Below are 115343 nucleotides of genomic sequence, written 5' to 3'. Positions count from 1 at the left end.
CGCCAAAAACGCCTCCGGTAATTCGGGAAATTGTTCTTTAGGTACTTTTATGGCAATATTTTCAATGGAAAGCATGTCCAGGGAATCTGTAATTGCAAAAACGCTTGGGTAATTCGGATGAGAGAGGAAGAGGTCTTCAAATGCCGGTTTCTCATTTGAAAATCGGTTTATATCTAAATATTTTTTGACTAAATGTATCATTGCCTTTTCTTTTTCAGTTAAAGGGAAACGTGGGTGTCCCGTAAAAATGTTTTGGCAAATATGTAGCTTTTTTTTTATTAAAGGACCATGGCGTTTTAACTATTTATAAATTATAGTGTATACAATTTATAAATTATACATTCTTTTTACACCCATTAAATTATTGATTTTTAAAATATTACATCTTTTTAATTGCTTTCTTTTCTCTCTAAAACAAAAACACGGAAAACGGATAGGTAATAATGATAGATTTGCATTGTTAAACTATAAAATAATAAAGCAGAATGAAAAGAAAACAAGTAAGCTTTGACGATTTCAAAAGAAATCAACTGACAACAGAAGGGCAAAAATCAATCAAAGGCGGCCTTCCTCCTAATGGATTACCACCGGAATTTGAAGATGAAGAAGAAACCGAGCCTCAATGGGGCGGGCCAATCGTGCTGGCCAATACAGGAGGCATAAGGGGCAGTGACAGTACTAGCTCAGGAATAAAGGTAATAATCCCTTAAGAATTGTTTTCTACTTTTTTGATAAACTGAACCGGAGTCACTCCGGTTCTTTTGCTAAAAGTCTTGGTGAAGGAAACCGCATTTTTGTAGCCTACGCTTTCCGCCATAGCCTGGGTTGAATATTTCCTGAAAGTAGGATTGGAAATGATCTCATTGATTACATAATTGATTTTCAGTTCATTTACATACTCGCTGAACGTTTTCCCAAACCTTTTATTGACCACATACGAAAGATAAGTCGTATTGGTCTTGATCCTTTTGGCCACTGCCTGTTGCGTAAAATCAGGATTGAGGTATTGGAATTTCTTTTCCAGGTTGAGGAGTTTTTTTACTATTTCATTCTCCTTTTCCTCATCGATACTCAACACATTCGGCTTGCCTTCCGGGGAAACCTTTGGCAAAAACAATTCTTCAGCCGGTTTTTCCTTGTTTTCCAGGTTCGCTTTGTGTTCGGCAATTAAAGTGTTTATCCTTTCTTCAACTTTTTTCCTTCTTTTTACATTTCGGAACAACACCAAAACCAGGACAACAAACAAGGCTGCTGCTATAAAAACCCCTGCTTTCCTTAGCAATACAGCCGTTTGGTTCTTTTCCCTGATACTGATTATTTCCTTACGGAGCTTGCCTGTACCAATCAGGTAATTGACTTCCTGTGATTCCTTATTGAATTTAGACTCGTTTTTCTCGAAAGCATCCAGGTAAACCTGCGAATGGTAATACGCTTTTTCCGCGTTTTTAAAATGGTCGTAAATTTTTGCCTGGTAATAATGCGAGTCGTCTATAAATCCTGATTCATCGGTTTTGGTCAGGTCATAGATGGAATCTACTTTTTGAAAGCAAATTAATGCGTCATCGTATTTTTTCGTATAGAAATACAAGCGCCCTAAATTGAAATTTACACTATAATACCTTGATTTATAAGCATTTTCTTTGGCCAACAACAATAAATCATAATATATTTTCTCTGCTTTGGCATATTCCTTCTTTTCATAATAAACATTCCCCAAATTGGACTGCGCCGTTAATTTCCTGTCGTCGAAGCCTTTGGAATATACAATCGTTTTTTTGTAAAAATAGGCCGCCGAATCCAGAAAACGCTTGTTATTGCTGTCTTTGTAATAATAACGCTCGTAAAAATTCCCCAGGTTGCCGTAGATGTTGCCCTTGTCGCGCACCAATTGTTCGTCGGTATAGAGGTATTTGATCCTGTCAATTACTTTTTCAGCTTCTTTTGTGGCCGCTATGGCTGATTTAAAATTCCCTACTTCCCCATTGATCTGGGCTATATTGTACATAAATTTTACAACCTGCATCTGGTCATTGATGCTTTCCGAAAGCCTTTTTCCTTTCTGGTACTGTAAAAGCGCCTGGCTGTACTCCGATTTTTTCCAGGCAATCAACCCGCCGATATTCAATAAAAAAGCATGCAGTTTTGTTTTTTCCCCGGAAGCCGGGACTTTCTCCAGATAATAAAACGCTTTTGCATACGCCTGCCTTGAATCTCGTCCTTTTGCCTTGAGCTGGAACAAATAGGCCTTGCATCCCAGCGCAAAAGTCTTCTGCAATGGGATCTCCGATTTTTCTATTTTTGACGCATAAATAAAAGCGCTATCAATATTGGATCCTATAAGGGATTTCACTTTTTCCTGCAGTACCAGGTATTCTGGATTGGATAGATTGCTTTTTTGAGGAAAAGCACAAACGCAAAGCAAGGAAAGAAAGCAGCAAAGAAGGAATTTCATGGGTAGGTATCGTAAAATTGCACCAAAAGTAACTTATTAAGATGTAATAATCAAAGCCATTCCCGGCGTCCGCTTTTATCTTCCCGGTCTTTAGTTACAACAAAAAAGCAGGAAAAATTATATCCTGCCTGCTTTTTCGTCATTTACTATTGAAACTGCCTGCTATTAATACGGTGGCGGAACGATTGTTCTGCAGAAATACGCTTTGCAGATTCCGTTAGAATAGGTGAACCCTTTTCCTCCTAAATTTTCCTGGCAATTTTCCAGGCTAGTGCCTGGCCATGTTTCGTAATGACAGCCTGCCGGAATCCCTCCGTTAATGGCTTTTTGCTCTTTTGTAGACAATGCCTGAGCTCCAGGTAAGGTCAAAATGTTTTTTAACATGATTAAAAGTTTTAAAATTTGGAACTATCCCAATCATTTTAAGACACTTGGGACTTATGTCTTTTATCTTCAACCTATTTTGGTTTTATTTTTTTGATAAGAAATTACTGTAAAAATATTTTTTAATTGCGTAACTACAAAATGCAAAACGTTAAATTTTACTGAAATTTCTTACGTTATTGCAAATCGAAGGCTTTCAATTTGTCCTGATTTAATTGGGGAAAGATTAATTATGTAAGATTATAACAATACATCATTGATTTGTTACATTTCTTTATGTAAATTTGCTGCGATTTAAAAAACTATACATAATGAGACCAGACTTATTTCAAGCTCCTGATTATTACTTATTAGACGATTTATTGTCTGACGAACATAAATTAGTGCGCGACTCGGCACGTGCCTGGGTTAAACGCGAAGTATCCCCGATCATCGAAGAATATGCACAAAAAGCGGAATTTCCGAAGCAACTTGTAAAAGGGTTGGCGGAAATTGGCGGTTTTGGGCCTTACATACCAGAAGAATATGGCGGTGCCGGCCTGGATCAGATATCCTACGGGTTGATCATGCAGGAAATCGAGCGTGGTGATTCTGGAGTGCGTTCTACTTCATCGGTACAATCCTCATTAGTGATGTATCCGATCTGGAAATACGGGAACGAGGAACAAAGAATGAAATATTTGCCAAAACTGGCTACCGGGGAATTCATCGGTTGTTTCGGATTGACAGAACCGGACCATGGTTCTAATCCGGGTGGCATGGTGACCAACTTTAAAGACATGGGCGACCATTATTTATTGAACGGTGCCAAAATGTGGATTTCCAATGCACCTTTTGCAGATATCGCAGTGGTATGGGCAAAAGATGAAACAGGAAGAATCCACGGTTTGATCGTAGAAAGAGGAATGGAAGGATTTACAACTCCTGAAACACATAACAAATGGTCATTGAGGGCTTCTGCAACTGGAGAATTGATTTTTGACAATGTAAAAGTTCCAAAGGAAAACCTATTGCCAAACAAATCCGGATTGGGCGCACCGCTGGGCTGCCTTGATTCGGCACGTTACGGGATTGCATGGGGCGCGATTGGAGCTGCAATGGACTGTTATGATACGGCATTGCGCTATTCTAAAGAGCGTATCCAGTTTGACAAACCTATTGGCGGTACGCAATTACAGCAAAAGAAATTGGCTGAAATGATCACTGAAATTACAAAAGCACAATTGTTGACCTGGAGATTGGGTGTATTGAGAAATGAAGGAAGAGCTACTTCCGCTCAAATTTCAATGGCCAAAAGAAATAATGTGAACATGGCAGTGGAAATTGCCCGTGAAGCACGCCAAATGCTGGGCGGAATGGGTATTACCGGAGAATATTCAATCATGCGCCACATGATGAACTTGGAATCTGTAATTACCTATGAAGGAACGCATGATATCCATTTACTTATAACAGGTATGGATGTTACCGGAATTTCGGCATTCAAATAATAAATCAGGATTTTAATTTAGTTATTAAATTCAACCTTAAAAGCTTCCCGGAAACAGGAGGCTTTTTTTGTTTTGATCCTTTCTGTGCAAACAATACACAAGGCTATGCAAACACTACACAAGCCTATGCAAACGATACACATGGCTATGCAAACGGTACACAAGGCTGTGCAAACACTACACATGGCTATGCAAACACTACACAAGCCTGTGCAAACGATACACATGGCTGTGCAAACGGTACACAAGGCTGTGCAAACGGCCATAAAACCGTAAATTATACGTTTTGCCAATCATGCCATTGATAAATTCGATGTTAAAAAGCTTCCCCATAAAGAGAAGCTTTTCTATTTTTGTGTAAATTATCTCACTATGACGGTACAACATATCAATGAGAATATCCGGGCTCAAAAGGATATCTTACTCCATCACCCTCTATACCAGCACATTCAGAATATAAACGATTTGCATCGTTTTCTGGAAACCCATGTGTTTGCGGTTTGGGATTTCATGTCCTTACTGAAAGCCTTACAGCAGAAACTGACGTGTACCACTACACCCTGGTTTGCCACAAGCAACCCCGAAATGCGGTACCTGATCAACGAAATCGTACTGGCGGAAGAAACGGATCTTGCCATAGACGGAAGAAGGCAGAGCCATTTTGAGATGTACCTCGAAGCGATGCAGGCCTGTGGTGCGGATACCTCAGCCATTGACGCTTTTTTAGAAGATGTTATGGTTACGAAGAACATTTTCATTTCTATAAAAACAAGCCGGCTACACCCTGATGTAAAAGCTTTTTTGGATTTTACCTTCCGTGTAATAGAAGAAGGCAAACCGCATAAGATTGCAGCCGCGTTTACTTTTGGCAGGGAAGATTTGATCCCGGTTATGTTTACCGAAATCCTTAAGAATTTCAAAGCCAATTTCCCTCAAACCGATTTGTCAAAACTGCTGTATTATTTTGAGAGGCATATTGAGCTTGATGCCGATGAGCACGGCCCGATGGCGATGCAGATGATTACGGAACTTTGTGGTGAAAACCCTCAGAAATGGAAGGAAGCCGAAGAAGTTTCGGTAGCGGCACTGGAAAAAAGGATTGGCCTCTGGAATGCCATCGAAGAGCACATACACGAACAGCATTTAGTAGTATAACAGACGCCCCTGGATTTAGGGGCGTTTTTATTTGGATTTCCATATAAAACCATCTAAAATATAATGTGTGAATTGCGGAACCGTCAGCAAAGGGACCAGTAGGAACTGCCAATTTGAAAAATGCAGGTTGTGAAGTGAAAACTGCTCATTCCAGACCAGGACTTCCCAGAGGTATTCTTCGGAGAAAGCGATCAGCAATAAAACAGCGACATACAAAAAGAGCCCTTTGCTGTTTTTAAAAAAATGCAACACGCCTAATTCCTGACGGTCTTTCTTGTCTATCTCTTTTAGATAAACCAGTGCCATGTACGGAATGCCATGGGAGACAACATTGAGCAGGGTGAAAATAAAATCATCGTTAAAATAAACAATCCCGAAATACCAGGAAAGCGCTGTGCCTGTTATAATAGCATTTTTGGGGATATTAAAATATTTTTCACGAAAGGCCTTATACAACGTCCTTACGACATAAAATCCTATAATCAAGAAATACAGCAGGCCGGATATCTTGAGAAGCAACGGGCTCTGCAAATGGAAGAATTCATTTTCGACAAACCAATTGAATTTTCTTGGCGAAGACAAAAACCAATACAGCATAGGGTAACCGGTTGCCGTATAGATAATGAGATTGTCTATAAAAACCCCGGCTTTTGTTTTTGCTTCCAACCTGGAATACAGCCGCATAAACCCATACTGCTGCCTGATAAAATGAAATACCGCCACATACGCCAGGACCGACCAAAAAACCGCACTCCCGAAAGCAAAAAGAAGCATTCCGGCTCCAAAACAAAAAGCAGGCAGGATCAGCAGCAGCCTTTTGTTTTTTTTGAATTCGGCAGATACGAAATACGTTTTGAACAAAGTTGCATACACATGGGCAACGTCTATAAAAACGATGAGGAAAAGCCAGGTATAAAAGGGAAAATGCTCCTCAATGGTTTGAATGGATCCTTGGAACATGAAAATAACAGCCAGTACAAAAAATGACGGCGCCAGGATGAAAATACTATCCGTTTTGGGTTTATGTATCCAAGGCTGGTCCATCGAGTATCTGGTTTACAACATTAATCCCCTGGTGAAAAGCTTCTTCAAAAACAGAAATCCCGGACAAATCCGAATGGGCAAAGAAAATCGTATTGCCAATAGGCTGGGCGGCTTTCTTTTTGGCTTCTCCAAATATAAATCCCGGCACGGCACTAATCATTCCGTGCCCTAACAGATGAATGTCCATTTGCTCAGTGATGGTTTCTATATCCGGATGGGCTGTTTTTAAATCTTCGAAAACCAATTGTTTCCAATACTCTTCTTTGCGGCTATAGAAATCCCTTCTTGTTTTGCGCAAATCCGCAGACGGGAAACAGCGGTAATAGGTAATCACTTTCTTTTCCTGCACTTGCTTTACAGATTGGTGCTGGTCATAAATGTAACCCAATCCTGCAGAACCATGGATCACATTGTCCCAGCACAGCGGAAAACTGGAATTGTCAGACAAGCCAGGAACTGTTAATGTAGCCAAAAGCCATGGCGCATACTGAAATTCTTTAGTGAATGTTTTCCTGTTTCCGATCACATATTGATTCACGAACTGAGGCGTAGCCATGATTAATGTATCGGCGGTAATCTCAACGGAATCTTTATGCACGGCATCAAAAGCCTTGACAATGGCTGTGCCGTCCTGTATTTTCACTTCATAAACCAAATGGTTGGTAAGGGTTTTGCCTTTTGTATATTTTTTTAAATGCGATGCCAAACGCGCATTTCCTTCAGGCCAGGTAAGTACATTGTCCTTTTTATCCGGTGCTGCATCCTGTTTCCTGGCACAGAAATAATACATCCCGGCCCAGGCCGAAACATATTCGATCCCCAACCCGAAATCGTCCCTGCAGCAATAATCTATATATTCGAAAAGAGGCTGAGAACTGAAATCCTTGCCCTGTAGCCATTTTTTCATGGTTATAAGATCTAAATCCCTTGTTTTTCCATCTGAAGAAGAACGTGATAACGGAATATCAAACAAAAACTTACCATCTTCTCCCTTTGCCCGCCTGAAAACATCCATTTCAGAAAAAAAACGTTCAAACTGAAGGTCATCGTTTGTTGTATTCCCTGTTTTCGGAACCAATCCTTCCTGCCAATTGTTCTTATAAAACAACCGTTCTTCCGGCGCGAAGGTGAGCTGTAATTCATCAAAAACCGGAAAACCATTGGCATCATATCCTAAAATTATGGCCTCTTCTTTTAGAAACTGCAACAATTCCTTGTCCTGGAAATTAGGCAACGGCAGATAATGAGCTCCCAAAGGAAACTTAGAATATTGGTTTTCCCCGTTGGAAGAATTCCCGCCCAGATGGCCTTCCATTTCTATCATTAAAAAATCGGTTTTGCCTTTTTTAACCAATTGCCTCGCAGCGCTCAAACCGGAGATCCCGCCGCCGACAATAAGGTACGGGATATGGATTTTGCGGGTCGGTTTTGGAAAATCCCCTATACGCAATTTATGCCCCAAAATATGATTGGTCCCGGACAACCGAATGAGTAGCGTGGCAATCTTATCGGTACAAAACTGCAAAAAAGGGACCATGAGCAAGGCAGCCCCGATTCCTTTTACGAAATTCCGCCTGGAATACTTATAATTTACCCCATTCTTCATCGAAATAACGTACTAAGATTTGATTGTCCAGCCTATTGATTTCAACTTCTTTTGAAACCATGTCTTTGGAAAAATAATTGAATTTGTCAAACTGGTAATTGTAAAACCTCAATCCGTTAACCTGTCTTTTTACCTGATTGAAACCAGTGCCAAAACCATTCATGGCAATAGTAAATCCCCATTCCCCGAAGGAAGGAACATAGGCATGGTAGGCATCGACCTGTGGAAAAACCTCCATCATGGTCTTGTTGATACACCAAAACGATTTTGGCGCGAAATACGGTGATGTCGTCTGGACGACGATTGTGGCATCGGGAGAAAGGATCTGTTTTACCGTACTATAGAAATTAAGGGAATACAATTTCCCTAAACTATAATTGGATGGATCCGGAAAATCAATGATCACCACGTCAAATTTGCTTTTGCAGTTTTTTGCCCAGATATAAGCATCCTGGTTCAGGACGGTCACTTTGGGATTGTTGAGGGAATTTTGGTTGAAACCTGTCAGGACTTCATTGGTTTTGAAGAGTTTGGTCATGCCTTCGTCCAGGTCAACCAGTGTGATTTTTTCCACCTCTTTGTATTTCAGGATCTCACGGACGGCAAGGCCATCGCCACCACCCAGGACCAGTACATTTTTCACTTTTTTTGCCATGGACATTACAGGATGCACCAAGGCTTCATGGTAACGGTATTCGTCTGCCGAACTGAACTGCAGGTTGTTATTGAGGTACAGGCGGTAATCGCTTTTATTATGCGTTAAGACGATACGCTGATAAGGTGTGGAATGGGAATAAATGATATTTTCCCCATACAGCCTTCCTTCGGAATAGGACAGTATGTTTTTTGAAAAAATAAAAACAATCAATAACAGAAGAAAGGAAAGAAGCGCTTTTGCCTTTAGCATATTTTGCTTTTTCAATTCTGATTTCAAAACAAAACACAGCACAATGGCAATACTCACGTTAATCATCCCGAAGAATAACGAAGTCCCCATGATCCCTAATTTCGGAACCAATACCAAAGGGAATAATATGGAGGCCAGCAGTGCCCCGATATAATCGAAAGTAAAAACATTGGAAACCAAATCCCTGAATTCTACCCGGTCCTTAAGAATATTCATCAGCAGCGGGATTTCAAGGCCAACTAGGCAACCGGTCACGAAAACCAAAAAATACAAAATGAATTGAAAGGACTGAACGCTCTCAAACAATAAAAAAAGCAGTACGGAACTCAATCCTCCGATTAACCCGACCAAAATTTCGATCTCCACAAAAGTGTTGAGCATATTTTTAGTCAGGAATTTCGAAAAATACGAACCTACTCCCATCGAAAACAGGTACACTCCGATGATGAAAGAAAATTGTTTTACAGAATCTCCTAATAAATAACTGGCCAGTGTCCCGGCGACCAATTCGTAAACCAGCCCGCAGGTTGCAATGGTAAAAACCGCAAAAAGAAGCAGGAATTCAAACTTCAGGAATTTTTTACCCATGTATCGCTGCGCTGATGATCATCGACATTCCAATGATAAGTGCCCCTAAAACAATAGCAACAGCAGTATTGTTTTTCTGCACAAGCTCTTTCCAGGTGTTTTCAGGGGTCAGTTTTTCGATTATGAAATACGAAACCAGCAGGATTATGATTCCCAGAAGTGAGAAAATAAGGGAATTTACGATGGGCTTTAATGATACTATATCCATAATAGTTTAATTTGGTTATTTATGATAAAAATGATTGATTGAACCTCTTCTTCCGGTTTGGGACGAATTGTATTTTTCTGTTTTTTCACAATCGCAGATCCTGTTTCCCGAAAAGGTAAAATACAGGTATACGGAATAGAAAAACAATCCGATGACAATGGCCCAAACGTTGCTTTTTATAAATTTAAATATATTTTCCATTTATTCTTCTTCATCAAAAGGTGAATAATCGCTTTCTGCCCATCGGGTACGTTCGAAATTTACGTTGAGATAATACACTCCGATCATCGCAAGTCCCATCAGGACAATAGGAATCCAGGCATTCCAGGTAGAAGGCTGGCTCCAGACCACATCTACCTTCATACTAAGATTTCCCTGATCTTCGGTTGCTTTTTGTGGTGTTATCGTAAGATGGTATTTCCCGGCGTTGACACCGCAGAGATAAAATTTCTCATTATTATCTCCTTCCGTCCAATTTTCCCCATCGGTATAGCCGTGGTAATATTCGACATCCTTATTGGCATACACTTCTTCGTTCGTGGTTTCGTTTATCAAAGCGACCTGGACATTTGCCCATGAATTGTTGGTGTTGGTTTGGGCCGAAACTGTCATGGGAGCAGAACCGCCTTCGAGAGTAAAAGAAGGACTTACAAAATCCTTATTAATGAAATCACTAAAGAGGAAATCCTTGCTTAAAACAGTTTCTTCCGCCCTGTTGCTGTAAATCAGTGCATGCGAAGCAAAAATCAAAATAGCCGTAGCACAGAAAATGATGGCCGTATTCTTGACATTCAGGTAAAAAGGCTGGACAATTCCTACTCCATGCTGGTACGGTAGCGCCAAAGAAGGAAATGCCTTTCGGATTTCCGCTTTTGAAATATGCTCTCCCAGAAAATTATTTTCAACGTCATTTAGCCTTTCGATGGAAATGCAGTAAGGTGGCGAAATATATTCAAACATGCTTACTTTCTTATCCGGCACTACAAAATCAAAATAACCTTGTGCGGCAACAATTTCGGCATCGGTATACTCGTACAGGTTCAATCTCATGTCACCATGGTCAATATAAGGCGGATGGTCCTTGACATTGTGTTTTTCTTCAATATCTGTCAGTAAAATCCAATGGCCATCTGCTTCGGAAAGATATACAAAATCACCTGAGGCGTTTTGCAGGATATATTCCCTCCAATAATATTTACCGTATGTTTTCTTTACCAATGACCCTGTTACGGTATATTCTTCTTTTCTTAGAATCCCTTTTTGCCCAATGGCCAATCCTGTATCCTCCGGCTGGTACTTGAATTTTGTATGCAACCGCATTCCTTCCGGAGAAATGGTATACAAACTCTGGCAATTGGGGCAGGCAAAACTCGCTACATCGAAACGTATTTCCAGGTCAGTGGCAACATTACATTCGGAACAAGATATTTTCATATTTTATCTGTTAATTTCAAAATCCTTAATAATGACCCCTTCAAAATAAGCGACATAGGCATCCGTAATGGCTTTTACCTTTTGGGAATTATCCTGAAGGTAGTTGCACAAATAAACGTCAAATGTCAGTTGGCCAAACTCGGGCCAGGTATGTATGCAAATATGGGATTCCTTCAGGCAAACGGCGATCGTAAAACTGTTGTTATCGAAATCATGAACAACGACACCCACTTTTTCCAAATCGTATTTTTCCAGGATGGAATCCGTAAAAGCGACAAATCCCGAGCTATCGGTAAGTTTTTCGGCTTTATCGACCTGAAGCGTCATTAATTTATGTAAACCCGGAGAATAGGAAATTGAATTCATGTAAATACTACCAAAAAATGTTTGCTTGTAAAATAATGGTAGTTATACGCAGGTGTTAATTTTTTGTTACAAAAAAAGGGAAATTATTGTTTTTGAGGCATTATTCCGGAGCAAGCTCGATGGCCAAGCCGTCAATTTCCGGAGTAAGGTTGATTTGGCAGCCCAGGCGGCTGTTCTCTTTTACATGGAAGGCTTCCCAAAGCATGGCTTCTTCATCATCGCTTTTTTCCGGGAGCGCCACATCATTGAGCACGTAACACTGGCAGGAGGCGCACATGGCCATTCCACCGCATATCCCGATAGTGCCTTCAGGGGCAATTTCGTACATTCTGACCAATTCCATGACATTCATATTCATATCTGTCGGAGCCTGCACTTCATGGGCTTTCCCTTCCCTATCGATTATTTTTATCGTGATATCCATGCTAAAAAATTTTAGCAAAAATATAAATTATTCAATAAAAAGATTATATTTGGCAACAGTTTTGGGGGATTAGCTCATTTGGCTAGAGCGCTTGCCTGGCAGGCAAGAGGTGACCGGTTCGAATCCGGTATTCTCCACAAAATGACAACGGAACTCAATTTCAACACTTTACCTGTAAAAAGAGTTCCGGAATTTACGATTAACACCAAAAAACCAAACCAAAAACCAAGAAACCTCAAAATTATTTTTTGAGGTTTTTTATTTAAAAAAAGCGCCAATTTATTTTCTTTTTTTGTCGAAAAGCCGATTTTTGCACACCAAATCAGACAACGAATGAAAAAAAAATTACTAGTATTTGCATTGGCCCTATTTTTTTATGGGTTACCGGCCTTTTCCCAGACCAAAATCATCACCTCACTCCCCGATAGCACATCCCATTGGAAAAAAGAAAACAAAGTAGGTTTTGACATTAGCGAAATTGCTTTTGTAAACTGGAGCGCCGGTGGCGTGAATTCCGTTTCAGGATTATTAAAGGGCCAATTTACCCGTCTTTACGAATACAAAAACACGAAATGGCATAACGAATTACTGTTTAAATACGGTGTCAACAAACAGGATGGCAACGGTATCCAGAAAACTGACGATGCCTTGCACCTGAATTCGACTTTCGGATTTCGGAACGATACGATTTCGAGATGGTATTATTCGGCAAAGTTCAACTTCAATACACAATTTACAAATGGTTACGCCTACCCTAACAGGGATAAAGCCATTTCCAAATTATTCGCCCCGGCTTATGTTTTCCTGGGAAGTGGTGCTGAATATGTAAATAAGGAGGCAAAACTCACCTTGTATATCTCGCCGCTTACTTTTAAAACCACTTTCGTATTAGACCGGCGACTGGCTAATGAAGGTGCCTTTGGAGTGACGAAAGCCGTCTATGACGACACCGGGAATATTGTTTCGCTTGGACGGAAAACCAGGACAGAAATGGGTTTTTTGTTTACCTGCAACCATAAGGATGAGATTTTCAGGAACATTTTCATGGAAAACCGTTTGGTACTCTATTCTGATTATATCAATAAATTTGGGAATGTTGACGTAGACTGGCAACTGCAGTTGGACCTGGTTGTCAATCAATATGTAAAAGCGACCATCGGCACCCATCTTATGTATGACGATGATATCAAAGCCAAGGAAAATATCGACGGTGTCCAGGTTACGGTCGGGCCGAAAGTACAGCTGAAACAAATCCTGGGAGTCGGATTAGAATATAGTTTTTAAATGAAAAAGCCTCAAAAATGATTTTGAGGCTTTTTTTATTTATTATGGTTACAATTATTAATTGTCAAGGGCAACAGTCCTGTTTCTGCGGTCACGCAACCAGTATTTCACCCTTTTCACAAGGTAGAACATTACCGGAACCATTACCAGTGTCAGCACGGTTGCATACGTTAATCCGAAGATGATCGTCCATGCCAGCGGCCCCCAGAAGATTACGTTGTCTCCACCCATGAACAAGTGCGGGTTCAAATCTGTAATTAAAGAGAAGAAATCGAAATTCAACCCGATGGCCAGAGGAATCAATCCTAAAACGGCAGTCAAGGCGGTTAACAATACAGGACGTAACCTTGATTTTCCGGATTCGATAATCACTTCTTTTATTTCATCTAACGTTAAATCATCATGGCTTGTCAATCTATTATCGGCCACTTTTTTGTCCAATAACAGTACAAAGAAGTCCATCAGTACGATTCCGTTCTTCACAACGATACCCGCCAGGGAAATGATTCCCATCATGGTCATCAGGATTACGAAATCCATATTGGCGATGACATATCCGTAGAACACCCCACTGAAACTCAGTAAAACGGTAAACAAGATTACCAGGGTTTTCGAAACCGAATTAAACTGCAATACGATGATGATCATAATCCCTGCCAAGGCCAGGAAAAGGGCATACATAAGGAAGCTTTGGTTTTTACCTTGCTCTTCTTGAACCCCTGAGAACGAATACGTTACGCTTTTAGGCAATTTATATCCTTTTAAGCTGGCTTCGATTTGCTTGGTGATTTCGTCTCCGTTATAACCTGTCAGTACATTGGAGTAAACCGTCATGATTCGTTTCTGGTTTTTCCTTTTGATCTGATTGTAGGTAGTGGTTTTCTCTGTTTGTGAAACAGCTGAAATAGGCACTTGCATCATTTGACCGTTGTTCTGGTTTCGGAATGTCAACGACTGGTTGAACAGTATGTTTTCATTCTTACGCTGATCGTCCTGCATACGCATGGTGATGTTGTAATCATCATCGCCTTCTTTGTATGTAGAGATTTCCTGTCCGTATACCGAACGGCGCAAATTGAATCCTACCTGGCCTGTAGAAACCCCAAGGCTTCCGGCATTTACCCTGTCCACTTTTACTTCAAGTTCCGGGCTTTCCTTGTTAACATCGATACTCAAACGTTCGATTCCCGGAATATTTTTCGAATTGATAAAGGCAATCATCTTGTCTGCTTCCTTAAGCATCACATCATAATCGATACCGGTCAACTGCACACTGATTGGGTATCCGGCAGGCGGTCCGTTTGCATCTTTTTCAACGGTTACGGTCGCTCCGGCGATTCCTTTCACTTTGCCCCTGATTTCCTCCAGGATATCAGCCGTATTGATCCCTCTCCTGAATTTAAACTCAGAGAAATTGACCGTTACTTTTCCTTTGTATGGTGTTTCGGAAGCGGAACCGGCATCCACATTCGGATTTCCTGCCCCAACCCCTACTTGCGATACAATCGATTCGGCAAGGAAGTTCTTGTTCGTTTTCGGGTCTATGTATTTGCTTAAGATGGAAATCACCTGTTTTTCAACAAAAAGCGTCGCATTATTGGTTTTCTTGATATCGGTTCCCTGCGGATATTCGATGTAAGTAATAACCTGGTTTGGAATATTATCCGGGAAAAACAATACTTTTCTAGGGAAAACACCTAAAAGTATGAAAGAGAAGAACAGCATCCCGATAATTCCGGCCAAAGCGATCCAGGCTCTCTTACCCGTAAGGATTTTTGACAAGAAACTTTTGTACTTGTTTTCCATCCTTGGGAAAAAACTATGCTGGAAATCCTGTGTCCATTGGTACAATTTCAGTTTATACAACCACATCAAACCAAGTGATATGATGGCCAAATGCCCTATTGCCCTTGCAAATTTAGAGTCGTAAATATTTCCAATCAATACAAAAATAACTGCAACTATTGTAAAAATTATGGAATAGAGCTTGGCCGATTTTTTAGAAACGTTCCTGTCTTCAGTATCCATCGAACCTCCTGTCATGGCAGCATTCACAACCATCGCTACGAATAATGACGCAGACAGGGTCACCGTTAGGGTAATCGGGAAATACTTCATGAATTTACCCATGGTACCCGGCCACAATAAAAACGGTAAGAAGGCCATTAAGGTAGTAGCCGTAGAAGAAATTACCGGCCATGCGATTTCGCCGATACCTATTTTGGAGGCGTGGACGCGGTCCATTCCTTTTTTCATATTGGCAAAAACGTTGTCGACCACCACGATACCATCATCCACGAGCATCCCAAGTCCCATAACCAATCCGAAAAGCACCATGGTGTTTAGCGTAAGCCCGAAAGCAGAAAGGATACTGAAAGCCATCAGCATAGACAATGGGATAGCTGCTCCTACAAACAAGGAATTTCGTAAACCCATCGTAAACATCAGCACGATCATTACCAGTACAATACCGAAAATAATGTGGTTGGAAAGTTCATCTACCTGGTGTTCCACACGGGAAGACTGGTCGTTTGTAAGTTCGATTTTTAAGTTTGAAGGAAGGTAAGAAGCCTTTGCCTCGTTCAGTTTTTCCTTAACCTGCTCTATGGCAGAAATCATATTCTGGTTGGAACGTTTTTTAACGTTAAGCATGACAACTTCGGTGCCTTTTTCACGGGCATAGGTTGTTTTTTCTTTTTCCTTAAAACTTACAACCGCAATATCTTTAAGGTACACTGTCCCGCCGTATGATTTTACAATCACGTTTTCCAGTTCTTTCGGGTCTTTGATCTCTCCAACGATCCTGATGTTGTTTCGGGAACCTTGTGAAATTAAATTCCCGCCGGAAAGCGTCATGTTTTCATATTTAACCGCATTTTGGATTTCGTCGAATGAAACCTGGGCCGCGGTCATTTTGAAAATGTCAACTGCAATTTCCACTTCTTTATCGTCAACCCCAAGGATGTCTACTTTTTTAACTTCCGGGATTTCTTCGATGTCATCCTGAAGCTGTTCTCCGTATTTCTTTAATTGCTGAGTAGTATAATTCCCCTGAAGGTTGATGTTCAGGATAGGCACTTCTTCCGAAATATTCAATTCGAAAACACTCGGCTCGACTTTACTTCCGTTGTCCAGGTTAGGCCAGTCGGTATCGGCTTTTACAATATCAACTTTATCTTTTACTTTGGTTTTGGCATCTTCAATAGTTACTTTATCGCCAAATTCCACGATAATCATCCCGTAGTCCTGGAAAGAACTCGAAGTGATTTTTTCCACCCCGGAAATGTTCTTGATTTCCTTCTCGAGTGGTTTTACGATTAATTTTTCAACGTCTTCCGCAGAGTTCCCAGGGAAAACAGATGAGATATAGACTTTATTTTCAATAATTTCCGGGAAATCTTCACGCGGCATTGTTATGTAGGCGATAACTCCCGTAATAACAATCAATAACGTCAAGATGTATACTGTGACACGATTGTCTACAGCCCAGCTTGATATACTAAATTCTTTACTTTGATGACTCATTTTTGTTTAGTTTATAAGGTTAAAGCCTGAAAGGTTAGATCTTTAGAAGTTTAAGAGATTCAGGACCAACAAAATTCTTACGTAGTATCTAAATCTCTAACCTAACGAAACTCTAGTTTTTTAGAATGTCACTTTCATTCCTTCGGAAATGGTATTTGCCCCTTCGGTTACCACGATATCGGCAGCAGCCAATCCGCTTAGTACTTCAGTAACATTATCTGATGATTTTCCTAGTTTAACCAATACTTTTTTGGCTGTTCCCACTTTTCCATTTGCATTGGTTACGGTAAAGACAAATTTGTTCCCGCTTGCATCTTCCTGGATTACATTGGTTGGCACCACGATAGCATTTTTGGTAGCATAATCGATGATTTTAAGCTTGGCAACCTGGTTCGGGCGCAATAAGTTTTCAGGATTTGGCACGCTCACTTCAATACCGAAACTTCTGTTGTTTGGATTGATATAGCTTCCGACCTGTCTTACTTTCCCTTTGTAGGTTTTTCCTAAAGAAGTCAGGAAAACATCTACTTCAGAACCGATTTTCAATTTTCCGATGTATGTTTCCGGTACAGATGTTGACACATACATATTCGATAAATTCACGATACGCATCAACCCTTGCTGGCTTGGCGCCACAACCTGGCCTCTTTCTACAAAAACCTCATCGATTACACCTGTAAACGGCGCTTTGATAACTGTTTTGGCAATTTGAGCCCTCATTTGCCCTAATGATTTCTGTAAGCTGACCATTTGTGTCTGTGCTTGCAAATACTGGATTTCAGAACCGATTTTTTGGTCCCATAATCTTTTTTGTCTTTCAAAAGTTGTTTTGGCCAATTCGTATTGTGTCTGGATTTGCGCCAATTGCTGACCCATTCCTCCATCATCGATACGGCCTAAAACCTGCCCTTTTACGACTCTCTGGCCTGCTTTGGCATTAAACGAAACCAAGGCTCCTGAAAATTCCGGCTGTACCAGGATATTCTCTTTGGTATCCACACTTCCCTGGATTTCAAGGTAATGGTTGAAAGCCGTATCTTTCAAAACAAGTGTTTCCACTAAAGCCTCTTCTGTTTTTTTCTCCATGGAAGCCAGGGCCTCATCGATTTTTGCCAGATCAGCCTGGATGGCCGCTCTTTTGCTTTTAAGTTCCGTTATGTTTTTAGACTCGATTAAGTTATCGATATTGGATGTATTCTCTTTGCTGCCGCACGAAAACAGCAGTATTGAAAGCGATGTAATGATAAATATCTTCTTCATTTTGTATATATGTTTAGTTGTTTATTTTATGATTTTTTCCAGTGCGGCTCTTTTGTTGATCACATCTACCATAGATTGCAAATAACTTTGCTGGGCGCTATACAACTGGCGCTGTGCTTCGGTAAATTCAAAACTGGTCGATAGTCCTTCCGCGAATTTGGTTTGTTGCTTTTTCTCGATTCTTTCGGCTAGGTTCAAATTGCTTTTGGCTGTTGCGTATTCTTCGATACTGAACTCAAATTCACTTTTTGATTTCTCGAATTGCAGTTTCAGCATTTGCTCGGTTTCGGTTTGTGAAGTTTTTGCCTGCTCGTAGGCTATTTTTGCCTGTTGTGTCCTGGCACTTCTTCCCAAACTACTGAAAATAGGAACATTAAGACCCACGCCTAAATTAGAATAATTGTACCATTTTTGATTTTCGTTAAAAAAACTGAACGATTGGCTAAAAGCGTTGTACCCGAAATTGACATTAGCAGCAAGCGACGGCAATGCCTTGCTTTTTTCGAGTTTCAGCAAAAGTTTTTTCTGCTCGGTCATGTTGGATACTATTTGATAATCAACAGTATTGTTCACATTAAACTCGTTGCTTTCCAAAGCCAGTGCCAGATTGGATTGTGACAAAGCTTCTAAATTATCAGTAAGTGTCAGTTCGTCATTTAGTTCGATGCCCAGATTGATTTTAAGCATTTTCAAGGCCACTTCCCGTAATCTTTTCACATTATTAAGATTGCTCTTTACCGTTGCCAAAGTGATGGAAATCTGTTCTACGCTTTCTTCTTCACCAAGGCCGTTTTTATAAATCTGGTTGGCGTCTTTATAATTTTTTTCCAAAATAGATTGGTTGCGTTCCAAAACTTTAATGCTTTCTTCTGCCAAAAGCACATTCCCATAGGAATTGGTAACCGTTTCCCTAATTTCGGAATCTGTTTTCCTTTTGGAATTTTCAAAAAGCTGCAAATACACTTTAGCCGATTGGAGCCCAACAATGTAAGAACCGTCAAAAATAAGCTGGCTCAATGTCAATCTTGCCCCCATATTTTGTTTGGTTCCCATTTCAGCTTCAAAAAAAGTTCCAGGCTGATTAATTAATTCCCCCGGAAGCAAAGTTTTTTGGATTTTGAAATTGTTTTGATAATCTACAGCGCCATTAATTTGCGGCAAACCCATAGTGGTGGTTTCCCATTTTTTCTTTTTGGCAGCTTCGATATCCCTTCCGGAATTAATGGCCGAATAATTGTATTGCAACGCATGTTCAGTTGCCTGTTGCAAGCTGAAAGAGTACGTTTGTTTGGCATCCTGCGCATTTACTTTTGCAAGAAAGGCAAATGCCAGTAGAATAAATATTTTTCTCATGGATGGATGGTTGTTATATATTAGGGTTTAGTAATTGTTTCTCTAATTCTTCGACCCCTTTTGGCGTTGCAATGGCCCTAGTGTGGTATTCCAGTGCATGCAGTTCGAGTCTTTGCGCCTCTTTTTCGGAGACTGTGTTTTCGTTGATGCTGAAAATGAGTGTGTAATAAAACTTCACAGCCGTTTCCATATCGATTCCTTCCCTGTACAATCCTTGTTGTATTCCTTTTTCCAGGTTTTGGCGGAAACATTTATTGCATTCGTCAAGCTCCCGAGTCATGACTTTTGCATGGATTTCAGGATAATGCTTTTTCAACTGATACACCGGTGAAGTGTCATAGGATTTAAACATTTCCTTAAACATGATCCTGATTTCAAAATTCTCTGCGATCGCGTTGTAATCCAAGGCTACGATTTTATCTATAATCTCATGTATCTGGTTGTGGATCATCTCCGTAGCTTCTTCCACCAGCACTTCCTTGTTGCAAAAATATTTATAGATCGTTTTTTTAGAAATACACATATCTCCCGCTATATCATCCATAGTGATGCTTTTGAATCCGAGTTTCAAAAACATCTCACTTGCCCTAGCTAAAATTTTTTCTTTCATTTTAAATGTTGAATTTATTCCGGTTTCTATATACCGAAGCACTAAATTTCGGTGCAAATGTAAAAAGGAAACTTTTAACACCAAAATAGTTTCCGATGTTTTTACAATTTTTTAACATTCGCCAAAAGCCCAGTGCTTACTGGATTTGTTGCTTTTTTTTGATTATTCTGTTAGGATTTCATTAGGAAACTCCCACCATTTGGGGAATTCAAGATTTCCTTTTAAGTAGGTTTTTTCCCCTATTTTAGGGGTCATCAGGAACATTCCAGTTCCTTCAATTAGCGCTGAAATTTTTATCAGCGGTTCATTCCAGTTATGGTTGGCCAGGACAAATTTTGACGAATGCACGGGGAACAGTTTTTTGGCATTCAGGTCTTTAGCCGCCTGAAAAACTTCTTCCGGCATCATATGGATGTATTTCCAGCTCTTATCGTATTGCCCGTTTTCCAATATAGCCAAATCAAAAGGGCCAAATTGCTTCCCGATCTTTGCAAAATGGCTGCCATATCCGCTATCGCCACCAATAAATAGCCTTGATTTGGGCGTTTGCAGGACATACGATAGCCAAAGCGCTTTATTCCGGGTAAGTCCGCGTCCTGAAAAATGCCTCGCTGGAACGGTATGGACCTGAAAACCTTCTTCCAGCTGGAAACTTTCATTCCAGTCTTTTTCTATGATTTTACCAGTATCAAAGCCCCAATGCTCAAAATGCGCGCCGGTGCCCAGGCCGCAGATAATAGTCTTTATTTTAGGCTTAAGCTCCATAATGGTTTTGTAATCCAGATGGTCCCAGTGGTCATGGCTAATGAAAAGGTAGTCAATTTCCGGCATGTCTTGAGCCGTATACCTGTCGCTGCCCTCAAAGGCTTTGGTTGTAAAGGAAATTGGCGAAGCCGAACCGCTGAAAACAGGATCGACTAAAATTTTCCTTCCGTCTACCTGCATAAAATAAGAGGAATGCCCAAACCAAACCAGCGTATCTTCTGCCGGATTCAGGTGAAACAAATCTGTTTTAACCGAAGGAAGCATCCCTTGTGGTTTTTTGGCTTCATTCTTATTGAAGATGAATTCCTTCATTACAGAAAAAAAACTAGCTCCTTCTGTCAGGCTTGGAGTGTGGTTAAGGTTTTGAAAGGCCCCGTTTTTATAATTGGGTGATTTCCGGATGGTTTCCAATCTTTTCCCGCTGGAAAGTTTCCCGAATTGAGGCTGCCGCAGGAATGCATAAACCAGCACCGCAAAAACAACCATTATTACTATCGCAACTATCATATTTGTAACTTTTTATTCGTTGAATCGGGAGCAAATGTAAAATGGAAACTTTAGAAACCAAAAAAGTTTCCGCAGTTTTAAGTTAAAATTAACATTTGAAAAACTGTTTAATTTGAAGTATTTTAGCAGAAAATTAAATCCATGCTTTCCATTTCTCAATACCAGGACATTATTTCAGAGCATTTTGCCAACCTTTCATTAGCCAAAGAACCTAAAAACCTCTACGAACCCATTTCGTATATCTTATCGTTAGGCGGCAAACGCATGCGCCCGGTTTTGACTTTAATGGCAGCAGAAGTGTTTAACAGCAATTGCAAAAAAGCATTGGCCGCCGCTACCGCTGTAGAGGTTTTTCACAATTTCTCACTAGTGCACGACGATATTATGGATGATGCTCCGTTGCGCCGGGGAAATGAAACCGTTCATGAAAAATGGAATGTGAATACCGGTATTTTATCTGGTGATGCCATGCTAATCCTGGCCTACCAGCATTTCGAACAATATGAGCCGGCCATCTTCAGGGATTTGGCAAAACTATTCAGCAAAACAGCTTTGGAAGTGTGCGAAGGACAACAATGGGACGTTGATTTTGAGCAGCGCGACGATGTGACCATTCCCGAATATTTGAAAATGATCGAGTACAAAACCGCTGTTTTAGTGGGAGCCGCGATGAAAATGGGTGCGATTGTAGCCGAAACTTCAGAAGAAAATGCAGACCTGATCTATGATTTTGGGCTGAACCTGGGCATTGCCTTCCAATTACAGGATGATTACCTGGATGCTTTTGGCGATCCTGAAACCTTTGGAAAACAAGTGGGCGGCGATATCATTGAAAACAAAAAAACCTATCTTTACCTTAAGGCCATTGAGTTTTCAGGACCGGATGAAAAGGAGCAACTGCTGCATTTGTTTTCCATCCAACCTACGGACAATAAGGATAAGATCAGCTCCATAAAAGAGCTTTTCAATACCACAGGAGCCAGTGAAGCTACTCAGCAGGCGATCAAAGAGTATACTTTCAAATCCTTCGAAACTTTGGAAAAAATGAATATCGGACAAGATAAAAAAGACATTTTACGGTCTTTTGGCGAAAATTTAATGATGAGAAACGTATAAACAAATAATGTAGTCATTTCAATTAATTATGGCTTCAAAATAAAATCCTACGAATGTACATCGCACCAAAAAATACCGATTTATTGCTTTCTGAAGCCCAGAAAGAGGAATTGTATATCCAACTTGTAGAACAGATCAACAAGGATTTTACGCTGGCTAACGAAAGTGTCGATTTCCAGGTTTCCATTTCCCCGATCGATTTGAAACTGCAATTGCACGAAAAGATCTATCGGCTTATCCAATACAAATTTGCCGAATACCTCAATTTGCTTTATATTGTTGATGTTCCCGAAGACCAGATACGCAAACTCGATGGTTCCGACCTGGTGGAATTATCGGAACAAGTCGCTTTCCATATTTTAAAAAGGGAATGGCAAAAAGTCTGGTTCCGGAATAAATTCTAGCAAATAAGTACCGTCATTCCATAAGAAAACCTTCCCATAGCATTATCCAAACTAGTTTACGGGAAGGTTTATAAAATCAAAAATTCAACTCAATTAGTTACCACACTGCTGGTTAATTTCTGATTTGCTTTGAGCCTGTAATCGGGTGTTTTCTTTATATCGGTTTCGATAAAAAACTCAGGGTTTTCAATTTTAGAGAAATCGTTCATAAATACATCGCTGTTGAACCAGTTTTTCAATTGCGTATTGTTGCCTGAATTTTCGCTTTCAATATATCCGGTGCAATTGTTCAGGAGTAGTTTTTCCGGTTTTATCTTTTTCAGGTCTTCGAGGTCCGCCCGTATTTTTGTGTCCAGGAGGATGCATTGTGTAAACCCGGAAACAACACTGCTGCTAAAGGTAAAAACAGTGTTCTCTTTAACATAAACCGCTTCCCGGATGAGTCCTGCGCTGTTATTTTCTTCGTTTAACAAGGTCATGTTGCTGGCCGTAACATTGGTCGGTTTTTTGGTCAGGTCTGCATTGGAAGCGATATCATACGATTTAACCTCCAAACATCTTGACTTTCCGGAATCGGACACATAGGGATTCCTCACGGCGATACTGTTTTTTATCTTGCATTGCACGCCTTTGTTGAAATCATAATCGTCATCCATAGCCCGGAATGAAACCAGGTTGTTCAGGTTCAGCACGCCTCCATAACCTCCGAAGGAATCGTCATTTGAAAAACTGACCTGTATGTAATCAAGTATGGTTTTCCCGCCAACACCCGCCAGCGACAATGCGCTTAAGGTTTTGTTGTCCTTTGTTTTTTTCCCGGCAAATTCAATGCGGACATATTTGAGCGCACCCGAATCACCGTCTTCGTTTGTACCGCCGTAAACGTTGTATTTTGGCTCGAGGTTAAAATCAAGCCTTCCTGTAAAATCATTTGTTGGTGAATCTCCCATCAAGACCAGGCCGCCCCAATCACCTGCCCTTCTTTCCGAGGCGGCTTTGTTGGACGTAAAAACAATAGGGTCTGTTTCGTTTCCTATGGCTACGATTTTTGAGCCTTTGGTTATAACTAATGTCCCCGAAGTGCTATAATCTCCACGTATTACTGTTCCCGGCTCAATGGTCAATGTCGCTCCATTGGCAACATACACCGTACCGGTCAGCAGGTAAACTTCTTTTTTGTAAAGTTTCATATCTTGGCTGATTATGCCTACCAGCAAATTTGAAGACTCTCTGTATTCTGTGGTTTTGGGTTTGAAATTGGTCCAGCCCTTAGTCCAATTAACGTCATTTGAAATTCCTCTAGTTGTTTGTGCAATCCCTAAAAGCGTATTGCAGAGAACAATGCTCCAGATTATTTTTTTCATAACAAGTAGGTAACGTTGCCCGTTTTATTTCAAATCAGGATGATCCAAATTAGACAGTCAACATATTGCCAATTAAAATTACTTGTTCTAAATCACAAAAAACTACGGAATTACCATAAAATTTGTTAAATGCATAATTTTATTCTTGTTAATTTGTTAAAGTGAAATAATTTTTATGAAAATAAATGCGCTTATGAGAAAAATTACTCAAAATACTTCTAAAATCACAAACGGGAAGAAAAAAAATATTAGAAATAAACGCGAACAAAAGGCATCCAGGCCTGGCTGTACACATTATCGGCTTCTTTATACAGGACATTATAACGGACTCCTACTGTGACATTTTGAGCACAATAACCCGCTCCCAAAAACAAGGCTGTACTCCAGAAATCATCTTTAACCGCCGGAGTCATATAAGAATAAGTATTGTTAACACGGAGCTGTTCCAATTCTGCCGAAAGCTGGACTTCCTGGACAGGGTTGACCAAAGTGATCAGGCTGGCTCCGTAAAGATGTGAGTTGAACACGTTTTTTTGCTTGACATAGCCGTATTGCACACCCAATCCCACTGAAAAATAATCGTTTACATCGTAAATGGCACTTGGTGCTACGGAAATGTTCGTGAATTCGCTTCCAAATCCCAAGCCCAGTCCTGCGCCAAACCGTACTTTTTTCCAAAATTCGCTTTTTTGGCGCGTCATAAGGGAATCCTGCGCATGACTTTGGGATAAAAACAGAAAAAAACAAACACAAATTGCTATTCTTGTTAAAAAACTGAGGAAGCGAAATTTCTGTTTCATTTTTAGCAATATTTTATGATATAAAAGTATAAAAAACATTAGAAGATTATAGCAAAGTATTGTACTTTTGTCAAAATTTTTTTAACCAAAAATCGTCATTCGACAGAATTATGGATAGGTTTTCCTTTTTAAACGCAGCACACACTGCATTTTTTGCAGATTTATACGAACAATATTTACAAAATCCTGACAGCGTTGAGCCAAGCTGGAGAAGTTTTTTCCAGGGGTTTGACTTTGCGAACGAATTCGACGGAAGCCCTGCAGAACAAGCATCGCCTTCAGCTGGAAACCAGGGAGTTGATAATGGCAATTCGGAAAAATTACAGAAAGAATTCAACGTTTTAAAACTCATCGACGGATACAGGACCCGCGGCCATTTGTTTACCAAAACAAACCCTGTGCGGGACAGAAGGACATATTCGCCAACTTTGGCCATTGAGAACTTCGGATTGTCTTCCGCGGATCTGAATACTGTTTTTGACGCTGCCCGTGTGGTGAATCTGAACCCTTGTACCCTTCAGGAATTACTAAAGCATCTGAACAGTGTTTATTGTGAGTCCATCGGTATCGAATACATGTACATCCGTGACCCGAAAGTAATCGAATGGATACAGCGCCGACTGGACATCAACAACAATTTGCCTAACTTCAATACAGACCAGAAAAAACGCATCCTTAAGAAATTAAACGAGGCTGTTTCTTTTGAAAATTTCCTTCACACCAAATATGTAGGCCAAAAGCGTTTCTCTTTAGAAGGCTGTGAGTCTACCATTCCGGCATTGGACGCATTGATCGAAGCGGCTGCCGACAAAGGTGTTGAAAAATTCGTAATGGGAATGGCCCACCGTGGCCGTCTGAATGTTTTGGCGAATGTTTTCGGAAAACCGACACAGGATATTTTCTCGGAATTTGACGGAAAAGACTACGACGATGACGCTTTGTTTGACGGTGACGTAAAATACCACTTGGGCTTAACCGCTACAAGAACGACGCAATCCGGAAAAAGCATCAACATCAATTTAGCGCCTAACCCGTCCCACCTGGAAACGGTAGGAGCCGTGATTGAAGGAATTGCCCGCGCCAAACAAGACAAATACTATCCTAACGATTTCTCAAAAGTCCTGCCAATTGCCGTACATGGTGATGCTGCAGTAGCCGGACAGGGAATTGTTTACGAAATTATACAGATGGCAAAACTGGACGGATACAAAACCAACGGAACCATCCACTTAGTCATCAACAATCAGGTAGGTTTTACAACGAATTACCTCGATGCCCGTTCTTCAACATACTGTACGGATGTGGCAAAAGTAACCTTGTCTCCGGTGTTGCACGTAAATGCCGATGATGCAGAAGCTGTAGTACACGCTATGCTTTTCGCATTGGATTACCGCATGGAATTCGGGACAGATGTCTTCATCGACTTATTAGGATACAGGAAATATGGCCATAACGAAGGGGATGAACCTCGTTTTACACAGCCAAAATTATACAAAGAGATTTCAAAACATAAAAATTCCCGTGATATTTATGCCGAGAAACTAAAAACCGAAGGTTCCATTGACGAAAGCTTCATAACGGGTCTGGAAACGGAATACAAAGCCAACCTGGAAGAAAACCTTGAGGCCTCAAGAAAAAAAGACCTGACGATCATCAAGCCTTTTATGCAAGACGAATGGGACGGTTTCGCCCAGGTGGAAGCAGAAGGCATGCTTCAAAAATACGACACAAAAGTAGACAAGGCCATCCTTACCGATGTCGCCAAGACAGTTACTGAATTGCCGGCAGACAAAAAATTCATCAGCAAAATCTCCAAATTGATCAGCGACCGTAAATCGATGTTCTTCGAAACGGACAAACTCGATTGGGCTATGGGAGAAATGATGGCATACGGTTCTCTTCTGACAGAAGGTTACGATGTCCGTATTTCGGGCCAGGATGTAGAGCGTGGAACGTTCTCACACCGCCATGCTGTTGTCAAAGTGGAGGATTCGGAAGAAGAAGTGATCTTATTGAACCAGATCCCGAACAAAAAAGGAAACTTTTCGGTTTATAATTCGCACCTTTCAGAATACGGGGTTTTAGGATTTGAATACGGCTATGCTTTGGCAAACCCAAATGCACTGACCATCTGGGAAGCGCAGTTCGGGGATTTTGGCAACGGCGCCCAAATCATGATTGACCAGTACATTTCCGCAGCGGAAGACAAATGGAACAATCAGAACGGACTGGTTATGTTATTGCCTCACGGTTATGAAAACCAAGGCGCGGAACATTCTTCGGGACGTATGGAAAGATTCCTGCAATTGTGCGCTAACCACAATATGTATGTAGCCGATTGTACGACTCCGGCCAACTTCTTCCATTTATTGAGAAGGCAGATGGTGACCAAATTCCGTAAACCGCTGGTTGTTTTTACTCCTAAAAGTTTATTGCGTGACCCAAGAGCCGTTTCATCGATAACAGAATTTAGCAATGGAGAGTTCCAGGAAGTCATAGACGATACCGCCGTAAATGCAAATGATGTGAAAACATTGGTATTCTGTACCGGGAAATTCTATTATGACCTATTGACGGAAAGGGATGCCAACGGAAGAAACGACGTAGCGTTCGTACGTGTGGAGCAATTATTCCCGTTGCCTGTTGAGCAAATGAAAGCCATCATCGCCAAATACCCTAACGCAGACGATTATGTTTGGGCACAGGAAGAGCCTAAAAACATGGGAGCGTACGGTTTTATGCTGATGAACTTCAACGAAGTGAAATTCCGCGTGGCTTCGCCAAAAGCATACAGCGCGCCGGCAGCAGGAAGCTACGTGCGTTCTAAAAAACGTCATGCGGCAGCCATTGCGATGGTTTTTGACAAGACATTATTCCAATAGATCATTTTTGATAACACCAGATAATAACAACACCATATAAAATTATATACTATGATTTTAGAAATGAAAGTCCCATCACCTGGGGAATCGATCAAAGAAGTAGAAATTGCTACTTGGTTAGTAAAAGACGGAGATTATGTAGAAAAAGACCAAGCTATCGCCGAGGTTGATTCCGATAAAGCGACGTTGGAACTGCCTGCAGAAGTGAGCGGGATCATTACCCTTAAAGCAGAAGAAGGCGATACGGTAGCCGTAGGTGCCGTAGTTTGTTTAATTGATACGGACGGAGCCAAACCGGAAGGTACGGCAGCTGCTCCAGCCAAAGAGGAAAAAGCACCGGAAGCCCCAAAAGCGGAAGCTCCGAAAACAGCTCCTGTTCAGGCGACAACCTATGCTACCAGCACACCGTCACCGGCGGCAAGAAAAATATTAGATGAGAAAAACATCCAGCCTACTGAAATCACTGGTACAGGAAAAGGCGGAAGAATAACAAAAGATGACGCTGTCAATGCAGTACCGTCTATGGGTACGCCAACTGGTGGTTCCCGAGGTTCGGAAAGGACAAAATTATCGATGCTGCGCCGTAAAGTTGCAGAACGTCTTGTTTCTGCCAAAAACGAAACAGCGATGCTTACTACTTTCAATGAAGTAGACATGTCTGCCATTTACGCCTTACGCGATCAGTATAAAGAAGATTTCAAAGCCAAACACCAAATGGGATTAGGATTTATGTCATTCTTCACCAAAGCGGTAACCCGCGCGTTACAATTATACCCGGATGTGAATTCGATGATTGACGGACAGGAAAAAATATCGTATGATTTCTGTGATATTTCAGTTGCCGTTTCAGGCCCTAAAGGATTGATGGTACCTGTAGTGAGAAATGCTGAAAACCTTACATTCAGAGGTGTAGAAGCCGAAATCAAACGTTTGGCCATCCGTGCACGTGACGGTCAGATCACTGTTGATGAAATGACAGGCGGAACATTTACAATCTCTAACGGTGGTGTTTTCGGAAGTATGTTATCCACTCCAATTATCAACCCTCCGCAATCCGGTATTTTAGGAATGCATAATGTGGTAGACAGGCCGGTGGTTAAAAACGGACAAATCGTTATTGCCCCTGTGATGTATGTTGCCTTATCTTACGACCACAGGATCATTGACGGGCGTGAGTCAGTTGGATTCCTTGTTGCGGTTAAGGAAGCTTTGGAAAATCCTGTAGAAATCCTAATGGACAACAATCCTAAAAAAGCTTTGGAATTATAATCCAAAAATCAAATACATAAAAAATAAGGGTGCTTTAAACACCCTTATTTTTTTATAATCAATAGCAATAATCATTTCTATGGCAAAAAAGTACTTTTATTTATTATTTCTCATTAGCAGCCTGGCCTTACATTCACAAACTCCGACAATCAACTGGTCTAAAATCCACGGAGGTACATTTCTCGATCAGCCTTTCGATTTGATTAAAACTGCTGATGGCAACTATGTTTCTTTTGGCTACAGGCAATTAGGGGAACAATTTTATAATTCAGATACCTATTCTTGGCTGGTAAAATTAGACCCTAATGGAAATATGCTTTGGCAGAAAAATTATGGTGAAACCAATACGGATGTAGTCGGTTATACTGTAAAAGAAACTTCTGATGGAGGCCTTATTCTTTTAGGATCTGTATACAAGAGCAATACAGGCTATGATGCCCGGCTCGTAAAGACAGACGGTTTAGGGAATATCGTTTGGAGCAAAACTTTTGCAGGCCTATATTCCGGAACAGAAACTTTCAAAGGTATTGTTGAAACACCAGATGGTTATATGTTAGCTGGTTATTCCGAATCGGAAAGCGGGACTTTTAATGTAAACTTTGGAGGAAACCTTGGAGGAAGTGATGGTTGGGTGCTCAAATTGGATCCTACCGGGAATATTCTCTGGAAAAAAAATTATGGAACCGTTAATTCGGAATATTTTAATAATATAGTATTGCTATCTAATGGCGATTCAATTGTTTCAGGGTATAGTTATGCTCAGGGAGGAAACGGATTGAGTGATTTTTGGATCGTCCGAATTGACAAAAACGGCGTTGTCCTTTGGGATAAGAAATATGGAGGAAACGGTTATGACGAATCCGTGAAAACAATAATTACGTATGATGGAAATTTAATTTGTGTTGGAAAAACAAGATCATCATCATATTCGGGAAATGTAGCTTATAATCATGGAAATGACGATGCCTGGGTGGTAAAATTGTCATCCGAAACGGGCAATTTACTTTGGGAAAATACTTTTGGAGGCACTGAATATGAACATGTTGCCGAAGTAAAAGAAACAAACGACCATTCCTTGGTACTTGCCGGAGACACTTCATCTAACGATAATGGCATCAGTATCCATGGCGCATCGGACTCTTGGATATTTAAAATCTCTGAAACAGGAAACCTCATCTGGCAGAAAGCTTTTGGAGGTTCTGTCGGTGATACTGCCAGAGGTTTTGTCATCGATAATGATAACGAATATGTTATTGCCAATAGCTCATCTTCTTATGATCATGATGTGAATAACCCATCAAACACAAATTTTAATCTTTGGCTTTTTAAACTTTCTCCAGATACTTCAGGTAATTTGAGCACTATTGATTGGAATATGCCAATTGCAGGAAACAATTGCGATTTTGTGAAATTATATCCAAATCCCAGCCCACGAAATGAATTTTTTACGAATTATAAAATAACCGAATCTAAAACAATTGAAGTTTTCGATGCAACCGGCAAGTTAGTGCATAAGAATACTGGATTCAAAAATTATATAAACCTGGATTTTCTTCAAAAGGGTATTTATACTGCACAAGTAATAGAAGGCGATTCGCCAATTTGTGTAAAAAAAATAATCATTGAATAATTTTCAACATAATCCCTATTACTAAAAAAATCCCGTCTTAGTTAGTAAGACGGGATTTTTTAGTAAGATTCATTTTTATTGTTTCACTACTTTCACCACTTTTCCCTGGCCTTCCGATTGGATTTTCAGGAAATAAATACCTTGGGAAAGTTTGGACAGATCCAGTAGAGCCGTCGCTTTGCCAATCACATCGTATTGAACCTTTTTCCCTAAAACATCATTAATAGTTACGCTATCAATAATCCCGGCACTGTTTTGTAAAGAAACCGTAACAAGGCCTGAAGTTGGATTTGGATACGTTACAAAAGAAGTATTGTCAAACGTAGCAACATCCAAGCTGTTTACAAATTCCGTATTGAAGGTATTGGTTACGATTGGCGGATTGAAATCAAAGAAAATATCAGCAACATTCGGGATAACGTCCCCAACGATATAACCGGCTTTTGGCTTCACTTGAAAAACAACATACCCTTTTCCAGTTGTTGTATTGGCTACGGATGGAGGCAAATCAATACCGATAAAACTCCAGCTAAGCTCATTGTCCCTTCTTTTCAGGATGTAACCATGGCTTGAGTGAAGCATTTTTACCGAAGTTTCATCCAATTTTTCATCCAGGACATCTATGATATTAACATTTTCGGCATTGAAGGTCCCGGTATTTTCAAACTGAATGGTATATGTTAAATAATCGTTGGGTGTAAAATCCGAATAAACGATTTTTCCTCCATGAGCTTCCGATTTATCATTCGGGTCATAAGAACCCACTATTGTTTGAGACAGCGCATTTGTGTTATTGGAAATATGGATATCTCCAGCAGGGATACTAACCGAAACATTATTGGTCAAGACATCGCCCAATGCCACTGTAGGAATGGTTGGGACCTGCATTCCAACATTCAAATACCTTACTTCACCCGGCAATAGATTAGTAAAATCATATGTGAAACCGGTAGCACTTGTAGTGCTAGGAGTTGGGGAAACATTCACAATAACAACTGCATTATCCCTGATAAAAGTCACTGTTCCCGAAGCAATCGCCTGATTCCCATTATTGCGAAACATAATCGTATTGTAATAGATAAAACCGGGCCTTGGCGGTGCTCCACCAGGAAAAACAGCTACTGCCAAATCATGGTATGGCATTTGGGTTATCGGGAAATTATATACCTGGATCCCTGAATTCAAGGGCATGCTTACATTACTATAGGAAGATGTTGCCAACGTATATTGTGAAGACACTTCAGGATTGATGGTATAGCTTAAATCATACGAATTTGCCGGATCGGATTGGTTAATTATGTATTCCCCGTTAGACGAAGTCACATAATTGACTGTTCCGTTGTCATTCACCTCAAAACCAAATTGCCCCTGGGTAAAATCAGGTTCGCCAAGTTCCTGGGTTCCATTATTGTTGGAATCAATAAACGCATTCATCAGAATTCCTTCGTTCACAATAGTGATAACCACATTTGCCGTATCGCACATTGTAGGGGAAAGATTAGCACACAATTGATAAACCAAGGTATAGACTCCCGCAGGTGTCCCTGACAAGACGCTTACTGAACCATCAGGGTTTAAAACAAAACCGGGTGGAATAACCAATGCAGTCATTTGAGGTATACCGACAGCACTTCCCCAATAATCATTGTTAAGCACAGATCCTGGTGAAATTGCAATATTGCTATCCGTCTGGTAAATTGTCATCACATCATCGTTTGCAACAGGTGTGCTGGATTCACCCACAACAAACGTTGCTGTAACCATGAACCCATTAGCATCCGTTACCATTACATTAAAAACCCCAGACATACCAAAAGCATTGATTGTCGCTCCTGTAGCCCCGGGAATACTAACACCATTGAGTCCCCATTGGTAAGTAAAAGGTGCCACACCACCCGTGACAACTGCAACCAAGTCGTTCGGAGAAAAACCCGATCCAGGGAAAATAGTCACCGAAAAAGTGTTGGGAGTACTAACCGTACTCAAGCAAGAACATCCCATGCTGTCTGTTACCTGGATCACATTGTTCCCTGGTATTGCCGTCGTTGTAAAAGTATTTCCACACGGTATTGCAGCTCCCCCATTCAGGCTAAAGCTATAAGGAGGTATCCCGCCAGATATGACCGTAGTCATGGAATTACCCTCCATTGTGGTTGTGCAAATCATCGCAGAACCAGTAGAAAAGGTAAAAGGCCCGGCCCATACACTTACATTTCCAGGGCCACAAATAGTCCTCACATAAACCGAATAAGTCGTACAAGGGATTAATCCTGTAACTGTATATATCGTAGTAGCGACAATAATCCCTGACGCGTTTACGGTAGGTGCAGGCGAGCCAAAAGGCATAACCAGCACTTCCGATTGGGTCTCAGTTCCCGGAGAAATCCAGGAAATATTGGCCGAAGTCCCCGTAACACTGCTAATTCCTAATCCCGAAGGCGGAATACAAAGCTCTGCTCCTTCCGAAGCAAAGAAAAATAAAAAGAATAGTAAACTTAAGAGGTATTTTTTTGTCATAAATAGTGTTTTTGGTTGATTTTGATGCTAAAAATACAAAAAATACTACAGGAAGAGACAGCAAGTCTGTTAAAATATGACAGTCAATCTGTTAAGCATTGCAAAGAAGCACGAATGCCTGGAAATTTAATACCTGTTTACAAACTCCGAAGGTGTCTGCCCGCATTTTTTCTTAAATAACCTCGAAAAATAAGCATAATCCTCATATCCTAAATCATCGGCAATTTCATAAAAACTGAATTTACGGGCAATGAGTTCGCGCTTGGCTTCCAGGAAAACCCGCTCCAGGATAATATCGGTGGTTGTTTTACCAACCATTTCCCGGGAAATCCGATTGAGGTGCTTGGGCGAAACATGGATTTTTTCCGCATACCACGAAGCCGATTTCTGCTCTTTAAAATACTGTTCCACAAGTTGTTCCAATTCCCGGAATTTGCCGGAATAGGGATGTTGCCTGCTTTCTTCCACAGGTTCATCTCCAATATAAAAACGCGTGCTTTCCGTATAAACCAAGTCTATGAGGCTTTTGATTTTTTGCATTTTAAAAACCCGGTTGGATTGGTTTTCGGTGTATATCTGTTCAAAAAGAGAAGTAAAATAACTATAATGCGGCGGTTCAAGGTACAGGACAGGCTCATTTTGGACGCTGTAAAAAAAGGGAAAATTCGCAAGTCTGTTTTGGGTAAAATGAAGGTCGTAAAAAGACTGCGTATGAAAAAAGACATAGCCGCTGATATCTTCGGATAAATCCCAATGATGCATTTGCCCGGGATTAAGGAAGAAAATACTTCCGGGCTTTACCGGATACCTCACAAAATCAATTTCATGGATGCCAGAACCACGGGTAAAAAGTACTGTCACATAAAAATTATGCCGATGAGGCTTGTGGATGTTCTTATGGCCGGAAATCAAATGGCTTTCCATCGAATTACAATAAAATTCCTTCGATTGTACTCCTGATTCAAATTCCCTGATATGTAAAACCGTATACTTATTCATGTCCTAAAAGTACAAATAGTTGTGAAAATAGTATATAGCCAACGCCGAATAAGTCCCGAAATTTGTATAAAAATAAGTTATGTCAACTCTAGTAAATATTTTAAGGGAAAAGTGTCCTAAATGTGGCAAAGGACAAGTGTTTACCAAAAAAGGCAATATCCTGCTGTTGCAAATGCCGAAAATGAATACCAATTGTACACATTGCCATCATAAATTTGAAAAAGAACCCGGCTATTTTTTTGGTTCCATGTTTGTGAGTTATGCTTTGATTGTAGCCGAAATGATTGTTTTTTTCCTCCTGGCCAGCCAAGTCGTAGATAGTTTTGTGACCATCCTGGTTTTGATGGGAATCATAACCGTATTGGGAAGCCCTTTCAATTTCAGGCTGTCCCGGATGCTTTGGATGTATTTGCTTGACGGGCCGAATAAAAAGATATAGTATCTGTACAGCATAACCAGCAAAGATTTTTTGTAATTTTACCTTCTTAAAAAAACAAAATGCAAACTGTCCTTCTGAAGCTTAAGTTCAGGGAAAATCATTCCTTTATCATACCCTTGAATGTTACTGATTTTACCCAAAGACTCTCAGAAATTATAGATCCTGAAGATTCACAACCCTTTTCCTTATTTGGCCCCGGCAGCGAAAACAATTTCAAAGGAACTGTCGGCATAAATGGGTTCAAATTGAAAAGCACTATACTGAGCAAAAACAAAAAAGTCATCTCAATCCCTGTAAAGGGAATTTTTACCAAAGAAGGCAACAAAACCAAAATTACTGTTGAGATCAAGGCGGATGATCTATTTTCGATAGTGTATTTTTCCTTCGCTGCTGTGATGTTTTTTGCGGTTGTATTTTTTTCTCTTTTAGGTTTATTCGGCCTGACCGACGAACATTATACATTAGTTCAACCGCTTGTCATGGTAATTTTAATCATACTTCTTGCTTCTTTATACTACTTTCATTTAAGACGGAACATTCAGATAGTGAAAGACGAATTGGCATCGGCCTTACAGGCTTTGACTAACTAAAAAACCTGTTTTTAAACATAGTTAAAATCCTACACGTTTTTTTTGTTTATTTGTAAACTATAACCAGTGGTGAATCCGAACCGTTTTCGCCTGTAAAATGAAAGCATAAGCCGAAAAAATCATGAAAAAAGAAAAAAAGCAGGCAGCCATAGGATTCATATTCATCACCTTGCTAATTGACATTACCGGCTGGGGCATTATTATCCCGGTTATTCCCAAACTAATTGAAGAATTAATCCAGGGCGATATAAGCGAAGCGGCAAAATATGGTGGCTGGCTGACTTTTGCATATGCGATTACCCAATTTTTGTTTGCACCGATTATTGGAAACCTAAGCGACAAATACGGGCGCAGGCCTGTAATATTGCTTTCATTGCTGGGTTTCTCACTCGATTACCTGCTGTTGGCTTTTGCACCATCAATTACATGGCTTTTTGTGGGACGTATCATTGCCGGGATAACGGGAGCAAGCATCACCACAGCTTCGGCCTATATAGCCGATGTAAGTACCGCAGAAAACAGGGCGAAGAATTTTGGGATGATAGGAGCTGCTTTTGGCTTAGGCTTTATTATCGGGCCGGTTATTGGCGGATTGTTAGGGCAATACGGTGCAAGGGTCCCGTTTTATGCAGCTGCTATTTTATGTATGGTCAATTTTTTATACGGTTATTTTATCTTACCCGAATCCCTTTCAAAAAGCCACAGAAGGCCTTTCGATATCAAGAGGGCCAATCCTGTCGGTGCTCTTATAAACCTCAAAAAACATCCAAAACTGATCGGATTGATCCTTTCCGTTTTCTTACTTTATATTGCAGGCCATGCGGTACAGAGCAATTGGAGTTATTTTACGATGTACCAATTTAAATGGGACGAGCGAATGGTAGGGATATCACTGGGAATCATAGGATTGCTGGTAGGTATCGTACAAGGAGGCCTAATTCGTTGGATTAATCCGAAAGTCGGCAATGAAAAAAGCATTTATCTGGGCATGGCCCTTTATACCCTGGGCATGTTTTTGTTTGCCTCTGCTTCAGAAGGATGGATGATGTTTGCTTTCCTGGTCCCGTATTGCCTTGGCGGTATTGCCGGGCCGGCCTTACAGGCTATTATTTCCACGCAGGTCCCTCCTACTGAACAAGGAGAAATCCAAGGAACCTTAACCAGCTTGATGAGTGCTTCTTCCATTATTGGTCCGCCTTTGATGTCTATGATATTTTATTATTTCACACACAAGGAAGCGCCTTTTTTATTTGCCGGAGCGCCTTTTGTTTTAGGAGGGATTTTAATGCTGGCCAGTACTATTATTGCTTATTTTTCGTTAAAAAAACACCACATGCACTAAACTATTCTTTACTATAAAAAAATCCCGTTCGATCAAACGGGATTTTTTATGTGCTTTCTCATATTCTCTGACATATCATTAATGATCGTCTTATAGTCCGGATTGTGGTTGTCCCAGATTTTCCAGATACCGTGCTGTTTCTTTATAAAATACGTCTGCTTGTTGACATGGCTGTAGGCATTGCGGAAATTCCCGTCATCGTCCCGGAAATCCAGGTTCCAGAATTCCTGCGCGGTAATAACAGCCAGGGTGTCGTTTAAAGAGCATATTTTAAAATCATACAATTCAAAATTGGAACGGTTGTTCATCGTATTTAACTGATAACCCAATTGGGCTATCTGGCTGATCAAATCATGGATCCTTTGCGTTAGCGGGCCGTCTTCAAAAATAAAATGGGACAAATTCCCCAAATCAACCTCAGGAAGTTTAAGCAAACTATTGAATTCTTCCTGGCAGTACTGCGTAATCAATTTTTCGAAATCACCAAGCAGTTCCTCATTCTTGTTGGTCTCTGCAGCCGCCGCCAGTTCCAGTTCCTGGGCAATGGCTTCTTTGGACAAAAAATGATTTAAAGATGTGTATCCGATAAAAATGGCCAATTTATCGAGCGTTTTCAAAAACCGCAAATCCGAATTTTCAGAATTGGAATAATCATTGGTGAAAATCCGATGGAGCGTCGTACTGGAGATTGTTGTCCCCAATTCGTGTTTCCGGGCACCCTGGAGATATGCGGATTTAGACAAACTTTCAGAAATAATTTCAGAAAGGATGATGTACTGGGCCCTCTTCCAGATTTTAACGCTCACCAGAGAACTATTAAGAACCGCAGGAGCCTTCAGTATGCCTTTTTTTAATTCCTCAATAATGTTTTCCATACTCAAATAAGCGATTAAGAGTTTATCCAAACTTCACCAAAATATCTGTGGTAAAGATAAGTCAAAGATGTGGTTCACTTTAACAATAAATATTGCAAATTTTAACAATATTTTTGGATAATTAAAATTTTTAACTACTAAAACCCAAATTTATGAAAAAAAACCTTTTAAAATCGTGGGCCAGAAAAATAGGGCTCGCCCTGTTTGGGGCACTTATTTTGACTTCGTGTCAAAACGAAAAGACAGATAACACGCCGGATCAGGAAAAATTAATGGACGGAAAGGTAAATCTCTTAGACAAAGGAAGATACGGATGTGAGCCGTTTTCTGAGGCCTACCTGAAAAGCATCAAATTCCTGTCTCCTTCCGAATACCAGGCAAAAATCGCCGAATTACGTCCTGATTTAAGCACGGCAGAACAAAGAGATGCCTTTTCCACACAAGCCGCTGCTTCAAAATATGTTCCGTTGCCTCCTGTGGGAGACCAGGGTAATGAAGGTTCCTGTGTAGGATGGGGTATCGGATATGCCGCCCACGGAATCACTCGTTATATTAACAATACCGTGCACCAATCAAACTGGGGTGGCGCCTTGAGAAGTGCAGCCTATGTATACAACCAGATTAAATTGGGGAATTGCGGCGCGGGTTCGTATCCGAATGACGCGATGAACCTAATTAAAAACCAGGGGCAATGCAGTAATTCCCAAATGCCTTACGTATCCGGCGGATGTTACACGCAACCGACTACACAACAAAGGACATGGGCAGCCGGAAGGAAATCCAGCGGATGGTTTAACGTAAACACCACCAACGTAAACGACATTAAATACTACCTAAATCAGAATTACCCAGTTGCCGCCTGTTTTGATGTGAACCAGAGTTTCTATGATATTCGATTATACAACCATGTTTGGTCAAGCCTGTACGGATCCCGTCAGGGAGGTCACTGCGTTTGCATAGTAGGTTACGATGATGCGACACGTCAGTTTAAAGTTTTGAATTCCTGGGGAGCATCTTGGGGGCGCAGCGGTTATTTTTATGTTACTTACGACAATATTGCCAGAGGGGCTTTCAATTGGATGGGATGTATCCTTCCTAATGCCGCCGCCAATACAGCACAATAGTTTTGTTATGTAATTTCGGTTAAGTTAATCTCAGAACTGAAAAAAGCCTCTTAATTGAGGCTTTTTTGCTATAGGAAAGAAACTGTAAATTAAGGGAACAATTCTTATCTTTGGAACAAATAAAACCAAGATGATACTTTCCCCTTCCAAAAAAATATATTTTGCCAGCGACCAGCATTTGGGTGCTCCCACACCGGAAGCCAGTTTCCCAAGGGAACAAAAATTTGTGGCCTGGCTTGATGAAGTGAAAAAGGACGCCGAAGCTATCTTCCTATTGGGTGATTTATTTGATTTCTGGTTCGAATATAAAACGGTTGTCCCGAAAGGTTTTGTAAGGGTACTGGGCAAGCTGGCAGAAATCCGTGACAGCGGCATCCCCGTTTATTTTTTTGTAGGCAACCACGATTTATGGATGGACGATTATTTCCAGAAAGAACTCAACATTCCTGTTTACCATACCACAAAAGAATTCACCTTCAATGGCAAGGAATTCCTGATTGGCCACGGCGATGGCCTCGGCCCTGGTGACAAAGGCTACAAACGCATGAAAAAAGTATTCACCAATCCTTTTTCCAAATCACTTTTCAGATGGTTGCATCCGGACCTGGGCGTACGATTGGCCCAATATCTATCGGTCAAGAACAAACTGATTTCAGGAGATGAAGATGTACGTTTTTTAGGAGAAGACAACGAATGGCTGGTACAATATGCCAAAAGGAAACTGGAAAGCAAGCATTACGACTATTTTGTTTTTGGCCACCGTCATTTGCCTATGGAAATCCAATTGAACGAAAACTCAAAATACATCAACCTGGGCGATTGGATCGGTTATTTTACATACGGTGTTTTCGACGGGAATGCATTTGAACTTAAAAAGTATTAATTCTTTTCATTCCTGAAAAAAATACAGTATTTTTGCCCCGTCTCAAAGGGGTGCTCTAAATAACGAGCTGAGATTATACCCAAAGAACCTGGGCAAGTAATGTTGCCAAGGGATGCATACAAGAGGAAACTTCTGTTATCCTGTTGTAACTTAACCATTATTAATTTTAAAAAGAATAATTGCCCCTTTTATTCGTAGTTATTACGAATGAAAACCGTATTCCATTCCAGTATTGCAGCACTTTGCCTGCTAGTTGGCACTGTTGCTTTTTCGCAACAGGCCGATTCCACCAAAACCAAGAATCTTGAAGAAGTGATGGTCCAGGCTGTCCGTGCCAACGAAAAAACGCCGGTGACTTTTTCAAATTTCGGCAAAAAAGAAATTGCCAAACGAAACCTTGGGCAGGATATCCCGGTCCTGATGAACTTTTTACCATCGGTTGTTACTACTTCAGATGCAGGAAATGGTGTAGGCTACACCGGTATCCGGGTTCGTGGCAGCGATGCGACCCGTGTGAATGTAACCATCAACGGAATCCCTTACAATGATTCGGAAAGCCATGGTACTTTTTGGGTAAACATGCCCGATTTTGCTTCTTCGGCAGAAAGCATCCAGCTGCAGCGCGGTGTGGGGACATCAACCAATGGAGCAGGCGCTTTTGGAGCAAGCCTGAATGTACTAACCGAAGCTACCAGTGCCCGTGCGGGAGGCGAAATTTCAAATTCCTACGGAAGTTTCAATACACACAAGCATACCGTCAAATTCAATACGGGGATTATGAATGACCAGTTCGAGATTTCGGGAAGATTGTCCAAAATCAATTCCGACGGTTATATCGACAGGGCTTCCTCTAATTTGAAATCTTATTTCCTGCAAGGCTCTTACCTGGGTAAAACCACCAAGATCAAAGCGTTGGTTTTTGGCGGAAAAGAAATAACCTATCAATCCTGGAACGGACTGGAAGATCCTGAAAAACTAAAAAACGACAGGACCTTCAATACCGCAGGAATGTATACAGATGAATTCGGGAACACCCGTTTTTATGACAATGAAGTCGATAATTACCAACAAGACCATTACCAGTTGCATTGGAATGAAACCATTTCCGAAAACTGGAACACCAATCTGGCTTTCCACTACACCAAAGGAAAAGGTTTTTATGAAAATTACAAGGAAGATGCTGATTTTACCGAATACAATATGACTCCTGCGGGCCCAGGCACCACAACCGACCTGATCCGCCAGAAATGGCTGGACAATGATTTTTACGGCACCACTTTTTCTGCAAATTACACCAACGACAAACTTGCTGTCATCCTGGGTGGTGGCGCAAACAAATACGAAGGCCTGCATTTCGGGAAAGTGATTTGGGCACGTTATGCTTCAACCAGCGAATTAGGCGATCATTATTATGATGATTTCGGTATAAAAACCGACTTGAACTTTTTCGCCAAAGCCAATTACCAAGTGCTAAAACAATTGAATGTTTTTGGTGACCTCCAATTCCGGAAAGTAAATTACAAAGCCAATGGCCTGCAGCCGGATTTTGTAAATGAAACGTTCGATTTTTTCAATCCAAAAGCCGGACTGACCTTTTCGCCCAACCAAAACAACAATATCTATTTTTCCTATGCCCGTGCGAACCGCGAACCCAAAAGGGAAGATTTTGAAAACAGCAACGTAAAACCTGAAAAACTAAACGATTTTGAACTAGGCTGGCGTTTTGCCAATGCGAAAGCGAAACTGAATATAAACGCTTATTACATGTTGTACAAAGATCAATTGGTACTGACCGGGGCATTAAACGACGTAGGGACGCCAATTGCCGAAAACAGTGGGAAAAGCTACAGGATAGGTTTGGAAGTTGACGCGAAATTCCTGCTTTCCAACCAGTGGTCCATCCAGCCGAATGTGGCTATAAGCCGAAGCAGGAACCAGGATTTCTATTTTCAGCGTGACGGTGTTTTACAAAACCTGGGAGAAACAAATGTTTCTTTTTCGCCGGAAATCATTGCCGGGAATATCCTAACGTTCTCACCGCTGAAACCGTTGCAGATCTCATTATTGTCGAAATTCATAGGAGAGCAGTTTATGGGGAATATTGACGCGGAATCTTCTAAATTAGACAGTTATTTCATCAATGACCTGAACATAACCTATGAAATCGAAACCAAAAAGGTTTTCAAATCGATTGTAATTTCCGTACTGGCCAACAATATACTAAACAAGGAATACATCTCAAACGGATACTTTTACACCTATGACGACACCTGGTCTAACCCACCGGCCGTGACCACTATAGAAGGAGCCGGATATTACCCGCAGGCGGGAGCCAATATACTGGCCGGCCTTACCCTGAAATTCTAAAAAAAGGAGCCTTTTGGGCTCCTTTTTTAATTATACACTCTCAGCATGCTTCCGTCGCTGTTTGCCTCTACCCTATAAGTCTTTAAAGGGTATTGTGCATTTCCAACTCCAGTGAACAAACTGTATTCATAATTTTCACACGGGCATTTTGCATTAATGCCGTTTATCGTCATCCTTGAGCAATCGCTTGGGTACTGATTGGGGCAACTCGCCTCAAAAGCCCTGTAATCGTTCGTCCCGACTTTCATCACGATAATCCCTTTTATACCTGCATCGGCATCTGTTATCAAAACAGGGTTACTAGGAAACTGCAATCCGTTGTAAGAAGGCAGGTTAGTGTTGATTTCTTTAGAAAAGCCAACATTCTGCAAGTACGGATTACTGTTTACCACCCGGTCCTTCGAACAGGATAAAGCAATTAAAGCTACCACTAGAAATAAATACTGTTTCATAATAAAAAAATAACTCTTAATTGTTTAGAACAAATTTAATTTAATTAACTTTGTAATGCATAGGAATAGCAAATAAATTTCAATTTGAAATAAAAAATAATATCTTTGTAGAAAGAAATCCCGTCGCTAGTGGGATTTTTTCTATTTATATAAACGATGAAGTTATGAGTACAGTATCATATTATACGGCAGAAGGATTAAAAAAATTAAAAGAAGAATTAGAACAGCTTAAAGCCATAGAACGTCCTAAAGCCTCACAAGACATTGCCGATGCAAGAGACAAAGGCGACTTATCTGAAAATGCAGAATACGATGCTGCAAAAGAAGCGCAAGGCCTTTTGGAACTGAAAATAAAAAAACTGGAAGAAGTATATTCCAATGCACGCCTAATCGATGAATCACAACTGGACGTGTCAAAAGTTTTGGTTTTGTCGCATGTAAAAATCAAAAACCAGACCAATGGTATGGAAATGTCGTATCATTTAGTTGCCGAAAGCGAAGCCGACCTGAAAACCGGTAAGATTTCAGTAACTTCTCCTATCGGAAAAGGGCTGTTAGGGAAATCCGTAGGGGAAATTGCCGAAATTAACGTGCCAAACGGCATTTTGAAATTCGAAATCCTTGAAATCTCAAGGGATTAATCCTGCGTCGGAGCAGTATCAAAAAACCTAATAACCTGAACATGGCTTCAATTTTCACTAAAATAGTAAACGGGGAAATCCCTTGTTACAAAATCGCGGAAGATGCTGATTTTTTAGCTTTCCTGGATGTAAACCCAAATGCAAAAGGACATACTTTATGCATTCCGAAGCAGGAAATCGACAAGATTTTTGATATGGAAGACGATCTGTATTTAGGTTTGATGGCTTTTTCCAAAAAAGTTGCGGCAGCCTTGGAAAAAACAATTCCCTGCAAAAGGATCGGGATGTCGGTAATCGGCCTTGAAGTACCGCACGCCCACGTACATCTGATCCCGCTGAACGAAATGGACGAAATGCGCTTTCAGAACAAAGTCCGATTAACCCCGGAAGAATTTAGTGCACTGGCAAAACAGATCCAGGACAATTTATAAAAACATACAAAACCTCTTCTTCCGAAGAGGTTTTGCATTTATAAAGGGTATCATACAGCGATATTCCGTATTTTTACATTATGTATGCTTTAGTCGACTGCAATAATTTCTATGCGTCCTGCGAACGTGTTTTCCAACCGGAATTCAACGGCAAACCGGTTGTGGTATTGTCCAACAACGACGGCTGCATCATCTCCAGGAGCGACGAGGCAAAAGCCCTGGGCGTTCCTATGGCAGCTCCTGAATTTAAAATCCGGGACATGCTCAAAGAGCACAACATAAAAGTTTTTTCTTCCAATTATGCCTTATATGGTGATTTGAGCCAAAGGGTAATGTGCATCCTGGAACAATTCACTCCCAATATCGAAATTTACAGCATCGATGAAGCCTTTCTTAATTTTGACGGTATCGATATCCCAAATTATCAGGAATACGGCCTCCAAATGAAAAAAAGAATCCTCAAATGGGTAAGCATACCTGTTTGTGTTGGGTTTGCACCGACCAAAGCATTGTCCAAAATCGCCAATAAAATAGCACGGAAATTCCCTGAAAAAACAAAAGGTGTTTATGCCATCGATTCAGAAGAAAAAAGAATAAAGGCCTTGCAATGGACTAAAATAGAAGATGTCTGGGGAATAGGCTACCGCATGAAAAGAAAAATGAAAGCCCGCAACATCAATACCGCATTAGATTTTATCGATCCGAAACACGAAAGCTGGATAAAAAGCCAGATGGGCGTTACAGGCCTGAGGCTGAAGAGTGAACTGGAAGGAAAATCGGTTTTAGGGCTTGAAGAAGACAAGGAGACCAAAAAGAGCATTGCCATTACCCGGAGTTTCCCTAAGAAAATTTCCGATTTTGACGGCTTGCGCGAACGAGTATCCACGTTTGCCTCCGTATGCGCGGAAAAACTCTACCTTCAAAAGTCATGTTGCTATACTATTACGGTCATGCTCGGGACGATGGAACATAAAACGCCTTCAAACAAAATGTACTATCATTATTCGGTTACACTTCCTTTTGCCTCCAATTCGGCACTGACCATAAGCAATACGGCCGTTAAGATAGCCGAGCGGCTTTATGAAGAAAACAAAGGCATTTTGTTTAAGAAAGCCGGCGTGATCGTTTCCCAGCTTATCAAGCAAAACCAGAAGCAATTCCATCTTTTTGAGGATGAAAACCCAAAATACCTGGCCCTGACAGAAGCTATCCAAGGCATCAACAGCAAACTAGGCGACCGGAAAGTAAGGCTGGGCCCGCAAGACGAAAAAACCTGGAACATGAAACAGGAAAAACTCTCTCCAAAATACACCACACGATTTGACCAAATATTGAAAGTGAAATGCCAATAGACAAGCCTAATAAAAAACCGAAACTCAGCTTTTTCTCTCCTGATTTTGAAAGCGACATGAAAATTCCTTTTGTCAGCCAGGGCGTATCTGCAGGCTTTCCTTCCCCTGCGCTTGATTTTATGGAAACCGTTATTGACCTTAACAAGGAACTGGTCAAAAACCCATTGGCCACTTTTTATGTCCGGGCCGAAGGAAATTCAATGATCGATGCCGGGATAAATGACCAGGATGTACTTGTTGTCGACCGAAGCCTGGAACCTCAAAATAATACCATTGCCATTTGTTTTATCGATGGCGAATTTACCGTCAAGCGTATCCGGTTGGAGAAAGGCTCTCTATATCTTATGCCCGAGAACAAAAATTATGCGCCCATACAAGTCACGGAAGAAAACCAATTGATTATCTGGGGAATTGTAACCTATGTGATAAAACCGGTATAAAAACAAAAAACCTCCCATTTCTGAGAGGTTTTGTACCCGGAGCCGGGCTCGAACCGGCACGGTTTCCCACTGGTGTTTGAGACCAGCGCGTCTACCAATTCCGCCATCCGGGCTTAGTGGACACAAAATTAAAAACCTTTATCGGGTCACTAATTTTGATTTCGTGAGTGCAAATGTAAAACTTTTTTCTACAATTCTTCAAAAAATACTTAAAAATTATCTTTCCCAGTTCAATTTAATTCCTAAATTTGCACCTCGGTAAAACGAAAAAGCAACTAACTAACTACATCCGAGGTATTTGCGCATATAAGGCCATAAAGTAAAATTTATACCGAATGCATCGACTACAACGGAATTAAAACAACACATTAATGCCACACCTAGAACCCGAAGCAAAAATATTTGCCTGTTCGCAAAGTGTTTACCTAGCTGAAAAAATAGCCGCAAGTTATGGCGTATCGCTGGGAAAGGTTACGTTCTCGCAATATAGTGATGGAGAATTCCAGCCGTCTTATGAAGAATCCATTCGTGGATTGCGTGTATTTATCGTATGTTCGACATTTCCAAGTTCAGACAACCTGATGGAATTGTTACTGATGATCGATGCTGCAAAAAGAGCTTCAGCAAGGCACATTACGGCTGTAATCCCTTATTTTGGATGGGCGCGTCAAGACAGAAAAGACAAGCCAAGAGTCCCGATAGGAGCCAAACTGGTTGCAAAATTATTGGAAAGCGCTGGCGCTACACGTATCATGACCATGGATTTACATGCAGATCAGATACAGGGGTTTTTCGAAAAGCCGGTTGACCACCTGTTTGCATCGACCATTTTCCTGCCGTATGTAAAAAGCCTAGGTTTGGAAAACCTGACCATTGCATCGCCTGATATGGGAGGTTCGAAAAGAGCGTATGCTTATTCCAAATTCCTGGAATCTGACGTGGTTATCTGCTACAAGCAACGAAAAGCTGCCAACGTTATCGATACGATGGAACTGATCGGAGAAGTAAAAGGCCGCAATGTGATTCTGGTAGATGACATGATTGACACCGGAGGCACTTTGGCGAAAGCCGCCGATTTAATGATCGAAAAAGGAGCTTTAAGCGTAAGAGCCATATGCACGCACCCGATTTTATCCGGAAGTGCCTATGAAAAAATAGAGAATTCGCAATTGAGCGAACTGATCGTGACCGATTCCATTCCGTTAAAGAAGGAATCAAACAAAATAAAAGTGGTGAGTTGTGCGCCTCTTTTTGCAGAAGTAATGCACATGGTGCACCACAACAATTCCATTAGTGGAAAATTTTTAATGTAATAATTTCGTTACAGGCAGAAGGCTTTAAACCGAAAGCATACCGGAATCCTTACATTTTTGAACAAGTATATTATTATTAACTATATTTTTTTTTCAATGAAATCGATTACAATTAAAGGATCAGAAAGAGAAAGCGTGGGTAAAGTTTCGACTAAAGCCTTACGTAATGCTGGAGCGGTTCCTTGCGTATTATACGGAGGAGATCAACCAGTACATTTTTCAGCAGAAGAAGCTGCATTCAAACACTTGGTTTACACTCCAAACGCACACACAGTTGTGATTGAGCTTGGAAACGGAAAATCATACAATGCTGTTTTGCAAGACATCCAGGTACACCCTGTATCTGACAAAATCTTACACATTGACTTCTATGAGTTATTTGACAACAAAGAAGTTACTATGGAAGTTCCAGTTAGAATCACAGGAACGTCTCCAGGTGTATTATTAGGAGGTGTTTTACGTTTGAACCAACGTAAACTTAAAGTGAAAGCTTTACCTAAGAACTTACCTGATTTCCTTGATGCGGATATCTCTGGTATGGAAATGGGTAACAAAATGTATGTAACTAAATTAGTTTCAGACAAATTCAAATTATTGCACCCGGACAACACTGTTGTTGCTCAAGTAAGAATTTCTCGTGCTGCGATGAAAGCTGCTCAAGAGGCTGCAAAAGCTGCAAAAGCACCTGCAAAAGGAAAGAAAAAATAATTTTTCAGCATACTTTTCAAAAGCGCCTCATCTGGGGCGCTTTTTTTATGCCCTGGTTTAGCCTTCTCAAACATTTTTTAGGGAATCTGGCCCTAGGACAATTGAATAATCTTATTTTTGTAAGATGATTAAATGGATTACAAACCTGTTTTCAACACCAAAAACAGAACAGACAGCGATTGACATGAAGAAATTTTTAATTGTAGGCTTGGGAAACATTGGAGCCGAATACGTAAATACGCGCCATAATATTGGTTTTAAAGTTTTGGATTTTTTGGCACGACAGGAATCGCTTGATTTTCAAACCGTAAAATTAGGGGCAATGGCCGAATACAAAATAAAAGGCAGGACCCTTTTGCTGTTAAAGCCCAATACCTATATGAATTTGAGCGGAAAGGCATTGCAATACTGGATGGAAAAGGAAAAAATCGCCAAAGAAAACATACTGGTCATTACCGACGACCTGAATTTGCCTTTCGGAACCATCCGTATAAAACCAAAAGGCAGCGACGGTGGCCACAATGGTTTGAAAAGTATTCAACAGACCTTGAATTCTGCCGATTATCCCCGTTTCCGCTTTGGCATCAGCGACGAATTCAAAAAAGGGAAACAAGTGGATTATGTCCTTGGCGAATGGGACGAAAAGGAAAAAGAAACACTCCCGGAACGGCTGGAAATGGCGGTAAAAGCCGTGCAATCTTTCGCTTTGTCCGGATTGGAAAATACAATGACCGGCTATAATGGGAAATAACAAAACCATACGGCCCTGTTGGATCTTTCCGTTAATCACGCTGACGTTGCTGATCGTATCCTCATGCAGTTCTCAAAAAAAAGAGGCAACGAATCCTGAAAAAACAATGGCAATTGCCTGTCCTGAAGACGGGAAATGCACTACCCAGGTATTTCACAATAAAAGCCTCGAGGTAAAAACGGACGAATTTGGCGGTGTGTATTACCAGATGCAAGACCATCCGGAAACTTCAGTTGTATTGTACCAATACGCCAGAAATGTGGAAAAAGGCCTTCAGGATGCGCAATATAGGGAAGAAATCATTTTCGAAATCAGGCATTCAGACGTTACAATTATCTATAACGATTCCGATTTGCAGAAAACGAAAATGCTTTTCGGCAGGTTTTGTTTCTGCCGCGGGCAAACCGGATATTATAAGGTATCCCATGGCAACCTGGATGCTGTCCAAAAAAACGATTCGATCTATTTTAATTTGGCTTTTAGTGTAACAGAAGTACCACAGGTAATCACTTCCGTAACTGCTTCGGCAAAAAAATAATCCGGCAGGTACTATCTCGCATTTCCAAAATCCCACACATAAAAAAGCCCCATCCTGAATTAAGAATGGGGCTTTGTTTTTTTAAGGTTTGTTATTGCACAACTATACGTTTTACCGTTCTTTTAGGGCCATCTGTAATAGTCACCAAATAGATTCCGGACTGTACGTTGTCCAAACTGATATTTTGATTGAAAGCACCTGTATTCGCAAATGATTTATCATATACTTTCCTCCCTCTCATATCATGGACATTAACTTTGATGTCATTATTTGAAGCTGACGTAAATTTAACAACAAAATCTCCGTTGTTTGGGTTAGGATACAGGGAGAAATCCTGCAAACTGTTCTCGTCGACACTTAAAGGCTGGACAGAACAAATATTCAGGCTCCAGCTGTTTAATGTTCCTCCATCCTGCGCAAAACCATCGTTTATCCTCAATGTCCATACTCCGGCAGAATTCTGTCCGTCAAAAGCAGCTAAAGATTCCAATGGCAATACTGTTCCTGAAATTCCAGGATTTGTTCCGCAAACCACGGCTGTACCTGCATTATCAAATGTAGCATTGACATTTTGGATATCGGCACTTGTACATGGCAAAGCATACAATTTCACTTGTGTCCCGGCCGGGCTGATTAATGTTGCCGTTAAATCGTTGATCCAGGTATGGGATACGTTCATCGTTACTTTTACATCGGATATGGTCACATTTGAAGGGAAAGTCAATGTAGAATTGATCGTAACATTTGCTGTAGTTCCAATAGTTAACGGAACATTTGTGGAAGCCGTAGTATTACAGGCAATTGATCCTGTTGTAAATTTGTAAGAAGGGCTGTAGGTTCCGCTACAGGCAACGTTTTTAGGCAATACTCTCCAAAAATAGCTGGTTCCTTGCGATAATCCTGAAACCGCAAAACTGGTTCCCGAAACGTTTCCAGAACGAACTATCGCTGAGAAAGCATTGTCTGTTGCTACCTGTACATCATAGGAAGTAGCATTAGGATTGGCTGCCCAAGTCAGGTTTAGATCCACATCTTGTGAAACCGCCAAATTAGCTGGGGAAGTCAACGCCATTGTACCAAAATTGGAATTGAATAATTCAAAATACAACGGAACCGTTTTAGTGGTTGGTCCCGAAGTGGCATTTACCGTAATAGCATACAGGCCGGCAGTACTTGCTGCAGTGTTGCTGATTGTCATGACCACAGTTCCGTTAGCACTTACAGAAGACGGTGCGAACGCTACAGAAGATCCCGCAGGATTACCCGTCGCACTGAATGTTGTCGTACCACTGAATCCTCCCAAAACAGTATATGGGATGCTGTACGAAACGTTCGTTCCCTGACAGGCAGATTTATTTTGTTCACCGGCTGTCCCCGCAAAAGAAACGGCAAAAGTAGCTGCTGGAGCGGTAATCGTGAAATTCGTATTGGAAAGATCATAAAAGATATTATTGTATCCTTTGATCATTATCCTGTTTGTTGTTCCTGGTGTATTTGGAACAGTGATCGTTTCTGAACCGTCATTAGGAACTTTACTGGCTAATAAGGTAGGGAAAGAAGTTCCTCCGTTTGTAGACAGGTAAATATCTACAAATTTGGCATTTACTCCATTGGCATCCGTTCCTGCAACTGCCCAAGTTACCGTTTGATTTGTCCCTGCAGCCCAGGAAACATTGGTATTCGGAACATTCACCAAAAAAGGACCTGCCACTCCATCAACAGTAACGGACATGTCGTCTCTCCCTGTTTGCCCACCATTAGGCGATCTGTTATCTCTTACGGTTAAAGAAAAATTATATTCCCTGGCCACAGAAGAACATACTTCCCAAGTGTTGGCGGTGTTTCCAGCCAAAACAGTTGCCAGATTCGGCAGGGAACGTTCTGATGAAGCTGTAGGTGGATTGGACCTAAAATTTGGTCCTCCTGTTGAAGAATCGACCGGCGGTTGTACCGAAACTTCGGTATCCGTTTGCTCCCAGCAATACGTCAAAGCATCTCCATTGGCATCTGTAGCACTACCATTCAGGATAAAGGCTGTAGACCTTGGAATCACATAATCCATTCCGGCATTCACGACCGGTGCACTGTTCCCATTATTTGTTGTGGCTGCGCAAGTGGCAGAAGTTGCAATCAGGTTGTTTATTTCCTGTATGCTTACAGAGTGGAAGTGAGCATCCGAATTAGGCTGGACGTTCTGGCCAGGGCAGATTCCCGCATAAGCCATAATAGTAGATCCACTACCCGGTTCGACAGCAGTACCATCATTTCTGTTCCCTGCACAACTGCCTGTGTCACCGTTAAAGGTATGGTTTGCCCCAAATTGATGGCCCATTTCGTGCGCTACATAATCAATATCATAAGGATCTCCTACCGGAGCGGAAGAACCTGTAATCCCTCTTGCTTTGGCACCGGTCACACATGGGGAAGGTCCTGCCAAACCTCCACCGCCAGTACTTACCGTATGCCCGATATCAAAATTAGCATCCCCGATAATATTTGTAATTTGGGTCTGGCTTTGATTGATCAGCGTATTGGCATTCGTATTGTTGAAATTATCCGAAGTGATAAAAATGACTAAATCATTATTGGCTACCAAATTCATCCTCATGGACAAATCTCTTTCATAAACCCCATCCACACGTGTTACAGTAACCACCATAGCAGCCAAAACCGCTGCTTTTTTCTGTGCCAAAGTACCGGCGCCCAAACCAGCTGCATTCACATGGTAGGCAGCATATTCGATGGTACAGGCCATTGCCAGCCTAAAAATCCTGAATTTACCATCGCTGGCATGCATTACAGGATTTGGCACCACCTTATTGGAATTATCCAACTGCGGTTTTTGAGAGTCGTCCACAAGGCACTGAAATTGTTTTGACGGCGCAATATCCGATTTGCTGTATACCATATAATGACTCAAATCTTTGGTATATGTATCGATAAAGGTAGTCCCAGTCCGGCCGGATAATGTCATGGTATGCAATCCGAATAGCGTTACACTGAAACGGATGGTTGCCGTTGGATCGTCAATTCCTTTACCCAAATAAGATTTGATATCGGGAAATTTCGCTTCCAATCCAGGCTCCATTACAGGTGCTTCATAAATCAGGTACTTGTCAAGTTTTCCTTCCGCATTCGGAAAAGAAATGACCAAATCCGACTGGATGCCACTGGTATCCAAAGGAGCTTGCCTTAATTGGCTCTTAAAGGTTTGGAAATCGAGGGAAAACAATTCATATTTAGCCGGCATCGATGCGCGGTCCATTTTATTGGCATGAATCAATCGCTCACTGGAAACTTTGTTCCAGAGATTCTGCCCAAAACCTGAAGTAAAGGACAAAATCGTAAATAACAGAAAAAGTATTGCTTTTTTCATGTGGTTTTTTGGTTTTTTTTGGCGTTATTTATTTTTTTTGGCTAAAATATTAAATAAATAACAGTTAGCAAGCTTTTTGTTAAAAAAAAACGCAAGCTTTTGGCTTGCGTTTTTTAAATATCTATTGAAAAACTATTATTCTACAACAATACGTTTTACTGTTTTCTTAGCACCATCAACAATAGATACTAAATAAACACCCGCCTGTACTTTGTCCAAAGTAATGTTTTGGTTGAAAGCACCTGTGTTAGAGAATGATTTTTCGTATACCTGTCTTCCTCTGATATCGTGAACATTCACTTTGATATCATTGCTTGAAGCAGAAGTGAATTTTATTGTAAAATCACCATTGTTCGGGTTAGGGTACAATGAGAAGTTTTCAAATTCGAATTCTTCATTACCTAATGTATACGTTTGAGAACAAACCTCTACAGACCATGCATTGATTGTTCCTGTATCTCCGTTATAGAAATCTCCAGCTAACAATGTCCAAACTCCATTGCTTGGTTTTCCATTAAGTACAGATAATGCACTTGCAGGTCCAAAAGTTCCGCTCGTTGCTGAACAACCAGTTGTAGGCACCAATGGGTTACCATCTGAGAAAGTATACGTTAATGTAGTTGGCGCATTGTCACAATTTCTGTTCCATAAAGTAACTTGCGTTCCATCAGGGTGCTCCATTGCTATAACTAAATCTTCAATATAAGAGTGTGTGAAACCTAAAGTAACATTCACATCAGAAATCGTTGCTGCAGGACCTGGAACAGTAACTGTTTTGGTGACTATCGCACCAGGAGTGTTAGCTCCGGCTCCATCAGGCACAGGAAGTGCAGTGTTGTTTGTATATGTATTACAAGTTGACGATACTGTGTAACCAATTGCAATAGGTTTTGGGTTTACGTTAAAGAAGATACCCGCACTAGCCTTAACCATAACTCTACAATTCATAGCAGAAATGTTTGGTACTGTAATAGATTGAGAACCGTCATTAGGAGTACCCGCTACCAATACAGTAGGGAAAGTCAAACCACCATCTGTAGATAATAAGATATCAACATTAGCTCCACCTGTACTTGTATTTGTATTGTTTACAGTCCAAACGATAGTTTGAGAAGACCCTCTTGCCCAGCTTTGATTGTCAACATTTTGAGACGTTACGCTAAGCGGACCTCTGGTAGCATCAACCGTAACAATCATATCGTCAAAATTAGTTTGTCCTACTTTTGCAGGAGCTAAAACAAAAGGAGCATTATCTCTTACTGTTAACCTGAAGGTCAATGTTCTGGCAACTGAACTTAAAGCCTCAACATTGATTTCAGCACCTGCAGTAGTTTTTGAATTTCCTAAAACAGTAGCCATGATAGGGAAAACCCTTGATGGAGAAGCGGTAGGGCTGTAAGATCTCCAGTTAGGACCTGTTGCTTTTGTTTCAGAAGCAGCACTTGCAGCATTTGTCTGAGCAGCAGCATCATTATCAAATTGTTCCCAGCTATAAGTAAGTGCATCACCAGCATTTGCGTCTGTTGCAGAACCTGTCAGAATAAATGGTGTACTTTTAGGAATAGTAACATCGGCACCGGCATTCGCTACAGGTGTTGCGTTATTAGCAGCGATCGAAACGGTAACTGGACAGCTTTTAGTAGCTAAGTTAGCCTGGATCTGAGCGATAGAAGCTGCATGGTAAACATCAATAGAGTGTGTTGTAACATCATAATTTGTAATACCTGCATACCCCATGATCGTAACTCCGGAACCTACTTCCATATTTACTCCAGAACCTTCATTACTCATAGAGAAAGTGTGGTTAGCACCTAATTGGTGCCCTACTTCATGCACTACGTAATCGATATCGAAACTGTCTCCGGCAGGAACATCATCGCCAGGTGATGTAAATCCGCTTCCTTTTCTTTTATCTGTAGCACTTGCTGTATCGTCTGAACAAACACAACCGATACAACCTGCGTTACCTCCACCTCCACTGGCTCCAAATAAGTGGCCAATGTCGTATGCAGCATTATTGGCTGCTAATGGAGTCCCTACTCCAGTAAGGTTTCCACTTAACGTGTTTTGCAATTCCGTATTCCATGCACCACCAGCTCCTGCAGCAGCATCTGAATAAGGGTCAGTTGTAGCGTCATAATAAATTACGTTTGTAGAAGAAGCTACAAGGTTTAAGTGCAAGCCCAAATCTTTTTCGTAAACACCGTTACAACGTGTCAATGTAGCGTTGAAAGCAGCTAAAACCAAAGCTACGTTAGCAGCACTGGCAGCTCCGAAATAGTTGGAATATTCTGCCGTACAAGACTGTGCCAAACGCATGGTTTTAAGTTGTCCTGTACTGGAACGGTTTGCTGAAAACTGAGAACCTGCATTCAATAATGACTGCTCATCTTCAGTTGCGCATTTCCATCCCAATTTACCTTTGTTTCTTTGTGATTTGAATACAGCATATACTTTGCTGTCTTGAGAATATGGCTCAATAAATTCGTTTTCTTTATCGGTTCTGAAAACCATTGTTTGAATCCCTTGCGGAGAGACACTTAGTTTTAAAGTAGCATATTTATCAGTAATTCCTTTACCTGAATACGCTCTGATTTCAGGGAATTGTGCCTGTAAATCTGCCTCGAAATTGGACGCTTCGTACACTTCGAATTGCTCCATCTGCCCATCGGCATTTGGCAATGAAATGATAGCTTGTCTTTTTCCGGCAGCATCACTGTTGATTGAAAATAAAGTTTGTCTTAAAGGATCGATATTCAGGTCGAATAACTTAAACTCCTTTGGAAACGATGGCCTCATAGCAGTCTTGGAAACCGTCACACCGGTTCCTTTATGCTGAGCCCATTGCTTGTCTGTCTGAGCCTGCATTTGGCACGCCATGAAGACAGAAGCGAATGTGAATAGTAGTTGTTTTTTCATCATTAATAATTTTTGGTATACCTGCAAAAATAGTAATTTTTCCTATATTTAAGTATATTTTAGAATATTTTTTATTTTTAACCGAAATTCATTGCATAATATTTATTTCCAGTTCAGTATCCGTCTTTGTTTAAAACTAAAATTTTATCTTTGCCCCTTAAAAATCTCACTTTGAAAGTATTCCATTCTATTTCTGAATTTAATTGCGCCAAAAGAACAGTGGTTACTCTCGGTACTTTTGACGGCGTTCATTTGGGCCATCAAAAAATAATCAACCGGATCTTAAACAATACCGCAAACGGGAGCCTGGAAAGCGTAGTCCTTACTTTTTCACAGCATCCCAGGAGTGTTTTGCAGGCAGAAAGCAATATTAAATTATTGAACACGAATGAGGAAAAAATACAGCTTTTAGAAAAAAAAGGCATTGACAACCTGATTATCCATCCTTTTGATTCGGCCTTTTCCGGATTGACGGGCGAAGAATTCGTAAAATCTGTCCTGGTCGACAAGCTGAATATTAAGAAGATAATTATCGGTTATGATCATCGGTTTGGCAAAAACAGGGCTTCGGACATACACGATTTAATTCAATTCGGGCAAAAATACCATTTTGACGTTGAGCAGATTTCTGCCAAGGAAATTGACGAAATCTCCATCAGTTCTACCAAAATCCGAAATGCGGTGCAAGAAGGGAATATCGCCCTGGCCAATCAGTATTTGGGGTATCCTTACTCGTTTAGCGGGAAAGTCGTAAAAGGCAGACAGCTGGGAAGGACCATCAATTTTCCCACCGCCAACATTGCCATAGAAAACCCATTGAAAATCATTCCGGCCAACGGAGTTTACGTTGTGGAAGGCACCTGGGGCAACCAAACCCGCCAAGGCATGATGAATATCGGGAACAAACCAACGGTAGACGGTAAAAGCCTTTCTGTCGAGATTCATTTTTTTGACGTAGACCAGGATTTATACGACCTGGAAATTGCCGTCAGCGTACATCAATTCATCCGGAACGAGGTGAAATTCAACTCTCTTGATGACTTAAAAATCCAACTGCAAAAGGACCGGGAAACGGCATTGCTTTATTTTTCCTCAAAAGGGCAACACTAAAAAGCCTGTTTTTAAATTCGTCATTAATTTGTTAAATATTTGCTTTTTTAATAATTTTTGAATAAATTTGATAGAAAGACATTTGTGCTTTTAACCAATTGTTTAATTAAAATTTATTATTATGAATCTACCTAAAGAAGTAAATAATGGCATTTTAATTTTTATCAGTATTGGGATTTATTTCCTCACAATGGAATTTTTAGGGTTATCCGATATTTTCCTTCTTAGGGTTCTAAATATTTTCATTGTGGTTTATTTTTTAAATAAAACGATCAAATCAAACTACTATGAAGGCAAATCTGAATATCTGCCGAATCTGATTTCAGGTACACTCACCTCTTTGATTGGTGTATTTTTGAGTGTCGCAGCCTTGTTGGTTTATATTTCGCTCAAAGGCGGCAACAGTTATTTGGAAAAACTTTCGGAGAATTTCCTTTTTGGAGGAGGAGAACCATCGATGTATCAATATTGCCTCGGTTTGTTGTTTGAAGGGATTGCTTCTTCCATCATTATTACCTTCACATTAATGCAATACTGGAAAGATACCCGCAAAAGGATTTTGAAATAAATCTATCCGGGCACAAAAATGTTTTCAATATCCTTTTTATTGAAAACATTTTTGCGTTTAAATCATCTTCAATACTAAAGTTTAATCTGAAATCCTTATTTTTGACCTCAACAATAAGATGCTATTTTTATGAGTATAACAAGAAATAACTGGACGAAAGAAGAAATAATTGCCATTTACAACAAACCGCTAATGGATTTGCTTTACGAAGCAGCATCTACACACCGTAAACATCACGACCCTAATGTGGTACAGGTTTCCACGTTGCTTTCCATAAAAACCGGCGGCTGCCCGGAAGATTGCGGTTATTGCCCGCAGGCTGCCCGTTACCATACCGATATTGAAGGCAATGACTTAATGAGCGTACAGCAAGTGAAAGCTCAGGCGTTGCGCGCAAAATCATCCGGATCTTCTAGGGTTTGCATGGGTGCTGCTTGGAGAAACGTAAAAGACGGCCCTGAATTTGACCAGGTATTGGAAATGGTACGAACCATCAACAAATTAGACATGGAGGTTTGCTGTACCCTTGGAATGATTACCGAAAACCAGGCGCAAAGGCTTGCTGAAGCAGGGCTATACGCTTACAACCATAATCTAGACACTTCAGAAGAATATTATAAAGAAGTCATTTCTACCAGAGGATTTGAAGACAGGATCCAAACCATCGAGAATGTAAGGAAAACCAATGTTACCGTTTGTAGCGGAGGAATTATCGGAATGGGAGAAAGTATTGAAGACCGTGCAGGCATGCTGGTAGCGCTTTCCACTTTAAACCCGCAGCCGGAATCTGTGCCAATTAACGCATTGGTAGCCGTAGAAGGAACTCCGATGGAAGAAGAAAAACCGGTAGAAATCTGGGAAATGATCCGTATGGTGGCCACCACCAGGATTGTTATGCCGGAAACACAGGTGCGACTTTCGGCCGGAAGGATGAATATGAGCCGCGAAGGCCAGGCGATGTGCTTTTTTGCTGGTGCCAATTCCATTTTTGCAGGAGACAAACTGCTTACCACTCCTAACCCGGATGTGAATGAAGACATGAAGATGTTTGAAATGCTGGGATTGATTCCGCAAAAACCTTTCACGAAAGTATCACAGCCCGCAACAGTTGAGGCGGAAGATTCTCAATTCCAGTCATTAGGTGAAAAACCGAAATGGTCAAGACCTAATCATGTTATTGAAAGAAACCTTGAAGTTTCGCAAAAAAGCAAAAACGAAAAAGTATAACAAAATAAAAAGCTCCTGAAAATCAGGAGCTTTTTTTATTTAGATTGAAACTTAAATTTCCTAAGTACATATATTCCGTAAAGTGTTGCTGCAAAAAACAACAATAATACATTTCCATCAATTGGAAATCCAGGAGGCAAGATATTAGGTTCCGGCGGCGGTGGACCCGACGGCGGAGCAGCATAAGTACTAATACAAGCCATAGCAGTAGCAACTAGGCTGAAGGTTAATTTTTTGGGAGCAATATTCATAAAAATAAAATCTTTACAGTAGGATTTTCAATCATTTCTATCCTACATTCAACTTTGAGACAATATTAAGCGAAATATTTGATTCTAACAATTAAAATTTGAAAAAATATCTAATTTATTTTAAATCAACACTTTATTTATCATTAAGATAACATTCTTTTTTCCTAAAATTAAAAAACCTTTCAATAATTTGAAAGGTTTTTTAAATACTTGTGGTCCCACCTGGGCTCGAACCAGGGACCACCTGATTATGAGTCAGGTGCTCTAACCAGCTGAGCTATAGGACCGGTTTAGAGAGTGCAATATTACTATATTTTTTATGATTCACAAAATTAATCTGCAATTTCTTGGCACAATTCGATCAGGACACCATTGGTCCCTTTTGGGTGCAAAAAAGCAACCAGCTTATTATCAGCTCCTTTTTTAGGATTTTCATTCAAAACAATAAACCCTTCATCTTGCAATCTTTTTATTTCCGATACGATATCTTCCACATCAAAAGCGATATGATGGATTCCCTCACCTTTTTTCTCCAGGAATTTGGCAATCGGGCTTTCTGGGTTTGTAGCTTCCAGCAATTCAATTTTGTTGGGGCCGTTCCTAAAGAAAGAAGTTTTTACGCCTTCGCTTTCCACTTCTTCCTGTTTGTAGGCAGGAGCACCAAAAAGTTTTTCAAAAAGGGCATTGGAAACTTCCAAATCTTTGACTGCTATACCAATATGTTCAATTTTTCTCATTAATCAGGGTTTAATCACTATGTTTGCAATGCATTTTTGCCATTCGTTATGCAGAATAACAGACAACAAAAATACACAAATGATTCGCTTCTAAATATTTCACTTAAAAAAATTGTACTTTTGCAGTATGGAGACGAATAGACAGAAAAAAATAGGTGGTGTGCTACAAAAAGACCTGGTAGACATCTTGCAGGGAGAAATTCGAAAAAACGGAATTACAAATCTTGTGATTTCAGTATCTAAAGTGAGTGTGACCACTGATTTAGGGGTGGCCAGAGTATACCTGAGCGTATTCCCGACAGACAAAGCCCCGGAAATTTTAGAAGCCGTAAAATCAAACATGGCATTGATAAAACACGATTTATCACAACGGGTAAGGCTACAATTGCGAAAAGTTCCTAACTTGTCCTTTTATATTGACGACAGTTTGGATTATATAGAAAAAATAGATAATGCGCTTACCGGGAAAGAAAACCCAATTGAAAACCGTGACTTATTAGACAAAAGAAAGAAAATATAAATTGAATTTTTCGCTATACATAGCCAAGCGTTATTTACGGTCTTCCAGTAAAAACAATGCCATAAATATTATCACGGGAATTGCTTCTTTTGGTATTATTGTTGGCGCAATGGCTTTGTTCGTAGTGCTTTCCGTTTTTAGCGGATTAAAAGATTTCAGTTTGTCCTTCAGCAATGATTTTGATCCCGACATCAAGATCGTCCCGAGATACGGCAAATCGTTTTATGTATTGGACGAGCACAGGGAAAGGCTGAAAAAGGCAAAAGACATTGCTTTTTACAGCAGTGTCATAGAAGAAAAAGTGTTGTTTGTTTATAAAAGTAAAGAACAGGTTGCCCTGATAAAAGGAGTCGACAATCAATATAATTTGGTCAACCACGTACAGCGGACTATTTACCAGGGGCAGTGGCTTTCGCCCGAAACGCCTCAAGTGGTAGTGGGCAACGGCATCATGCAGAAACTCTCTATGGGACTTTTTGATTTGAGCAATACTTTTGAAATCTATGTACCCAAACCCGGAAAGGGAGCCATCAACAATCCGGAATCCGCTTTTAACAAATCCAGTTTGATCCCTATAGGAATTTATGCCATCAGTGAAGAATTGGATTCGAAATATGTTTTTGCCGATTTGAAACTGACCCAGCAATTATTGGAATTCAGGCCCGACCAGATTACCGGTATAGAAATCAAATTGGCCGCCGGGGCAAATGAAAACCGGGCGCTTCAAAACCTGAATGCGATTTTCGGAAGCAACTACATCATCAAGAACAGGGCGCAGTTGAACGACAGCCTCCACAAGATGCTCAACACCGAGAACACCGCGATTTACCTTATTTTCACCTTGGTGATCATTTTGACCTTATTCACATTGGCCGGAGCCATCATTATGATGATTTTGGACAAAAAAGACAACCTTAAAACTTTATTCAATATAGGAACCCCTATAAAAGACATCCAGAAGATATTCCTACTCCAGGGCTCCTTACTTACCCTGTTCGGTGGTCTTATCGGGTTGTTTTTAGGGACAATTATTGTTTTGATACAGCAATACTTCAAAGTCATCATGATTACCGAATCATTGCCTTACCCGGTGATCTTCAACCTGCAAAACATTGTGGTTGTATTCCTTACCATTGTCATTTTAGGTTTTATCGCCTCCTTGATTGCCAGCAGCCGCGTGAGCAAAAAATTATTGGATTAATTTCCAAAAAGATTGCTATCTTTGGCTTTCATTTATTTAACTGCACGTTTATGATTGTTTTTGTCTAGTCCATAAATATCAGGAGATAGTTAGGACATTTTTAGCATTTCAACCGGGTTTTTCAGCTCGGGTATATTTATTTTAACCTAATTAATCATGACAAAAACATCAGATTTAAGTACATTTTCAAGAATTATTTCTACCATAAAAACAGCCGTTAAAGGCGACGAATCATTCGATTACACTACCGGAAGCATTAAAAAAGCAGTCATCCTCCTGGCCATACCCATGGTTTTGGAGATGATGATGGAATCGGTTTTTGCTTTGGTCGACCTGTATTTTGTAGGCCACCTGGAACATAGCAGCTATGCCATACAAACCGTAGGCCTTACAGAATCTGTCATAACCATCATTTATTCCCTGGCTATCGGGATCAGTATGGCGGCCACCGCAATTGTAGCAAGGCGTATTGGCGAAAAAGACCCTGTTGCTGCTGCAAAAGCAGGTATGCAGGCCATTGTTATTGCCGTGGCGATCAATACAGCCATTAGCATCCTGGGGCTTATTTACGCTAAGGATATCCTGCTTTTAATGGGCGCCTCACAGGAATCCGCCGATTACGGGGTTAATTTTACCCGCATCATGATGGGTGGAAGTTTGGGCATTATGCTATTGTTTTTGATCAATGGTATTTTCAGGGGTGCCGGAAATGCTGCCATTGCCATGAAAAGTTTATGGTTGGCAAACCTCTGCAATATTATCCTTTGCCCTTTGTTCATTAACGGATTAGGTCCAATTCCTGCTTTTGGCTTAGTAGGTGCCGCTATGGCCACGACGGCCGGAAGAAGCATTGGTGTTTTGTACCAAATGTATCATTTGTTTAACGGAAAAGGCATTTTGAAAATTATCCCTTCTTATTTCATACCGGATTTCGAACAAATCAAAAACATAGTCAAAATAGCGGCTCCAGGGGTTTTGCAATTTGTGATTGCTTCCTGCAGCTGGATTTTCCTGGCGCAATTGGTGGCTACAACCGGAGGAGACCATGGTTCTGCGGGATACCAGACTGCCTTGCGGATTATGATGTTTTTCATCCTTCCGGCATGGGGATTGAGTAATGCCGCCGCCACTTTGGTAGGACAGAATTTAGGAGCCAATCAGATTGGGCGTGCAGAAAAATCTGTATTCACGACCGCAAAATACAATGTCATCTTTATGGCTGCGATTATGCTGTTTTGTTTGTTTTTCGGAAGCTATGTCGTTTCTTTTTTTACCAATGATGGCATTGTAAAAGATACTGCTGTAGAAGCCTTGAAAATTATGAGTCTAGGCTATATTTTCTACGGAATTGGCATGGTGCTCATCAATACCTTCAACGGTGCCGGAGATACCTGGACACCTACATGGGTAAACTTTTTCGGGTTTTGGATGTTCCAGATTCCGTTGGCATACCTTTTGGCAAAATACTATAAGATGGGGCCAACCGGTGTTTTTATGGCTGTCCCGATTGCAGAAACCGCCATTACGCTGGCCAGTATTTTTTTATACAGGAAAGGCAAATGGAAACGCATCGAAGTATAAAACAAAAAGCCCGGGAATTCCCGGGCTTTTTTTATTTCTTTAAGCAAAATGATAATCGGAATAAACGGCTTCCACTTCTTTCAGCACGTTAAACAAATCCTGGGAATCATCTAAAGTAACCAATTTTTGCTTGTATTCTTTAAAACCGTGGATTCCTTTGAAGTAATTGGTATAATGACGACGCATCTCTACAATCCCTACACGTTCTCCTTTCCACTCCATTGACCAGGTCAGGTGGTTTCGGGCCGCTTCTACCCTGTCATGAATTGTGGGCGCAGGCAAATGTTCCCCGGTTTTGAAATAATGCTTGATTTCGTCAAAAATCCAGGGATAACCGATAGCTGCCCTACCAATCATCATTCCGTCAAGGCCGAAACGGTTTTTATATTCCAGCGCTTTTTCAGGAGAATCGATATCCCCGTTTCCGAAGATAGGCATGCTGATCCTCGGATTGTTTTTAATCCTCTCAATATGGGTCCAATCCGAATGTCCTTTATACATCTGGGCACGGGTACGAGCGTGAACTGTAAGTGCCTGCACTCCAATATCCTGCAAACGTTCCGCTACCTCATCGATATTGATCGAGTTTTCATCCCAACCCAAACGGGTTTTTACCGTAACGGGTAAACTGGTACTTCTAATGACCGCTTTGGTAAGCCTTACCATCAGATCCACATCTTTCAGTACTCCGGCTCCGGCTCCTTTGCAGACTACTTTCTTTACCGGGCAACCAAAATTGATGTCAACCAAATCCGGGTGGACGGCATCGACAATTTTAGCCGACATGGCCATTGCTTCTTCATCACCTCCAAAAATCTGTATTCCTACCGGACGCTCATAATCGAAGATATCAAGTTTCTGGCGGCTTTTGATGGCATCCCGTATCAGTCCTTCCGAAGAAATAAATTCCGAATACATCAGGTCTGCGCCATGCTGTTTGCACAGCCTGCGGAATGGTGGATCGCTCACATCTTCCATAGGGGCGAGCAAAAGCGGGAAATCTGGTAATTCTATGTTGCCAATCTTAGCCATCTTCTTTATTTTGGCGCAAAATTACTAAAGATTATTGAAACTTAAGCAAACATCACGCAATCAATATATTACATTATTATTTTAAATCCACTTTAATCATGATGTCTTCCTTTTTCTTTTTATAGACTTCCAGTACAAATGTGTTTTCGCTGGTTTTTACAATTCTGTTGGTTGAGAATTGGTAAATCTGGAAATCCCCTACTTCCCTTGCGTTTAAAATGGACCCTTTGGTCAAAGCACCATCGGAGTCTGAAATTTTAACGGCAGTCAAATAGCCTCCTTTGCCATCAGTATGCCTTGCAGGAGCTTTATCCAAAGGCAAATCGATGTTTTTGACATTGTCTAAATATACAATGTAATGATAATTATTGGAATTGAAATACTTATAAGACATTCCTCCCCGTCCTGCTCCACCTATTTGGTTCTTTGCAATTTTTTTCATCCAGCCCAAGGAACCGTCCGCATTGATTTTAGAAACAAGCATGTCACAATAATGATAGGTCGTATATGATCTATAGCCACCTTGCGGACTGTAAGAAGTATGAGTAATGGTAAAATATTGTTCTCCAACAAGTACTATGCTCCCATCGGAGTTTACGACAAGATCATTCAGTTCAAGATCCGAAAAGTTAGCATCATCACCTTTTCTTTCTTTTTTCTCGTTCTTTTTCTTAGTTCTTTCACTTTCGTACTGATTTAGTACTTCCAATGGAATTTCGTGGAACGTTTTGTCATAAATAGAACCATCCTCTTTGATTTTAAAAGCAATAAGCCCATCACAATCATCAAAATCTCCTTTGCCATTGCTGTAAAATCCGCCACAAACCAAGAAATCTTTGTCTGTATCAAAAAGCCATAACTTGCTGATGAACTTATCCTTATTGTCAAATTTTGAAATCTCGATCTTATCTGACCCTTGCTTAATTACAAACATCTCTATATGGTAGTTTGCCTCTGTATCTTTCCTTTTCTTTTTATCATCGTTGCTATCATCATGAAAGACCTTGGTAAGCAAATATAAATTCCCTTTGCTGTCCAGCTGATAATCCAGGTTATTCATCCTTCTTTCAGTATAAGGCATTGTTACTTCATTTCCTGAAATCTTGTTTAAGTTCCCATCATAAGCAAACATTCCGATGATATCAAAACTCTTGGTATCATTCTTAACTTCCGGTTTCCTTCTATATTGTATTAATACTTTTTTCTTGTCCCTGGACTGGAAGAAATCAAATTTATCTTCCACAGAGTAAGAAAAGCCCATGCCTCCTACTGTAAGAGTCCCGGCTACTTTTCCATCCACCTGAAACACCAATTTAGGTGATCCTACAAATTCCCCGGAGGCAAAATCAATTTCAACGGCAAAAAGCTGTTCTTTATCATTATCCCCATCCCAAGAAGAATAGAAAAAATAATATTTACCGTCAATTTCCATAGCTTGTTCTATAGAATAATTTTTGGGGAAATACTTTTCATATTTTTTTTCTTTGACAAAAGCCGGTTTATCCGAATCGAATTTTTGAATTAAAACTTCTTTCCCATCCAGTTTCAAAGCCATTACCTCATTCCCTTTTGCAAAGTAAATTTTTTCTTTCGCATCAAAAACCTTGTACGGTTCGCTTAACTTATAAGAATAATCGTTTGACAATGTTTTTTGAGCCCAAGAGGAACTGACTGTAGCTACAAATAAAATCATTGCGGCCAAGTTTTTTTTTGTTTTTTGTAATTTCATTAGTGAGAAGTATCTTTTTTAAGAGGCCAAAAATAGCCATTTTACTTTAATAAAATACGCAAAGCCTCACTGTATGAAATAATTCAGGAGCAAGGGAAGAAGAAGCATACATCTCAATCATTATATAAAAGGGTGGCAAGTTTTCCATCTCGCTGATACACATCTTCATAGAAACTGACATTCCCTTCTTCGTCTGCAGTGGCCGTAAAATAAGCAATATAGACCGGGATTTTTTTCTGGAGCGGGTATGTCATTTCTTTTCCGCCATTCATCGCTTCGCTGATCTTTTCCGGTGTCCATTTCCGGTCCTCTTCCAGGATGGCATTAGCCAGTTCCGCTGCTTTTTCCACCCGTACGCACCCGTGGCTCAAAGCACGGCTTTCCTTGTTGAACAACCCTTTTGACGGTGTATCGTGCAGGTAAATGTTATTAGAATTCGGAAACATGAATTTGACCAATCCCAACGAGTTTTTAGGGCCAGGTTTTTGGCGTACCAAACCATTATTCCATTCCATGCCTTGCTTTTCGAGATATTGCCTGTCTTTTTGCATTCCGGGTTTCACTTCTTTTTCAATGATGCTTTTGGGCAGGTTCCAATACGGGCTAAAAACCAGGTAGCTCATCTTCCCACTGAAAACGACCGTTTTATTCATTTCCTTTCCGACCACCACATTGGACTCGAGCCTCAACTTGCCTTTTTTGACATACCGCATCCTGAAGGAAGGAATGTTAACGGCAATATATTCGCCATCTTTAATGAAATCCGGAGAAATCCAGCGGCAACGTTCCATGTTGACCATAATGGTTTTGATCCGCTCTTCTACAGGGATATTCAGGTCCTGTACCAGGGCCGGAGTGATCCGGTGATTTGGTTTAAGGCTGTTTTTTTTCTCATAAGCCTTCACCGCTTCCAATAAATCTGTATCAAATACAGGGCTTTTGGAGTTTTTGCCCAATTCCCCGGAAACAAACAATCGTTCCCGTACCTGGGCAATCGTTGCGGCACTGTCTCCCGGTTGTAAAGGTTTTGCCAAAGAATCCATCGTTATGGGTTTCCAGCCGCCTTTTTTATCAATATCCCGATAATGCTGCAGTCCTTTCTTGAGGTTATAATACAGCGGGATCATTTCGGAAATATCTTTTTGGAGTAGTTTCGGATCTTTCATCAAGGTATCGAGATAAGCCACATAAGACATTTTTTCCCGAGGCAAGAACCATCCGGTCTTTTTACTGTCTTTGGTATCCAGGCCCTGATAGACTTTTTTAGCATAGAAAAAATACATGGACGAAAGCAGCAATTCGGTATTGGCATCGGGAACTGTATTTTCTTCATTTCCGTAAAATATGGAATCTATTTGTTCCTTATATGGCAACTTGGACGGAATACCTTCAGTACTGATCTGGTTTACCTGATTGTAAACCGCATCGGCGAATTCGGTTACTTCGCCTTTATCGAACCAGATATAATGGTACTGATGTTTTTTGTAGAGCTCGTTTATATCTTCTTTATATTCTTTAAAATCAGGGTATTTGGCAAAGAATCCGGTGATTTCCGCACTGTCGAACACGCTATTGTCATGTACGAGCGCTTCATTGCTTTCTTTCTTGCAGGAAATTACAGCAAACGAACCGGAAAAGGCAAAAATCAGGAAGGCAATTGTTTTTCTCATAACGATATCATTTTAATAAATATACTAAGAAACCGGGCCAAGTAAAAGCAGCTTGTCCCTTTTTAACTTAAAATTAATGAATTAGAGACGAAAATTCCGCTTTCAACTTAACAACTAAAAAGCTATCTTTGCCGATTAAATCCTTATCTTTAATAGATGGGATGAGGAAGCAGGTTACCGCGTGAGGGATAGAGGTGGCATCCTTTTGCGAAACGCAGTGCAGCAAAAGATAGAACCGAAAGCCCGACCCTTGCGGTCACGCCCAAAGAAAGAGATAAACGAAGATGGCATGCGGGACATTACGTTCCGGTAAAAAAGCATTATAGACACATGAAACATATTAGGAATTTTTGCATTATTGCACACATTGACCACGGGAAAAGTACCTTAGCAGACCGTTTGCTGGGCGCAACACAAACTGTTACGGCGCGTGAAGAAAAGGCCCAGCTGCTGGACAATATGGACCTGGAACGTGAGCGCGGGATTACCATTAAGAGTCATGCCATCCAGATGGAGTACACGTATAAAGGGGAACAGTATATCTTAAACCTTATTGATACTCCGGGACACGTGGATTTTTCGTATGAAGTTTCCCGTTCGATTGCAGCTTGTGAAGGAGCATTGCTTATTGTCGATGCCGCACAGAGCATTCAGGCCCAGACAATCTCGAATTTGTACCTGGCCCTGGAAAACGACCTGGAAATCATTCCTGTACTGAACAAAGTGGACCTTCCGAGTGCAAATCCTGAGGAAGTAAGCGATGACATTATCGATTTATTGGGCTGTAAGCTGGAAGATATTATCCACGCTTCGGGTAAAACCGGTTTTGGGGTGGAAAACATCCTGGCAGCCATTATAGAAAAAATCCCTGCCCCTAAAGGAAATGCAGAAGAACCGCTGCAGGCATTGATATTTGATTCGGTATACAATCCTTTCCGTGGAATTGAAGTTATTTTCCGTGTGGTAAACGGGGAAATCAGAAAAGGGCAGAAAATCAAGTTCATGGCTACAGGAAACGAGTATTTTGCCGATGAAATCGGGACGCTGAAACTGAACCAGGTTCCGAAACAGGTGATTTCCGCCGGTGACGTGGGATACCTGATTTCAGGGATTAAAGAAGCCAAAGAAGTAAAAGTAGGTGATACGCTAACAGATGCCAAAACACCAACTACCAATATGATTACCGGTTTTGAGGATGTGAAACCGATGGTATTTGCCGGAATCTATCCGGTAGACACGGAAGATTATGAAGAACTGCGCAACTCTATGGAGAAGCTGCAGCTAAATGATGCCTCGCTGGTATTTGCAGCAGAAAGTTCAGCCGCTTTAGGGTTTGGATTCCGTTGCGGGTTCCTGGGAATGCTGCATATGGAGATCATCCAGGAGCGTCTGGAGCGCGAATTCGACATGACGGTAATCACTACGGTTCCCAACGTATCGTATTTGGCCTATACCAAAAAAGACCCGGAAACCGCTATTGTGGTAAACAACCCGTCCGATTTGCCGGAACCATCCAAACTGGACCGCGTAGAAGAACCTTACATTAAAGCAACCATTATTACCAAAGCGGATTTCGTTGGGAACGTGATGAGCCTTTGTATCGAAAAACGTGGTTTGATCACCAACCAGACCTATCTTACGACCGAACGTGTGGAATTGAATTTCGACATGCCATTGGCTGAGATTGTATTTGATTTTTACGACCGCCTGAAAACGGTTTCCAAAGGATATGCCTCTTTTGACTACTCGCCTATGGGTATGCGTACTTCGAAATTGGTAAAACTGGACGTCCTGCTGAATGCCAATTCGGTAGATGCCCTTTCTGCGCTGATCCATGAAGACAATGCTTATAATATCGGTAAGAAAATGTGCGAGAAATTGCGCGAACTGATCCCGAGGCAGCAATTTGACATTCCGATCCAGGCCGCCATCGGAGCCAAGATCATTGCCCGTGAAACCATCAAAGCATTGCGTAAAGACGTTACCGCCAAATGTTACGGAGGGGATATTTCCCGTAAACGTAAGCTTTTGGAAAAACAGAAAAAAGGTAAAAAACGTATGCGCCAGGTAGGAAATGTCGAAATCCCACAGGAAGCGTTTATGGCCGTATTGAAACTGAACGATTAATCTTTTCTTTTAGAACATAGAGGAAAGAGCAAAGAATAAAGAGAGACCCGATAGCGAAAGTTGTCGGGTTTTTCTGTTCAAAAATGTATCTTTGAAGGAAAAGAAAACACTCCATGATTGATGAATCTCCCAAACGGTTTGACCGGATTGTCGCTATTTTGATTCAATTGCAATCCAAAAAGATTGTAAAGGCGCAGGAAATGGCAGATCGGTTTGATGTCAGCCTAAGGACTATTTACCGTGATATCCGTACGTTGGAAGCCTCTGGCGTACCCATTTACAGCGAAGCAGGCGTAGGTTATGCCCTGGTTGACGGCTATCGTTTGCCTCCTGTGATGTTTACCCGGGAAGAAGCCGGCAGTTTTATTGCCGCTGAGAAACTCATGCAGAAATTTACCGATGCCACATTGGGGAACCATTATACTTCGGCGATGTACAAACTCAAAGCTGTTCTACGGAGTACTGATAAAGACTGGGTTTCTACCATTGAATCGAAAGTGGTCATGCAGCCTTCACGGCAACTCTTTAATACGAAAGTACCCAATACCCTGGCTTTTCTTTTCGAAAGTATTGCCGAACAAAAACAAGTGTCCCTTTTTTACCAGGCTTTTGATGCTGAAGGCGTTACCGAAAGGACCATTGAACCCGTAGGCCTTTTTCATGATCATAATTTCTGGTATGTCTTTGGCTATTGCCACTTGCGGAAGGATTACCGGCAATTCCGGACCGACCGTATCCAGGAAATCCGGAAAACCGAGATCCTTTTCACTTTGGAACACCAACCTTTGGAAACCTTTCTGCAAGAGAAAAAAAACACGGCTCCCACAACCAAGGTACAAATCCTGGTAGACCAGAAAATAGCAAAATACCTGACGGAAGAACGCAAATACCATGGTTTTGTTTCCGAAAGGACAGTCGGAAATCGGATCGAGATGACTTTTATGTGCCAGAATGTCGAAGACGGATTTGCCAGATGGTATTTGATGTTTGGCGATTATTGCGATATCATTACTCCTGAAAGGCTAAAAGACAGGATACTGGAACTGCTGGACAAGCAAAAAAACAAACTGCTGCAAAAGCAGTAATCCCGAAAATGAAACAATCACTTTCAGGATTACCAAGGCACTTACGACACTGCCTTATTGAGGTTTGACCACATTATAAAAATTATAGTCCGTATTGGTGGCATCGGTAATACCGAAATTCCGCCCGATGGTTACAATCTGCCCTCTGTGATATGTCCCGTGGTTGATGACCTGCATCAGGTATTCGTATTTAGGCAGCTCGCACTGGAACCACGGATTGGTGATTTTGACCGTTTGGGATAGCTCTTCTTCAGACATTGAACCGATGAGTTCCGCCAAACGATTCGAACGGTTTACCAGGCCTTTTATAACTTCATCCGTAACCAAAACAACGTTTTCCCTGGTGTCAAATTCAGAAGTTTCGGCGATGATGGAATACCAGTATTCTTCGGTGGCCCAAATATGGTTGAGCGTTTTGACGATGCTGGAAAAACTCGATGGCAGTTCCTTATGGAGTAATTCATCTGATTTGGAAGAAAGCCATTGGGCAAATTGCTGGTTCACCCAGGCATTATAAGCGGCATAATTGGCCATTACTTTTTTTAAACTCATAATCCGTTATTTTAGTTTGAATGAAATGGTTATTCTTGTTGTTTGTTTAATTTATCTTTCCCAGAAAAAAGGCGGTTCGATTCCTAACGCACGCAAATAAACATACCCTTGCCCTCTATGATGTACTTCATTATCAATGAAATAAAAAATATTCTGAATGATCGGGAATTCGTACTGACCGAAAAGATTGAACGATTCGCTAAAATCTTCAATCGATAATTTCTCCCAATTGTCATTGATTTCCTTTGTATCGCGGTCCCATCTTTCCAGGTATTGGGCTTTGGTGGTCAGGTTTTCCGTTTCTTTTTCGGTAAAAGGTAAAACCTGGCGATTCACTATCCCTTTCAAAGCCGGAGCGGCAATAGCCAAAAGCTCGTCTGTTAATTTAGCAAAAGTACGCATACCGGCAATGGAGAATTCGAAAAAATCTTTCTCCGGGAAAGCTTCGATCACTCGTCTTGTTAAGGCTCTGTGCCCTTGCCAATGTTTCAATAAATCTTGTGTACTGATAACCTGTGGTACTGATAATGTGTTCATGATATTGTTGTTTTTGTTATTACTGATTCAAAATTAAACACGGGTAGTGACAACAGTTTGTCAGTAGTATTTTTTTATTTCCGGATTTTTTTCCGCCTTTGGAAAATGAATTAAAAACAGCGGCACGGCAAGAGTTTATCAAACCGGGAAAAATCTTTGTACCTTTGCCCCAGAGTAACTATATAGCGATGATTGAAGATAAAACCCCACAAAGAACAAGTATAGGGCAATTAGGTGAATTTGGTTTGATAGATCATCTGACCCAACATTTTGAAATTACACAAGAATCCACGGTAAAAGGCATTGGCGATGATGCGGCAATTTTGGATTTTAAAGATAAAAAAACGGTCGTCTCCACAGATTTATTAATTGAAGGCGTTCATTTCGACCTCGCCTATATGCCCTTGAAGCATTTGGGTTATAAAGCTGTTGTGGTAAACGTTTCCGATATTTGTGCGATGAATGCCAAACCGACACATATTACGGTTTCGGTAGCGGTTTCAAATCGTTTTCCGCTGGAAGCCCTGGAAGAATTATTTGCCGGGATCACATTGGCAGCCAAAGAGTACAAAGTAGATGTAATAGGCGGTGACACGACCTCATCCCAAAAAGGGCTTATCCTTTCCATAACTGCTTTTGGCGAAGCCGACCAAGAGGAAATCGTATACAGGAACGGTGCCAAAGAAAGCAATTTACTGGTTGTTACCGGAGATTTGGGCGCGGCCTATATGGGATTGCAGGTTTTGGAACGCGAAAAACAGGTTTTCCAGGTCAATCCTAATTCGCAGCCAGACCTGGATGGTTATGCTTATTTGATTGAAAGGCAATTAAGGCCTGAAGCCCGGAAAGACGTGCGTACCTTATTGTATGCGCTTGAGATAAAACCAACATCGATGATCGATATTTCTGATGGCTTGTCTTCGGAAATCATGCACCTTTGCAAACAATCCGGTGTAGGATGTAATTTATATGAAGATAAATTGCCGCTTGATCCGCAGTTTATTTCGGTTTGTGAAGAATTCAATATCGACAGCACCACCATTGCCTTAAACGGCGGGGAAGATTACGAATTGCTTTTTACCATTGCCATGGAAGACTTTGACAAAATAAAAGGAAACCCGAACTTTACCATCATAGGGCATATGGTCCAGGAAAGCGAAGGTATTCATTTAGTGACCAGGGCCAATACCAAAATCCCTCTGAAAGCCAGGGGCTGGAATGCCTTACAAGAAGAATAAAAAACAAAAAAGGTGCTTTTCGGCACCTTTTTTTATAATCGTTTGATGAGTTCTATTACGCGTTTTTTGACAAATTCGGCTTCATTGTGGCGCAGGATCATTTTGAAATCTTCGCCTTCGGTTGTGCCTAATTCTTCTTTAGTTTCCGAATATAAAGTCTCGGAATACTGATCTCTTTTTTTGAGCCAAAGCTGCTGTTCCTTCTTTAATTTGGATTTTTCATCGCCACTGAGGCCGGACCTGAGCTTATTGTATACCTTATTCAGCAGAAGGTCCATCTGTTTGTAATATTCCGTTGAGCACTGCAACCCGTTAGCTTCGTTATCCAGGCACTTTTCGTTTGTTTTTTCCAGTTCCTTGACCGTTTTCAGTGTTTGTGAAAAACCGGAAAGGCTCAATAGCAACAAAAACCCTAAAACTACTTTTCTCATCATAGCGTATTAATATCCTAACTTTACCCTTACCCTTTGGAGTACGCCATCGGCCACAGTAGCCGCTTTTTTAGCTCCGGCCTGTAGCAATCCTTCCAGCTCCGGCAAATTGTTCATGTAATAATTGTATTTCTCCCTTTCAACGGCGAATTTCCCGGTAATCAGTTCGAACAACGCCTGTTTCGCATGGCCATATCCATAATCACGGTTAACGTTTTTATAGTTTTCGGTCATTTGGTTCAGCTGCGATTCATCTGCCAGCAATTTATACAAAGCAAAAATCTTGCATGTTTCCGGGTTTTTCGGCTCTTCAAGCGGTGTACTGTCGGTTTCAATGCTCATTACTTGCTTGCGCAGCGCTTTGTCATCCAAAAATATATTAATGATGTTATTGCGGGATTTGCTCATTTTATGGCCGTCAGTCCCGGGGATTAGCATCGTGTTTTCTTCAATTTTAGCTTCTGGCAAAACAAACGTTTCCCCCATTTGGAAATTAAACCTGGAAGCTACATCACGGGTGATTTCCACGTGCTGTAACTGGTCTTTCCCAACGGGAACCACTTCGGCATCATATAGCAAAATATCGGCAGCCATAAGCATCGGATACGTAAACAACCCGGCATTGACATCCTCCAGCCTATCAGCCTTATCCTTAAAAGAATGGGCTAATGTCAATCTCTGGAAAGGGAAAAAACAGCTCAGGTACCAAGACAATTCCGCGGTTTGCGGCACATCGGACTGACGGTAAAAAACCACTTTATCAGTATTTAATCCGCAGGCGAGCCATGCAGCAGCAGTACTGTTCGTGTTTTGACGTAACGTTGCCCCGTCTTTTATTTGTGTAATGGAGTGCAAATCGGCAATAAAAAGAAACGATTCGTTTTCAGGCCTTGCTGCCATTTGTATTGCCGGTATGATGGCTCCCAATAAATTTCCCAAGTGCGGAGTTCCCGTACTTTGTATCCCGGTAAGAATTTTTGCCATGGTCTTTTAAAATACTATTTTTAGCAAAGTTAATTCTTTTATCATATTTTTAAAGGATTCCTTACATTTGGTGCTATGAAAATTTTTAAACTGCTTTTTTGGACACTCTGGCGCATCTGGTTTTATGTGCTTGTGCTGATTCCTATCCTTGTCATGTTCCCATTCTTGTTTGTTTCCATTTTGAAAGAAACCTGGTACCCATATTTCTTCAGGCTGGCCAGGATTTGGGCCAAAGTGATCCTTTTCGGTTCCGGTTTTTATTATACGATAGAAAAGGAACAAGAAATCATTCCCGGCAAAAGCTATATGTTTATTGCGAACCACACTTCGATGACAGACATTATGCTGATGCTTGCCGTGGTTAAAAACCCTTTTGTTTTTGTAGGCAAAAAAGAGCTGGAAAAGATTCCGTTGTTTGGCTTTTTCTTCAAAAGGACCTGTATTATGGTAGACCGGGACAGCCCTAAAAGCCGGGTAGCGGTTTACCAACGGGCACAAAACCGTATCAATCAAGGATTAAGCATTTGCATTTTCCCCGAAGGAAGGGTTCCGGATGACGAAAGCATTGTATTGGATGAATTCAAGAACGGCGCTTTTAATTTGGCGGTAGACCATCATTTGCCCATTGTCCCTTTGACATTCGGGGACAATAAAAAACGGTTTTCGTATACGTTCTTCAGCGGAAGCCCGGGAAAAATGCGTGTCAAGATCCATCGTTTTATCGAAACCAAAGACAAGGTCCATCATGACAGGAAAATTGTCAGGGAAGAAGCCCGGACGGTTATTTACAACCAGCTTTTGGCTTATGAGGCCGAAAAATAAAAAAGTGCCCTGGCGAGGCACTTTCTCATTTGTTACTACTAGTAGCAACGGCAACTTAACTAAAAAAATGTTATTGTAAGTATGTAAACCAAAAATTATTAAAAAACTTCTTAAAACCTAAAACTTATCCCAGTGTACAAACCAATTACATAAGGTTTGAATCCACCGGAATTTTCATTAAACGTATTGATCTGATATTTGAATGTGGGTTCGAAATTAGCCTCGAAAGATTTCCAGAAGCTATATTTTACACCCAACCCAATATTGGTACTGAAATGCACTTTATTCAGGTTATTGGCTTCTCCCAACGTTGTTGAAAATCCATTGGACACCACCGAAACCTCATTGCCGCTCAAAAATAAAGTACTCAATCCGGTGATCAGCTGCAGCCCGAATTTCTTATCGATTAATGTATAAGAAACCTCAACCGGAACCTCCATATAATCCATCTGTTGGCTTAAATAACCTTCTTCTTTGTCCTGGAAGGCCAATTCCTGTGAAGCCGGCATGTCCCTGTCCTCCACAACCATCCTTGAAGCTTCCGGCCTCAAATTGATGTTCCTCAGTATTATGGAATTGGTACCCCTGCTGTTCAGGTCTTCATAATACACAATCCCGTTGGTATGGTAACCCAAATCAAGTTTACTGATTCCTGTACGGAGCGCTATTTTTGAGGTTACGGCATAATCAACGCCCAAACCGATGCTGATATTTTTTTCGTATTCTTTGGCGTTGTCACCAAACTGGCCATCAATAGGAGATCCTTTTGAAGCACTCATGTAAACCGGTCCCACATTCGGGCGGATTTTCCACTTGGTGCTATTGGCCGCTACTTTTTTCTCTTCCTTGTCTTTGTTTTCTTTTTCTTTCAGGATTTTCTCCAAAGGGTTTTCGGCTGCAGCAATTATGGCAGAATCCTTAACCGTTTTTACAGTAGTGCTGAAGGCCGGGTTTGCCGTATTGAAAGCCGAAGCGTTTTTTCCTTCATTGAATAATGAAATATTTTTGTCAGGATTCCGGGTTTGATTCGATGCATTTGCCGCAGAGGAATTTTTGCCTTCAGTAATAGCCATACCATTGGCAACGCCGGCCTTTTTGATGATTTCCTCCGATAATTTAGCCATACGGGATTTGTTTTGGGCGGTTTCTGTACGGTTTTTGTCTTTTGCAGCTATTCCGTCCCTTACTTCCTGCCCTTGCTCTCCGGTATTATTTTCAGCTATGGACTGCTTTTGATGATCTCTTTGGTTATCTCCCGAAAGGGCCAATTCTGTTGCTTTATCTGAATTATTTGATTTTTTGCCTCCCTCTTTTTTAGCCTGGGATGTTGCCGCGACAGCTATATCCTGATCGTGTTGCAATGTTGTGTTGTCCTGGTTTTTGAAGCGGGATTGTTCCGATTTCCTGTTTTTGCCTGTTGGAATGGCTGCCCGGTTGTTGCTTTGCGCAGATGAAACCACGCTTTCTTGTGAAGCGTTATGCGTTTGGCCCGGATTCAGCAGGGAAGGCTTTTCATTCCCGGTAGTATTATCATGGAGTACAACAGCATCTTCCTGGCCTGCGATTGGGTTCTCCTGCAAATTGCCATTGGCGGTATTTCCATTACCAATGTTTCCTTCCTTATTATTGTTAGTAGTGTCGCCTTGTGCATTTCCCGTATTGGAAGAACCTGCAGAAACCACTGTTTCAGGTTGCTTCGCGTCGGTATTGAAATAATGGGCCACTTTCGAATAATTATCCGCGGTAAAATACCCCAAAAGCAATACAGCCGCTATTCCTGAAGCCTTAAGCCAAAAAGGAACCGCAGCGGTTGGTTTGCTTTCTTTTTTCTCTAATTTTGATTCGATACCCGCCCAGACCTGTGGTGGCGGAGCAGCTTCAAAATCTTTGAATTTTTCCTGGAACAAACGTTCTATATTTTTTCTTTCGCTCATTTTACCGAGGGTACAATTTTATCTTGTGACGCGTCTATTTTATCTTTTAAAATCATTTTGGCCCTGGCCAGGTTCGACTTGCTCGTCCCGATGGAAATCCCTAACATCTCCGCAATTTCCTTATGCGAATAATCGTCAAGCACATACAGGTTGAACACAAGCCTGTAACGGTCGGGCAGTTCCTGTACAATTTTCAGCAAAAAATCGAGACTGATATTCTCGTCATCGATTTCTATCGAAGCTTCATCCACCACATCATTTACCAATTCCAAAAAAGTGGTCTTCCTGTATTGCTGCAAAACATGGTTGACCATGATCCTCTTTGCCCAGCCGTCAAACGAACCGGCAAATTTATATTGTCCTATCTTATCAAAAATGATTAAAAAACCGTCTTGTAAATTATCCTGCGCTTCGGCATAATTACGGGAATACTTCAAGCAAACAGAAAACAATTTGGCAGCATATAATTGATATAATTGTTCTTGCGACTTGGTATTTTTTTCTAAGCATCCTTGTATGAGTATAGGTAAACTCAATTTTCATTTAATTATTTATGGCACAACCGGAATTTCGACTTCTTCAAAAACATCTTCACCGTTATCGTCTTCCCCTTTCCACATTTTAAAAATATAACTGTCTTCGGTTGTAGGCTTAAATTTTAAAATCGCTTCAACCGGATTTGCAATCGGGGTTGTACAATCATTTCTTTCCAGCACACTGGTTTGTATGGCAATGGTCCTTGTATTTGAATTCCTTTGGTAATAAAATCCTTCAAAAACATGGCATGTACTTGGTCTTATGTAATGAAACGGCAGTTCATAAATACTGTCCCTTTTAAATTCCATCGGCAAATCCGCACTTTCAACAGGCAGCAATTCCAGATGATAATCTATATAATCATCGTGCAAATCACATCCTACAAAAGTGAAAACAACAACTATGAGTAACCAAAACTTTTTCATGATCTTTTCAATTTATATTGGTATAGATGTATAATTTACCATAAGGTTGCGTGTAAAAAGCAAAAAACCCAAAAATAATTTTGGGTCTTGTTTTTTTATTGATTCGATTCCTTGATCAGTTCCTTGATTTTTAATTCCAATTCGTCGGCTAATTCCGGGTTATCTTTAATTAAGGCTTTTACCGCATCACGGCCCTGCCCCAACTTCGTGTCACCGTAACTAAACCAGGAACCTGCTTTTTTGATAATGTCGAATTCTACGGCCAAATCCAGGATTTCCCCTGTTTTGGAAACGCCTTCCCCATACATGATATCAAATTCGGCTGTCCTGAAAGGTGGCGCCACTTTATTTTTGACCACTTTTACTTTAGTCCTGTTACCCAATACGTTTTCCCCGTCTTTGATTTGTGCCGCACGGCGGATATCCAAACGTACCGAAGCATAAAATTTCAGGGCGTTTCCTCCTGTTGTGGTTTCCGGGTTCCCGAACATCACCCCGATTTTTTCACGCAGCTGGTTGATGAAGAAAACCGTACAGTTGGTCTTGCTGATGGTAGCCGTAAGTTTACGCAATGCTTGCGACATTAAACGAGCATGAAGTCCCATTTTGGAATCTCCCATCTCGCCTTCGATTTCGCTTTTTGGCGTAAGCGCGGCTACGGAGTCAATGACTACGATATCTATTGCTCCGGAACGGATAAGGTTTTCAGCGATTTCCAAAGCCTGTTCCCCATTGTCCGGTTGCGAAATGATCAGATTGTCGATATCAACTCCTAATTTTTCGGCATAAAAACGGTCGAATGCATGTTCCGCATCGATAAAAGCAGCAATTCCGCCCGCTTTTTGCGCTTCAGCAATAGCGTGAAGGGTTAATGTCGTTTTACCAGAAGATTCCGGTCCGTAGATTTCAATTATCCTGCCGCGGGGATACCCGTTTACGCCCAAAGCCAGGTCAAGGCCGAGGGAGCCCGAAGGAATGGATTCTACTTCTACTATGGCTTTATCACCCATTTTCATTACGGTTCCTTTACCGTAAGTCTTGTCTAATTTATCTAATGTAAGCTGTAATGCTTTTAATTTGGCTTCTTTTTCTGAACTCATTTTGTATGGATTTTATGTCTGTAAATTTTAGTAAAAATAAGTGTTTTTTATGATAATGAGACAACTATTTTTCAACAAAAAAGAAAATCCCCACACCAAAGCCCTGGCGCGAGGATTTCCTACTCAATCAGAATTTTGAAGTTTAGAAAATAATTTTTTTGGTAACAGACTGGCCGTTTTCCAAAACTACTTTCACAATTAAAGCTTGGTTGCTATTCATGATTGACGTCACTAACATTTCTTTTGAATTTACTTTGTACTGAGAGGCCAATGCTCTTCCCAAAACATCATAAATGGAGTATTCTTTGATATTTTCCAATTTGGAAGCAATTACAATTGTATTATCCGAAGGGTAAATCGCCACGTTGCCCGAAATCAATTCAGGGTCCGGATTGCCCAATGTGACATCTGTAAAACGCAAGGCAAAACGCTCATTGCTTATCCCTGCAACGCCCGTAAACTGATAAGGAGCCAAGCTCAGGTTGTGCACAATATGCAGGGCTTTGTCCTCCAGATAAATTTTCTGGCCGGCATTTGCAAAGAACCCGTCGACTTCTCCTATGGCAATAGTATAATTTCCGTTAGAAGGAATTTTCATCCCTAAAGGAACAATGTCATTTTCGTCAAAAGGGAGTTTTCTACTCTGGATTATTTGCGATTCGTAACCAATTAAAGAATAAATGTTGAAATCCATTTTTAAATCGGTATCTGCATCGAACAGCCTGTCTTTTTCATTGGAAGCTCCTTCAATATATCCTATCATTGTTCTTCTGTTGGTTGTGGAAGATACTATGTCGAGCCAGATCCTTCCGCTTGCCGCGCTTTTTTGATTTGCTGCGGAAGCCCCTCTGAAAAACTGATTATTAGCATAATTCTTATTTCGCATAACATTGTTAAACACCACATTTTCAGTAGTAGCGGCCGTATTGGCATTCATCAGTACAAAAAAGCCCTGGCCTGCGCCGATAAAATAATCGGACGAAGATCCGGCAGAAGATCCGGCTAAATTATAAGTCGTATAATCGTTCGCATCATAATTGTACGCATACGAATTGTAAAAAGGACTCGGATTAGACAATGATGGCGCCAATCCGTGTTTCCAGATTTTCACAAAGCCGGCAATATTCGTATTGGTGGTCAGGAACTGGTACAGCGAAATAGAAGAAGGGTACGGATTTCCCAGCAAATTCCAATTGTCATCGTCTTTTGTAGCAAAAGTTGGCGACAAGCTGGTATTGTAGTTAGCAGCCAGGTCGTAAGTGCCCCTGCTGATAGGAATGGTAACGATACCATTGTTCGGGATTCCGGTAAAGGAGGAAGTAAAAGAAACGTTTGAAGGAGCATTGTTCAAGCCTCTTTCGATGTAGCCTTTTCCTTTGACCATTGTTTCGTTTCCGTTTACCCAAGTACCGTGTCCGTTAGTGTTGGAAGCGACGGTTGGAATCCATTTGTAAATAATATTACTCGTGGTAGGCGAAATGTTGCTGGATGAAAATGAAGCTACCGGAGAAGACCAGTACACATAATCGTAACCGTCAACCAAAGCCGCTCTTTGCATCACAATAGTACCGGTATTAACAGAGGCATTATTTATCTGAACCAGCGATCCGCTGTCTTCAATAGTTACAGTTCCATTATTAGTGAGTTCGTTTTGGATCTCAACATAATCATTTTTAAAGACCGTTAAGCTCGCGCCCGGATTTATGGTGAGCGAGCAACAACTGAAACCACCGCTAACGGCAGTCTGGTAATTGCCGCTTATTACAACAGATCTTGTCAGGGAAGGCGGGCTATTGCTCCAGCCAGAGCCGTTCCATACGGTTTGGGAAGACAAAATGACAACACTGCCGGATGCTGCAGAAGTACACGTTCCGTTGGAAACCGTAAAAGTATAAGTTCCTGGAGCAAGCCCCGAAATAGTAGTACTTGTACCTGTACCTGTAGTAGTAGCGCTGGAAGTACCGCTCCGGGTTAAAGTCCAGGTTCCTGATGCCGGCAAATTAGTAATAATCACATTTCCTGTGGCAAGCGAACAAGTGGCACTGGTAACCGTTCCGATGGATGGAGCGGATGGCAATGAATTTACGGTTAACGCAAAGGAAGTCCTTGGTGTGGTAAATCCGCTTGCGGAATAAAAAGCCTCAGCATAATATGTTGCCGAACTTGCCAATACCGGAGTCGTATAACTCGCTCCTGTAGCAAGTATTGATCCTCCGCTGGCTACATTATACCATCTTATGGTTGCTCCGCTGGAAGGTATCGCGACCGCTGTTAAAGTGAATGCCGAAGAACCGCAAGACGAATGCACAGGGCTGGTATCTTTAACTATATTGAATCCTCCGGCATTGAGCAATCCGGGAAAATCATAATCGGCTCCGGGGCCGTTACCATTACAACTGGCAATAAGGTCTGTCCCTATGTAAATCCTTTCAGAAGCGTTACAGGAACCTCCTACAAGGCCTGCTCCCGGCTGAAAATATATAGAAGACCCGGTGGCTAATCTTAGGTAACTATTCCCCGGGGAAAAGTCTAAAGTCGCCTGGCTTCTGACAATGAACTGAATGGCTCCCAGACAGGTCAAATCCAGATTGGCATTAAAACTTATGGTCATGGGATTGGTCCCGTCACCAATGTAAACAATTCCTCCGCATCCGCTTAAAGGAGCCACTCCGCAAGCTAAAGCGCTGGAATTGGTGGAAGCCGTTACCGTACATTGTGAATTGGCATTTTCTATAGTCCCGATAAAAAATAATGTGAGAAAAAATAGTAGTCTTGATTTCATAACTTTCCATTTTATTGATTACGAAATGCCTGAATAAGAACTATTCAAGCTTTAAAAACCCAAGGGGCCTTTATTTCGTCTTTGGAAAGAAGAAATCTAAAAAAATGGTATTATGAGAACACGTTTGATCTAAATATGTGGTATTTAATCAGGTTTAAAGTTATAAAATCTTATAGCAAAAAACTAATATTTTTTTGCCGATTTTATGCTTTTTACCGTAAAAAATTAGCATTTCATCAATATAAAAATAAAACACAACAAAAAGAGTGTCAAATAATTACTTCCATCGGATAAGTATTGATACTAAAAAAGCCACTCACATGGAGCGGCTTTTCAATTCAAAAACGATATGGTTTAAAAAATTATCTTTTTTGTAACCGACTGTCCATTTTCCAAAACAGTTTTTACAATCAGGGCTTCCTGATTCCTGCTAATGGAATTTACAACTGCCAGTTTCCCATTTACATTCTTTTTGCTTGCCAAAACCTGGCCCAAAACATTGTAAACTATAAGTTCCTTGATGTTTTCCAAAGAAGAACTCACTTTAATATCATTGTTTAATGTGCTTATTGCCACATTACTTTCTGCCGTATCGAAATCGTGGTTGCCTAAAGCGGCATCCGTATAACGCAATACAAAACGGTTGTTTATAATTCCTTGGCTTGCCGTAAATTGATACGGAGCATTATTTAGGTTATGGATAACGTTCAGCGCCTTATCTTCCAGGTAAATAGCCTGTGCATTGTTGGAGAACAACCCGTCAACCGAAGCAAGGGCTATCGTATACGTCCCGTTGGTTGGCAGTTTGACTCCCATCGGTACCAAATCTTCGGCAGTAAACGGCAAAGCCCTACCTTGGATAGCCAAAGGTTCATTATTCACAATCGAGTAGAAATCCTGCGCGCTCCTGCGGTCCGAATAGGCATCGTACAGACGGTCTTTATTTTGTGTAGCACCTTCCACATAACCAATCAAGGCCCTATTTACATTTCCTGTTGCGGAAACCAGGTCAATCCAGATCCTGTGGCGCTCAATGCTATTGGCCGTATTCTGCAAATTGGCATTCCTGAAAAACTGATCGTTCCTGTGGCCTTTATTTCGTAATGCATTTTGGAACGTTACTGTTTCGGTAGTAGCCGGCCCGTCATTCATCAGGACAAAAAAGGATTGCCCGGCTCCGATATAGCCATCGAAACCATTTTGCGTTGATGGACCCGTAGCGTTGTAAATAATATAATCGCTGGCAGCATAATTATAAGCATAGCTATTGTAAAAAGGGTTTGAAGCCACATTACTTGGCAATGTCCCATGTGTCCAGACACGTACCGAACCTTCAATGTTTGCATTTAATGTCAAAAAGTCAACCGCACTGATCGCTGACGGGTAAGGATTACCAATCAGGTTCCAGTTGTCGTCATTTTTGGTGATGATTGACCCGTTTGTCCCCGGATAATCTGCTCCTGTGAAATTACCTCTTTCAATAGCCACATTTTTAATTCCATTATTGGGAACTCCTGTGAAATTAGCGGTGAATGCCTGAGGAGTTGCATTGAAACCATTAGGCCCTCTTACAATATATCCTTTACCGATGCCCATTGTTTCATTTGCATTTTGCCAATTTCCAAATCCTCCGTTAGGATTAACTACAGTAGGCTGCCATTTCCAGATCTTGCTGAAGGACGTTCCCGGAGAAATGCTTGCTACTGAAAAACCGGCTACAGGCGATGACCAATACACATAATCCAGCAAACGAATAGTAGCCGTACGTTTCATAGCGATATTTCCGGTATTTACACCGGTATCGCTTACCTGGATCAACGATCCGTTGTTTAATATATCTAAAGTCCCGTTAACCGTTAAATCATTTTCAATATTGATATAGTGGCCCGCAGTAACGGTAGCCGTAAATCCTGCGTTTACAATTAAGCTGCAGGCGTCTATGTCTCCGTGGGTTGTCGTATTGTAATTCCCGTTGATAAAGGCCAGTTTCCCTATGGCAGGAGTTCCGTTGGACCAGGCCGTCCCGTTCCATGTTGTCGAGGATGTATCTTCAAGGACTGCTGCATTGGAAGCCATATAACAGGTTGCATTATTTTCCCTCACCTGGCAATAGTATTGGTAACCGTAAAGTCCTGCAATGGCTGAAATTGTCAAAGTATTTGTGGTCGTTCCGTTATAAACCCCAGTATTGGTCAGTGCTGTCCATGCGGTAGAACCTACAGGAACAACATACCACTGGTATGCCAATGGGTTTCCGCCGGCAAAACCTTCTGAAGCGGTAACAGAAACCACTGCTCCCACGCTCGTACAGGTTAAATTTATAGAAGGTTGTACATTGATTACCGGAGTTGTAGGTGTCATTCCGCCATACGTAGCAACATTTGAATAGTTATCATTACAAAGGTCAAAATCGGCAATCACCCAATCATTGGTATTAAAAACGGCACTCGGAACGGTAATGTTATTCTTTCTTTCAAAATCATATCCCGCAGCGCCTAATCCGGCAGTGGTAATCCAGTTGGAACCGTCGCAAACGCCCCAAATATCTATATCGACGCCATTTTTGTTTAAATGGATACAATCGTTGTTGTTTACACCGCTGGAAACGTTATGCTGGTCTGCCAGGTTCCCGTTTCCGCCAGGAACACTGCAAGCCGAACCGACACTGGTAGCCAGAGTAAATGAGTCTCCATTGGAAAGTATGCCTGTCAAAGGAATATCATCTCCTGTAGCTGCACCGTTATTCCTAATCCTGACTTCATAATTGGACAGATTAACCGTGCTTCCGGTCGCATTGTATATTTCTATATAGGACAATGATCCTGAAGAAGAATCCGTCACTTCCGATATAAACAAATCTGCAATGGTGCTATTTCCTTCACATGAAGTATTATCTTGTGTGATAACGGTAAACGGCATAGACAATTTACACCCAGAACCACTTGTAATTACTAAATTGCCTGTTGTAGCGCCAGCCGGAACAGTTAGCACCAGTTGTGTGGCTGTATTTGAAACTACGGTAGCAGGAATTCCATTAAAAGTTGCAGTACTTCCGGTTAAATCTCCTGATGAAATAGTAACGGTAACCCGGGTATTGACCGGCCCATTATTAGGAGATACCGAAGACACAATCCCTGCGGTACAAAGCCCGTTGCCTTGTATGGTAAATGTATAAGGGCTTTTCCCTGCCACATTATTGGCGATTTGTACGCTGGTTGTACGGATGCCTGTTGCGCTTGGAGTGAAGGTAATGCCGAGGAAACCGTCCAGTCCTGAAGTAATGGTACCCGAAGGATTTGTTGAAACAGCAAAGTCCGACGCATTCCCTCCAACAAAAGTCACACTTGAAATAGTTAAGTCCGCATTTCCCGTATTAGAAATCAGGAACGAATGGCTTGATGGCGAGCTGACAACTCCATTTCCGAAATCTGTAGCATCTGATACTGATGGTGTTATATCTCCATTAGCAACTACTATTGCATTTCCTGTCACCTCAATATTAGGGGCAGGCGGTGGCGTGTAGCAGGTCCAGTTCAAATCATCGATGCAATACCTTGCTACTGAAGAAGAAGCCGAGATGACAACATTCCCACCTATATTAATACCCGTAAAGGTTTTTGTAACCGGAGTGGTCCCGTTCATCTGTGAAAACAGAATGGTCCCGATCGTAACGCCGTTTACTTTCACATCTAAATTTCCTGATGTTTCTCCAAAAGGGAATTTTACCGTTAAGGAAATATTCCCTACACCATCATTAAAGGTAGGCGAAGTCAGGACTCCATTTCGGATTGTTATGGCTTTTCCTGTTATTGTCTGGTCTTCTCTTGCATCAGTTGCAGTCCAGGTCCCTCCTGTTCCCGTCCAGCTTCTTGACCCATAACCCGTTGCATTTGCTATGCCGGAAAAAGTCTCCGTATGGCAAGGGGTAACCGGTGTTGTACAATTTGTGGAAGGTATTGTGGCAGCAACCCTGTAATTCATCGTTTGAGCAACACTCAAATAAGAATTCAGCGGTATTAATGTAAAATAATAAGTGGTATTGGGTGTAAGTCCCGTTGCCGAAAAAGAAGTATCGGTACCTGCCAAAGAAGTATATCCTGCAACCGTGGCGTCTCCAATTACGGTCCCGGCCGGATAAAACACACCGTCTGTTGGCAATCCTGTTGGCACTGATCCTATTTTCTGCAATATAATATAAGCTTTACTGTTGGCAATGGTATTCGCTGCCGAAAAAGTCAGGTCAATTTGTGTGGAAGAAAAGCTATTGCAAGTAAAGCTGCCGGCATGCCCTCCCGGCTCCTGAGCCATTGTATATCCTACATTCGTGCCTGTCGCCGCTATATTATAGCAATCTCCGGCCGTATTGTATTCGTAAGCTGTAACTCTATATTCGGTACCCGGATTCAAACCTGTTATTGGTGCTGCAGATGATCCTGATCCTCTGAAAACCACCCTGTTGTTGGTATCAATCTGACCGGCTAAAGCCCAATCCAAATTCGCCGTATAGGACGTTCCTGAAACCGGCAATGCATTGGCCAATGAATTATCGCGGATCACCACCATTGTTCCGTTTCCGTTCCCTTGCGTCCAGTTTACATCAAAACCATTTAATGTGGGATTACTTGTAGATACTGCAGATGCCTGAGTTGTAGGTCCTGTGCAGCCTGCCGAAAATGTTGCCGTTAAACTAAGATTATCCAGCCCGATCCCTTGTGCATTTGTAGCTCCTCCAACTCCAGTATAGGTCCAGCACAAATAATACAAAGCAGACGGGGCTATGTTTAATCCTGTCAGCGAAACTGATTTATTTATAGATGCTGGAGGGTTGCTTACCGTTGTATTGTTTGCATCAGCAGCATATGCTTGATCTCCTGTTGTGGCAGCTGTATTTACATTTGTTGCGGTAGATCCGTGAAAAAATGTCCAATTAAATGCTCTTGTTCCAGAACGGTATTTTTCATAATCAAAGGAAATAGACAAATCGGTGATAGTAGATGTTCCTGTATTCTGAATAGCAACAATTATAGTCCTAGGGCTTGAAAATGATCCTGAAGTTAAAAAACCCAAAGCTCGGTCAGTAGCTGAGGCTGTTATTCCATTAGCATAATTGTAAACTCCTCCTGTAGAACCTGAATTTATAACTCCTGTTCCAGTTGATCCGGCCGACACTGTCGTTACTGAAGTTCCTGTAGTATAATTAGGAATGGTATTTACCCTGACACCACTAGGCAAAGCAGCCGTCGCACTGGTTCCCATACTATTGAAATTTTCCGTAACAGGTGTTACGCTCGGAATTGAAATTTGTCCCCAGCCCAATACAGAGCACAGGAAAGAAAAAATAAGCAACTTAATTTTCATAGAACTATTTGTTAGTGAGATGTCCTTACTGAAAATCAATGGGTTGAAATTCAAACAAGGGCAACAAACATAATATAAAAATCTAATAAAATGATTTCTAAATTGTTGAATTCATATTATTTTATCGTTAATTCTCCGAAATTCTCATTTATTTTTTATAATATGTAAATATTTTCTTATATTAAAAGAGGCGTGATTTTTCAGTGCCAGAAAAAAGAATAGTATTTCAAAAAAGAGCACAAAAATCACAGCTGGAATTGTAGTATTTTTGGCTTTTCACCAAAAACGATTATGCAGAAAAAATCTTTTACACTTTCAGAAGCCAGACAAAAGCTTGAATACTACTGCAGTTACCAGGAAAGATGCCATAATGAAGTGGCCGAAAAGCTGAAAAGGCTTAACATGTCCAGCGAAGAAACCGATGAAATTATCGTACACCTGATACAGCATAATTTCCTGAACGAAGAGCGTTTTGCCAGCAGTTTTTCAAGAGGGAAGCATACGATCAAACATTGGGGGAAAGTGCGTATTGCCAATGAATTGAAATTCCGGAATATTTCCAAATACAATATTGATAAGGCGCTGAAAGAAATCCCTCAGGAAGTGTACCTGCAGCATTTCCATGCTCTTGCCGAAAAACATTGGGAAACCATCCGGGAAACCGACCCGGTGAAGAAAAAGAAAAAATGTTGTGATTTCCTGCTCCGCAAAGGATTTGAAAGCAACCTTGTTTTTGAAAAACTCAAAGACCTGGAAAACGGCAACCGCTAGCCAATTATGGCTTACTCACCAAAACAGAAACCGCATTCCCGCCAAAACCTACGGCATTGACCAGTACTTTACGGATTGCTTTGCGATGTGGCTGCGCTTTTGCAAAAGGTACCCCGATGAATTCCTGGCGCTGCATCATCATGATTGCCAATTCGATACTCAAAATACCGGACGACCCAAAAGTATGCCCGATTTTCCATTTGTTGGTGGTAAGCATCGGAAGGTCCTGTCCAAAAACTTTCTGGATCGCTTTGTATTCCGATAAATCCCCTTTTATAGTACCCGGCGCATGCATTACAATGGCATCAACTTCTGATAAATTGGTAGATTGCAATGCCATTTTCATGGATTTCTGGAAACAATCCGCTTCGGTGGAAATGGAAATATTGTGTTCTAAAATATCGGTGGCATAGCCAATCCCGTCGATATAAGCCAATGCATTTTCCTTTTCACCGATCTCGAGGCAAGCCATCGCGGCTCCTTCTCCTAAAACCATGGAATTTCTGGTTTTTTCCAGCGCGAATGACTGGCATGGATACTCCGAATCCAGGGTGGAGTAAATTTTCAGGGCTTGCATTTGGGCAATAGTAAAGGATGTTAAGGGTGCTTCACTCCCGCCGACTAGAAATTTATCGACCATCCCCGCCCTGAGCCAGGCAATCCCATTCAAAACAGCATGCAAAGCCGTAGAACAGGTTATGGAATGTGAAACTTCCGGTCCGGATGCTTTTAAATCGTGGGCAATCCAGGAAGAGATATTGCCAAGGGTCGTTGTGGGCGAAGCCAATGTGGCCGTTTTCCCGGTTTCGATAAATTCCTGATGGTGTTTTTCGAACAATTCGGTAGCGCCGCGGGAAGAACCTATATTGATCCCAAAGATATCATTTGACGCCCAACCGGCATTTTTTATAGCTTGCCTGGCTGTCAGGATACCGTACAAAACCGAATTATCCAGGGCTTTGTATTTCGTATCAGAAGCTTTCAGGGCTGCAACCGATTCTTGTAACCCGGCCGGGATAGCCGCTACGGGTATGGCCTGGCCACCTATTTCTTTTTGGGCGATCAAGGAAGTTCCCTGTAGGTATTCGTTCCAGATTTTTTCCGGATGGTCTCCTAAAGGAGAAAGGGAAGACAAGGCGGTTATGGCGATTTTCGGAATCAATGTCAAGTTGGATTACAAATGTGATTATAGCCCCGATAGCAGTGGAAATCCTTTTTATTTTCCTTTAAAATAAAAAGATTGCAACGGATAGCGGGAACAGCTCCAAAATTACATCATTTCTAAAGCTTCTTCAATAGTTTTGTATACTTTTTCCAATTGGCTTGTTGAAATGATATAAGGCGGCAAAATGTAAACGATATTGCCCACCGGACGCAGGATTACTCCTTTTCCGATGAAGAAATTATAGAGTTTGTTCCGAAAGTCGCCGTAGTAGCTTTCCTGTGACCCGGTTTGGATCTCTAAAGCGAAAATAACGCCCAAAACACGGGTAGTTGCAACTCTTGGGTGGTTTTTTACTTTTTGCTGAAAGCTCAAATGGCACTCATGGATCCTTTGGATATTTTGTTGCATGGCTTCGGATCCGAGCAGTTGCATACTGGCCAAAGCCGCCGCACAGCCCGTTGGGTTTGCCGTGAAAGTATGGCCGTGAAACAACGCTTTATTGACATCGTCGTCATAGAAACCTTCAAAAATCTGTTGGGTAAATGTGGTGATCGCCATGGGAATTGTCCCTCCGGTAAGTGCTTTTGACAGGCACATCATATCCGGTTGCACCTGAAGGTAATCACAGGCGAAGTTTTTTCCTGTTTTGCCAAAACCCGTCATGACTTCATCGGCAATGGTAAATACGGAATGCTGGCGGCAAAGCGATACTAATCTATCGAGTTCTGACGCTTCGTACATGACCATTCCAGCAGCACCCTGAACCAAAGGCTCGAAGATAAAAGCGGCATATTCGTTTGTAGCCATTAATTTTTCAAGGGCATCGTAACTGGCTTTTTCATGGCCTTTTACCGGTACCGGTATGCGTTGCACTTCTATCATGGAACCCTGAAAAGCTTCCGTAAAAAAAGAAATGCCGCTGGCTGCCATAGCTGCAAACGTATCGCCGTGGAAAGCATTTTCAAACGCAATGATTTTTGTCCTTTTTTCGCCTTTATTGTAAAAATACTGCAAGGCTACCTTTATGGCGATTTCCACGGCTGTAGATCCGTTATCGGAAAAAAACAATTTCTTTTGGTTATCAGGCAAGATTTCCATTAGCTTTTCCGCAACCAAAACGGCTGGTTCGTGTGTAAAACCACCGAACAAAACGTGCTCTAAAGTGGTAAGCTGTTTGTAAATGGCATCGGCGATAAACCTATTGGAATGCCCATAAGGATTGACCCACCAGGAGGCAATCGCATCGATATATTCTTTGCCGTTTTCGTCCCAAAGCAAGGCACCTTCACCCTTTGCGATGGCAATATGGGGTTGTGCCGTTTTGTGTTGTGTATAGGGATGCCAGTTGTATTGTATATCTCTTTCAGATAGGTTCATTTGATTTTGCTTTATTATAATTCCAATAAATTACCGCGAAACAAATCGGCATAATAACGGATGACATTTTTATCGAAATAAGGCTCTTCCTCAATTCTTCCCAAAAATGCCACGCCTGTTTTCTGTAGGATGATTTCTTCCGAGGATGGGTTTTCGTCTCCGGAAAAAACAATCCCCGCTACCTTGATATTCCTGTTCTGCAACGCCTCAATAGTCAATAAAGTATGGTTTATACTTCCTAAATAATGCCTCGAAACCACAATGACTTTGTATTCTTCCTGGATCAGGTCAAGGACACAATCGGTGTCATTCAAAGGGACAAAAATGCCGCCGGCTCCTTCTATTACAAGGTGGTTCCCGGTTTTGGGCTCTTTTATTTTTTGGATATCAATTGTTATTCCATCCAACCTGGCGGCAAGATGCGGGCTCGCCGGGGTATGCAGGCGATAACTGTTTTCGTGGATGATTGTAGTGCTGTTTGAGATGTAATCCCTGATCTTATGGCTGTCGGAATGCTCCAGGTCTCCTGCCTGGACTGGCTTCCAATAATCAGCTTGCAAGGCTTCTGTAATGATGGCTGAAGCAATGGTTTTGCCAACATCCGTTGATATTCCTGTAATAAATAATTTCATTTTTTCTCAAATTCAAAATTACAAACATCGCATTTATAGGTATGTTTGGCGTTAATGGGAAAAAGCTCCAGGAATGAGGTGATGACAAATGAGACAAGGGATTTCACATCGCTGATTGAGGTAACCATATCTGTTTTTTCTGCGCCGCACTTCGGGCATTTTATCGGTTCTCCTTTATCATCAACCGAATACCGGCTAATTTCCGACACTATATTCTGGGCTTTGCCAAAATCTTCAGACCGCACGAACAGTTTTACGCCGCCAATGGCATTACTGACCAGCGGATCGGTGTCGATTGTAACATTATCGCGCATAAAAACCTCAATGCCTTCCGATTCCAGTTTCCCTTTCAGGATAAGTGCTTCGGACGAATACTGAAATGTGGCTATTTTTTGAAAAGTGATTTCTTTCATGGAACATTAAAAAACAAAGTTACTCAACAATTGCAAGACTTCTGAAATTTCTTTTTTTGAATTATAACTATGCAGGCAAATCCTTAGTCTTTCCTGGCCTTCCGGAACTGTTGGCGACAAGATCGGTTTGACATCGAAGCCTTTTTCACGGAGTTCTCCCGCGATCATTTTTACCTTTTCATTTCCGGGGAATATCGCCGATTGAATGGCTGATTTGCTTCTTACAAACATCGGTTTGAGCCCTAAAAGGTTTTTCTCCTGATTGAAACAGGCAATATTTTCCCTTAATTCCCGGGTCATTCCGGTTTCTGCTTCCAAGTGCTGGTATGCTGTTAGGATGGTTGCGACCGAATGTGGCGGAAGCCCCGTCGTATAAATAAAACTCCGGGCAAAATTGACCAGGTATTTTTTCAGGTCCGGGCTTCCCAAAACCGCTGCTCCATGACAGCCCAGCCCTTTGCCGAAAGTCATGATCCGGGCAAAAACGTTGCTTTGCAACCCCAGGCTTTGGATCAATCCTTCTCCTTTATCACCAAAAACGCCCAACGCATGCGCTTCATCAACCACGAGGCGGCAACTGTACTTTTCAGCAAGCTGGACCAATGCATCCAATTCCGGGCAATCACCATCCATGGAAAAAACACTTTCGGTAACGATATACACCTCTTTTTCTTCCGATTTGAATTTTTGAATCAAAAACATTAAGTCTTCCAGGTCATTGTGTCCGAATTTATAGGCTTTTGCATTGGAAAGCCGAATCCCGTCCCTAATGGAAGCATGGCATAATTCATCATACAAAATCACATCGTGGCGTTGCGGAACACAACTGAAAAAACCAACATTGGCATCGTATCCTGAATTGAAGATCAATGCCGATCCGCTTTGATGGAAGGCAGCAATGTAATCTTCGGCTTCGCCATATAGGGAATGGTTGCCCGAAAGCAGCCTGGAGCCTGTGGCCCCGTTTATCTTTATATCCCTGTCCGATAAGAATTGATGGGTTTTATGGAAAATCGCTTCACAACGAGCCATTCCCAAATAATCATTAGACGCAAAATCGATGAGATTGCCAGAAAAAGGCAATGCGCGCAATGCATTGTTTTGCTCGCGTTCGCGTAATTTTTGCAGTAATGCTTCCGGAAATTGCCCCATATCCTGCAAAGATACTAAAGTATCCGTTAGGATTATTTATTGGATATATATTGCTCAAGGCAAAAAAACAGGTTTTTAGGAAAATGGCCGTGTAGGATTTTTCAGAAGTATAGAAATTTGTACATTGCAGCAAAAAAAGAATGGATTTTTGCAAGAACTGCCACACTGCAAATCCGGAGCAATATAACTATTGCCCGCAATGCAGCCAAAAAACAAGCCTGCACCGGTTGACTTCACATGATATTGCCCATGAAGCCATACATTACTTCACACATGCTGATAAGGGTTTTTTTCAGCTTATTAGGGATTTGATATTAAAACGCGGTGTTGTTGCCCGTGAATATGTAAATGGAAGACGCAAGAAATATTTCCCTCCATTGAGCTTTTTTATGCTGATTGCCACTGTATTTGTTTTTATGGCTACTTTGGGAGAACCGAAAAAAGAGACAAACATACTAAAAGCCCATCCGGAATTAAGTTCCATAGCCGACCCGGTAAAAAAACAACTGGCGATTGAAAAACTTGAACGGGGTGAAAAAGTAAATCATTTTACCACAAAATACTCCAACTTGATGGCCATGTGCTCCTTACCCTTGACCGCATTGGTGTTTTGGCTTTTTTACAGGAAAGGCAAATACAATTATGTAGAGCATTTGGTAGCCGGAATGTATATGCTTGGCATTTGTATTTTGATATACGCCTTGCTTATTTTGCCCTTATCCTATCTTTTTGGGTTTTCAGGCAATTATGCTGTCCTTATATTCTTTGTGGTCCAATTGCTTTATTTTTCCACTTTTTATTACGGATTTTTAGAAAAAACTACGAAACTGCATTTTGCAAAAGCCTTTGGAGTAAGTGTTGCCAGCTTGGTTGTCTGGGTTTTATTTTCAGGATCGCTCATCCGTTTTTATATTATGAGCGGATTTGGCGGATTGTTTCATTAAACGGGAATCCAGCGAAGCATTATTTTACTGCGGGATCCTAATGTTGCCAAAAGCGATTTTGGGAATTCATAATTCTGTTTTATCAGTTCGAAATCTGCAAAAAGAAGTTGTGGTTCCAGCCCGGATGGAAATGGCATCCTTTTGTTTTTTTCTTTAAAAAACAAAAGATAGAATGGACAGCCGGATTAGCTGCCAAAAAAATTAAAAAACAACTCCAATCTTTTTTACCTTATTGGCCTGGTCTGTTTCCGTATATAAAATAGCTTTGGAATCTTTGACCTTGAAGCGGGCATTGCCTAGATAATTGAATTCGTGCTTTTCAAATGCCGCAGATACCTGGTCTAGCGGTATGCCAACGGTTAAGGTGTTTAATTTCCATTTTTTCCCGGTAATGGTAAGGCTTCGGATCAGGTCATTCTGCAATTCGATGATCAAACCATCGTAGGTGAAGGTAAAAATAGGCGGTTCTTTGGCGTCCGGGACTTCTTTGTCCAATGTTATCGCACCTCCAAGTACCGCTTCGATTTTTTGTACCGAATTCTTGTCGCATACTTTTATGCTTTTACTGGTTTTGGCATTGACCAATACCAATGCGCAAGATGCCTGCTGTTGGGTAAAACCCATGAGAAGGCCGCTTACTACAATTCCGAAAAGGGCAACCATAATTTTTATTTTCATTTGTCTGTTTTTTCAGGATTAAAAATATAAAAAAAGCCAAACAATGTTGCTTGGCTTCCTTCTTTTATTTCAAATTGTCTTAGTCGGCTAAAACAATTATTTTATTGTCATTCATTTCGATAGTCCCGGAATGGATTGGCAACCAAAATGTCTGTTCGTTCACTTTATTGAATTTTGCTGCAAATTCTTTGGCAATCTTCAGGTTCGAACCTACGATTTTTACGTTCCCTTCTTTTAACAATGACACAATCGGTGCGTGATTGTTAAGCATTTGGAACTCACCATTTACTCCCGGAACCGATACCGAAGTAACTTCTCCTGAAAATAATGTGGCTTCTGGTGATACTATTTCTAAAATCATAAATTTTATTATTAAGCTTCAGCTAACATTTTTTGTCCAGCTTCGATAGCATCTTCGATAGTACCTTTAAGGTTGAACGCTGCTTCAGGAAGGTGGTCTAATTCACCGTCGATAATCATGTTGAATCCTTTGATGGTATCTTTAATATCAACCAATACTCCAGGAATACCTGTAAATTGCTCCGCAACGTGGAATGGCTGAGACAAGAAACGTTGTACACGACGTGCTCTTGATACAGATAATTTATCTTCTTCAGATAATTCTTCCATACCTAAAATCGCGATAATATCCTGTAATTGTTTGTATTTCTGAAGGATTTCCTTAACTCTTTGTGCACAGTTGTAGTGCTCGTCACCTAAAATATGCGGTGTCAAGATACGTGAAGTAGAGTCTAACGGGTCAACCGCTGGGTAAATACCTAACTCGGCAATTTTACGAGACAATACCGTTGTAGCATCTAAGTGCGCAAACGTTGTTGCCGGCGCCGGGTCGGTTAAGTCATCCGCAGGAACGTAAACCGCCTGTACAGATGTAATAGATCCTTTGTTTGTAGAGGTGATACGCTCTTGCATCGCACCCATTTCAGTAGCCAAGGTCGGTTGGTAACCTACCGCAGAAGGCATACGTCCTAAAAGTGCAGAAACTTCAGAACCCGCTTGTGTAAAACGGAAGATGTTATCTACGAAGAAAAGTACGTCTTTCCCTTGATCGGAACCAGCTCCGTCACGGAAATATTCCGCGATAGACAATCCTGACAATGCCACACGTGCACGTGCTCCAGGTGGCTCATTCATCTGACCGAAAACGAAAGTAGCTTTAGACTCTCTCATTCCTGGTTTGTCTACTTTTGACAAATCCCATCCTCCATTTTCCATAGAGTGCATGAAATCGTCACCGTATTTAATAATTCCTGACTCCAACATCTCACGAAGCAAGTCATTTCCTTCACGTGTTCTTTCCCCTACTCCTGCGAATACAGAAAGACCTCCGTGACCTTTTGCAATATTGTTGATCAACTCCTGGATCAATACCGTTTTACCTACTCCTGCACCACCGAACAATCCAATTTTACCCCCTTTTGCGTAAGGCTCGATCAAATCGATTACTTTGATACCTGTAAACAAAACTTCTGATGAAGTTGACAATTCTTCAAATTTTGGCGCCTGACGGTGGATAGACAATCCGTTTTCTCCAGTTTTAGGCAAATCACCCAAACCATCAATCGCATCTCCAATAACGTTAAATAAACGACCATAAACATCTGGTCCAACCGGCATTTGGATTGGAGCACCTGTTCCGACAACTTCATACCCTCTGCTTAAACCATCAGTAGAGTCCATAGAGATTGTACGAACTGTATTTTCTCCAATGTGAGATTGTACCTCAAGTACTAATTTTGTTCCATCTTTTTTAGTGATTTCTAACGAATCGTAAATTTTTGGAAGTTCAACATCTGCTGTGTTGAAAATTACATCGACAACTGGTCCAATGATTTGCGCAACTTTTCCTATTACTTTAGACATGCTTATGTATTTATTAAATAGCTATTTAGATTTCTAAAAAACAAGTGTTTTTTCAGAGTGCAAAGATAATTTTTTAAAATATAAAATCAATAATTTTTTTGTGTTTTTTCAGAATTTCTGAAAACCGCTGCTTTTACTACCGGTAATTAGCCCTTAAATCTTTATAAATAAAAAAGCCATCAACACTTGCTGATGGCTTTTTTTATTAATTTCCGTACGCTTATAAAGACGCCGGATATTGTATTTGATAGTTCCCCAAATCAATAGACCTGAATGTAGAACCGTATTTTGCATTGATGGCCTCAAGGAATTTATTCGCTACTAAAGCATATCCTCTCGCACTCGGATGTATCCCGTCTAGTGAGAATGCCCCACCCACCACAAACTGAGTAGTCAGGTGGTAGTTACCGTAACGTATACCTCCGTTTAGCAATTGGCTCATTACCGCTTTCGCATCAACAAAAGCCAATCCGCCAGCGTCAGCCGCATTTTTGATTGTTACGTTATACGCATCGGTAGCTACTTTGATGGCATTAACTTCGGTAGGAATCAATACATCTTTATCCTGTAACGGATAGGTTACACCAATTGTATTGAATGGTGCAGGAACCCCCGCTTGAGGTGTACCGATAATGGTTCTTGTCGGAAGGACCACAAAATCCTTGTCCCCTGTATTTCTGGCATGACGTGCCTGTCCGTACAAACCTCCCATCAAACCTGCCTGAGGAGCCGGAACCCCGTTAGCGATTAACGCAGCAGTAATTTGAGCTGAATAATTGGTCAAGCTTTCATCCTTGATTAATAAAGGATTTGTAGCACCCGCAGATACTGTCACGATACGACCACCTTCGCCATAAGCAGTCAAGATAGCATCGATAGGACCTAAAAGCTGCGTATTTAGCTGGCTCGCTGTTGCTGCATCTAAAGGCACAGGGTTAGTAGGAACAGTTGTGAAATAAGGCAACGTATTGATATAAGGCAAGTTGGCTACAACTCCTTTTCTACCTCCTGTAGTAAGCTGCGTTACCAAGCCGTTATATACGGTATTGAATACAGTAGGGTCAGTAATGTCATTAGGACCGTACGTCGCAGGATTCGTATTTCCGGTTTGATCTGTACCGATACCTCCGGAAGTAGCATAGGCCAACACATCGTTACCTCCAATCCATAAGGAGAAGAAAGTAGGCTGCTGCGTTAATGCATCTGCGATAATCGATGTACTTGCAGAAGAAGCAAATCTGGCAAAATAAGGGTTTGCCAAACCTCCTGGAACCCCAGCAGGATTTCCGTAACCGGCTGCCAACAAGTGGAAACTTTTCGCTCCAGGCACACCCAGGTTGTTAAATGGCCCAGCCAAATGATTCAATACTTCCGTTACCGGAGGCCCAGGAACCGGAACCGGCCCTACTCCATTAAAATAAAGCCTTGTCCCCTGGATAGGGTTTCCGCTGAACAACAAACCTCCTTTATTGTCATCCCCGCAGAAAGGCGTATTGAATACACCGCCTCCCACTTGAGCAAATTGCCCGGCAAGAAGGTTAGGATAAGCATTTTGTTGTCCTTTTTTGAAAAGGGCTGCATCGCTATACCCTGCGGCAAAAGAATCCCCTAAAGCCACATATTTGGAAAAATCTGCCGAACCAGCCACTACAGGTTCATCACCCGCCACATCATCATCATTACAGGCTACGAAGCTCAGAGAGATTAACAATAGCCATTTTATATTTTTTATCATAATTCTTTCTTTAAATAAGTTATAACTCCTGATTACGGATTGATTGTCCATGAAGCATAATACTGCTGCCCGATAGCTCCGGCACCAATTACCTGAATATAATCTTTACCTCCAATGTTAGCTCCTCCCACTTTAACTACCGATTTCAGGAAAGGAATCGCATAATTAATCTGTGCATCAAAAACAACGTTTTCAGGAACCATACCATCAGCAAAAGAAGACTGCCATAAATATTCGGTGTTCCATCTCACGTTTGTGTTGAAACCGAAATTCTTAAATAACTTGTCATTTCCTATTGACCCTTTAATCCTGTGTTTAGGAGTATTGAATCCTGGTGCGAAATCCGGGTCGGAAGCTTCATCAAAATCAAAATCAGAGAAGTTATAGCTCACACCCGCCTCAAAATTACCATATACTTTTCTGGTCAGTCCGATACCGAAACCAGCTGATGAAATCTTAGCATCCGTATTGGTGTATATCTGGAATACCCTTCTGTCCCCATTGGCCAAAGCCGCATAAGAAGTTGGAGTACCAACAGCTCCATAATAAGGAGTGATTACTCTTTCCTGGCTTAAGAAATCTTTATATATATTATAGTATCCTGTAATATCGACTGACATTTTCTCAACCACTGAACGGTATCCTAATTCGATCGCCTGTACTTGCTCCGGCTTAACCAGACCGATATTGGCCACAACCAATTTAGTTGGGTCACCTGTTGCAGAAAAATCCTGGACCGATTTTAATGAGTAGGAATTGCCATACGCTTCATTTCCTGTTAACGTTACAGTTGCCGGCTGGCCCATACCTTGTCCTGCAGCACTTACGTTTCTTACTTCAACATAACGGGATAAGTTGTCCGGTGCAGAACCGATTAAGGCAAATGGCCCTAAATCCAAACCAATATACTGGTCTTGAGTCGTCGGGTTACGGAAACCTGTTTGGTAAGAAGCCCTGAAATTATGCTGTTTGTTCGTTCCTGCGGCATACGTAAAGGAAACCCTTGGAGACAAACTACCATCAAAGTTTTTAGATTTATCATAACGAAGCGATCCGGTAAATTTCAATCGCTCTTCCATAAATTTCTTTTGGAACTGGCCGTATACCCCAAATTCGTTGTATCGTAACGGTTTGTCAAAATCAGTAAAAATCGTTCCTTCGGAATTCATTACATACTGTCTCGCAGAACCACCTACTTGGATTTCTCCAACTTTTATCAAATCCCTGAAGTTATAATTGATATCTCCGTGGTATAATTTCGAATGGTCGATGAATTTAGCTCCTTGTGTCAGGTCAGGATTTTGAATCACTGAACTCAACGCATCTTTGAATTGTGGTGAACCTGCTGCAAATCTTGGCCCGTTTGGCGCAGATGGATTAAGAGGATCAACGTTTGGTGTAATTGGCAATGCCGGATAACCTGCAGGGAAAGCATTATTATCAGCAAAGTAGCGGGCATAATTAGAAGCCTGGTATCCGTTCAAACCAAATAAAGCACTTGACAATTGGAACGCTTTAGCATAATCGGTAAACCAGTTAGTGTCTGATTTTGCCCTTCGGTTAACATTCCAAGCTGCAAAACGCATATCATATGAATTCCCTGCATCTTCAGCTGTCATATACGCTCTTGCAAAGAAATTTTTTCCTTTTACTTCCAATTTGGTTTGGTCCATGTAGAAATCTTTCAGGGCATATCTGTTAGCTCCCTGATAAATCGTATTACCAAAGCCTAATTTATGTTGTGCGATGATTTCTATATCTTTCCCCCATCCTGAAGACGTAGTTGCCCAAGGCTTGAAATGAAGAGATACATCTACTTTAACACTTTCGATTTTATTGTCATTCAAGTCTTCTTCCCTATAACCTGTCCTGCTCACCTGGCCAACATTTGGGATAAAAGTAGTCACCTCGTCCCCGTAAGAGTTCAAACCGTCATAATTTTGATTGATTGCATGGCCAATTCCGCCTTCTGTCAAACTTCTTTCGTCTGAAGCAATCCATTCCGTTGCTGATAAAACATTGAAATTCGCTTTCATGGCAAAATGCTCCGTGAACTTTTTCGCAGCCCTGAACCCGAAATCATAAAACGGGTTATCGCCCGCAGTTGCCTGGACTGTTCTTCCGTATTTGAAATATGTTGAAATACCTTCTTTAGTAAAAGGGCTTCTACTGTTCATAAACATAATTCCGTTGAACGCGTTGGCACCATACAAAGCAGAAGAAGCTCCAGGTAGGATCTCAACATTCGCCACATCTATATCGGAAACCCCCAACAGGTTACCCAACACGAAGTTAAGTGCAGGGGAAGAGTTATCCATCCCATCCACCAACTGCATGAAACGTGTGTTTGCTACAGTAGCGAAACCACGGGTATTTACTGATTTAAATGAGAAACTACTCGTATTGAAATGGACGTCTTTCAGGTTTTCCAATCCATCATAGAAAGATGGAGCTGTAGTGTTTTTTATTTCCTTGATTCCCATTCTTTCAATGGTTACAGGAGATTCCAGGACTCTTTCCGGAGCTCTTGATGCCGAAACTACGATTTCGTTCAAGGCGGTAGATTCTTCCGCGATCACCACTACTACTTCCTGGTCTTTTGAAGCCACCTCAAGGGTTTGGGTAGTAAACCCCAACATAGACACTTCGATTGAAAAAGGAAATGCGTTTTGGGTTTTTAAGGTAAATTTTCCATCAAAGCCAGCCGTTGTGCCTGAAGAAGACCCGACCACTTTGATATTTGCACCAGGAACAGGCTGATTATTAGCATCTGTAACTAGTCCTGAAATTGAATTTTGTGCAAACGAAAGTCCGCAAAAAAACAATGACAAAATAATAAAATAGATTCTCATTCGTTTTGAATTTTGTTGGTTTAGATAGCCAAATTACAATATTATTTGTTAAAAATAAAAAAGAGACTACAAATATTCGTTGTAATTTAAAGAGTTTTAAAAGTTAAATATTATTATAAAGCTAATTTTATTAAATTATTCTCAAAATTTTAACAATTTTACCCGCAAACAAATGCTATGCATACATAATAAACGGTTTTTAATTGTAGAAAAATCAAGAAAAAAAAATTGCATATACAATAAAAAAAGCGGGAATACATCCCGCTTTTCACAATAAATTATATAAAATACTGTCTATTCTACCGTTACAGACTTCGCTAAATTCCTTGGCTGGTCTACATTACAACCTCTCATCACAGCAATATGATAAGACAACAATTGCAATGGGATTGTTGTTAACAGCGGAGACATGGCGTCTGAAGTTTCCGGGATTTCGATAACATGGTCTGCCAAAGCGCGAACCTGCTCGTCCCCTTTTGTAACAACTGCGATGATTTTTCCGCTTCTGGATTTTATTTCCTGGATGTTGCTCACGACTTTGTCATAATGCCCTTGTTTTGGAGCAATAACCACCACCGGCATCTGCTCGTCGATCAATGCGATCGGACCGTGTTTCATTTCGGCCGCAGGATACCCTTCGGCATGGATATAAGAGATTTCCTTAAGTTTTAAAGCACCTTCAAGCGCAACCGGGAAATTGTATCCTCTTCCCAAATAAAGGAAATTCGTAGCATCTTTAAAAACCGTCGCTATTGCTTTAGCGCTATCGTTTGTATGCAAAGCCTCCGATACTTTTTCCGGGATTGTTTCCAATTCTGACAAATACCTGTGGTAATCTGAGATGGAAAGCGTCCCTTTGGCTTTAGCCAAACGAAGTGCGATCATGGTCAAAACCGTAATTTGTGTCGTAAATGCTTTTGTGGAAGCCACACCTATTTCTGGTCCGGCATGCGTATAGGCACCTGCGTGCGTTTCACGGGAAATGGAAGATCCTACCACATTGCAAACCCCGAAAACGAAAGCTCCTTTTTCTTTAGCCAGTTTTATAGCCGCCAAAGTATCTGCCGTTTCTCCGGATTGCGATATCGCAATTAAAACATCCTTATCGCCGATGATCGGGTTCCTGTATCGGAACTCGGATGCATATTCGACTTCAACCGGGATGCGGGCAAATTCTTCAAAAATATATTCCGCCACCAAACCGGCATGCCAGGATGTTCCGCAAGCCACAATCAGGATGCGCTGTGCGTTGATGAATTTATCGATATTGTCTTCAATACCGGCCATCTTGATCAATCCTTCATTGGCATGGAGACGTCCTCGGTACGTATCTTTAATAACATTTGGCTGCTCATAGATCTCTTTCATCATAAAATGATCATAGCCTCCTTTTTCAATTTGCTCCAAATTCATCTGGAGCTCCTGGATATAAGGATCTACCAATGAATCGTCCTTGATTTTACGGATTTTCAAATCCTTGTTCAAACGTACGATCGCCATTTCTTCGTCTTCAAGGTAAATGGCATTGGAAGTATATTCGATAAAAGGGGATGCATCCGATGCAATGAAAAATTCATTTTCACCGATACCAATCGCTAATGGGCTTCCCAAACGGGCAACGACGATTTCATCCGGCTTTTGCTTGTCAAAAACACAGATGGCATACGCTCCGACCACTTGGTTCAAAGCTATCTGTACTGCTTTCCCTAATTTGATATTTTCATTTTTCTGAACCTCTTCAATAAGATTTACCAGGACTTCCGTATCTGTATCCGATTTGAAAGTATACCCTCTTTTGATCAATTCCTTTTTTAACGGCTCGTAATTTTCGATAATCCCGTTGTGGATAATCGCCAGATTGCCTGAATTTGATAAATGCGGGTGCGAATTCACATCGTTCGGTACACCATGGGTAGCCCAACGTGTGTGGCCAATGCCGATGGTCCCTTTCGTACTGATTTCCTTAGCAACCCTTTCTTCCAGGTCGGAAACTTTTCCTTTGGTTTTGGAAAGCTTCAAATCCTTTTCGTCATAAAGCACTACTCCGGCACTATCATACCCTCTATATTCAAGTCGCTTAAGCCCTTTTATGATAATTGGGTAAGCTTCTCTATGACCTATATATCCAACAATTCCACACATAATAAATAATTAATTAGGTTTTGTATAATAAATTTCAAATTTAACATCATCAGCTGCTGAATTCCCGTTGCCGTACAATACCGTTCCGAAATGGCTCATTACAGAACCTGCAGGTATTGCTTTTTGTGTTTTGGTATTGTCTGTAGAGCTTGGAGCAGCGGAAGGCGTTTTCAAACTCATACTGTTAATGGCACCAATACTTTCGGTAACAACAAGCCCTAAACGCACATTGTCTGTTTTGCCTTTCAGGATCCTGTCTACAAAACCGGTAATCCTGATTTTATAGGTCCTTTTCCCTGCAGCTGTTTTCTCCAATATCCCGCCATAAACATATTTGTTCAACTTTGGGTTTGAGGTAACTGTGGAAGGATCGGCCGCATAATCGTACAAAAATTGGCCCGTCTCTGCATCATATAGATAAAGCCTTAGCGGATGTGAATAATTGTTTGGCAAAGAACTATCAACCGTAAAGGTTAGGCTGGCTTCATTGACCAACACATTTTGTGCCTTTAACTCAGTCAATTGCGCAGGAGTGAACAATTCGATAAAAGCATTGGAACCCTGTCCACCTTTCACAAACAGTTTTTTTGCGTCAAAATTCTGCTGGTTAGGCGCTGTAAAAGCCGCGGTATAGTCAGGGGAATCGGTATCTTTCAGCAAATTGATTTTTATTCCCGTAGCCATGCTTAGTACAAGATTTTTCATTTCCCTGCTGGAACTTGGCGGGCCGGTAGTAACGGTAATATCTTGTTTGTAATATATGGTTACATCTCCTTTGGAGAAATCCAACGACATCAGGCTTCCTGCCGGTGCATCGGTTACCTTGAAATACAGTCCTTTAAAATACGATTTAAAAGCATTGTTGTTGATCAGTTTATCTGCCGGCGCATCAATTATATTCGTTTTGAAATAATTGGTATCCAAATGCAAACGCATCCTAGGTGAGTTCCTTGCTTCTACATTGGCTGCAATTTTAGGCATCATGTTGAAGCTCGCATCCACTTTGTATTTCACATATTCTTTCTCACTTGGAAGGAAAGCAGTGTTTTCAGCTGCCAACGAGCTGTTATTTAAAGCACTTCCCACTATATTATTATCGAAATCAGCCTGTTGGTCTGAATAGTATTTTTGCGCGGTCTCGAAATTATTCCCGGGATCAAATTCATTTAATGTAAATCCGTTTCTTAAAACCTGTAGGTTGATACTTCCGGAACCATGGATCGAATCCAGTTCATAGATGCCCAACCCATTTGATTTGATTTCTGTTTTTGTACTGAAATAAGGAACCGTAAGGATCACACTATCTACCACTATGTTCGATTTGAACTCCGGCGCTTCATCAAGCAAAATCAGCTGTGCAACGAAATCAGCTTTTGTTTTACCAAAAACAGGGTTGTCAAGTATCCCCAGTTGGCCAATTGCCGTATTGTTGGTTTGTATGGCCTGGATTTTTTGGTTATATACTTTTGTAGCAAACGTCTGGTGTTCCAAATCAAAATTCTCGTTCCCGACAATATCAGAACCTACAGAATTAAAATCCTTATCACATGATGCAAATAGTACAACTGCCAAAACAACAGTTAGCTTTTTAAAAAAAGGGATGTTCATCATTTAAATTAACCTAAAATTTGATTTTTATAAAATTGTGTATACGCTTCCGCGAACTTGTCTTTCGTGGCGAAAGGTAAAAAAGGTTTTTTTGAAGCTTCTATAAATTTTGTTAAATTTGAGGATAGGCCTTCCGAGGCGATTACCACCCCGTCGGAATGATTGATGGAAGCCTTCATGATGTTTTCAAAAGTAGGTTCGTCCAATTCCGAAATCGCTTCATGGGGAACACCGTCAAACTGTACTTTCTGGCTCATTTGAGCATCGAGGCTACCGTCAAAGGACTGGTTGAAAACAGAAGTGACAATTTTAGTATCGGCAAATAACGCTTCGTCTTTGTAAAAATGTTTCATATAAATAGGCAACATGGCTGCCATCCAACCCTGAACATGGATAATATCAGGGACCCAGTTGAGTTTTTTTACGGTTTCCACCACTCCTTTTGCAAAGAATATCGCACGTTCGTCATTATCGGGAAACAAAACTCCATCTTCATCAGCAAAGGTAGCTTTGCGTTTGAAATACTCATCGTTATCAATAAAATAAACCTGGATTCGCTCTTTTGGAATGGAAGCTACTTTAATAATCAGCGGCATATCCACGTCGTTAACCACCAGATTCATCCCGGAGAGACGAATAACTTCATGCAATTGATGTCTTCTTTCGTTTACATTGCCATAACGGGGCATAAAAATCCGTATTTGTCCGCCTTGGTCATTAATCATTTTTGGCACGTCATACGACATTAAAGAAACCTCATTTTCAGCAAGATAGGGCACTACTTCGGATGATACATACAAAATCCTTTTATCCTCCATGTTTTATTTTTGTTATGTTTATTGAACACAATTCCATGCAAAATTACAAAATTTTATGCAGATAAAGACTAAAATAGTAAGTTTGCATTGAATTTATATAATACAAACATGTCTGTTTTTGTTAAACAAAAAGAGCTAAAAGCTCATTTGAAGCCGTTTTGGCTCGAAAAAGAATCCATCGGATTTATCCCAACCATGGGTGCTTTACATCAAGGACATTTGTCGTTAATGAAAGAATCGCTAAAAAACAACACAGTGACTGTTGTGAGTATTTTTGTAAATCCGACCCAATTCAACAATCCTGAAGATTTGAAAAAATACCCAAGGACGCTGGAAAGCGATATGCAGAAAATAAATTCGCTCGATAAAAATATAATTGTTTACGCGCCTTCGGTTGAAGATATTTATGAAGGAAATACCGTTTCAAAGCATTTTGACTATGACGGGCTAGAATTCCAAATGGAAGGCAAACACCGGCCGGGGCATTTCGACGGGGTAGGAACCATTGTAAAAAAACTATTCGAAATTGTCGGCCCGACCCATGCGTATTTTGGGGAAAAGGATTTCCAGCAATTGCAGATCGTAAAGAAAATGGTCGAAAAACACCATCTTCCGGTAAAGATCGTGGGCTGCAAAATCCATAGGGAAGCCAATGGCCTGGCGATGAGTTCCCGCAACGAAAGGCTTTCTGCCGAAGAAAGGGACAACGCTTCTTTCATTTTCAAAACCTTGACGGAAGCCAAAAAACGGTTTGCCACAAAAAGTGCTGCTGCTGTGACCGATTGGGTAACCAAAACATTCCAAAAACAAACCATGTTCGAACTGGAATATTTTGAAATCGCAGATGAAGAGACCCTTTTGCCCTGCCTGCGTAAAAGCAAAACAAAAACCTATAGGGCATTTATCGCTGTTTTTGTTAACAACGTCAGATTAATTGACACCATTACATTAAAATAATTACCTTTGTAGCATGCAAATTCAAGTTGTAAAATCAAAGATTCACCGGGTAAAAGTTACCGGAGCCGATTTAAATTATATCGGCAGTATTACTATTGACGAAGCCCTAATGGAAGCTTCCAATATTTTTGAAGGCGAAAAAGTATCCATCGTCAACCTAAACAACGGCGAGCGCTTGGAAACATACGCCATCACGGGCCCGAGGAACAGTGGTGAAATCACCCTGAACGGACCTGCTGCCCGAAAAGTGCACAAAGGCGACATCATCATTATCATTGCTTACGGAATCCTGAATATCGAAGAAGCGAAAACATTCAAGCCATCTATCGTTTTCCCTAACGAAAACGATAATTCCCTTACGTAATTGTGAAGAATAAGGCAAGCTCCTATTTAGGTGTCATAATCCCACTGACTTTAGGTGCTCTTCTTACCGTATACCTCTATTTTTCATTTACCCCTGAGCAAACGGAAACTATAAAAAAGCATTTTTTAACGGCTAATTACAGTTATGTTGGAATGGCTTTGTTCATTGCTTTTTTGGGTTATGCTTTTAGAGCGTACCGATGGAAATATACTTTAGCCGAAATAGGCAGCCACCCTGGTTTTCTGATCAATTTTTTAGCCGTAAGCATCGGTTATTTTGTTAATTTGGGAATTCCAAGATCCGGAGAGGTTTCAAGGGCAATGATTTTAAAAAAATACAGGGATGTGCCTTTTGACAAAGCATTTGGAACCATCATTGCTGAAAGAATTGTAGATTTTGCAGTTCTTTTACTCCTTATCACGGCCTCAGTCGTATTAGAATTCTCTACGTTAAAAACTTTTCTGCTTACCAATATACCCATCAACCTTTTAATTGTTTTGGGCTGCTTGGGATTCGCTGGACTCCTTACCTTATTTTACCTCTATAACTTTTCCCAATGGAAATATATCCTGTTGGTAAAATCTAAAATAAACGGATTGAAAGAAGGCATTCTCAGTGTTCGGAATATGCCTGACAAATTGCCTTTTCTTGCTTACACCGTTTTAATTTGGGCCAGTTATATTGCCATGTTTTATCTTACGGTATGTTCGTTGGACGCAACCAAAAATATATCTTTAGGAACTACAATTGTGGCTTTTGTCATTGGAGGATTAGTAATGACCTTTACCAACGGAGGCTTTGGGTTTTTCCCACCGCTAATCGGAAACATACTTTTTTTATACCACATCCCTAAAGAAGCCGGGCAAGCATTAGGCTGGATCATCTGGACTTCACAGTTCCTTATCACAGTCTTTTTAGGCCTGCTTTCTTTTTTAGTTTTGCCAATCGTAGGCCAAAAGAAATAAATTATTATATTGCTGGTTGAATTTCTCAATCCCAAATTTTATGAAATCACTTTTTTTAAGCTTCATGCTTTTACTTTCCGCATCACTGTTTTCGCAAACGACAGTAGAAGAAATCTTTTCCGCCAAGTTGGATGCCAAAAGAACGGTAAAAATCAAACTTCCGCCTTCTTACGGAGCAAACCCGGAGCGGAAATACCCGCTGTTGCTGGTACTGGACGGCGAATACCTGTTCAGCCCTTTTGAAGGGAACCTTACCTATGGTAATTATTGGGACGACATGCCTGAAGTAATCCTTGTGGGAATCAACCAAAACCAGGAGCGTTATGACGATTCGGAATTTGAACTCAAAACAGGCGTTCCTTCCAAAAGCGGAAGTGCTTTTTTCGATTTTATCGGTACCGAATTATTGCCTCACCTGGAGAAAAAATTCAGGTTGGCCCCATTCAAAATAATTGCAGGTTTAGATGCTACGGCAGGATTCCTCAACGCCTTTTTATACAAAGACATGCCTATTTTTGAAGCCTATATTTCCATGAGCCCGGAATTGGCAAATGGCATGGATGAAAGGATCCCACAAAGGCTGTCAGCCATGAAGCATCCAATCTTTTATTATGTGGCTACTTCCGATGGCGACCTGAAAAAATTCCAAAACCAGATCAAGGTATTGGACAAGAACATGCAAACCGTAAAAAACCCTTTACTGAATTATAAATTTGATGATTTCAAAGGAGCTTCGCATTATTCATTGGCCCTCAATGCTATACCAAGCGCTTTGTCCCAGATTTTTGCCGTTTACAGGCCTATTTCATCCATCGAATACCAGGAAAAAATCGCGATCCTGCCTAGCGAGCACGTAAAATACCTGCATGAAAAATACGATACGATCCAAAAATCGTTGGGCATCACAATGAATGTGCGCCTTAACGATTTCAAAGCCATCGAAGCGGCCATTTTAAAATCGGGCGATTTTAAGGGATTTGAAGAATTGGCTCAGATTTCCGGCCAGCAATACGAAAAAACAATGTTGTACGATTACCATATGGGAATGTACTACGAAAAAACCGGTGAAATAAAAAAAGCGATCAAGCATTACCAGGATGCTTTCATGAAAGAAGAAATTGGCGACCTGACCAAAGACATGATGATGAACAAAGCCGAAGACCTGAAAAAACTAATGCCTAAAAAAGGGCTCAAAGGCGGAAGGCCAAAAGAGAAAGCCACCGAAGAAGTTATAGAAGAAGCACCGCCATCAGACACACCAGCTGATGCCCCTCCGGCAGAAACACCACCAACCGAAGAGAAAAAAACCGAATAATGGCCAAAATAAAAACGTCCTTTTTTTGCCAAAGCTGCGGCAACCAATATGCCAAATGGCAAGGCCAGTGCAATGCCTGCAAGGAATGGAATACCATTGTTGAGGAAATCATCCAGAAAGAAGAAAAAACAGCCTGGAAACCGGATACTTCGGAAGTAAAAAAAGCGTCAAGGCCGTTAAAAATAAAAGAAATCGATTCCACCCAGGAAATCCGGATGGACACCACAGACAGTGAATTGAACCGTGTCCTGGGTGGTGGGATTGTACCCGGTTCCCTAACGCTTTTGGGAGGAGAACCCGGTATCGGGAAAAGCACGCTGCTGCTTCAGATTTCGTTAAAATTACCCTATAAAACGTTATATGTTTCAGGCGAAGAAAGCCAGAAGCAAATAAAAATGCGTGCGGAAAGAATTACGCCAAACGGTGATAATTGTTATATCCTGACGGAAACCAAAACACAAAATATTTTCCGCCAGATCCAGGAAATCGAGCCGGAAATCGTCATTATCGATTCTATCCAGACGCTCCATACCGATTATATCGAATCGTCTCCCGGGAGCATTTCCCAAATTCGGGAAACAACCGCAGAATTGATCAAATTTGCCAAAGAAACCAACGTTCCGGTAATCCTGATAGGCCATATCACTAAAGACGGAAGTATTGCCGGGCCCAAAATCCTGGAACATATGGTTGATACCGTTTTGCAGTTTGAAGGAGACCGGAATCATGTCTACCGGATTTTGCGATCCTTGAAAAACCGTTTTGGGTCTACCGCCGAATTGGGGATTTACGAAATGCAGGGCTCCGGTTTACGGGAAGTCAGCAATCCGTCGGAAATCCTGATTTCGCACAAAAACGAAGAACTCTCCGGAACAGCCATTGCTTCCACCTTGGAAGGCATGCGCCCGTTAATGATTGAAATCCAGGCCTTGGTCTCCACCGCCGTCTACGGAACACCGCAACGAAGCACGACCGGTTACAATGCCAAACGGCTCAATATGATTTTGGCGGTACTGGAAAAACGTGCCGGCTTCCGGTTAGGGGCCAAAGACGTTTTCCTGAATATTACCGGAGGTATTTCGGTAGATGACCCGGCGATAGATTTAGCAGTAGTGGCCGCTATTTTGTCCTCAAACGAAGATATTTCCATCAATAAGGATTTCTGTTTTGCGGGAGAAGTAGGCCTTTCGGGAGAAATCCGCCCTGTCAATCGTGTGGACCAGCGGATCCAGGAAGCTGAAAAATTAGGGTTTTCAACCATTTTTGTATCGAAATACAATAAAATATCCCTAAAAAACACCGGAATCAAAATCCGGTTGGTTGCCAAGATCGAAGATGTTGCCAGCGAATTGTTTGGCTAAAATCTGAATAAACCGCATAAACCAACTACTTAAACCAAAAATGAAAACAAAAACCTACTTCTTACCCGCTTTTATAGCTTTTTTGTTGATTTCCTGCCAACAGGGAAATGTTTACAGCAAATTCGACAATGGTTTTTCCAACAACCGATGGGAAAAAACCAATACCAAAACCTATGACTTTTCCATAGAGGACGAAACAAAACAATACAATATCGTTTTGCGTTTCGGCCATGTATATGATTATCAATTTGCAACGGTTCCTATCGTTATAATGATAACCGATCCTTCTGGCAAGGAAGAAAAAATAGCGGTTCCATTAAAGATAAAAGACGATTCGGGCAAACAGCTGGGAGAATGTGCGGGAGATATTTGTGATGTAAGCTTTACTGTAAAAAACAAGGTCAATTTGGCCAAAGGAAATTATAAAGTTACCATTTCCAATTCTTTCAATGGTCCTTACCTGCCGAATGTTCTTGGGATTGGTTTGGATGTTGAGATTGCCGAATGAAACCCTATTCCGAAATACTGCAATTAATCCAAACGTACCACGAACTGGGCGAAACTATCCAGGCGGCCAACCTTGCCATTGAAGAATACGGCATCAGGCATCCTAATTTCAAAGGTTTTGAATTGCGGGAAAAAGCCAAGCCCGATTATGTTTTGATGACCACCGAAGGAACGTTTGGCCTGCCGCAGGTAATCCGAATCCCGGAAAATACTTTTGAATTCGAATTCATATTGATGCTCAATCTTATTGCGCACGAAATGATCCACGTAGGCCAGAAAATGAATGGGAATTTTGTGGAAGACCGTAACGAACGCGAATGGCAGGCTCATTATGAGATGCTCTTTCACCGCACCTATCCGCAAATCCCTGACATGCCAAAGCACCAACAGGTTTTCTTTGGGAACAAGGCGCTAGATTATTACCGAAAAATGGGTGAAGATTCTGTCCTTCAAGAAAAATACGCCCAACAGAAATTAGAAGTGGAAAATTTAGTAGCTTCGCTATCTTAATCCTACAAGCATTTTAATGGCGATGAGCACCAAAAAGCAAAAGTTTTTCCTGTTCCTGAAAATCTTCGGATCCGTAGTAATATTGGCCGTTGCAGGCCTTTATTTCTTTCGTGACACTTTATTGCAAAAAGCCATAGCACGCGCGGGATCCAAATTCGAAAGAGAGTACGATTGTAATTTTTCAGTCGGGAAAGCCTCTTTTACGGGTCTTTCGGGAGTAGAACTTTCGGGAATCGTTTTGGTACCTAAAGAAGCCGACACGCTTTTATCTGTAGAGAAAATCAAGACCAATGTAAACCTGCTGCAACTGATTACCGGCGATATCCAACTACAGAAACTGGAAATGAAAAACGGTTTTATCCAATTGGTCAAAAACGAAAACGGGCGCAATTTTGACGCTTTTTTAAAACGGGACAAAAACGAGAAAACCAACGAAAGCCGCAATTATGCCCGGCGTGCCTATAGGATTTTATCTAAACTGCTGAACCTGGTCCCTACTGAAATGGCCCTGGAAAACCTATCGTTCCGGATTGTGGACATGCAACGGTACGTGACCATGCACATAGACAACCTGCAATTGGAAAACCATCAGCTGCAAACGGCCATCAATGTAAAAACCAACACTTTTTCACAAAAATGGAACATTATGGGATTTGCCGATCCGCGGGACAGGAAAGCGGACCTGAAATTCTCCAACAGCGATACGACCAAGATCCTGGTACCTTATATAGATGAACGTTTCGGGCTGAAATCGAGTTTCGACAACATCCACCTCAACCTTGAAAAACTGGATATGGAAAGCGGCGAACTGCACATTGACGGCTTTGCTTCCATTTCAAATTTTACCGTAAACCACCCAAAAATTGCGCAAAAAGACGTGGTCATCAAAAATGCCCGTTTTGATTACCGGTTCTTGCTCGGAAGTGATTTCATTTCTTTGGACAGCACTTCCACAGCACAACTAAACAGTATAAAAATCCATCCTTTTGCCGAATACAATACCGAGGAAGATACTATTTACAAGCTGAAAATCAATATGGAAAAGATGAAGGCGCAGGATTTCATCGGTTCGTTGCCCGAAGGTTTGTTTACCCATTTTGAAGGCATGGAAGCCGAAGGGGATTTTGATTATAAATTGAATTTCAAATACAACAAAAATAAACCTAATGCCCTGGTTTTTGATAGCAAAATCAATAAAGAAAACCTGAAGATTACAAAATACGGCCAGGCCAACCTGTCGAAGCTTAACGAAGGATTTACCTACCGCGCCATGGAAAACGGAGTGCCGCAGCGGGCAATCTTGGTGAGTTCGGCCAACCCGGATTATACGCCACTGGACCAAATTGCCCCGTATCTTGAAAAAGCCGTCCTTACTTCGGAAGACCCTTCTTTTTTCAACCATCGCGGATTCATCAACGAAGCTTTCAAACAATCGATAGTCAAGAACATCAGGACCAAGAAATTTTCACGTGGTGCCAGTACCATTAGTATGCAATTGGTGAAAAATGTATTCCTGACCCGGGAAAAAACACTTTCGCGGAAATTGGAGGAAATCTTATTGGTCTACATTTTGGAAAACAACCGGATTGCGTCCAAATCACGGATGCTGGAAGTATATTTCAATGTGATCGAATGGGGGCCAAATGTGTACGGGATTGGCGAGGCAGCCCGTTTCTATTTCAACAAAAAACCTATTGATTTAAATCTGAACGAATGCCTGTTTTTGGCTTCAATTGTTCCCAAACCAAAGAAATTCATGTGGCAGTTTGACGGCCAGGGCAACCAGAAACCGTATGCCGAAAAACACCAGGCTTTTATCCGGAACCTAATGCTCAGACGAGCCCTGATTACGGCGGACGACACTATAGGGCAATCCTTCCCTATTTATGTTTCGGGGTATGCCCGCTCTTTTTTGAAACTTAAGGTAGTCAAGGATTCCATTGCGGCAGATTCGCTGGTGACCGATGAGTTTGATTTTTAATTTTGCCATAAAATAAAAAGCTTGCTTATTTCTCCGGGAATGAAGACGTTATCCTGTGCCAGAAAACAACTATTCATTAAATCTTCCGTATCTTTACATTGATTTTATCAATCTGAATATCAGACAAGTAAAATTGCATTAAAACTAAACATCAAAAACAATCAAAATGGCAAGCGGTATTTTATTTGCGTTGCTGCTATTGGTGGTAACACTTCTTTTTGGATGGCTTGGAGGAACACTCGGCGAAAAATACCAGCAGCGGAACGGTGGGGAATATTTAGCTGAATCCGGCTGTGTACTATTTGCGGGTATTGGTTTGTTAATTGTATTATGGGCATTCTCAAAGTTATTTTAATTGTATAATGCCAAGACGGCCATCATTAAAATAAAGGAGAATCCTGCAGGAACGCTTGTGTCCTTTAGGATTATCATTACTTGAAATTCTTCAAGAAGCCTTCTTTATAAGTGGGTGAAATTTCAATTTCCGTGCCATCTTCGAGCATCACATAACCCCCTTTGTTGTACGATTTTACGAAATTCACATTGATGATATTCGATTTATGGACACGCAAAAACGGAAAAGGCAAAATTTCCGAGAAATGTTTCAACAAACGGCAGACCATTTTTTTGCTCCCGTTGGACAAATACAAGTCAGTAAAGTTACCATTGCCCCGCAACCGCACGATGTCTTCCATTTTCACCACTTCAAAACCTTCAAGGGTTGGCAAAATAACCTGTTGCTTTTCCGGTTTGGTTTCCCTGAAATTTTCCACAATGATTTTATTCCTGTTAAAAATATCATGGTTCAGGATATGCTGCTGTACTTTATTGACGGCAATAATCAGCTCTTCAATACTGATAGGCTTGAGCAGGTAATAAGCCGCGCTTTGGTTCAGGGCCTTGAGCGAATATTCGGAAAAAGCGGTTACGAAGATCGTTTCAAATTGCAAATCCCTGCAGGCTTCCAGCACATCAAAAGCATTTCCGAAAGGCATTTCCACATCCAGGAAAACCATTTGCGGAAGCACTTCATGCAACAGCGGAACGGCTTCCTTAATATTCTGGGCTTCCCCAATCACCTCGACCTGCGGGCAATATTTGCTCAGGTAATTTTTGAGCACTTCCCTTGCGGCGGCCTCGTCTTCTACAACTACAGCGGTTATTTTTTGCAATGTCATCATATCCTGTCTAGTAATGGAAAATTAATTTCGACAATAGTCCCTGTTTCAGGCGTTATTTTTTCACTTACGTTAAAAGTAATATTCGTTTTATACAATTCATTTAGCAAAGTAATACGCTCCTTGGTATTGGTCAGCCCGCGGGAATGGTGCACCTTTTGGTTGCGGGTCTTCAATTCCTGGCTTTTGGTCAGCCCGATGCCGTTATCATCAATGATCACGCCTATTTTTCCTTTTTTTAAGGTGAATTTAAGCAAAAGCATCCCTTTGGATTCCTTATACCGAAGGCCATGCCAAATAGCATTTTCCAGATGGGGCTGTATGATCATGTTCGGGACAAATGTGGTTTCGATGTCGAGGTTTTCATCGGCTATGATCTGATAATCGAATTTGTCCTGAAAACGAAGATGTTCCAAATCCAGGTATTTCCTGAGCTGTTCAATCTCGTTGCCGAGCGTCACAAAATCCTTATTGGAGTTCTCCATCATATTGCGCATCAGGTTAGAATAAGAGGTGAGGTATTTATTGGCTTCCAATTCCTTGTTCTGCGAAATAAACTGGTTCACGCTGTTAAGGCTGTTGAAAATAAAATGCGGGTTCATTTCACGTCGCAGGGATTGCAGGGCGATTTCCTTGTTTTTGGTTTTAATGGAATAAAGCGTTTTTACGATCAATCCGAAAAAAAGCAGCAGCAATACAATAGATCCAATCAGGAAATAATTGAAGGTATTTTTTTTCGAAATCAATTCGTCTTTGAGTATTTTTTCCTTTTCCAACTGACGGATTTTCTCTTCTGTGACATGGAACGTTTTGGCATCTACAAGAGCGCTGTCGGATTGGATCAATTTTTCAAAATTCTGAAAAAACTGCTCGTATAAGGCGATGCTTTCTTTATCCTTACCATGCGTTTTATAATACCCCAACAATTGGGAAAGGCTCTTTTTTACTGCTGCCGTATTGCCTTGCTTTGAAGCCAGTTCGTAAGCCTGCTGCAAAGAAGCAACCGCTTTTCCTGGTTCGTCTTTTTTGAAATAAAGGGTGGCCAAAGATTGCAATTGGGTAATTTGCGTATCGAAATCCTGCTTGGCCCTGGCCTCTGTCAGTAAATTGGTGTTGATGGCTATTGCTTTGTCAAACTGGTTGTCCAACTCGTATACTTTGGCAATTTTATTGGTAAGCTTGGCTACGGCTTCCGGTTTGTCTTTGGAAAATGAAATCGCTTTCTCATAACTTTCAATGGCAACTTCTTTGTTTTTTTGCTGCAGGTTCATTTCAGCCTGCTGTACATAAGCGTCAGCGGCTTCCTCTTTTTTATTTTCCTTTTCCAGCAATTGGATGTTTCGTTTGTTAAACGCTGATTGGGCCGCGGGATTATTGTCATACCTCAAACGATTGGCATCATTCAGGTTGAGCTGTTCGTCATCTTTATCTTTGGCTACTGCTCCGGCTGCCTGGTAATTCATAATGGCCGAATTGATTTTATTCTGGTTTTCCTGTACTTTGGCAAGTTTTCGGGTAACCCTGGCCTTGTCTTTTTTTTGATCCAACTGGTTATAGCTTGCCAATGCTTTCTTTAGGTATTCTTCCGCTTTGGCATACTCTTCTTTATCGA

Annotated in this window: 99 protein-coding genes and 3 tRNA genes (2 of these 102 running past the window's edge); 45 read left to right on the top strand and 57 right to left on the bottom strand. The window is 41.1% G+C overall.

The features are described 5' to 3' along the window. Positions 1-201, bottom strand: partial view of a vitamin K epoxide reductase family protein gene (locus E4635_RS10730; RefSeq protein WP_135526694.1) — the 5' portion only. It extends 1365 nt beyond the left edge of the window; 201 of the gene's 1566 nt are visible here — the first part of the coding sequence; its start codon is at positions 199-201; the stop codon falls past the left edge of the window. 284 nt (positions 202-485) lie between these two features. Here E4635_RS10730 and E4635_RS10725 point away from each other — a divergent pair, with 284 nt between their 5' ends. Continuing rightward, positions 486-710 carry a hypothetical protein gene (locus tag E4635_RS10725; protein ID WP_135526693.1) on the top strand — a complete coding sequence of 75 codons (225 nt, stop codon included), beginning with the start codon at positions 486-488 and terminating at the stop codon, positions 708-710. On the opposite strand, the gene E4635_RS10720 is transcribed toward E4635_RS10725, so the two are convergent. Both E4635_RS10720 and E4635_RS10715 read right to left on the bottom strand, forming a co-directional pair. Next, positions 707-2452, bottom strand: a complete 1746-nt coding sequence (locus E4635_RS10720; RefSeq protein WP_135526692.1) for an AraC family transcriptional regulator — start codon at positions 2450-2452, stop codon at positions 707-709. The genes E4635_RS10725 and E4635_RS10720 overlap by 4 nt on opposite strands. A gap of 165 nt (positions 2453-2617) precedes the next feature. Further along, a complete protein-coding gene (locus E4635_RS10715; RefSeq protein WP_135526691.1) occupies positions 2618-2836 on the bottom strand; it encodes a hypothetical protein in 219 nt (72 codons plus the stop codon). A gap of 311 nt (positions 2837-3147) precedes the next feature. Here E4635_RS10715 and E4635_RS10710 point away from each other — a divergent pair, with 311 nt between their 5' ends. Beyond that, positions 3148-4326: an acyl-CoA dehydrogenase family protein gene (locus E4635_RS10710; RefSeq protein WP_135526690.1), complete on the top strand. Its 1179-nt coding sequence runs from the start codon at positions 3148-3150 to the stop codon at positions 4324-4326. 198 nt (positions 4327-4524) lie between these two features. Here E4635_RS10710 and E4635_RS15900 read toward each other — a convergent pair whose 3' ends face one another. Then, positions 4525-4659 (bottom strand): hypothetical protein, encoded by a 135-nt coding sequence (locus E4635_RS15900; protein ID WP_262710638.1) that lies wholly within the window; start codon positions 4657-4659, stop codon positions 4525-4527. A 39-nt stretch (positions 4660-4698) separates the two neighbouring features. On the opposite strand from E4635_RS15900, the gene E4635_RS10705 reads away from it, so the two are divergent. Continuing rightward, complete coding sequence (locus E4635_RS10705) at positions 4699-5481, top strand: DUF3050 domain-containing protein (RefSeq protein WP_135526689.1); 783 nt, start codon at positions 4699-4701, stop codon at positions 5479-5481. A gap of 27 nt (positions 5482-5508) precedes the next feature. On the opposite strand, the gene E4635_RS10700 is transcribed toward E4635_RS10705, so the two are convergent. From E4635_RS10700 to E4635_RS10665, 8 genes are all read right to left on the bottom strand, one after another. Next, a complete protein-coding gene (locus E4635_RS10700; protein WP_135526688.1) occupies positions 5509-6525 on the bottom strand; it encodes a hypothetical protein in 1017 nt (338 codons plus the stop codon). Continuing rightward, positions 6503-8131 carry a flavin monoamine oxidase family protein gene (locus tag E4635_RS10695; RefSeq protein ID WP_135526687.1) on the bottom strand — a complete coding sequence of 543 codons (1629 nt, stop codon included), beginning with the start codon at positions 8129-8131 and terminating at the stop codon, positions 6503-6505. The genes E4635_RS10700 and E4635_RS10695 overlap by 23 nt, the downstream gene beginning before the upstream one ends. Then, on the bottom strand, positions 8109-9626 hold the full coding sequence (locus tag E4635_RS10690; protein ID WP_135526686.1) for a polyamine aminopropyltransferase: 1518 nt from the start codon (positions 9624-9626) through the stop codon (positions 8109-8111). Before E4635_RS10690 ends, E4635_RS10695 begins: the two co-directional genes overlap by 23 nt. Beyond that, the gene (locus tag E4635_RS10685; RefSeq protein ID WP_135526685.1) at positions 9619-9834 is read right to left on the bottom strand and encodes a DUF350 domain-containing protein; all 216 of its coding nucleotides are present in this window, start codon (positions 9832-9834) and stop codon (positions 9619-9621) included. The genes E4635_RS10690 and E4635_RS10685 overlap by 8 nt, the downstream gene beginning before the upstream one ends. A 15-nt stretch (positions 9835-9849) precedes the next feature. After that, on the bottom strand, positions 9850-10035 hold the full coding sequence (locus tag E4635_RS10680) for a hypothetical protein (RefSeq protein ID WP_135526684.1): 186 nt from the start codon (positions 10033-10035) through the stop codon (positions 9850-9852). Next, the gene (locus E4635_RS10675; protein ID WP_135526683.1) at positions 10036-11268 is read right to left on the bottom strand and encodes a DUF4178 domain-containing protein; all 1233 of its coding nucleotides are present in this window, start codon (positions 11266-11268) and stop codon (positions 10036-10038) included. It abuts the gene before it with no gap. Positions 11269-11271: 3 nt separating this feature from the next. Further along, on the bottom strand, positions 11272-11634 hold the full coding sequence (locus E4635_RS10670) for an S-adenosylmethionine decarboxylase family protein (RefSeq protein WP_135526682.1): 363 nt from the start codon (positions 11632-11634) through the stop codon (positions 11272-11274). 100 nt (positions 11635-11734) lie between these two features. Next, positions 11735-12058 (bottom strand): 2Fe-2S iron-sulfur cluster-binding family protein, encoded by a 324-nt coding sequence (locus tag E4635_RS10665; RefSeq protein ID WP_135526681.1) that lies wholly within the window; start codon positions 12056-12058, stop codon positions 11735-11737. A gap of 63 nt (positions 12059-12121) precedes the next feature. Here E4635_RS10665 and E4635_RS10660 point away from each other — a divergent pair. After that, positions 12122-12195 (top strand) — tRNA-Ala (locus tag E4635_RS10660). A gap of 196 nt (positions 12196-12391) precedes the next feature. Further along, a complete protein-coding gene (locus E4635_RS10655; RefSeq protein WP_135526680.1) occupies positions 12392-13342 on the top strand; it encodes a DUF3078 domain-containing protein in 951 nt (316 codons plus the stop codon). A 57-nt stretch (positions 13343-13399) separates the two neighbouring features. On the opposite strand, the gene E4635_RS10650 is transcribed toward E4635_RS10655, so the two are convergent. The 5 genes from E4635_RS10650 to E4635_RS10630 form a co-directional block, all read right to left on the bottom strand. Further along, complete coding sequence (locus tag E4635_RS10650) at positions 13400-16867, bottom strand: efflux RND transporter permease subunit (protein ID WP_135526679.1); 3468 nt, start codon at positions 16865-16867, stop codon at positions 13400-13402. Positions 16868-16987: 120 nt separating this feature from the next. Beyond that, positions 16988-18127 carry an efflux RND transporter periplasmic adaptor subunit gene (locus tag E4635_RS10645; protein WP_135526678.1) on the bottom strand — a complete coding sequence of 380 codons (1140 nt, stop codon included), beginning with the start codon at positions 18125-18127 and terminating at the stop codon, positions 16988-16990. Positions 18128-18148: 21 nt separating this feature from the next. Further along, positions 18149-19480 carry a TolC family protein gene (locus E4635_RS10640; protein WP_135526677.1) on the bottom strand — a complete coding sequence of 444 codons (1332 nt, stop codon included), beginning with the start codon at positions 19478-19480 and terminating at the stop codon, positions 18149-18151. Between the two features lie 13 nt (positions 19481-19493). Beyond that, on the bottom strand, positions 19494-20090 hold the full coding sequence (locus E4635_RS10635; RefSeq protein WP_135526676.1) for a TetR/AcrR family transcriptional regulator: 597 nt from the start codon (positions 20088-20090) through the stop codon (positions 19494-19496). A 162-nt stretch (positions 20091-20252) separates the two neighbouring features. Beyond that, a complete protein-coding gene (locus tag E4635_RS10630) occupies positions 20253-21362 on the bottom strand; it encodes an MBL fold metallo-hydrolase (RefSeq protein ID WP_135526675.1) in 1110 nt (369 codons plus the stop codon). A 141-nt stretch (positions 21363-21503) separates the two neighbouring features. Here E4635_RS10630 and E4635_RS10625 point away from each other — a divergent pair, with 141 nt between their 5' ends. Continuing rightward, positions 21504-22478 carry a polyprenyl synthetase family protein gene (locus E4635_RS10625; RefSeq protein ID WP_135526674.1) on the top strand — a complete coding sequence of 325 codons (975 nt, stop codon included), beginning with the start codon at positions 21504-21506 and terminating at the stop codon, positions 22476-22478. A gap of 53 nt (positions 22479-22531) precedes the next feature. Continuing rightward, positions 22532-22882 (top strand): hypothetical protein, encoded by a 351-nt coding sequence (locus E4635_RS10620; protein WP_135526673.1) that lies wholly within the window; start codon positions 22532-22534, stop codon positions 22880-22882. 89 nt (positions 22883-22971) lie between these two features. Here the strand turns inward: E4635_RS10620 and E4635_RS10615 are convergent, their stop codons facing one another. Together E4635_RS10615 and E4635_RS10610 are read right to left on the bottom strand one after the other, a co-directional pair. Next, on the bottom strand, positions 22972-24246 hold the full coding sequence (locus tag E4635_RS10615) for a hypothetical protein (protein ID WP_135526672.1): 1275 nt from the start codon (positions 24244-24246) through the stop codon (positions 22972-22974). Between the two features lie 248 nt (positions 24247-24494). Further along, on the bottom strand, positions 24495-24947 hold the full coding sequence (locus tag E4635_RS10610) for a hypothetical protein (protein WP_246020748.1): 453 nt from the start codon (positions 24945-24947) through the stop codon (positions 24495-24497). Between the two features lie 209 nt (positions 24948-25156). On the opposite strand from E4635_RS10610, the gene E4635_RS10605 reads away from it, so the two are divergent. From E4635_RS10605 to E4635_RS10595, 3 genes are all read left to right on the top strand, one after another. Then, a complete protein-coding gene (locus E4635_RS10605; RefSeq protein ID WP_135526670.1) occupies positions 25157-27928 on the top strand; it encodes a 2-oxoglutarate dehydrogenase E1 component in 2772 nt (923 codons plus the stop codon). 51 nt (positions 27929-27979) lie between these two features. Then, positions 27980-29197: a 2-oxoglutarate dehydrogenase complex dihydrolipoyllysine-residue succinyltransferase gene (gene odhB / locus E4635_RS10600; RefSeq protein WP_135526669.1), complete on the top strand. Its 1218-nt coding sequence runs from the start codon at positions 27980-27982 to the stop codon at positions 29195-29197. 79 nt (positions 29198-29276) lie between these two features. Then, on the top strand, positions 29277-30827 hold the full coding sequence (locus tag E4635_RS10595) for a T9SS type A sorting domain-containing protein (protein WP_135526668.1): 1551 nt from the start codon (positions 29277-29279) through the stop codon (positions 30825-30827). 75 nt (positions 30828-30902) lie between these two features. On the opposite strand, the gene E4635_RS10590 is transcribed toward E4635_RS10595, so the two are convergent. Beyond that, positions 30903-33344 (bottom strand): T9SS type A sorting domain-containing protein, encoded by a 2442-nt coding sequence (locus E4635_RS10590; protein WP_135526667.1) that lies wholly within the window; start codon positions 33342-33344, stop codon positions 30903-30905. Between the two features lie 126 nt (positions 33345-33470). Next, positions 33471-34343 carry an AraC family transcriptional regulator gene (locus E4635_RS10585; RefSeq protein ID WP_135526666.1) on the bottom strand — a complete coding sequence of 291 codons (873 nt, stop codon included), beginning with the start codon at positions 34341-34343 and terminating at the stop codon, positions 33471-33473. Between the two features lie 79 nt (positions 34344-34422). Here E4635_RS10585 and E4635_RS10580 point away from each other — a divergent pair, with 79 nt between their 5' ends. The 3 genes from E4635_RS10580 to E4635_RS10570 all read left to right on the top strand — a co-directional run bounded on the left by E4635_RS10580 (position 34423) and on the right by E4635_RS10570 (position 36714). Continuing rightward, positions 34423-34782 (top strand): DUF983 domain-containing protein, encoded by a 360-nt coding sequence (locus tag E4635_RS10580; protein WP_135526665.1) that lies wholly within the window; start codon positions 34423-34425, stop codon positions 34780-34782. 59 nt (positions 34783-34841) lie between these two features. Beyond that, the gene (locus E4635_RS10575) at positions 34842-35372 is read left to right on the top strand and encodes a hypothetical protein (RefSeq protein ID WP_135526664.1); all 531 of its coding nucleotides are present in this window, start codon (positions 34842-34844) and stop codon (positions 35370-35372) included. Positions 35373-35493: 121 nt separating this feature from the next. Continuing rightward, positions 35494-36714 carry a TCR/Tet family MFS transporter gene (locus E4635_RS10570; RefSeq protein ID WP_135526663.1) on the top strand — a complete coding sequence of 407 codons (1221 nt, stop codon included), beginning with the start codon at positions 35494-35496 and terminating at the stop codon, positions 36712-36714. A 32-nt stretch (positions 36715-36746) separates the two neighbouring features. Here the strand turns inward: E4635_RS10570 and E4635_RS10565 are convergent, their stop codons facing one another. Continuing rightward, positions 36747-37589 (bottom strand): hypothetical protein, encoded by an 843-nt coding sequence (locus E4635_RS10565; protein WP_135526662.1) that lies wholly within the window; start codon positions 37587-37589, stop codon positions 36747-36749. A 152-nt stretch (positions 37590-37741) separates the two neighbouring features. Between E4635_RS10565 and E4635_RS10560 the strand changes: the two genes are divergently transcribed. The 3 genes from E4635_RS10560 to E4635_RS10550 all read left to right on the top strand — a co-directional run bounded on the left by E4635_RS10560 (position 37742) and on the right by E4635_RS10550 (position 41963). After that, positions 37742-38713: a C1 family peptidase gene (locus E4635_RS10560; RefSeq protein WP_135526661.1), complete on the top strand. Its 972-nt coding sequence runs from the start codon at positions 37742-37744 to the stop codon at positions 38711-38713. A 130-nt stretch (positions 38714-38843) separates the two neighbouring features. Beyond that, positions 38844-39596, top strand: coding sequence for a UDP-2,3-diacylglucosamine diphosphatase (locus E4635_RS10555; RefSeq protein WP_135526660.1), 753 nt, complete (start codon positions 38844-38846; stop codon positions 39594-39596). A 207-nt stretch (positions 39597-39803) separates the two neighbouring features. Then, positions 39804-41963 (top strand): TonB-dependent receptor, encoded by a 2160-nt coding sequence (locus tag E4635_RS10550; RefSeq protein ID WP_135526659.1) that lies wholly within the window; start codon positions 39804-39806, stop codon positions 41961-41963. A 26-nt stretch (positions 41964-41989) separates the two neighbouring features. Here E4635_RS10550 and E4635_RS10545 read toward each other — a convergent pair whose 3' ends face one another. Further along, positions 41990-42415: a Rieske (2Fe-2S) protein gene (locus E4635_RS10545; RefSeq protein WP_135526658.1), complete on the bottom strand. Its 426-nt coding sequence runs from the start codon at positions 42413-42415 to the stop codon at positions 41990-41992. Positions 42416-42579: 164 nt separating this feature from the next. Here E4635_RS10545 and greA point away from each other — a divergent pair, with 164 nt between their 5' ends. The 4 genes from greA (at position 42580) to E4635_RS10525 (ending at position 45279) form a co-directional block, all read left to right on the top strand. After that, the gene (gene greA, locus E4635_RS10540) at positions 42580-43056 is read left to right on the top strand and encodes a transcription elongation factor GreA (RefSeq protein ID WP_135526657.1); all 477 of its coding nucleotides are present in this window, start codon (positions 42580-42582) and stop codon (positions 43054-43056) included. A gap of 41 nt (positions 43057-43097) precedes the next feature. Continuing rightward, the gene (locus tag E4635_RS10535) at positions 43098-43487 is read left to right on the top strand and encodes an HIT family protein (RefSeq protein WP_135526656.1); all 390 of its coding nucleotides are present in this window, start codon (positions 43098-43100) and stop codon (positions 43485-43487) included. A gap of 80 nt (positions 43488-43567) precedes the next feature. After that, the gene (locus E4635_RS10530; protein ID WP_135526655.1) at positions 43568-44839 is read left to right on the top strand and encodes a Y-family DNA polymerase; all 1272 of its coding nucleotides are present in this window, start codon (positions 43568-43570) and stop codon (positions 44837-44839) included. Next, positions 44830-45279 carry a LexA family protein gene (locus tag E4635_RS10525; protein ID WP_135526654.1) on the top strand — a complete coding sequence of 150 codons (450 nt, stop codon included), beginning with the start codon at positions 44830-44832 and terminating at the stop codon, positions 45277-45279. The genes E4635_RS10530 and E4635_RS10525 overlap by 10 nt, the downstream gene beginning before the upstream one ends. A 33-nt stretch (positions 45280-45312) precedes the next feature. On the opposite strand, the gene E4635_RS10520 is transcribed toward E4635_RS10525, so the two are convergent. Further along, positions 45313-45392 (bottom strand) — tRNA-Leu (locus tag E4635_RS10520). Between the two features lie 258 nt (positions 45393-45650). Here E4635_RS10520 and E4635_RS10515 point away from each other — a divergent pair. The 4 genes from E4635_RS10515 (at position 45651) to E4635_RS10500 (ending at position 48589) form a co-directional block, all read left to right on the top strand. After that, positions 45651-46592, top strand: a complete 942-nt coding sequence (locus E4635_RS10515; RefSeq protein WP_135526653.1) for a ribose-phosphate pyrophosphokinase — start codon at positions 45651-45653, stop codon at positions 46590-46592. Positions 46593-46688: 96 nt separating this feature from the next. Next, on the top strand, positions 46689-47300 hold the full coding sequence (locus tag E4635_RS10510) for a 50S ribosomal protein L25/general stress protein Ctc (RefSeq protein ID WP_135526652.1): 612 nt from the start codon (positions 46689-46691) through the stop codon (positions 47298-47300). 184 nt (positions 47301-47484) lie between these two features. Next, complete coding sequence (gene pth, locus E4635_RS10505) at positions 47485-48051, top strand: aminoacyl-tRNA hydrolase (RefSeq protein WP_169630248.1); 567 nt, start codon at positions 47485-47487, stop codon at positions 48049-48051. Further along, entirely contained in the window at positions 48041-48589 is a 549-nt protein-coding gene (locus tag E4635_RS10500; RefSeq protein WP_135526650.1) for a hypothetical protein, read from the top strand. Before pth ends, E4635_RS10500 begins: the two co-directional genes overlap by 11 nt. Before the next feature lie 91 nt (positions 48590-48680). Here the strand turns inward: E4635_RS10500 and E4635_RS10495 are convergent, their stop codons facing one another. Beyond that, positions 48681-51965, bottom strand: coding sequence for a reprolysin-like metallopeptidase (locus E4635_RS10495; protein ID WP_135526649.1), 3285 nt, complete (start codon positions 51963-51965; stop codon positions 48681-48683). Positions 51966-52100: 135 nt separating this feature from the next. Then, positions 52101-54884: a T9SS type A sorting domain-containing protein gene (locus tag E4635_RS10490; protein WP_135526648.1), complete on the bottom strand. Its 2784-nt coding sequence runs from the start codon at positions 54882-54884 to the stop codon at positions 52101-52103. 171 nt (positions 54885-55055) lie between these two features. Here E4635_RS10490 and E4635_RS10485 point away from each other — a divergent pair, with 171 nt between their 5' ends. From E4635_RS10485 to bioB, 3 genes are all read left to right on the top strand, one after another. Next, positions 55056-55994, top strand: a complete 939-nt coding sequence (locus E4635_RS10485; RefSeq protein WP_135526647.1) for a bifunctional riboflavin kinase/FAD synthetase — start codon at positions 55056-55058, stop codon at positions 55992-55994. Positions 55995-56115: 121 nt separating this feature from the next. Beyond that, positions 56116-56562: a hypothetical protein gene (locus E4635_RS10480; protein ID WP_135526646.1), complete on the top strand. Its 447-nt coding sequence runs from the start codon at positions 56116-56118 to the stop codon at positions 56560-56562. Between the two features lie 129 nt (positions 56563-56691). Beyond that, a complete protein-coding gene (gene bioB, locus E4635_RS10475) occupies positions 56692-57789 on the top strand; it encodes a biotin synthase BioB (RefSeq protein WP_135526645.1) in 1098 nt (365 codons plus the stop codon). 464 nt (positions 57790-58253) lie between these two features. Here the strand turns inward: bioB and E4635_RS10465 are convergent. Next, a tRNA-Ile gene (locus E4635_RS10465) sits at positions 58254-58327 on the bottom strand. A gap of 45 nt (positions 58328-58372) precedes the next feature. Next, the gene (mce, locus tag E4635_RS10460) at positions 58373-58777 is read right to left on the bottom strand and encodes a methylmalonyl-CoA epimerase (RefSeq protein ID WP_135526643.1); all 405 of its coding nucleotides are present in this window, start codon (positions 58775-58777) and stop codon (positions 58373-58375) included. A gap of 127 nt (positions 58778-58904) precedes the next feature. On the opposite strand from mce, the gene rbfA reads away from it, so the two are divergent. The 3 genes from rbfA (at position 58905) to E4635_RS10445 (ending at position 62079) form a co-directional block, all read left to right on the top strand. Further along, positions 58905-59297 (top strand): 30S ribosome-binding factor RbfA, encoded by a 393-nt coding sequence (rbfA, locus tag E4635_RS10455; RefSeq protein WP_135526642.1) that lies wholly within the window; start codon positions 58905-58907, stop codon positions 59295-59297. Position 59298: 1 nt separating this feature from the next. Further along, complete coding sequence (locus E4635_RS10450) at positions 59299-60498, top strand: ABC transporter permease (RefSeq protein WP_135526641.1); 1200 nt, start codon at positions 59299-59301, stop codon at positions 60496-60498. A 156-nt stretch (positions 60499-60654) separates the two neighbouring features. Continuing rightward, positions 60655-62079, top strand: a complete 1425-nt coding sequence (locus E4635_RS10445; RefSeq protein WP_135526640.1) for an MATE family efflux transporter — start codon at positions 60655-60657, stop codon at positions 62077-62079. Between the two features lie 39 nt (positions 62080-62118). On the opposite strand, the gene dusB is transcribed toward E4635_RS10445, so the two are convergent. The 3 genes from dusB to E4635_RS10430 all read right to left on the bottom strand — a co-directional run bounded on the left by dusB (position 62119) and on the right by E4635_RS10430 (position 66510). Continuing rightward, positions 62119-63111 carry a tRNA dihydrouridine synthase DusB gene (dusB, locus tag E4635_RS10440; protein WP_135526639.1) on the bottom strand — a complete coding sequence of 331 codons (993 nt, stop codon included), beginning with the start codon at positions 63109-63111 and terminating at the stop codon, positions 62119-62121. Between the two features lie 76 nt (positions 63112-63187). Continuing rightward, the gene (locus E4635_RS10435) at positions 63188-64804 is read right to left on the bottom strand and encodes a hypothetical protein (RefSeq protein ID WP_135526638.1); all 1617 of its coding nucleotides are present in this window, start codon (positions 64802-64804) and stop codon (positions 63188-63190) included. 149 nt (positions 64805-64953) lie between these two features. Next, positions 64954-66510 (bottom strand): L,D-transpeptidase family protein, encoded by a 1557-nt coding sequence (locus tag E4635_RS10430; RefSeq protein ID WP_135526637.1) that lies wholly within the window; start codon positions 66508-66510, stop codon positions 64954-64956. Positions 66511-66840: 330 nt separating this feature from the next. On the opposite strand from E4635_RS10430, the gene lepA reads away from it, so the two are divergent. Together lepA and E4635_RS10420 are read left to right on the top strand one after the other, a co-directional pair. Further along, complete coding sequence (gene lepA, locus E4635_RS10425; protein ID WP_135526636.1) at positions 66841-68637, top strand: translation elongation factor 4; 1797 nt, start codon at positions 66841-66843, stop codon at positions 68635-68637. A 113-nt stretch (positions 68638-68750) separates the two neighbouring features. After that, the gene (locus E4635_RS10420; RefSeq protein WP_135526635.1) at positions 68751-69722 is read left to right on the top strand and encodes a helix-turn-helix transcriptional regulator; all 972 of its coding nucleotides are present in this window, start codon (positions 68751-68753) and stop codon (positions 69720-69722) included. A gap of 54 nt (positions 69723-69776) precedes the next feature. Here E4635_RS10420 and E4635_RS10415 read toward each other — a convergent pair whose 3' ends face one another. Continuing rightward, positions 69777-70274 carry a DinB family protein gene (locus E4635_RS10415; protein WP_135526634.1) on the bottom strand — a complete coding sequence of 166 codons (498 nt, stop codon included), beginning with the start codon at positions 70272-70274 and terminating at the stop codon, positions 69777-69779. Between the two features lie 51 nt (positions 70275-70325). After that, positions 70326-70811, bottom strand: coding sequence for a DinB family protein (locus E4635_RS10410; protein ID WP_135526633.1), 486 nt, complete (start codon positions 70809-70811; stop codon positions 70326-70328). Positions 70812-70999: 188 nt separating this feature from the next. On the opposite strand from E4635_RS10410, the gene thiL reads away from it, so the two are divergent. After that, on the top strand, positions 71000-72049 hold the full coding sequence (gene thiL, locus E4635_RS10405) for a thiamine-phosphate kinase (protein WP_135526632.1): 1050 nt from the start codon (positions 71000-71002) through the stop codon (positions 72047-72049). 32 nt (positions 72050-72081) lie between these two features. Here the strand turns inward: thiL and E4635_RS10400 are convergent, their stop codons facing one another. Together E4635_RS10400 and trpS are read right to left on the bottom strand one after the other, a co-directional pair. Further along, positions 72082-72483, bottom strand: coding sequence for a lysozyme inhibitor LprI family protein (locus tag E4635_RS10400; RefSeq protein ID WP_135526630.1), 402 nt, complete (start codon positions 72481-72483; stop codon positions 72082-72084). 6 nt (positions 72484-72489) lie between these two features. After that, positions 72490-73464, bottom strand: coding sequence for a tryptophan--tRNA ligase (gene trpS / locus E4635_RS10395; protein WP_135526628.1), 975 nt, complete (start codon positions 73462-73464; stop codon positions 72490-72492). Between the two features lie 75 nt (positions 73465-73539). Here trpS and E4635_RS10390 point away from each other — a divergent pair, with 75 nt between their 5' ends. After that, positions 73540-74286, top strand: a complete 747-nt coding sequence (locus tag E4635_RS10390) for a lysophospholipid acyltransferase family protein (protein ID WP_135526627.1) — start codon at positions 73540-73542, stop codon at positions 74284-74286. 110 nt (positions 74287-74396) lie between these two features. On the opposite strand, the gene E4635_RS10385 is transcribed toward E4635_RS10390, so the two are convergent. The 6 genes from E4635_RS10385 to E4635_RS10360 form a co-directional block, all read right to left on the bottom strand. Continuing rightward, positions 74397-76220: an outer membrane beta-barrel protein gene (locus E4635_RS10385; RefSeq protein ID WP_135526625.1), complete on the bottom strand. Its 1824-nt coding sequence runs from the start codon at positions 76218-76220 to the stop codon at positions 74397-74399. Further along, the gene (locus E4635_RS10380; RefSeq protein ID WP_135526623.1) at positions 76217-76756 is read right to left on the bottom strand and encodes an RNA polymerase sigma factor; all 540 of its coding nucleotides are present in this window, start codon (positions 76754-76756) and stop codon (positions 76217-76219) included. The genes E4635_RS10385 and E4635_RS10380 overlap by 4 nt, the downstream gene beginning before the upstream one ends. 15 nt (positions 76757-76771) lie before the next feature. Then, complete coding sequence (locus E4635_RS10375; protein ID WP_135526621.1) at positions 76772-77182, bottom strand: hypothetical protein; 411 nt, start codon at positions 77180-77182, stop codon at positions 76772-76774. 95 nt (positions 77183-77277) lie between these two features. Further along, positions 77278-78282 (bottom strand): recombinase RecA, encoded by a 1005-nt coding sequence (recA, locus tag E4635_RS10370; RefSeq protein ID WP_135526619.1) that lies wholly within the window; start codon positions 78280-78282, stop codon positions 77278-77280. Positions 78283-78424: 142 nt separating this feature from the next. Continuing rightward, on the bottom strand, positions 78425-81064 hold the full coding sequence (locus tag E4635_RS10365; RefSeq protein WP_135526617.1) for a T9SS sorting signal type C domain-containing protein: 2640 nt from the start codon (positions 81062-81064) through the stop codon (positions 78425-78427). A gap of 354 nt (positions 81065-81418) precedes the next feature. Further along, the gene (locus E4635_RS10360) at positions 81419-86422 is read right to left on the bottom strand and encodes a choice-of-anchor D domain-containing protein (protein WP_135526615.1); all 5004 of its coding nucleotides are present in this window, start codon (positions 86420-86422) and stop codon (positions 81419-81421) included. Between the two features lie 291 nt (positions 86423-86713). Here E4635_RS10360 and E4635_RS10355 point away from each other — a divergent pair, with 291 nt between their 5' ends. Beyond that, positions 86714-87193: a regulatory protein RecX gene (locus E4635_RS10355; RefSeq protein ID WP_135526613.1), complete on the top strand. Its 480-nt coding sequence runs from the start codon at positions 86714-86716 to the stop codon at positions 87191-87193. A gap of 4 nt (positions 87194-87197) precedes the next feature. Here the strand turns inward: E4635_RS10355 and E4635_RS10350 are convergent, their stop codons facing one another. The 5 genes from E4635_RS10350 to E4635_RS10330 all read right to left on the bottom strand — a co-directional run bounded on the left by E4635_RS10350 (position 87198) and on the right by E4635_RS10330 (position 91932). Next, the gene (locus E4635_RS10350) at positions 87198-88355 is read right to left on the bottom strand and encodes a beta-ketoacyl synthase N-terminal-like domain-containing protein (protein WP_135526611.1); all 1158 of its coding nucleotides are present in this window, start codon (positions 88353-88355) and stop codon (positions 87198-87200) included. Positions 88356-88463: 108 nt separating this feature from the next. Continuing rightward, positions 88464-89735 (bottom strand): adenosylmethionine--8-amino-7-oxononanoate transaminase, encoded by a 1272-nt coding sequence (gene bioA / locus E4635_RS10345; protein ID WP_135526609.1) that lies wholly within the window; start codon positions 89733-89735, stop codon positions 88464-88466. A 14-nt stretch (positions 89736-89749) separates the two neighbouring features. After that, complete coding sequence (gene bioD / locus E4635_RS10340) at positions 89750-90367, bottom strand: dethiobiotin synthase (protein ID WP_135526607.1); 618 nt, start codon at positions 90365-90367, stop codon at positions 89750-89752. Beyond that, positions 90364-90780, bottom strand: coding sequence for a putative signal transducing protein (locus E4635_RS10335; protein WP_135526605.1), 417 nt, complete (start codon positions 90778-90780; stop codon positions 90364-90366). The genes bioD and E4635_RS10335 overlap by 4 nt, the downstream gene beginning before the upstream one ends. Positions 90781-90786: 6 nt before the next feature. After that, positions 90787-91932: an aminotransferase class I/II-fold pyridoxal phosphate-dependent enzyme gene (locus E4635_RS10330; protein ID WP_135526603.1), complete on the bottom strand. Its 1146-nt coding sequence runs from the start codon at positions 91930-91932 to the stop codon at positions 90787-90789. 140 nt (positions 91933-92072) lie between these two features. Between E4635_RS10330 and E4635_RS10325 the strand changes: the two genes are divergently transcribed. After that, positions 92073-92876: a DUF3667 domain-containing protein gene (locus E4635_RS10325; protein WP_135526601.1), complete on the top strand. Its 804-nt coding sequence runs from the start codon at positions 92073-92075 to the stop codon at positions 92874-92876. Here E4635_RS10325 and E4635_RS15755 read toward each other — a convergent pair. From E4635_RS15755 to E4635_RS10285, 9 genes are all read right to left on the bottom strand, one after another. Then, positions 92873-93013, bottom strand: a complete 141-nt coding sequence (locus tag E4635_RS15755) for a hypothetical protein (protein ID WP_169630246.1) — start codon at positions 93011-93013, stop codon at positions 92873-92875. The two genes, E4635_RS10325 and E4635_RS15755, sit on opposite strands and share 4 nt — an antisense overlap. Positions 93014-93077: 64 nt before the next feature. Beyond that, positions 93078-93554 carry a hypothetical protein gene (locus tag E4635_RS15750; protein ID WP_169630245.1) on the bottom strand — a complete coding sequence of 159 codons (477 nt, stop codon included), beginning with the start codon at positions 93552-93554 and terminating at the stop codon, positions 93078-93080. Positions 93555-93633: 79 nt separating this feature from the next. After that, a complete protein-coding gene (locus E4635_RS10315) occupies positions 93634-93915 on the bottom strand; it encodes a F0F1 ATP synthase subunit epsilon (RefSeq protein WP_135526600.1) in 282 nt (93 codons plus the stop codon). A gap of 11 nt (positions 93916-93926) precedes the next feature. After that, entirely contained in the window at positions 93927-95438 is a 1512-nt protein-coding gene (gene atpD / locus E4635_RS10310) for a F0F1 ATP synthase subunit beta (RefSeq protein WP_135526598.1), read from the bottom strand. Positions 95439-95658: 220 nt separating this feature from the next. Further along, the gene (locus E4635_RS10305) at positions 95659-97173 is read right to left on the bottom strand and encodes an SGNH/GDSL hydrolase family protein (RefSeq protein WP_135526596.1); all 1515 of its coding nucleotides are present in this window, start codon (positions 97171-97173) and stop codon (positions 95659-95661) included. Between the two features lie 32 nt (positions 97174-97205). After that, positions 97206-100025, bottom strand: coding sequence for a TonB-dependent receptor (locus tag E4635_RS10300; protein WP_135526594.1), 2820 nt, complete (start codon positions 100023-100025; stop codon positions 97206-97208). A gap of 294 nt (positions 100026-100319) precedes the next feature. After that, positions 100320-102167, bottom strand: a complete 1848-nt coding sequence (glmS, locus tag E4635_RS10295; RefSeq protein ID WP_135526592.1) for a glutamine--fructose-6-phosphate transaminase (isomerizing) — start codon at positions 102165-102167, stop codon at positions 100320-100322. A 9-nt stretch (positions 102168-102176) separates the two neighbouring features. After that, positions 102177-103739: a DUF4270 domain-containing protein gene (locus tag E4635_RS10290; RefSeq protein WP_169630244.1), complete on the bottom strand. Its 1563-nt coding sequence runs from the start codon at positions 103737-103739 to the stop codon at positions 102177-102179. 44 nt (positions 103740-103783) lie between these two features. Then, positions 103784-104593 carry a glycogen/starch synthase gene (locus tag E4635_RS10285; RefSeq protein WP_135526588.1) on the bottom strand — a complete coding sequence of 270 codons (810 nt, stop codon included), beginning with the start codon at positions 104591-104593 and terminating at the stop codon, positions 103784-103786. A 108-nt stretch (positions 104594-104701) separates the two neighbouring features. Between E4635_RS10285 and panC the strand changes: the two genes are divergently transcribed. From panC to E4635_RS10240, 9 genes are all read left to right on the top strand, one after another. Beyond that, complete coding sequence (gene panC, locus E4635_RS10280; protein ID WP_135526586.1) at positions 104702-105550, top strand: pantoate--beta-alanine ligase; 849 nt, start codon at positions 104702-104704, stop codon at positions 105548-105550. 13 nt (positions 105551-105563) lie between these two features. Next, entirely contained in the window at positions 105564-105914 is a 351-nt protein-coding gene (gene panD / locus E4635_RS10275) for an aspartate 1-decarboxylase (RefSeq protein WP_135526584.1), read from the top strand. A 2-nt stretch (positions 105915-105916) separates the two neighbouring features. Then, positions 105917-106879 carry a lysylphosphatidylglycerol synthase transmembrane domain-containing protein gene (locus tag E4635_RS10270; RefSeq protein WP_246020747.1) on the top strand — a complete coding sequence of 321 codons (963 nt, stop codon included), beginning with the start codon at positions 105917-105919 and terminating at the stop codon, positions 106877-106879. 40 nt (positions 106880-106919) lie between these two features. Next, the gene (locus E4635_RS10265; protein ID WP_135526581.1) at positions 106920-108194 is read left to right on the top strand and encodes an alpha/beta hydrolase; all 1275 of its coding nucleotides are present in this window, start codon (positions 106920-106922) and stop codon (positions 108192-108194) included. Then, on the top strand, positions 108194-109555 hold the full coding sequence (gene radA / locus E4635_RS10260; RefSeq protein ID WP_135526579.1) for a DNA repair protein RadA: 1362 nt from the start codon (positions 108194-108196) through the stop codon (positions 109553-109555). Before E4635_RS10265 ends, radA begins: the two co-directional genes overlap by 1 nt. Positions 109556-109595: 40 nt before the next feature. Next, positions 109596-110063 (top strand): gliding motility lipoprotein GldH family protein, encoded by a 468-nt coding sequence (locus E4635_RS10255; protein ID WP_135526577.1) that lies wholly within the window; start codon positions 109596-109598, stop codon positions 110061-110063. Then, positions 110060-110572: a hypothetical protein gene (locus tag E4635_RS10250; protein WP_135526576.1), complete on the top strand. Its 513-nt coding sequence runs from the start codon at positions 110060-110062 to the stop codon at positions 110570-110572. Before E4635_RS10255 ends, E4635_RS10250 begins: the two co-directional genes overlap by 4 nt. A 22-nt stretch (positions 110573-110594) precedes the next feature. Continuing rightward, positions 110595-112553, top strand: coding sequence for a transglycosylase domain-containing protein (locus E4635_RS10245; protein ID WP_135526574.1), 1959 nt, complete (start codon positions 110595-110597; stop codon positions 112551-112553). 166 nt (positions 112554-112719) lie between these two features. Then, positions 112720-112908: a hypothetical protein gene (locus E4635_RS10240; protein WP_135526572.1), complete on the top strand. Its 189-nt coding sequence runs from the start codon at positions 112720-112722 to the stop codon at positions 112906-112908. A 76-nt stretch (positions 112909-112984) separates the two neighbouring features. Here the strand turns inward: E4635_RS10240 and E4635_RS10235 are convergent, their stop codons facing one another. Continuing rightward, positions 112985-113734, bottom strand: coding sequence for a LytR/AlgR family response regulator transcription factor (locus E4635_RS10235; protein ID WP_135526570.1), 750 nt, complete (start codon positions 113732-113734; stop codon positions 112985-112987). Next, on the bottom strand, positions 113731-115343 hold the 3' portion of the coding sequence (locus tag E4635_RS10230; RefSeq protein WP_135526569.1) for a tetratricopeptide repeat-containing sensor histidine kinase. 205 nt of this gene lie beyond the right edge of the window; 1613 of the gene's 1818 nt are visible here — the last part of the coding sequence; the start codon falls outside the window, past its right edge; it ends in the stop codon at positions 113731-113733. Before E4635_RS10230 ends, E4635_RS10235 begins: the two co-directional genes overlap by 4 nt.

Source organism: Flavobacterium humi (genome assembly GCF_004745595.1).
Taxonomy (GTDB): Bacteria; Bacteroidota; Bacteroidia; order Flavobacteriales; family Flavobacteriaceae; genus Flavobacterium; species Flavobacterium humi.
The sequence above is the reverse complement of the archived record's forward strand: the minus strand, read 5'-3'. Positions and strand labels throughout refer to the sequence as shown.

What these genes read in the sequence shown, in the direction of transcription:
- recA (WP_135526619.1), bottom strand. Translation starts at nt 78,282, where the DNA reads ATGAGTTCAGAAAAAGAAGCCAAATTAAAAGCATTACAGCTTACATTA.
- E4635_RS10595 (WP_135526668.1), top strand. Translation starts at nt 29,277, where the DNA reads ATGGCAAAAAAGTACTTTTATTTATTATTTCTCATTAGCAGCCTGGCC.
- E4635_RS10415 (WP_135526634.1), bottom strand. Translation starts at nt 70,274, where the DNA reads ATGAGTTTAAAAAAAGTAATGGCCAATTATGCCGCTTATAATGCCTGG.
- E4635_RS15750 (WP_169630245.1), bottom strand. Translation starts at nt 93,554, where the DNA reads ATGAAAATAAAAATTATGGTTGCCCTTTTCGGAATTGTAGTAAGCGGC.
- E4635_RS10430 (WP_135526637.1), bottom strand. Translation starts at nt 66,510, where the DNA reads ATGAGAAAAACAATTGCCTTCCTGATTTTTGCCTTTTCCGGTTCGTTT.
- E4635_RS10235 (WP_135526570.1), bottom strand. Translation starts at nt 113,734, where the DNA reads ATGATGACATTGCAAAAAATAACCGCTGTAGTTGTAGAAGACGAGGCC.
- E4635_RS10410 (WP_135526633.1), bottom strand. Translation starts at nt 70,811, where the DNA reads ATGAACACATTATCAGTACCACAGGTTATCAGTACACAAGATTTATTG.
- thiL (WP_135526632.1), top strand. Translation starts at nt 71,000, where the DNA reads ATGATTGAAGATAAAACCCCACAAAGAACAAGTATAGGGCAATTAGGT.
- lepA (WP_135526636.1), top strand. Translation starts at nt 66,841, where the DNA reads ATGAAACATATTAGGAATTTTTGCATTATTGCACACATTGACCACGGG.
- trpS (WP_135526628.1), bottom strand. Translation starts at nt 73,464, where the DNA reads ATGGCAAAAATTCTTACCGGGATACAAAGTACGGGAACTCCGCACTTG.
- mce (WP_135526643.1), bottom strand. Translation starts at nt 58,777, where the DNA reads ATGAGAAAAATTGAACATATTGGTATAGCAGTCAAAGATTTGGAAGTT.
- E4635_RS10355 (WP_135526613.1), top strand. Translation starts at nt 86,714, where the DNA reads ATGCAGAAAAAATCTTTTACACTTTCAGAAGCCAGACAAAAGCTTGAA.
- bioD (WP_135526607.1), bottom strand. Translation starts at nt 90,367, where the DNA reads ATGAAATTATTTATTACAGGAATATCAACGGATGTTGGCAAAACCATT.
- E4635_RS10685 (WP_135526685.1), bottom strand. Translation starts at nt 9,834, where the DNA reads ATGGATATAGTATCATTAAAGCCCATCGTAAATTCCCTTATTTTCTCA.
- dusB (WP_135526639.1), bottom strand. Translation starts at nt 63,111, where the DNA reads ATGGCTAAGATTGGCAACATAGAATTACCAGATTTCCCGCTTTTGCTC.
- E4635_RS10530 (WP_135526655.1), top strand. Translation starts at nt 43,568, where the DNA reads ATGTATGCTTTAGTCGACTGCAATAATTTCTATGCGTCCTGCGAACGT.
- E4635_RS10695 (WP_135526687.1), bottom strand. Translation starts at nt 8,131, where the DNA reads ATGAAGAATGGGGTAAATTATAAGTATTCCAGGCGGAATTTCGTAAAA.
- E4635_RS10725 (WP_135526693.1), top strand. Translation starts at nt 486, where the DNA reads ATGAAAAGAAAACAAGTAAGCTTTGACGATTTCAAAAGAAATCAACTG.
- pth (WP_169630248.1), top strand. Translation starts at nt 47,485, where the DNA reads ATGAAGAAATTTTTAATTGTAGGCTTGGGAAACATTGGAGCCGAATAC.
- E4635_RS10650 (WP_135526679.1), bottom strand. Translation starts at nt 16,867, where the DNA reads ATGAGTCATCAAAGTAAAGAATTTAGTATATCAAGCTGGGCTGTAGAC.
- E4635_RS10570 (WP_135526663.1), top strand. Translation starts at nt 35,494, where the DNA reads ATGAAAAAAGAAAAAAAGCAGGCAGCCATAGGATTCATATTCATCACC.
- E4635_RS15900 (WP_262710638.1), bottom strand. Translation starts at nt 4,659, where the DNA reads ATGGGGAAGCTTTTTAACATCGAATTTATCAATGGCATGATTGGCAAA.
- E4635_RS10610 (WP_246020748.1), bottom strand. Translation starts at nt 24,947, where the DNA reads ATGACGCGCCAAAAAAGCGAATTTTGGAAAAAAGTACGGTTTGGCGCA.
- E4635_RS10575 (WP_135526664.1), top strand. Translation starts at nt 34,842, where the DNA reads ATGCAAACTGTCCTTCTGAAGCTTAAGTTCAGGGAAAATCATTCCTTT.
- E4635_RS10625 (WP_135526674.1), top strand. Translation starts at nt 21,504, where the DNA reads ATGCTTTCCATTTCTCAATACCAGGACATTATTTCAGAGCATTTTGCC.
- E4635_RS10265 (WP_135526581.1), top strand. Translation starts at nt 106,920, where the DNA reads ATGAAATCACTTTTTTTAAGCTTCATGCTTTTACTTTCCGCATCACTG.
- E4635_RS10330 (WP_135526603.1), bottom strand. Translation starts at nt 91,932, where the DNA reads ATGGGGCAATTTCCGGAAGCATTACTGCAAAAATTACGCGAACGCGAG.
- bioA (WP_135526609.1), bottom strand. Translation starts at nt 89,735, where the DNA reads ATGAACCTATCTGAAAGAGATATACAATACAACTGGCATCCCTATACA.
- E4635_RS10315 (WP_135526600.1), bottom strand. Translation starts at nt 93,915, where the DNA reads ATGATTTTAGAAATAGTATCACCAGAAGCCACATTATTTTCAGGAGAA.
- E4635_RS10420 (WP_135526635.1), top strand. Translation starts at nt 68,751, where the DNA reads ATGATTGATGAATCTCCCAAACGGTTTGACCGGATTGTCGCTATTTTG.
- E4635_RS10680 (WP_135526684.1), bottom strand. Translation starts at nt 10,035, where the DNA reads ATGGAAAATATATTTAAATTTATAAAAAGCAACGTTTGGGCCATTGTC.
- E4635_RS10655 (WP_135526680.1), top strand. Translation starts at nt 12,392, where the DNA reads ATGAAAAAAAAATTACTAGTATTTGCATTGGCCCTATTTTTTTATGGG.
- E4635_RS10545 (WP_135526658.1), bottom strand. Translation starts at nt 42,415, where the DNA reads ATGAAACAGTATTTATTTCTAGTGGTAGCTTTAATTGCTTTATCCTGT.
- E4635_RS10555 (WP_135526660.1), top strand. Translation starts at nt 38,844, where the DNA reads ATGATACTTTCCCCTTCCAAAAAAATATATTTTGCCAGCGACCAGCAT.
- E4635_RS10715 (WP_135526691.1), bottom strand. Translation starts at nt 2,836, where the DNA reads ATGTTAAAAAACATTTTGACCTTACCTGGAGCTCAGGCATTGTCTACA.
- E4635_RS10360 (WP_135526615.1), bottom strand. Translation starts at nt 86,422, where the DNA reads ATGAAAATTAAGTTGCTTATTTTTTCTTTCCTGTGCTCTGTATTGGGC.
- greA (WP_135526657.1), top strand. Translation starts at nt 42,580, where the DNA reads ATGAGTACAGTATCATATTATACGGCAGAAGGATTAAAAAAATTAAAA.
- odhB (WP_135526669.1), top strand. Translation starts at nt 27,980, where the DNA reads ATGATTTTAGAAATGAAAGTCCCATCACCTGGGGAATCGATCAAAGAA.
- E4635_RS10325 (WP_135526601.1), top strand. Translation starts at nt 92,073, where the DNA reads ATGGATTTTTGCAAGAACTGCCACACTGCAAATCCGGAGCAATATAAC.
- E4635_RS10630 (WP_135526675.1), bottom strand. Translation starts at nt 21,362, where the DNA reads ATGATAGTTGCGATAGTAATAATGGTTGTTTTTGCGGTGCTGGTTTAT.
- E4635_RS10670 (WP_135526682.1), bottom strand. Translation starts at nt 11,634, where the DNA reads ATGAATTCAATTTCCTATTCTCCGGGTTTACATAAATTAATGACGCTT.
- E4635_RS10285 (WP_135526588.1), bottom strand. Translation starts at nt 104,593, where the DNA reads ATGGAGGATAAAAGGATTTTGTATGTATCATCCGAAGTAGTGCCCTAT.
- E4635_RS10400 (WP_135526630.1), bottom strand. Translation starts at nt 72,483, where the DNA reads ATGATGAGAAAAGTAGTTTTAGGGTTTTTGTTGCTATTGAGCCTTTCC.
- E4635_RS10435 (WP_135526638.1), bottom strand. Translation starts at nt 64,804, where the DNA reads ATGATTTTATTTGTAGCTACAGTCAGTTCCTCTTGGGCTCAAAAAACA.
- E4635_RS10720 (WP_135526692.1), bottom strand. Translation starts at nt 2,452, where the DNA reads ATGAAATTCCTTCTTTGCTGCTTTCTTTCCTTGCTTTGCGTTTGTGCT.
- E4635_RS10390 (WP_135526627.1), top strand. Translation starts at nt 73,540, where the DNA reads ATGAAAATTTTTAAACTGCTTTTTTGGACACTCTGGCGCATCTGGTTT.
- atpD (WP_135526598.1), bottom strand. Translation starts at nt 95,438, where the DNA reads ATGTCTAAAGTAATAGGAAAAGTTGCGCAAATCATTGGACCAGTTGTC.
- E4635_RS10690 (WP_135526686.1), bottom strand. Translation starts at nt 9,626, where the DNA reads ATGGGTAAAAAATTCCTGAAGTTTGAATTCCTGCTTCTTTTTGCGGTT.
- E4635_RS10700 (WP_135526688.1), bottom strand. Translation starts at nt 6,525, where the DNA reads ATGGACCAGCCTTGGATACATAAACCCAAAACGGATAGTATTTTCATC.
- E4635_RS10525 (WP_135526654.1), top strand. Translation starts at nt 44,830, where the DNA reads ATGCCAATAGACAAGCCTAATAAAAAACCGAAACTCAGCTTTTTCTCT.
- E4635_RS10710 (WP_135526690.1), top strand. Translation starts at nt 3,148, where the DNA reads ATGAGACCAGACTTATTTCAAGCTCCTGATTATTACTTATTAGACGAT.
- panC (WP_135526586.1), top strand. Translation starts at nt 104,702, where the DNA reads ATGTCTGTTTTTGTTAAACAAAAAGAGCTAAAAGCTCATTTGAAGCCG.
- E4635_RS10550 (WP_135526659.1), top strand. Translation starts at nt 39,804, where the DNA reads ATGAAAACCGTATTCCATTCCAGTATTGCAGCACTTTGCCTGCTAGTT.
- rbfA (WP_135526642.1), top strand. Translation starts at nt 58,905, where the DNA reads ATGGAGACGAATAGACAGAAAAAAATAGGTGGTGTGCTACAAAAAGAC.
- E4635_RS10565 (WP_135526662.1), bottom strand. Translation starts at nt 37,589, where the DNA reads ATGGAAAACATTATTGAGGAATTAAAAAAAGGCATACTGAAGGCTCCT.
- E4635_RS10615 (WP_135526672.1), bottom strand. Translation starts at nt 24,246, where the DNA reads ATGAAAAAAATAATCTGGAGCATTGTTCTCTGCAATACGCTTTTAGGG.
- E4635_RS10300 (WP_135526594.1), bottom strand. Translation starts at nt 100,025, where the DNA reads ATGAGAATCTATTTTATTATTTTGTCATTGTTTTTTTGCGGACTTTCG.
- E4635_RS10255 (WP_135526577.1), top strand. Translation starts at nt 109,596, where the DNA reads ATGAAAACAAAAACCTACTTCTTACCCGCTTTTATAGCTTTTTTGTTG.
- E4635_RS10705 (WP_135526689.1), top strand. Translation starts at nt 4,699, where the DNA reads ATGACGGTACAACATATCAATGAGAATATCCGGGCTCAAAAGGATATC.
- E4635_RS10495 (WP_135526649.1), bottom strand. Translation starts at nt 51,965, where the DNA reads ATGAAAAAAGCAATACTTTTTCTGTTATTTACGATTTTGTCCTTTACT.
- E4635_RS10590 (WP_135526667.1), bottom strand. Translation starts at nt 33,344, where the DNA reads ATGACAAAAAAATACCTCTTAAGTTTACTATTCTTTTTATTTTTCTTT.
- E4635_RS10445 (WP_135526640.1), top strand. Translation starts at nt 60,655, where the DNA reads ATGACAAAAACATCAGATTTAAGTACATTTTCAAGAATTATTTCTACC.
- E4635_RS10635 (WP_135526676.1), bottom strand. Translation starts at nt 20,090, where the DNA reads ATGAAAGAAAAAATTTTAGCTAGGGCAAGTGAGATGTTTTTGAAACTC.
- E4635_RS10365 (WP_135526617.1), bottom strand. Translation starts at nt 81,064, where the DNA reads ATGAAATCAAGACTACTATTTTTTCTCACATTATTTTTTATCGGGACT.
- E4635_RS10480 (WP_135526646.1), top strand. Translation starts at nt 56,116, where the DNA reads ATGAATCTACCTAAAGAAGTAAATAATGGCATTTTAATTTTTATCAGT.
- E4635_RS10240 (WP_135526572.1), top strand. Translation starts at nt 112,720, where the DNA reads ATGGCAAGCGGTATTTTATTTGCGTTGCTGCTATTGGTGGTAACACTT.
- E4635_RS10665 (WP_135526681.1), bottom strand. Translation starts at nt 12,058, where the DNA reads ATGGATATCACGATAAAAATAATCGATAGGGAAGGGAAAGCCCATGAA.
- E4635_RS10585 (WP_135526666.1), bottom strand. Translation starts at nt 34,343, where the DNA reads ATGAATAAGTATACGGTTTTACATATCAGGGAATTTGAATCAGGAGTA.
- E4635_RS10515 (WP_135526653.1), top strand. Translation starts at nt 45,651, where the DNA reads ATGCCACACCTAGAACCCGAAGCAAAAATATTTGCCTGTTCGCAAAGT.
- E4635_RS10580 (WP_135526665.1), top strand. Translation starts at nt 34,423, where the DNA reads ATGTCAACTCTAGTAAATATTTTAAGGGAAAAGTGTCCTAAATGTGGC.
- E4635_RS10500 (WP_135526650.1), top strand. Translation starts at nt 48,041, where the DNA reads ATGGGAAATAACAAAACCATACGGCCCTGTTGGATCTTTCCGTTAATC.
- radA (WP_135526579.1), top strand. Translation starts at nt 108,194, where the DNA reads ATGGCCAAAATAAAAACGTCCTTTTTTTGCCAAAGCTGCGGCAACCAA.
- E4635_RS10385 (WP_135526625.1), bottom strand. Translation starts at nt 76,220, where the DNA reads ATGAGCGAAAGAAAAAATATAGAACGTTTGTTCCAGGAAAAATTCAAA.
- E4635_RS10250 (WP_135526576.1), top strand. Translation starts at nt 110,060, where the DNA reads ATGAAACCCTATTCCGAAATACTGCAATTAATCCAAACGTACCACGAA.
- E4635_RS10490 (WP_135526648.1), bottom strand. Translation starts at nt 54,884, where the DNA reads ATGAAAAAACAACTACTATTCACATTCGCTTCTGTCTTCATGGCGTGC.
- panD (WP_135526584.1), top strand. Translation starts at nt 105,564, where the DNA reads ATGCAAATTCAAGTTGTAAAATCAAAGATTCACCGGGTAAAAGTTACC.
- E4635_RS10375 (WP_135526621.1), bottom strand. Translation starts at nt 77,182, where the DNA reads ATGAAAAAGTTTTGGTTACTCATAGTTGTTGTTTTCACTTTTGTAGGA.
- E4635_RS10645 (WP_135526678.1), bottom strand. Translation starts at nt 18,127, where the DNA reads ATGAAGAAGATATTTATCATTACATCGCTTTCAATACTGCTGTTTTCG.
- E4635_RS10535 (WP_135526656.1), top strand. Translation starts at nt 43,098, where the DNA reads ATGGCTTCAATTTTCACTAAAATAGTAAACGGGGAAATCCCTTGTTAC.
- E4635_RS10335 (WP_135526605.1), bottom strand. Translation starts at nt 90,780, where the DNA reads ATGAAAGAAATCACTTTTCAAAAAATAGCCACATTTCAGTATTCGTCC.
- E4635_RS10305 (WP_135526596.1), bottom strand. Translation starts at nt 97,173, where the DNA reads ATGATAAAAAATATAAAATGGCTATTGTTAATCTCTCTGAGCTTCGTA.
- bioB (WP_135526645.1), top strand. Translation starts at nt 56,692, where the DNA reads ATGAGTATAACAAGAAATAACTGGACGAAAGAAGAAATAATTGCCATT.
- E4635_RS10605 (WP_135526670.1), top strand. Translation starts at nt 25,157, where the DNA reads ATGGATAGGTTTTCCTTTTTAAACGCAGCACACACTGCATTTTTTGCA.
- glmS (WP_135526592.1), bottom strand. Translation starts at nt 102,167, where the DNA reads ATGTGTGGAATTGTTGGATATATAGGTCATAGAGAAGCTTACCCAATT.
- E4635_RS10620 (WP_135526673.1), top strand. Translation starts at nt 22,532, where the DNA reads ATGTACATCGCACCAAAAAATACCGATTTATTGCTTTCTGAAGCCCAG.
- E4635_RS10245 (WP_135526574.1), top strand. Translation starts at nt 110,595, where the DNA reads ATGAGCACCAAAAAGCAAAAGTTTTTCCTGTTCCTGAAAATCTTCGGA.
- E4635_RS10510 (WP_135526652.1), top strand. Translation starts at nt 46,689, where the DNA reads ATGAAATCGATTACAATTAAAGGATCAGAAAGAGAAAGCGTGGGTAAA.
- E4635_RS10675 (WP_135526683.1), bottom strand. Translation starts at nt 11,268, where the DNA reads ATGAAAATATCTTGTTCCGAATGTAATGTTGCCACTGACCTGGAAATA.
- E4635_RS10640 (WP_135526677.1), bottom strand. Translation starts at nt 19,480, where the DNA reads ATGAGAAAAATATTTATTCTACTGGCATTTGCCTTTCTTGCAAAAGTA.
- E4635_RS15755 (WP_169630246.1), bottom strand. Translation starts at nt 93,013, where the DNA reads ATGCCATTTCCATCCGGGCTGGAACCACAACTTCTTTTTGCAGATTTC.
- E4635_RS10560 (WP_135526661.1), top strand. Translation starts at nt 37,742, where the DNA reads ATGAAAAAAAACCTTTTAAAATCGTGGGCCAGAAAAATAGGGCTCGCC.